This is a genomic window from Cellvibrio sp. pealriver (genome assembly GCF_001183545.1).
Lineage (GTDB): Bacteria > Pseudomonadota > Gammaproteobacteria > Pseudomonadales > Cellvibrionaceae > Cellvibrio.
Genome location: NZ_KQ236688.1, coordinates 2,803,395 through 2,895,894 on the forward strand (window position 1 = coordinate 2,803,395; position 92,500 = coordinate 2,895,894).

The window sequence follows — 92,500 nt, forward strand, 5'->3', positions numbered from 1 at the left end:
CGCGGTTTTTTTATGACCCCCGGTGTTAGCCTCTACTCGACAGCCCCCATGACAACCTGTACATTATCATGTACATATTTATCGAGGCCTTTATGGACGCTATCACCTACACCACTGCGCGCGCCAACCTTGCCACCACCATGGACAAGGTATGCGAGAACCACGAACCACTCATTATTACCCGCAATGGACAACAATCCGTGGTGATGATCTCTCTAGATGATTATAAATCTATGGAAGAAACCGCCTATTTGCTTAAAAGCCCTAAAAACGCTCAACGGCTAATGGCAGCAATAGCTCAACTTGAGGAAGCAAAAGGCACTGAACGGACACTTTTGTAATGAAACTGATTTTTTCAGAGCAAGCCTGGGATGACTATCTGTTCTGGCAAAAAAGTGACAGCAAAACACTTGAGCGGATCAACACATTAATCAGGGAAATTCAACGTCAACCTTTCTCCGGAATTGGCAAACCTGAACCACTCAAACACGCGCTGGCAAGCTATTGGTCGCGCCGCATCAACGACGAGCATCGATTAATTTATAAAGTCAGTGAAAGCGGATTGCTGATAGCGCAATTGCGCTATCACTACTGAGTAAAAACCTACTTCGCCGCTTTAATCTGCTCGCGGTTATGCAACCACTGCTTCACCAGCGGCAATAAACTCGGGCGCCAGGAGCGCGACTGGATTCCAAAGTAATCGCGCGCGCGGCGGCAGCCGAGAATGGCGCTGAGTGGTTCATCGATGGGTTCGCTGTCTTCGAGCGTGAGACTGGGTTCGGCGGTGAGTAATTGTTGCTGGATGAGAAGCTGAAGGAGGTTTTCGGCGAATTCGTCTTCGGTACAGGCATCGCTGCTGCAATAGTGCATCACACCCCAATTTTCCGCCCCGCACTGGATTTGCTTGGCCATCGCGACGGCGACACGTGCAGCATCCGATAACGCCGTAGGCGCACCGCGTAAACGGCGGTTTACACTGACCGATGCCCCGGCCAAAAATGCACTGAGTAAGCGAGTAAGCAAGTTATCGCCATAGGCACCAATCACCCAACTCAAGCGCAACACAATGTGCTTTTCCAGCTTTTGTACAATCATCCGCTCAGCTTCCGCAAACGCATTACCCGTTTCATTAAGCGGCGACACTTCGTCTTTTTCGCTATGGGTGCCTTTGCCATCGCCGCCAAATACGCTGTAGCTGGAGAAGTGAATCAGCGGGATATTGCGCGCACCGCAATGTTCAGCCAACAAGGCAGTACTGGATAACAGCAGCGATTGACCACCACTGTGGTAAGCCTCCTCCCAACCACAGGTGTTAATCACCAAATCCGGTTTATGTTTATCGATGTAATCAGCAAGCCCAAGGGGATTCGACCAATCCAACTCTGCAGCCGATGGCATAAGTAGTTTGAAGGGTTCGCGCTCTAGCTCATGCTCCAGCGCCTTACCCAAGGGAGAAATTACATCGGTTAACAACAACGTGAATGACATTGTAATGAACAAGCCTTTAAAAAATTTTACGCATATTAGCAGTAGAACCCGCTGCCACCGCAAGGGTAATTCATGCGCGAAACGCTTATACTGCGCCGCTTTTGTGTTTACTTGCCGTTATCGTTATAGCGGCTGATACGGATCAATTATTACCAATGACTCAGGCAACACTCACTGTAAACCTTGATCTCGCCATTATCGGCGGCGGCGTAGCCGGTCTTTGGCTCGCCAATCGCGCCAAAGCGGCAGGTTTCAGTGTGGCTGTATTGGAATCCAAGGCCTTGGGCAGCGACCAAACGCTCGCCTCACAAGGCATGATCCACGGCGGTATGAAATATACCCTGGCAGGCGCACTGACCGGAGCATCGGAAGCGATTGCCGATATGCCCCGTCACTGGCGTGCGTGCTTGTGCGGTGAGGGCGATGTTGACCTGCGCCATACCCGCATCCTGAGCGACCATTTTTTTATGTGGTCGGGCGATGACCTGGGCAGCAAATTGACCTGTTTTCTCGCCAGTAAAATTACCCGCGGCCGCATCGACCCGGTTCATCCGGATCGCCGCCCGCCGCTGCTGCGCAATAACCATTTCAGCGGCAGCCTTTATCGCTTGGAAGACTTGGTTATCGACACCCCCAGCCTGGTCGCCAACCTTGCCCACAATATCGAAGGCAATGCGTTTTTGATTGATTGGGACAATGCGCAACTGGAGAAAGACAATGCGGGCGTAGTGAGCCTGCGCATCCAAACGCCAACCCATTCGATTCACTTGCGCGCACAGCAATTCATTTTTACGGCAGGCAAAGGCAACGCAGCGCTGCTGCAGCAAATCGGGCTCAACAGCCCAGCCATGCAACTGCGCCCACTGCAGCAGGTCATGGTCAAACATCACCATCCATTTGATTTTTATGGTCACTGTCTAGGGCATGAAACGACACCACGCTTGACGATTTCCAGCCATCGCCTGCCCGATGGAACCCATGTGTGGTATCTGGGTGGCAGCCTTGCAGAGAAAGGCGCACAAATGGCAAGCGATGAACTCATCGCCTTGGCGCAAGCAGAGCTGCGCGAGCTGATTCCCTGGGTGAATCTGGACACATCTGAATGGGCGACCTTGCGGATCGACCGTGCCGAACCGCTCCAGCCCGGTTTTGTGCGGCCGGATAACGCGTTTATCGCCGCCGCTGAAGGCGCTGCCAATGTGCTGGTCGGCTGGCCTACCAAACTGACGCTGGCACCTAATCTTGCCAATCAGGCGCTTGAACGATTGCAGGCAGCAGGCATCCAACCTGCCACTCAAACTACTCATGAGCCCATGACCAATCTGCACGATTATTTAGCCTATGCCGAGCCAGCCAAAACGCCATGGGATGAAGCGTTTCCACCGGCGATGACTGCAGAGGAGGCGCTGGCATCGCGCTTTCGCGAACCGGATGATGAGGACGACGAATCATGATGCCGCGTAAACGCCTCGGGCGTACCGACATAGAGATCAGCACCCTGGGCTTGGGCACCGTCAAATTTGGCCGCAACCAAAGCCTGAAGTACCCCGCCCCGTTTGAGCTGCCCAGCGATGAAACCCTGCGCGACCTGCTCGCCTGCGCGCGCGATATGGGCGTGAACCTGGTAGATACTGCCCCCGCTTATGGCTACAGCGAGGAGCGCTTGGGCGAGCTACTGCGCAAGGAGCGCAAAAACTGGGTGATCTCCACCAAAGTGGGCGAGGAGTTCGAGGCCGATAAATTCTCCGGCGAGGGCAAATCCTACTTCGATTACAGCGCCAAACACACGCGCTTGAGTGTGGAGCGCTCCATGCGCCGTCTGCGCACGGATTACCTGGATCTGGTACTGATCCACTCCGATGGCAAGGACATGGAAATACTCACCCAAACACCGGTTATCCACACTCTGCAGCAGCTCAAGCAGGAAGGCTGGATCCGCGCGTTTGGTATCTCCAGCAAAACCCTGAAGGGCGGCATGTTAGCTGCGGAGCTGTGTGATGCGGTGATGCTCACCTACAATCCCGGGCACTTGGCAGAAGAGCCAGTTATCGCAAAATCTGCGCAACATGACACTGCTGTTTTACTAAAAAAGGTTCTCGCCAGCGGCCATATCTGCCATGATGCATCCCCCGTTCAGGGCGCGGCGCAGGCCTTCCATGGTGCCAATGCCCCCGAACCAGACCCTATCCAGGGCGCATTTGATTTTGCCTACGCACATGCAGGAGTCACCAGTGCCATTATCGGCACCGTCAATTTGCAACATTTGCGCGCTAACCTGATGAAAGCATTGCGTGCGCAAAATCTGGCATGAGATTCTACCGAGTAAACTATGAGTAATTGGTTAGACACCGTTAACTGGAACAGCGATGGTTTGGTTCCCGCTATTGCCCAGGATGCTAAATCCGGCCGTATCTTGATGATGGCCTGGATGAACCGCGAGTCACTGCAACTATCTGCCGAACGTGGCGAAGCCGTTTACTGGTCGCGCTCACGCAACCAGCTTTGGCACAAGGGCGAAACCTCGGGCCACATCCAGAAATTGCACGAGATCCGTCTGGATTGCGATGAAGACGTGATTGTCTTGCAAGTCGAACAACTGGGGGGCATTGCCTGCCATACTGGTCGGGAATCTTGCTTTTATCGCGTACTCAAAGACGGTGAATGGCAAACAGTTGAGCCCGTATTGAAAGATCCGGCGACGATTTACTCGCAGTAGTCTTCATCAAACTTATTTATTCGCAACCTATCCCAACCAAGAGCTGTACATGAGCAACGATATTCTCCAGCAACTGACGGTCATCCTCGAAGCGCGCAAAAACAATGCTGCCGCTGAAACTTCCTACGTTGCCAGCCTGCATCAAAAAGGGCTGAATAAAATTTTGGAAAAAGTCGGCGAGGAATGCACTGAAACAATTTTGGCCGCGAAGGATGCTCAAGCCAGTGGCGATAATACTGACCTGATCTATGAAACTGCAGATTTGTGGTTCCATAGTCTGGTGATGTTGTCGCACCTCGGCACCAATGCCGATGCTGTATTAAATGAACTAGCGCGCCGCTTTGATGTGTCGGGCCACGACGAAAAAGCGTCACGCACTCCACAGTAACCAACACCGTATGTTTTGAGGGTATTTATCATGGGTATTAGCGGTATCAGTATTTGGCAACTCCTGATTATTCTGGCAATTGTCGTGATGTTGTTTGGCACCAAACGCCTGCGCAGTTTGGGCAGTGATTTGGGCAGCATGATCAAAGGCTTCAAAAGCTCGATGAACAACGATGAAGCCAAAAAAGACGAAGAAGATCCTGCGCAAAAAATGGATCCCAAAAGTCTTGATCAAAAGACCACTAGCGCCACCGCTGCTGGCGACAAAGTTGACCAGAACAACACCAAGGTTTAACACGTGTTTGATATTGGTTTTACCGAGCTGCTGGTTTGCCTGATTGTTGCTCTGGTGGTTATCGGCCCCGAGCAACTACCGGGTACCGTGCGCACAGTGGGTCTGTGGATCGGCCGACTGAAGCGCAGCCTGCGCGATACCCGTGAAGAAATCGAACGGCAGATAGGCGCGGACGATATCCGCCGCCAACTGCACAACGAAGAAATCATGCAAAATCTGGAGGCTACCCGTTTGCAACTTGAACAGAGTATGCGTGAGGCAGAACAGGCAGCTAGCATCAATCCGGCAGAGCAAACACCCGCGCGCGCGCAGCAATACGGCCCGCCAGAGGAATTACCCGATCACGCGCACATCGACGAGGTAAAACCTGTGCCAGCACCATCTGCTACAGAAACCTCGACCACCACGTCCAAATCCGGTACGGGCAATTAAGTACGCATGAACCCATCATCCGATAAAGAACAACCGCTGGTGCAGCATCTGATCGAGCTGCGCACGCGCCTGCTGCATATCATTTATTTTTTACTCGCGGTATTTGCCTGCCTGTTTCCGTTTGCAACAGACATCTACGCGATCATCTCTGCGCCCTTGCAAGCGGTACTGCCTGCAGGCACGCACATGATTGCAACCGATGTGATATCGCCGTTTTTAACGCCGTTAAAACTCACGTTTTATCTATCACTTTTCATTGCCGTGCCCTTTATCCTCTACCAGATATGGGCCTTCATCGCCCCCGGCCTTTACAAGCACGAAAAACAATTAGCCGCGCCGCTGCTGTTCTCAAGCGTGATGCTGTTCTTTACCGGCATGGCATTCGCCTACTTTCTGGTCTTGCCGATGTTGTTCAATTTCACCATGGGGATTGAACTGCAAGGCGTAAGCACAATGACCGACATCACCAAGTATCTCGATCTGGTGCTGCATATGTTCTTTGCTTTCGGCTTTGCATTTGAGATTCCAGTCGCGACAGTGCTGCTGATCCACGCCGGCGTGGTTACACCTGAAGGTTTGGCCGAGAAGCGCCGCTATATCGTCGTCGGATGTTTTGTCGTAGGCATGCTGCTCACACCACCGGATGTATTTTCCCAAACTATGCTGGCCATTCCGATGTGGATGCTATTTGAAGCCGGTTTGTTTTTTGGGCGGATGGTGAAAAAACGCAGTGAAGAGCGCGAACAAGCCAACGAAAACAACGATCTCTCCAACTGATTTGTTCATGCCCAATTAAGAACGGCCTGCCGGTAACCCAGCAGGCCGTTTTTTATTGTCAGTCTGTCTTGTTGTCTGGCTATTGATTGGTGTCGTAGCTTGATTGGTGTTGCCTGATGAGTGTCGTTGCTTGCGGCAAAAAAGCCGCTAGACACTGTTTGCCAAGGCCTCCTGAATCGCCTCTTTGTTTTCTTCGTATTTCTTCCAACCCAATTCGTGGAAGTAGAAAGCAACGGTGTTGATGGCGGGCTCAATCAACGCCAGCGCACCACCTACCACGATACTTCCGGTTAAGGCGTAGCCCACAGTGAAGGCCACGCTGAAATGCACTACGGCGAAGGTTGCTGTCTTGGCCATGATGAAATCCTCAATAATCCGGTGTTAATGTCGGCAGCTGATGACTTATCAGCCCATGGATTCATCATAGGCAAGCAATAATCATTATCAAAGAAAATAGATTCGATACAATCAATAGAAAATAGCTATTTATGCCACTGGTTGAACGGCAAGCGCGATAAGTTGGAGTTGAAATAGCGTGCATCGTTGGTCACCTCCTCCCCAACCCACTCAGGCTTATCAAACACGCAATCCTCCGCTGGCAATTCAATTTCTGCGACTACCAAGCCTGCGTTATCGCCCACAAATTCATCCACCTCCCACACAAACCCTGCATGAAGGATTTTGCGGCGATACTTTTCAATTAAGGGTTGCTCGCACAAGGTCAATAAGTCTCGCGCATCCCATACCGGAATCGGGTATTCAAACTCCGCACGGCTCATCCCCACCGATTGCCCCTTGATCGTCAGAAACGCCTCATCCCCCGCAATACGCACACGCACCGTGCGCGCTTTGTCGCGGTTTAAATATCCCTGCGAATAAAACACCGCAGGCGCACTGCGCCAAGCATCGCCAATAACTAAAAATTTACGTTCGATTTCGATTGCCATTCACACACCTTTTGGGATTCACATGCGCCAAACACAACAGCAGCGCCAAAACATAAAACGATAACGAACCACCTCCACCGCCGGATTTAGCTGCGGATGCAGGTGCACTTGCTGCCACTGAATTGTTGGCCGACGTATTATTGGCTGATGATGCTGCAGATGACGAGCCTGTTACTGGCTCATCGGGTTTATCTGCAATTACTATTTGCATCATATTGGGCGATGCCAGTGAAAGGCCATTGCGGGGATTATACAAGCGCAAAAAAAAGCGCTCTGAATATTCGTTGCCTTCGCCGTCGGCGGTGATGGGAATGGAAATTAATTTTTCACTCGCATCACCATCCTGCCATTCAACGCTGCCATTAACTGTGGTGAAATCATTCTGATCGGCATTACCGGTTTGCGTTTCATAAAAGACTTCTACTCTGCCTTTACTGCCGCCGGTTCGATGAATGGCTATTTGAATGCTTTCACCTTCTTTTGCATTGATATGCGAAACAGAAAATGCTGCATTGCCTTCCGCGCTTGCTGTGTTATCGCGAATCACATATAACCCGCTGTTAATATCGTTTACCAAAATATTGCCGCTGGGTAAAAACGGATAGGTTCCCCATGCACCATTGAAAGCGGCCGAATTAGTGAGCGGATAGGTATCGAAAAAACCGACTTCTTTGGGGTTGCGTGGATCAGTAATATCCAACACCACCAAACCACGCTCGTAATTGGAAATATAGTAACGGTTGCCGCGCGTATAACCGTTGTGATCAATCGCTGGCGTCGGGCCAATATATTCACCCACTAATTCCGGTGCGCGCAAATTGTTGATAGAAAAAAAGCGCACACGCGTATTCAGCGAATAATTGATTTCATCCAGTTCATCGTGAACAGAAATAAAACGTTTATCTTCCGTCCACCAACCGGAGTGCACATAAGAAATATAGGGATATAACGTGCGCGATAAATTTGTCGGGGCTGCGCTATTGGTTTTATCCCACAGATAAATTTCATCTTCGTTGTAATCCAGCATCACATCACAATTATTATTTGTGTCTACGCATTGCGCGCGACGTTCATCGGTAATCCACAGCGATGACACATCATGGCTGTACCAAACACGCGGTGCAGTTGCATTATTTTTATAAATCGCTGCGGGTTTTAGCGGATCAGCCAGCGAGTAAGAATTAAATGCACCGCCTTGTTTATCGCTACCGGCCACATGCATATACGCCGTCTTTCCTGTCAGCGCTACACCGGTGGAATAATCCACATTGCTGATATAAATATTGTGCGCACTGGTATCGGTTTTTTCACTGGATGCCACAACAACCGTTTGTGGCAACTGGTTTAAATCCAGGATCATAGTGCCGACGCTCGCGGCATCGGCAGTGACATAAGCGTAACTCATCCAACGGCGTAAGCTGTTATCGTAAAACTGATAGGTTTTGATATCGCGCCAGACAGTATTTTGGCTTGCAATAAAGCTCATTACGCGCGGATTCACCGGGTCGCTAACTTCCACAACGCTCACGCCGTTAGTGAGCCCTACTAATGCATATTCGCGCCCGTCGTTAAGATCGTAGTGGCCCCAAATATCATTGCCATTGGAGCCGCTATTACCCAAACTTGATAACGGCACATGCGCAAGCAAATCAAGATTAGTGCAACTAAACTCACCCGCTTTTCCGTTCACACAAGGCACAGCCGTTTGCGCTTCTGCCATTGCGCTTAATTGCGATTGTTTTGCTTGCAGGTATTGTTGCTGCTCGCGATTCAAGCCTTTGGTATCAGTGATAACGGTAAAACCTTTTTCCGCCAACCCCTGTGCAAATTGCGCAGGCACACCAATCAATATCGATTTATTAGTCGCGTCCGTTTGCGGTGCTGTTTTTTGAAATGTTTTTTGCTGATAACCACCGAAAACCGGTACAACGGTAGAGCTGAGATAAAAAACCGAATCCATATCGGTAATTTCATAACGGCCTTCCGCCACTAAAATGCGGTCGCCTTTGCCCGCTTGCCTGGCTGCATATGCGATGGTTTTGCAGGGGGATGCAATTTGGTCGCAGCGCCCTTCATCCTTTCCTGTTTCTGCCACATAACGGGCTTTATCGTGCTCGGCATGGGCAAATACCTGCGCCGACAAAGACAGACAACTGCCAATAACACCAGAAACTGTTAATAACCAGAAGCGATTGATACGCACATTAGAGTCCTTTAGAGAATCCGCTTATTGTGGATTGCAACAACACAATCCCCGTTGATTAAACGATGAGAGTATAGCGGCTCAAAACCCAAACTGCGTAAGCATAAAAAAAGCGCAGACTAGCTGCGCTTTTTAAAGAAGTGTTATTCACACCAGAAGATTATCGGTTCAGCTGTGGATTCCGCTATAAATTCAGCAATCCACTCTGGAGCCTGAAGCCGATTAATTGTTTGTAAATCTCCGGCTGCAGGGAAGCATCAGCAAAACCAGCATGCTGCACAACCATGCATCCAGACTACCCCCGCCCGGTTTGCCCGGAGTCTCAGGAGTTGCGGGGGCATCATCTCCTAGTGACTTTTTTTTTGAGACCAATACAACAACCGACCTTGCTGGCACGGTGAATTCACCTTTGGCAGGATTGATTTTGACATCGTTCAGTCGTTTATCTTTCGACTTCTTTTGCACCGGATGCAGAGCGAAATCGGATTTTTTCAACTCACTCAAGGTCAAGGTTTTGGCCGTGACATTTGCGTTAAACAACACCAGAATCATTTCCGCATCAGGGTCAAGATTCGCCTTGCTATCGCTCAACAACATAGCGATTACACCGGGAACTTGATTAGCACCATTGTTATAAAACTTTACTTGCTCCTGAATTTGCGCTGACGTTTCCAAGCGGAACAGTTTTGAACTTTTGCGGATAGCCAATAATTCCAATGTGCGCTCCAGCGCGGTGCTGATATCTGCCGGAGCAGGCTTCAATGCCGGATTCGCCAATAATAAACGTGACTCATTCCAGTTTTGCTGGTTGTCGCCTTTCAGTGGCAAACCACGCCCCCATCCATTTTGCTGATAGGTGAAATCCAGCAAGTTAAACCAATCGCCTGCATCATAGCTGTTGCGGTCAGTCGATTTGGAACGCAGCATTTCCTGCCCGGCATGCAAAAACGGAACGCCCTGGGCAAACAATACAAGCGCGTTGCCAAGATGTTGCATACGCACACGGTCGGCCATGCTGGTTGCCAATGGCGCTTTGTATTGGATCATATCGAACAGGGTTTCGTTGTCATGTGCTTCGATATAGTTAATGGTTTCTTGCGGATCCAGCGTATAACCAGCGCCGTCAATTGCCGATGCTTTTTGGGTTTTACCGGTGTAATCCACCAACGAAAATTCTTTCAAACTTCCGGCGAGTGTTGCTTTCAGCATATCGGTTTGCTTGAGTAAATTTTCTTTGGCAGCAGCGCTTGCCGAGTTTTCGGCGTTAGGGTCCAGATACAAACCGTTGATAAAACTTTGGTTTTGGATATGCGCAATACCGGAATCAAATGGCCCACCACCGCGCACGGCATCGCGAATAAAATTATTAAAGGTGCCTACGCCGGTGCCACTCATATTGCCGATGCGAGCCTGTACAAAACGGGCATCGTTTTGTACTTCACCAAAATTCCAACCCTCGCCATAAAAATAAATTGATTTTCCATCAACACCATCCGCATTAACAGTCAGTGATTGAATGTCATTTTTAATACTGACGATATTGTCTTTGGTGTGATGCCCCATAATGTCATAGCGGAAGCCATCGACTTTGTAAGCCGTAGCCCAAGTGCGGATTGAATCGCGCATCAGCTTTTCCATCATCACATTTTCACTGGCGGTATTTTCACAGCAGGTACTTCTTTCAATATCGCCCTGCGCATTTAAACGGTGGTAATAACCTGGAACCACTTTGTCCAGCACCGACGTATCACTCAGCAATGCACCGCTGGTGTGGTTGTAAACCACGTCCATAATCACGCGCAAACCCGCTTTATTCAGAGCCGCAACCATTGAGCGGAATTCACGGATACGCACAACGCCGTCAGGATCTGTGGCATAACCACCATCGGGAACGGTGTAATGGTGAGGGTCATAACACCAGTTAAAGCCATCCTGCCCGCGAATTGCTTCTACCGCCGCTTGCTGCATTTCGCTGTCGGGCGCAAAACTGGCGAGATTATCCGTCAGTGTTTTTTGCTCGGATTTATTTTCATTGATGGTGGCGCAGTCAAAGGCTGGCAATAAATGCACGTGGCTTAATCCCGCATCCGCCAAACGTTTTAAATGCTTCATACCGTTGGAGTTGGTTTTCGTAAACGCCGCAAAAGTCCCGCGCTCTGCTGCTGGTACGGTTTCATCTTGAATACTGAAATCGCGCACATGCAATTCATAAATCACCATGTCTTCAGGCGATTTAAATACCGGTTTTGCCAAACTATCCCAGCCTGCCGGTTTTAAATCCGCATCGGCGAGATTAATAAATTGACTGCGTTTGCCATTAATAGAGGTATTCAAGCTGTAAGGATCAGTTGTCCAATTTTTTTCAACTTTTCCAGTATGGCGAACAAATACTTCCACTTCATACAAATAATATTTGCGATTCCAATTGGCATTGCCCTCAGCAGTCCATACGCCGGATGCTGCATCCAATTGCATGGCATAAGGCGTAGCGGTTGATTGCGGATTGGCATCATCAAATACATGCAGCGTCACTTTTTGTGCGGTAGGAGCCCATAGTTTTACGCTGGGAACTGCACCCGAATAAATCACACCCAAATTGCCGTTATAGGCAAATACATCATCGAGCACGCCTGCTAATTGCAGTGCAGTCGCTTCCAACAAATTACCATTGGCTGCATTCACGGAGATAGCGGTTTGCTGCTTGAGGATATCGCCCGCGCGAGCAAGATCAGCTGCAGCAACTTTGAACACGGCAAGATTTTTTAAATGCGGGTATTTATTTTTTAATGCATCACTTAGACCAGTAGCATCATAGGTCAACGCAATAGCATCGCCACCACTCACACCAGCAGGGCTGGTAGACAGGCTAGCATCGCTGGAGAAATGTAAATGTGCTGTTGCGCCGGTTAATTGCTCAGCAGGAAGATTAACTGCAATAGTGTCGCGCGTTAACCAATGCGCTTTAGCGGTTTTTAAATCACCGGCAACCACTTCATCGCCGATGTACACTTTTTTATTGGCCGCATCAAAGGTGAAAACAACTTTTTGATTAGGCGCATCAACACGGAAGCTGATGTTATTGCCATTATCACCGTAGCTTTCATCCCACTTTTCATTGATCGCCACTTTGGCTTCATAGGTTCCCACAGGCAATGCAGTGGTACTGAAGGTATACAGCCCGTTACCGTCTACATCTTGCAACCAGGTGCGCAAGCAATCCGGCTGCCAATTGCCGGGGCAGCCCAACAAAGATTGGAAATTACCCACGGCAGTTGCAATAACAGACGTTGCGTTGGATGTAATCCAGTGGGTTTTGTGGCTGTAATAAAAGGTTACCGGTTGCGGTGCAGACAGTGAGAGATTGATATTGCTTCCGCCGGCAGCGCCATTAGCGCCGTAATTTTCTGACCAGCCCTGATTTAATGCGGCTTTAAATTGCCAACTGCCTGCAGGTACCGATAATGTTTTTCGCCAGATTTTATCGGCTGCATTCAATTCCATTTGGGTATTGGCACATTCTGGTTGCCAATCATCCGGGCAACCGGATTCTTGTTGCAGATCGCCCGCGATAGTCACGAAATCCGGTTGCGGTTCTACTGGCGCTACCACACCATCCTGTGAATCGTCGCTAATTTCGTGAGTCACTTCGTCGTAGACAAACGTAATGGCTTTTTCTTCTGTAATTGCAAACGCGATGTTTGCACCATCTTTGGCACCACCTGCGCCGTAGTTTTCCGTCCAGGCACCATCAATGGCAATTTTATATTCCCAACTACCCGCAGGAACGGTGAAAGTCGCAGACCAAAGATTGCCGTTTTTATTTAAAAAAGTCGTTGCGCAAGATGGCTGCCAATCTGCCGGGCAACCCAACTCTGACTGTAAACTTCCTGCCAGGGTGACCGACGTAGGGGCAGCTAATGCCGATGACGGGATAGCGCAAGCCAGCGTGAGGCTCCACAACCCAATTAAGGTGTTTTTCATAGTAATGATCTCGTTTATTTTTATTAAAGTAGATAGCGTTAAACCAACGCACGATAAAAAATGGCGCAGCCAGGCTGCGCCGAATTTATCAACAGCGACGATAAAACGGGAAAAGCAGAAAGGGATTCACTAGAAAACCGTCATCCCTAGCATGAGTCAAATACTAGGGCTTTAACAGAAATGACAACAAGCGGTTACATACGTATTCATAGTCAAAAACAACATTACATACGTATGCAATATTTTTATTTCGCAGCGTTAAAAAATGCGCGTTATTAGCAGGAAAATTTTTAGTCGCAAAAATGATGACCAAGACTCACATGTGCGCTCTGAGCGCGGCCAATTGTGCTTTATGTGATGAGAAATTTAACGCACAACGACTAATAAAATCTTCAATGGTTTCAAGTTTGTATTTATTGGCGATTGCATTACCGGCACTTAATTGTTTTTGCTCGGGAAAAACACCATAACCAGCTAACAGACAATGCCAGGATGCCGATGGATAGTAACCACCAATCTGTTGCCGCTCAATCTCTTGCGTGAGATTGTCTCCCGATACCCATACTTGTAATAACCGGCGCAGCGAATCGGACAAATAATTGTTATTGGCATTTTCTCGCCAGTAGTCAGTATCGGTGCGCGAATTCACACGATAATGGCACACAATATAATCGCGTACCGCTTCAAAACGCTGGTTAATTTTTTGGTTAAATGAACCCTGTTCTTGCTCGGAAAAATTGCCCTGCTCAAAGGCCTCGGCAAAACTTAAAATTGTTTCCTGCACCAGATGTAACGCGGTTGCTTCCAATGGTTCAATAAAACCTTGCGACAATCCCACAGCCAAACAATTTTTGGCCCAATGCCGCTCCACACGGCCTACGTTCATTTTCAGGTGACGCACAGGCACATCGGAATCCAACATATTCAGCTGTGTACGCAGCTCCACTTCAGCGGCATCTTTTGAGCAGAATGCAGAGCTATACACATAACCATTTCCCACTCGGTTAGTGAGCGGAATATTCCACATCCAGCCATTCTGTAATGCAGTAGATGTTGTCTGCGGTGCAAAGTCATCAACCTGTGCTGTTGGCATAACGACCGCAGAATCGTTAAACAGATTTTTAGCAAAACTGACAAAAGGTACCTGCAATGCTTTTTGGATTAGCAACCCTGCAAAGCCGGTGCAGTCGATAAAAAAATCCCCTTCCAGCGCTTGGCCATCATCTGTCATCAGTTGGGTTATATAACCTTGTGCATTTAGCCGGACATCCACAACACGATGATCCAAATGGGTGACGCCCAATTTTTTTGCATGCTCTTTTAAAAACTGACCAACCAATGACGCATCAAAGTGATAACCGTAACCGACCTGAAATGGAAAACGGTGATCGGGATGCGGACCTAAATGATGGGCTGCGAGATAGGTTGCCAGAAAAAATTTGTCCGGATGCGCGTAAACATCGGCACCTCTGCGACGTACAAATGCATTATAAAAAAATGCCGGTGCAGAATAATCATCTGGCTGCGTAGGAAAGGGGTGAAAATAATTATCGAACCCAGCCTTGGTAGACCAGTTACAAAACCGGATACCGGTTTTGTAGGTAGCGTTACAAGCAGGCATCCATTCCTGCTCAGCGATGCCCATGTAATCAAAAAAAGATTTGAGCTGCGGCGTTGAACCTTCACCCACACCAACAATACCAATATCGGTCGATTCCAGTAAGGCGATATCAATCCCCCGGTTTGCCCAGCGTTTTGCCAGCATATTGGCTGCCATCCACCCTGCGGTACCACCACCTAAAATGACGACTTTTTTGATCATATCAATTGCCAGATATTGGTTTTATTCCAGTATAGACTGCAGTAAACAAGTGAACGACATTCAGATGCACCGCGTTTAGTTTTTTAACTGCAACACTAATGATTCCAATGGAGCCAAGCGAAGTGCAACATAAGCCTGCCCATCGCGCACCACCAACTTGTAAGTGCTGTTATTACCCAAACGCGATTGCAAGAGCGCGTTGCCGGAAAGATTCCAGGCGCTCACCAGTTCTGGTGTTAATTGCAAATTAAATGTGCGCGCTTCAGTTGCACTGAAATTGCTGACGACTAACCATTGCTGTGCAGCGTTCCAACGGGCGAATGCAAAAACCTGTTCATCGTAACCGGAATGATTCGCCAGATTAGTGCTGTGCAGTTCGCGATACTCGCCATTAAAACCCGATTCGTTTGCCGAGAGCGTCATCAGCTCGCGATAAAACTGCAACAGGGATTTTTCAGCAGGCGTTGATTGCCCTGCATCAAACTTGCCTTTGTTCATAAAGCGCTGATGCGCAGGTACACCGGCGTAATCAAATATAGTGGTGCGCGATGGATCGCCAAAACCGGATTCCAGCGCGCCCGCCTCACCAACTTCCTGACCAAAATACAACATGGTGGGCGAGCGGCTGATTAAGGCCGATACCACCATCGCCGGTTTGGCTTTTTCAGCACTGCCTGCAAATTCAGGGCTGGCGATGCGCTGCTCATCGTGGTTTTCCAAAAAGTGCAGCATGTGCTCTTCAATATCGCTCATCCCCGCCTGTACCGATGCGATTGCACTGGTGCCGGTTTTGCCTTGCATAATCGCCTTCAAGCTATCGTACATTTCCACTTTGTCGTACAGATAATCCATTTTTCCCAGCTGCAAATAATTGCGGTACTCGGCCGGGTTATAAACTTCTGCCAGTAAAAATGCGTCGGGATTTTTGTGTTTAATCGATGAATTCAAATAGCTCCAAAATTCCACCGGCACCATTTCGGCCATATCAAACCGAAAACCGTCCACGCCTTTTGCCAACCAATATTCGGCAATCTGGCGGAATTTAATCCAGGAATCAGGAACTGATTTTCCCTGCCAGAATTGATAATGCGCCTGCACGGTTTTTTGTGCGTAAGCTGCAGGTAATTCGGGAAAATCTTTACTGCCATCGGGGCGAACGCCGTAATTGATTTTTACGGTTTCATACCAGTCATCAAATTTTGGTTGCGCAAGGCGCGAGCCATTGCCAGTCCACTTCGCGGGATTTTCAACAAACTTTCCATCGCTCAATGGATGCGCCTCGCCACCCAAAGGGCGATAATTATTCAGCGCTTCAGGCACATTAAATGGCTCGCCAACGACATAATAAAAATTATTATCGCGTGCGTGCTCCACTTGTGTGTTATCACGCGCACCAAAGTCTTCAACACCTGCGGGTTTACTAATGGAGTGATACGCGCGCGCAACATGGTTGGGCACTATATCAATAACCACTTTCATACCCTGCGCATGGGTGCGTGCAATCAATGCTTCAAATTCCTGCAAGCGATTGGCCGGATTCACTGCAAGGTCGGGATTTACGTTGTAATAATCTTTTACGGCATAAGGTGATCCGGCGCGGCCTTTGACTACATCGGGATCATCGTTACTGATACCGAAAGCAGTGTAATCGCGGATCACTGCATGATGCGGAACACCGGTGTACCACACGTGGCTTACACCCAGTTGTTTGAGTGATTGCAAGGCGGCATCGTTAATATCGTTGAATTTCCCAACACCATTTTCTTCCAGCGTGCCCCAGGGTTTATTGGTGGTGTTGGTATTGCCATACAAACGCGTGAAAATTTGGTAGACCACAGGTTTTCCTTGCGCATCCACTTTCTTTTCTGCATTGAGCTGCGGCGTGCTCGCACAAGACGCCAGCACCAACACCAAACCACCCATCATCATTTTTGTTTTCATTGCATTTCCTGCCAGAAAAATCCGATTCACAATCAACTGCATTATTGTAGTTCCAGAACCAGCGAGGTTTTGGCCGGCAAAACTAATGAATCGCTGACCGCTATTTTTTTATTAGCCAGTACATCGCGCATGGTTTTCTTTCCGTTCAGAAATTCTTTATAGGCAGCCAAAGAATGCGTGGTGTCTTGCTTGTTTTTATTTAACAACACCATGACGGCTTTATTATTCAAGTAGCGAACATACACATACACACCATTTTCCGGTGCGTAGTGGCGCAAATGCCCGCGATGAATCACCTCGGATTTTTTACGCCAGGTAAGCAAGGTTTTCATAAACTGCTGCGCTTCTTTTTCTTTACTGGTCAGCCCTTTTCCAGTGAACGCATTTTTACTATCACCTTTCCAACCACCGGGCATATCGGCGCGCACTGCGCCGTCGTCACGCTCTTTAGGGCTGGTCAGCAACACTTCCGAACCGTAATAAAATTGCGGAATACCGCGCATGGTTGCGCTGTAAATCATTGCAGTTTTGAATAAATCCACGTCTTCATTTAACACTGAATAAATACGCGAGGTGTCATGATTTTCCGGGAAGACCACTAAATTAAATGGATCAGCGTATACAAAATCATTTGCCAGCATTTCATACAGGCGGACAAGTCCTTTATCCCAACTCTCTTCTTCTACCAACACATGGCGCAAGGTTTCGTGGATAGGGAAATCCATAACGCTTGGCATATGCGATACATGTCCGCTTTTGTTTTCTTTGCCTCGCTGCCAATGTGCAACTACCGCCGGATTTGTACTCCACTCTTCACCCACAATATTAAACTGGGGGTATTCATCCATAATCGCTTTTGCCCAGCGCGATAAAAATTTTTCATCGGCGTAGCCGTAAGTATCCTCACGCACACCGCTCAGGCCTGCGTATTCAATCCACCACAAACTATTCTGGATTAAATAATTTGCCATTTGCGGATTGCGCTGGTTTAAATCCGGCATGGAATTAACGAACCAGCCATTCACAAACAGTTCTTTATCACGCGGGTCTGCATAAGGGTCTTGCACTGTGGTGCGGCGATGGTTAGTGAATTCGGGCGCACCTTGAAAATTAAGCCAATCGCTCGCGGGTAAATCTTTCATCCACCAATGCTCTGAACCTATGTGGTTAAGCACTATATCCTGAATAACACCTATGCCTTTTTGTTTTGCTTTTTGCACAAAGCGTTTGAAATCCTCATTAGTGCCGTAGCGCGCATCAATCAAATACAAATTGGTCGCGGCGTAACCGTGATAGGAATATTTCGGCTGGTTATTTTCAGTGAGCGGATTTGGCCAGATTTGGGTAAAGCCCATGCTGGCGATGTAATCCAGATGTTGCGTCATGCCTGCAATATCACCGCCGTGACGGCCGCCTTTATAATCGCGATTGGGCTGTTCGGTTAACCCCGGCATTGCATCGTTCGCCGGATTGCCGTTGGCAAAACGGTCGGGCGTGATTAAATAAATGGCATCTTTTGCAGAAAAACCCTGACGCTGTGCAGACTGTTTTTCGCGTGCAAGCAGCGCATATTCAAAACGACTTTGTGTTTCGCCATTGAGTTGGAATTCGATAGGAAATTTTCCGGGCTTGGTGTTAGCCGCAATATCGATAGTGACAAATACATAATTGGGGTTATCGGTTTTTACTACCGAAAGAATTTTTACACCGGGATAATCAATATGCGGCTGTGTTGCACTGATGTTATCGCCATGCACCATGAGCTCAACTTGATGGTACTTCATACCCACCCACCAGTTAGCAGGCTCCAGGTGGTGAATAGTATGTGACTGGGCGAATGCCGTCAGGGAGCAAAGTAATAGCAGCAAGGGAAGTAACCGCATCATTGTTATTCTCCTATTCATTTTTTTAATTTTTTTCAGTTGGCTCGCACTCATCAAACAAACCATTATTTAAAAATGAGTGAGGGCAGATAAAAAATCACCCACATGGCAAGCCATGCGGGTGATTGATTTGCTCAAGGTCGTACTGGCACTGCCATTACATCTTGTAGTTAACACCAAAGAAGTATTGACGGCCGAAGTACTGGATAGAACCGGTTTGCGCTTCAGTACCAAAGTAGGTTTTTGAAGGCTCATCAGTCAGGTTGTTCACCTGGAATACCAACTCAACGCCATTGTCGAATTCGTAAGACGCTTGATAGTCCACTACTGATTCATCGGCGTAGAACACTTCTTGCGTTTCAACGGCAACCTGGTTGGCCACAAATGCTTCGCGATAGCGATAGTTCAAACGCGTTGAGAAACCTTCGTAGTCATAGAACAGAGTTGCGCTCAAGTTGCTTGGTGACAAACCTGGCATACCGATATCTTTCTCTTCACCGCCCAGATTATTGATACGCTCAACGTCACTTTCAGTGTAGGAATAGCTGCTGCTCACACCCAAGCCAGACCAAATACCTGGCAAGAAATCGAAGGTTTGGGTGTAACCCAATTCAATACCCTGAATGTAGCCACCTTTGGTGTTGTTGTAGGCAGTTTGATATTCACCACCTGGCTTCAATGGATTACCAGTGTTGGGGTTGATATCCGGTACGTTGAAACCGAGTTCTTTGAAATCAACACCGCGCAGGGTAATGTTTTCAATGAACGATTCGATATCTTTGCGGAACAATGCAATAACGATTGCACCTTCGGTATCCGCAAAATAATGCTCGTACGACAGGTCATATTGATCAGCGTAGAAAGGATCAAGCAATGGGCTGGTATTGCCCCAGGCATTGAATCTGTCTTCACCGTCGATCCAGGAACCTGCACCGGATTTCAATTGGCTCACCGGTGGACGCGACATTACTTTTGCAGCAGCAAAACGAATGTTGTCCTGCTCTGTAATTTGGAAATTCAGGTTCAACGATGGCAAGTAATCGGTGTATTTCTGGCCGAGAGTGTTAGGCACGTAATCATTGCTAACAACACCGCGCTCATCGGCGATAGCTTCACCAGCGCCTGCACCAATTTGCAAATAACCGGTACTGGATTGATCAGATTCAACCACACGTACACCCAGGTTACCGGTCACAGGTGTTGAGCCCATTTCAGTTGCAAAATTCGCCATGACATAACCGGCAAGTACGTCTTCAGTCACAGTACCGGATTGGATCATGGTCCAGTTGTTGGCCCAGTTTGCAACAGGGTTCCAATCGCGGCCGCGAGCTTCTTCAACTGCAGCAACAGCTTCGTCAAAATCAATCGCAAGGAAGTTAGGCATGCCTTTGAGGTCGCCGCCGAATTTGACCACTTTTACCATGTCGTCAGTCAATTCAATCGGGAATTCAGAAGGATGGTTACCAAACTCTGAACCATAACCTTCCTGGCCGCGCTTACCGGTGTATTCACGTGAAGAGTTGCGAATGCCCGCTTCAACAGAAGTTACAAAACCGGATTCAAATTCGTACTTCACATCTACTTTTTGCGCATTGATTTCGTTGTGGGTAATGAACGGCCACTGACCCACTTCAGTTAACGCAATACGGTTCAAATCGGTGTAGTTTTGGTTAGCAGTAAAATCAGCTGGGCTCAAACCATTGTTTTTGTAGGTAATGGTTTCTGGTGAACGCACCGGATTAACAACACTGGTATCGTTGTACAACAGTGCACGGGTACCACCGTTTTGGAAATCGCCATCGGACTCAGAGAAAGACACGTCGGCATTAACGGTCCATTGATCCAATTTCCATTCAGCATTCAAACCATAGGATAAAACTTCCGCTTCGCGTGAGTCGTTATCGTTAACGGTAAATACCGCAAAGTTGGTTGTGCCATCACCAGATACGGTGCCGCCAATCATGCTGTTGTCAGAAATGATCGGGTTGGTAATGCTGTTGGCAGAGCCGAGTGTTTTTACACGGAAACCGCGCGCAAATGCTTCAGAATCTGCTTTGGTATTAAATACATCGCCTTTCAGAGTGAAGGTATCGCTCGGTGCCCATACGAAAGTACCGAGGTAACTATCGCGCTGCTCTTCACCGCCGCGCTGTTGCATTTCCATACCTTCGCTGATGAATTCATCACCGGCATCGCCATCGATATTGCCACGGCCATTGTATTGCAGACCAATATATTGGTTGGCAACACTTGGCGCGCTCAGCTTGGCGTAACCAAATGCAAGGCCAAGGGTATCGTCAGCAAATTTACCTTGGTAAGACGCATTGAAACGGTGGCCCAAATCAATTGCATCTTCTACTTCTGAAGTGCGGCTATTGGAGCTACCGCGGATTCCCATATTGAACGAGTGATCCTGGGTATTATTCAGTGGGTTAACGGTAGTCAGTTCGATACTGCCCGCAACACCACCTTCGATAAGCGATGCTTTTGGTGATTTGTAAACCGCCGCTTGTGAAATCAATTCAGACGGATATACATCAAATTCAATTTTACGGCCGGCAATAGGGCCGGTACTGGTACTGACTTGTTCGCGACCATTCATGGTGGCGAAAACAAAATCACCGCTCATACCGCGAATGTTCAATTCACTGGCTTGACCACCGGTGCGCACAGAGGTGACACCAGGCAAACGCGACAGCGAGTCAGCGATAGAAACATCGGGCAAACCGCCGATATCATCAGCAGAAATTGCTTCAATAACAGTATCGGAATTACGTTTTGCATCAATTGCATTCAAAACGCTTTGACGGAAACCGGTAACAACAACTTCTTCAACTTCTTTCTCTGCCGCAGCAGATTGGGCTTGAGTTTGAGCATAAACAGTAGACGAGCCCGCTACCATAGCCATGGTAGTGGCCAGTGCGAACATGTGGTTAAACGATGGCTTTTTCATGATTTTATCTCTCCGCGGAGGTATAGCTTTTATTGTTAACATATTGCGTGAACGACGCTCCTTCTTACGCAATACGGGGAAATATGCGCAACACAGAATGGTTCTGTCGTTGAAATGATGGTAGGCCTTTGGTATCGACTCTCACAATAGAATGCATACGTATTCAAAAGACCGCATACGTATGCAATCACAAAAATAACGGAACCAATACCAAAGTGGTTTTGCGGAGCTACGCCTGGGCTGTATGTTTTTCCGTTCAGGCGGCTTTTACAGCAGCCTTTTCCAGCAGTGAAAGCTGCTCCATGTGCGGCCTGAAATTCAGCGCGCAACCACGGATATACGCATGCACTTTTTCCACATCGTATTGGTGTGCCAACTCATTACCGGGTTTTAATTGCGCCTGTGTTGGATAAATCCCTTTTCCTGCCAGCAGGCAGCTCCAGGAGACGTTCGGGAAGTAGGCATCCAGCTTTTGCCGTTCCAATTCATCAGTGATATTTTTGCCTTGTATCCAGCTGGTCAAAATCGCGCGCAGGGAGTTGGAAATTTTTTCATTGCGCCCGTTTTCAATCCAATAATCAGTATCGGTACGCGATGAAATACGGTAATGACACACAATGTAATCGCGCACCGCATCAAAGCGCGCATTAATGCGGTTATTAAAATCCTGGCGAAATTGGTCGGTATAGTTGCCGTTGTTATAAGCCTCAATAAAACGCGCAACAGTTTCTTGCACCATATCCAACGCCGTCGCTTCCAGTGGCTCAATAAAACCCTGCGCCAAGCCCACCGCCAAACAGTTTTTATGCCACTGTTCGGATACGCGCCCAACTTTAAATTTCAAATGGCGCGCTTCTATATCCGCATCCAGTAAACCCAAATGCGCACGGAATTCTGTTTCGGCTTTATCTTTATCGCAAAAACGCGCGCTATACACATAACCATTGCCATTGCGGTGAGTGAGCGGAATTTTCCACGCCCAACCGTATTTCATTGCGGTCGCAATGGTTTGTACATCAATGTTATCTTGCTGCGGCGTTGGAAATACCACAGCGGAATCATTAAACAAACTTTCTGCACAGCTGATAAACGGCACCTGCAATGCTTTTTGCAATAGCTCACTGTTAAAGCCAGTGCTATCTACATAAATATCGGCGCTAAGTTCTTGCCCATCGCGCATCTTGAGTGAGCGGATGCTGCCATCATCTGCCAATATCACTTCTTGCAATGTAGCCTGTATGTATTTCACGCCTTTACGCGCGGCAACTCGCGCTAAAAATTTGCCGAGCAAGGCAGAGTCAAAGTGATAGCCGTAATTAATTTCAAACGGAAAATTAGGCGGCGCAATCGGCGCTAGTTTTTGCCGCGCCAATTCGGTTGCCAAAAAGAAATGATTGGGGTGCCCTTCAAGATCAACACCGTTACGGCGCAAATGACTGTTATGAAAAAAAGCAGGCGCGCTGAATTGGTCAGGCTGGGATAAAAACGGATGAAAGTATTCCGTGAAACCGGGTTTGATGGACCAGTCTTTAAAGGTGATGCCGGTTTTGTAAGTGGCTTTGCACTCTGCCATCCACTCGCTTTCTTCAACGCCGATCACATCCATAAAACTTTTTAGCGGCGGTGTTGAGCCTTCACCAACACCGATGATGCCGATGTCCGGTGACTCTACCAACGTAATCTCAAAACCTTTGTCTTGCCAATGGGTCGCCATTAAATTTGCCGTTATCCAACCAGCGGTACCGCCACCCAAAATCAATACGCGCTTGCCATTCATCACAACACCCATAACCACACCTTTTTCATCGCTGCTTTTTTTATAAAAAAACCGCCCGTCAAGTCGGCTCGACGGGCGGTTCTATTTGCCGCTGGAAATTCCCAGTGTTATTTCAGGCGATTAGAACTTGTAGTTCACACCAACATAGAACTGACGACCAAAGGTTTTGTATTCGCCCAAACGACCTTCTTGACCGTAAGACAATACAACCGGCTCATCGGTTACGTTAGTGATTTCAAACACTACATCCACACCATTATCGAACGCGTAGGAAGCTTGGTAATCCACTGTGGTATAGGGCTGACCAAGTACCGGTGTAGAGCTGCCAGGTACAGGCATATTCAACACATACTCATCGCGATAACGCACGTTGAGGTTGGTGCTGAATTGGCCGATATCCCAGAAGCCGGTCAAAGACCACACGTTTTCTGACAGGCCTGGCAGAGACAGTTTGTCCTGGAACAGTGAACCACCGGTAATTTCCATTTCACTCTGAGTGAAAGAATAGCTCGCGGTAGCGCCCAAGCCACCAAAAATACCGGGCAATGAATCAAAGGTGTAAGTACCGGCCAATTCCAGACCACGGATGTAACCGCCCTTCTCATTGTTCACTGCAGTTTGGTAAGTACCTGCCACCATACCGGCTGGAATTTCCAAACCATTCGCCTGGAAGATTGGCAATGTGTCTTCGGTAACAATCACATTACCGCTGCCATCCAATACCGGATTGCCATTGCTGTCGCGCTGGATAGCCGGATTGTAAGAAATATTTTCTACCAGACTTTCAATATCTTTCCAGAAACCGGCAACAGTCACTGCACCGCCATTATCAAAATAATGTTCGTAAGAAATATCAAATTGATTAGCGCGGAATGGGTCAAGATAAGGAGAACCTTTGGTCCATACGTTGTACTGGTTGCCACCGCGATCACCGCCGTTCCAGGAACCCGCACCGCCTTTTAATTGGCCTGCTGGTGGACGACCCATCACTTTCGCTGCCGCAACACGCAATACATCGTTATCGCTCAATTCAAAGTTCAGGTTCAAGCTTGGCAGCGTATCGCTAAACTCAGGGCCATATTCAACGTATTTGTAGTTGGTTTGGGTAACGCCCACATCATCGGTAATGGGTTCGCCGTTACCTGCACCAACATTTTGTACGCCTTTGGATTTCACATCGGATTTCACATAGCGCACACCGATATTACCGGTCACCGGAATGCTGCCCAATTCAGTTTCCAAATTGGCCATTAAATAAAATGCATCGGTTTGTTCTTCAAGCGCACCAGATTCAACAAATGTCCAATCGCGGCTGAATACTTGTTTGCCTTGGTAATTACCTGGGCCAAACAATTCATCAGCCAAACCTTGCATGTTCACCACAAAGTGATCAGGTGCACCATCGACTGAACCTACCGACACAAAGCCATCAATTTCTTGTGGAGTACAGGCAATAAATGGATCGGTGATGTTATCGGCGCAATAGGACTGCCAGTTACCGCTGCCATCTACATAACTGAATTGACCATCGCGTGCGCCGTACAGGAAAGTACCGCGTTGTGAATCAAATACACGCTCGGATACACGCACACCTGCCTCAAACGATTTGATCAGCGGCATTTCCACTTCTTGTTTCAAATCCGCTTTAAAGCTTTCCACTTCATCGGTGTACACGTGTGGATATTCTTCATAGCGAGACAAACGCATATTGCTGCTGGTCAGCAGGTTGGGATCGTTAAACGAAATGGTTGGGGTTTTCTCGCCATTTTCCACGATGGAAATAGTTTGGCCCGCAAGCTCTTCCCAAGTTGGTGCAGTAACGGTTGTGCCGTTCAGGTTGCCGGTCGCTGTACCGAATTGATACGCGTGCATAGAAACCAAACGGTCTTTACGGGTTTTATCACCTTTACTGTCGGTGTAATCCAATGTGAGCGTGGTGGTGTCGGTCAGTTGGAATTCCAAATTCAAACCGATGCTTTCAGAATCTGCATTGGTGGATTGGTCTTCGGTACGCGCTTCAATCCACGGAGAAGAATCGCCGGTGGTTTTGGGATCGCCAATGCTGATAACACCATTAGTGACCGATGCGTTTGACAGACCACCAACGGTTACACCGTGACGTTTGTCTTCTGATTCAAATTCGGATTTGAAGTAATCCAATTGCGCTTTGAATACATCGTTTGGTTGGAACACAGCGGTCAGCATATAGGCATCGCGCTGGTCGTCACCGTAACCGGTTTGGAATTGGTAAGCGCGGGCAAAATCAGAATTGGCAGAAGCGTAACCAATTTGGCCATCGGCCGCTGCGCGTGAACCGTCAAAATTGTTGGGCTGGGTCAGGCTGGAATAACCCAGTGCAACGCCCAAAGTGCTATCGAGGAATTTACCTTGATAGGACATGCTGTAACGCTCGCCATCGGCATCGCCAGTAGCATCGTCGTTGTGCGACAAACGTACGCCCGCGTTAAAGTTGTGATCTTTTGCTGCTTGCAGCGGGTTAACAGTTTTTAATTCAACCACCGCAGCAACACCACCTTCGATGTGCGATGCTTTTGGTGTTTTATAAACTGCTGCCTGGCTGATTAATTCAGCCGGGTATTGGTCGAATGACATCCAGCGCAAACTTTCAGTGTATGAACTGGTAGTCGCTTGTTCGCGGCCATTCAATGTGGTTTGAATAAAGTCGCCATTCATACCGCGAATATTTAATTGCGATGATTGGCCTGAATCGCGCACGGTGGTTACACCGGGAATGCGGCCCAGTGCATCGGCAATCGATACCTGTGGCAATGAACCTACGGCAGACGCATCAACTACGTCGGCAACGACGTCAGACTGACGTTTGGTATCGATAGAGTTCAACACCGTTGCGCGATAACCAGTAACGGTGACTTCTTCTACTTCAGAAGCAGCCTGTTGGGAATAAACGGTTTGTGAGCCCGCCACCATAGCCATGGTGGTAGCCAGAGCAAGCATGTGGTTGAACGATGGTTTTCTCATGATTTTTGTCTCTCCGCGGAGGTATAGCTTTTATTGTTAACATAATGCGTTAACGACGTTTCCTTCTGCGCAATAAGAAGAAACCTGCGCAATACAGAATGGTTTTGTCGTTGAAACGATAGTAGGCCTTAGCCCTTATCCCTCACAACCGAATGCATACGTATTCAAAAGACCGCATACGTATGCAATCACACAGATAACGCAACACTGGTTACCGGAAAACCTTCTGCTGTAGCCCTACTCCTCAAGGTGCAATAGGGTGTTTCACTTAAATCTAGTTGAAGACTAGCTGATTAATTATTTCAATCCAGCAATTTAAAAACCAAAAGTAAATAAAGAAAAAACTTACGATAATAATTAGCGATATAGAAAAGAATAAAGCGACAACAGAATGGGAGGTGCACAAGGAGTCATAAAACGAGATAAAAAATAGACATAAAAAAAGAGGGCATTAAGCCCTCTTGCAAGCGAGACCAATAACAAAGGGAAAAGCAACTAACGAGAAAAAACTTAACGGAAAAACAATTGCTCACATTAACTACAGAAAACACGAGCAACAAAAAACAGCATCGAATAATGGCAACACAACACTGTGTGCTACCACAAAAATTACATCACACGCGCAATAACCGTTCCGTATGCAGGCACAGAAATGGTACCCAGATTGCCAGTTACCGAGCCAAAACCATGACCGGTAATTTCATCCAGCTGATAATTCGTGCCAAGTGAAACAACCTGTTCAACATCCGAGAAACTAAACGCACACAACAGCGCATCATTGCCATGACGGCGAATAAACACCAAATAGTCCTGCGCATCTGCTACAAATTCAATATCACCCAAACGCAATGCAGGCTGCTGTTTGCGCCAGTGCATAAAGGTGCGATACGCATTGAGTATGGAAGCGGAATCATCTTCCTGCAAACTCACCGCTTTTGACTTATGATCTGCCGAGACGGGCAACCAGGTGTTGGTTTGCGAAAAGCCTGCGCGCTCATGGGTGTGATCCCATGGCATGGGCGTACGGCAACCGTCGCGGCCTTTAAAGCGCGGCCAAAACGTAATGCCGTAAGGGTCTTGCAATTCATGCTGCTGAATTTCTGCCTCAGTCAACCCCAACTCTTCGCCTTGATAAGCGCAGACACTACCGCGCAGCGAGAGCAACATCGCATTCAATGTTTTGGCTAATTGCGGCGACTGTTTTTTACCGCCCCAGCGCGACATCACACGTACAACGTCGTGGTTGCCGATGGACCAGCATGGCCAGCCTTCCAGCAAATTCTTTTCCAGCGTTTCTACCGTTTCGCGGATATAAGAGCCTGACAGCTGATCGACCAGCAACTCAAAACTGTACGCCATGTGCAAACGCGAATTACCTGCGGTGTATTCCGCCATGGTTTTCAATGAATCTTCCGAGGCAATTTCACCCAAGGTTACAGTGCCGGGGTAGCGATCCATTAATGTGCGTAACGATTCCAAAAACTGCAGGTTTTCCGGACGATCGCAATCAAACACATGACGCTGGAACGCATAAGGGTTATCTTCGCGGAAGCCGCGCCCTCTGCGCTCTTCAATCGGCTTGGCGGGATTGTCCCGCAGCAATTTATCGTGATAGCAAAAAATAATTGCATCCAAGCGCAAACCATCAACACCGCGCTTTAACCAGAACTCAACCTCTTCCAGAATTTGTGCGCGCACAGCATCGCAGTGATAATTCAGATCCGGCTGGGATTTTAAAAAGTTGTGCAAATAATATTGGCAGCGACGCGGCTCCCATTCCCATGCCGAGCCACCAAAAATAGCCAGCCAATTATTCGGGGGGGTGCCATCGGGTTTGGGGTCAGCCCATACATACCAATCGGCCTTGGGGTTATCGCGCGATTCACGGCTCTCGGCAAACCAGGCGTGCTGGTCAGAAGTATGGCTAAGCACCTGGTCGATAATAATTTTGATGCCGCGCGCATGGGCTTTGGCAATCAACTCATCAAAATCGGCAAGGGTGCCAAAAATAGGATCGATATCGCGATAGTCACTGATGTCGTAACCGAAATCTTTCATCGGCGATTTAAAAAATGGCGACACCCAAATGGCATCCACGCCGAGGCTCGCGATGTAATCGAGCTTGCTGATAATACCGGGAATATCACCTATGCCGTCGTTGTTGGCGTCCATCAAACTGCGTGGGTATACCTGATACACCACCGCACCACGCCACCAGGGAGTTGTTGTCATTTGCGTGAATCTCTTGTTATTTCTTTTCTTCAGACATCATTTATTGCTTGGACCGCCCAAGGCCAATAGTCTGAATTGCGTATGCCAAACATACGCGAGCCGTTTTTTTTCGCCAAGTGACTACATACGTATGCAAGTCGGCAAGTGGCAGTTTGCGCCTGAAAAATTCATAGAATACGTATTCATAACCCGCGAAAAATTTCATACAACCCAAAAAAAGCGGGCTACTCTCAAATGCATACGTATGCAGCTTGAATACGTATGCACGCCCTTGAGTTGATTCTAGCCAACGCCTATGGTGTCGAAATAGTCATTTCTGCTATGACAGGCAAGGCTTATAGCCGGGCGAACATAACAATGCAGTAAATGCTTCAATTCGAATAAACACCGGATTTTTAATTGGTACTTCCATTTACACACCGATCTACATATCGATCGACAAGAATCATCCAACAAGAGCAATTTAAAGAGAGTGTTGTCATGAATAATATGAAAAAAAATCTTCTCGCTGTATTTATTGGAAGCAGCCTGTTGTTGTCCGGCTGCTCAGACAAACCAGCATCCACTGACAACACCAGCACAGTGGCCGTTGCACCAGGCGCGCCGGGAAAAAGTGCGGTATGGGCCTATGCGGGCAAAACCGGAATAGGTACCTCCTACGAGGCATACACTAACGGCGGCTATAGCGACACAGGTGCAAGCGGCACCATTTCCAAAGTCTGGTTCTCTATTGCGCAGGGCGTACTTACTGAAACCATGTTTGGTTTGATTCACGAAGCGCAATTACAAGAGCTGCAATTTTTTATCAAAGGCAGTGACTTTTTGGATGAAGAAAAGAAAGACACTGTTTCCAGCACACACTATCTCACCACCGATGCGCAAGGCCGCCCGCAATCGCTCGCATACAAAATTGTGAATAAAGATAAAGACGGAAAATACGAAATTGAAAAACATTTTTTCACCGATCCTGATTCACAAACATTGATGATGCGCGTCATCGTGCGCGCACAAAATGACGATGTCACCGCTTACCTCTACGCTAACCCGGCGGTTGCCAACACCGGCAGTAACGACAGTGCAATCTATTCCAATGGTGCATGGACAACTACCGACGGTAACACCAGCATGTCACTCAAAACCAATGCACAAGTCGCACAAAGCACTGTCGGTTTTGAAGGTGTATCCGATGGACTTGATGATCTAAAAAATAACGGCGCACTCAGCAAACTCTATACCTCCACCGGCGATACCAAAGGCAATGTGGCCTTCACGCTGGAATTACCTGCCGTGAAAAAAGGTGAAACCGCGCAGTGGGATTTTGTATTGGGCTTCGGTAAAAATGAAACGGAGAGTATCGCCGCTGTAGAAAAAACCTTAACAACGGGTTACGACAAAGTGCTCGCCCATTACAACGGCGATGGCGATGCAATTGGCTGGCAAGATTTTTTACAAAAATTACCCGCACTGGAAACCTTATCGGCCACCGCTACTGACGGCGGGAAATTGCTTTACACCAGCGCCATGGTATTAAAAGCACAGGAAGATAAAACCCACGCAGGCGCATTCATCGCATCGCTCTCCAACCCTTGGGGCGACACCAAACCGGCAGAGCAATCAGCCACCGGTTATAAAGCGGTATGGCCGCGCGATTTTTATCAAGTTGCAATGGCCATGCTGGCACTGGGTGATACTGAATCACCGCGCATCGCGTTTGAATATTTGCAGCAAGTACAAGCGAGCGACAAGATTGCAGGCTACACCGGAACACCCGGTTGGTTCTTGCAAAAAACCCACGTTGATGGCGAACCTGAATGGGTAGGCGTGCAGCTTGACCAAACCGGTATGCCATTAATGCTCGGCTGGCGTTTGTGGAAAGAAGGTATTCTTAGCGATGCAGAGATTGCTGACTGGTACAAAAAAATGCTCAAGCCCGCGGCCGATTTTTTAGTGGATGGCGGCGCGGTAAAAATTATGTGGAACGACACTACCATCAAACCACCTTACACACAGCAAGAGCGCTGGGAAGAGCAGCAGGGTTATTCACCATCAACTACCGCAGCTGTTATCGCAGGATTGGTGTCTGCTTCTGACATAGCAGCACAAGCAGGTGATACCGAAAGCGCTACAAAATATGCGGCAGCCGCCGATAAATATGCGAGCGAATTGGAAGCGCGGACTTACACTACATCCGGCTCACTCACCGGTGACTTGGGCAACGGCAATTATTATTTGCGCATCAACGCCAACGACGATCCTAATGACAAAGGCGCACTTGACACACGCAATGCGCAAGTGATCAGCGATGAATCGCAAGTGATTGACGGTGGCTTTTTAGAATTGGTGCGTTACGGTGTACGCGCCGCAAATGACAAGCACATCCTTGAAACCATTCCGGAGTACGACAACCAACAACTGCCTGATTTGCTGCGTCTTAAATACGAATTCACCTTCCCGGGTGTTGAAGGCAAATTCCCCGGATGGCGTCGCTATGGTATTGATGGCTATGGCGAAGATTTGCAAACCGGTTTTGGTTATGTGGAAGCCAACAACTCCAGCGAGGGGCGCGGAAGGGTATGGCCGTTCTTTACCGGTGAGCGCGGCCACTATGAATTGCAATTGGCCAAAACCAATAACAGCATCGATATGGAAAAATTGCGCAATACTTATGTAAAAGCGATGGAGCTGTTTGCCAACGAGGGCATGATGCTGCCCGAACAAGTGTGGGATGGCGTTGGCAACAATGATGCCTATAACTACGCATTGGGTGAAGGCACCAACGGCGCGACACCACTGGCATGGACACACGCGGAATACGTGAAATTATTGCGCAGCTACAGCGATGGAAAAGTGTGGGACAGAAACGCAAGCACTGAAGCGCGCTATGTGAAGTAATCGGCCTCGCTCTTTGGCAAGTGCTATACATCAAGCATCCCGTTTTCAATTATTTTGAAAACGGGTTTTGCGTTTAAACACAGCGAGCATTTCGTCCACAATCAACAACACCAAAAGATCAATAAAACAAAAAGATTCACTGAAGCAAATGATGAATTAAAAAAATCACGATAAGAAAATAAACCTTACCGATAACAACGCTAACAAAGGCGCTACACGATGAAACAACCCACACTCCCCTTCTGGCAAGTCTGGAATGTCAGTTTTGGTTTTTTAGGGGTACAACTCGGATTTGCATTGCAAAATGCCAACGTCAGCCGTGTGCTGTCGGATTTAGGCGCAGACCTGCATTCACTTTCACTCTTCTGGCTCGCTGCGCCCATTATGGGTTTGTTAGTGCAGCCAATTGTCGGTGCCGCATCTGACCGCACCTGGAACCGCGTCGGCCGCCGCCGCCCTTACATCCTTGGCGGTGCGATTGCCGCTGCTATCGGCATGTTGCTGATGCCCAACGCATCGCTATTCGTCGCATTTATGGCACCTATGTTATTTGGTGGAATGATGCTGGCGTTAATGGACGGTGCATTTAATGTGACCATGCAGCCGTTCCGCGCACTGGTTGCCGATATGGTGCCCGATGAACAACGCACACTCGGCTACTCCATCCAGGCGCTGCTGATTAATATCGGCGCTGTAATCGGCTCTATATTGCCGTTTGTGCTCACCAATCTGATCGGGCTGGAGAATACAGCACCTAAAGGTGAAGTCGCTCCTACGGTGACCTGGGCGTTTTATATCGGTGCCAGTGCATTATTCCTCACCGTACTCTGGACAGTCATTCGCACCAAAGAATATGCCCCCGCTGATTACAATCGCTACAAAGGGTTAACGGCTGCAGCACCGGCAGAAAAAAAATCTATTGCGCAACGCTTGGGAAATTTCTGGCAATTATTTATCAATATGCCCAAGACCATGCGCCAGCTCGCCGTGGTGCAATTTTTTTCCTGGTTCTCGCTGTTCATTATGTGGGTTTACACCACACCAGCCATCACCCAACATATTTGGGGCATAGAAGCCAAATGGTTTGATGCCGATTATTTGCATTCACTCGATACCATCCCGCCGGAAATTGCCGCCGCAAAAGGCGCAGCAGGCGACTGGGTGGGGATTATTTTCGCCGCCTATTCGCTCTTTGCCGCACTCTTTTCGATTGTACTGACACGCATCGCCAATCGTTTTGGCCGCAAGCTCACCTACTCGCTCTCACTACTCGCGGGTGGTTTGGGTTACATGAGTTTTATTCTGTTTCAAAACCCGGAAGTGGTGCATGTGAATTTGTGGCTGACGCAAGTAGATGTACCCAAAGGCGCGCTGGAATTATTAATCCCGATGATCGGTATCGGCATTGCCTGGGCTGCAATTCTCGCTATGCCTTACGCGATTCTTGCAGGCTCACTACCGGCGGATAAAACCGGCGTTTACATGGGCATTTTCAACTTCACGATCGCCGCCCCGCAAATTGTCTCTGGCTTGATTGCAGGGCAAATTTTGAAATACGTTTTCCACAACGAAGCCATTTATATTTTGGTGCTCGCTGGCGTGTGCATGATACTCGGCGCAATCTCTGTATATTTCGTAAAAGACGCTGAAACAAAAACCGAGTTGACCCCGCAGGGGCATTGATATTTTGAAGTTCAAAAAAAGGTCTGCCAATTTTTATTGACAGACCTTTTTACAGCATTAATAAACAACCGTACTCTGTCAAATCGATATAGGGCATTGAATTATTGCTTTTCCATTTTCAGCAGTTTTTACATAATCTATTGTCATTACATTAAAGATAATTTCATATTCATCCAGCCTATCCTTCCAGTATTTCTGCAACGCAACAGAGGGAAGTAACTCATTCATTTCTTCAAGAGTTGCATTGAACACGTAATTCAATTTAGATAGTTTTATTATGTGCCCAATGACACCAGCAGATAATTTTTTATATTCCAAACTCAATTGAAAATTGAGTTTATCTCTATTTTCAGGACTTTCCGTAGCGAGAAAAATTGCTAAATTTGCAATTGAGTTTCGCCCTGGGTTTCTTCTACTAACCGAGCTTTCAACCAAACCATTTATAGCCACCCAAAACTCATCTGAGAATTCAATAGCATTCAGATACAATGATTTTTCAAACTCCTCAATCTGCCTGTCCGCAGCCGATTCCAATAGTTTTAATTTATGTTCTTTATCTGCAAATACATTCTGATTAGCAAGCAAACTATTCGACGCTATTAATTCTCGCCTAGTTAAATTCAGCTCCTTTCTAGTTTCCATTAATGTTTGTCGCTGAATGGTTATCGTCCACATAACCAATCCCAATGTGCATATTCCAACCAAGGGATTTACCAACCCACCAATAAAATCACCAAATTGCCCAAACTGTTCAGGCCCACCCCAATTATTATTTTCAACTAGTGGCGAGGTTAAATAAAAATACATCATTACAATTAGAACAATCGTTATTAATATAAAAATCACTGAAAAATCAAACACCAACGATCTAGGCTTTTCTTCATCACCAGAGTCAATATCCAAATCGCTTTTATCCGACATAAAAAGCTCCAATCTAGTGCTATACACTTCCCCAATAAAAAACTACTTCTTAACCGGCTTAGCCCCACACGAGCCACGCACAATTAATTTTGCGGGCAGCAGCATGGATTCCGGGCGTTCGCCTTCGACGAGCATTAGCAAATTTTCTACTAATAATTCACCGGCGAGTAAGGTGTCTTGTTGAACAGTGGAGAGGGGTGGATGAGTGTAGGATGCCATGGGAATATCGTCGAAGCCCATGACTGCAACGTCATTGGGAATGTGCATTCCTGCCTCTTCCAAGGCTTTCATTGCACCGATTGCAATTAAATCGCTCGCGCCAAAAATGGCATCAAAGGGCAACCGGCGCTGCAATAAACTGAGCGTTGCTTTGTAACCTTCTTCTTCTGAAGTTTCTGCGGCAACTTGCAGTTTTGGATTTATTTCAATTCCCGCTTCTTGCAGTGCTTTGCAAAAGCCGTGATAGCGGTCTGCAAACTCTGGACTGTGCTCGGAAACATCGCCAAGGAAGGCGATATTTTTCCGTCCGAGCGATAACAGATGTTTTGCAGCGTGATAAGCACTGTTGAAATTATCGCAACCGATGGACACACCTGGCTGACCTTCAAGCACTGGCCCCCAAGTAATAAAATGCGCGCCGACTTCAGTGAGGTAGGTGAGTTTTTTTACGAAGCTTTCGTAATCGCCATAACCTAAAAAGATAATGCCGTCAGCACGGTTAGCGTCTTCATAATCGGCATGCCAGTCTTCGCTGAATTGCTGGAATGAAATCAATAAATCAAATCCGCGTTTTGCCGTTGCGCGGGTAATACTGCCTAGCATGGAGAGAAAAAACGGATTGATTAATGAATTGCCTGTGCCATGGTCTTCGCACAATAACAGCGCAATGGTTTTGGTTTGTTGTGAGCGTAAGCTGCTCGCGTTTTTGTCTACTTTGTAATTGAGCTCGCGCGCAATTTGTTGGACCTTGAGGCGTGTCTCTTCATTGACCAACGGGCTATTGCGCAGTGCCCTTGAGACAGTGGATTGGGACACGCCTGCGCGGTAGGCAATGTCAAAGGATGTGGGTTTATCGTCTTTCACGTTCTATCCCCTCGCTGTACTTGTATTTTTTTGTAATTGTTGTGATGGGGGCGATACTACATCAACCCCCATTTCAGGTACAGCCTAGCTCAAAAAGGCCAGATCAACCCGTTACACCTCGCGTAACGCCGTTGCTACTGGCAAACGCGCCGCACGGATTGCGGGGAAAAAACCGCCGATAAAACCAATAATGGAGGCAAATATAACGCCTTGCACCAACAGATCCGGTGTTACCGCAAAATCAAATACCACTTGGCTAAAGCTCGCGAAATTCAAGGTGGATACGGTGTAGCCGTTGAATACCAGATACACCACCACCGAGCCAATAATTCCACCAATGATCGCCAGGACCAGCGACTCCACCAGCGTTGATATTGCAACAGGCATTGCGCTAAAGCCCAATGCGCGCAAGGTGGCAATTTCACGGGTGCGGTTGGATACCGAGGTGTACATAGTATTTACCGCACCAAAAATGGCTCCGAGCGCCATCAAAATAGCGAGCGGGTAACCCACCATTTTAATAAACTTACTCAGTGGCTCAGATTGTTCAGCGAGATAAGCTGATTCACGTTTTACGTCCAGATTAAATTTTGGATCAGCCGCTACAGCCTCTTTTACTGTGGAAAAACTATTTTCATCATCCAGCTTTACGCGCACAATTTGATAGCTGTTGCCACGGCGATAAGCGTTTTGCAAAATTTTGGCATCGCACCATAACTCTGATTCCGCCAATCCACCACCTGACTCAAACACCCCCACCACTGTCCATTCCGTTTGACCAAACTTCACCACTGAACCAACGTTCAAATTCGCAAATTGTTTTTGCGCACCGCGCCCTACAATCAATTCATTTTTGCCCGGCTCAAAATTTCGGCCTTCGATAATGTTGAACGATTTGCGCACCTCAAATGCCATAGCTTCAACACCGCGCAAGGGCGCATTGGCATTCGCCTCTTTGTTGCGCATGGGAATATCGACGATCACAAATAATTCCGGTGAACTAACCGGTTTACCATCGCGTTTTGCAATGCCTGGCAAATTGGCAATTTGTTGTGTTTGCTCATAGCCCATACCGCTGCTCATTTCAGATGTGGCACCGGCACGCATCATAATCAATACATCATCGGCTCCTGCACTGACCATGGTGCGCTGGAAGCCACTCGCCATGGAAAGCACACCAATAAACACGCCCACCACACAGGCCACACCAAACACCGCGACAGATGATGTGCCCACACGCTGCGGCAAATTGCGCAAGTTCATAAACGTAATCACAAAAATTTGAGTAATTGCATTAAACATAATTAACGCCTCCGCAATGCTGCAACAATATTGAGCCGCAAACCTTGCAGCGCAGGAATAATGCCAGTGAGCAAACCAAACGCAAACATGAGCGCAATACCGAATAACATCATGCTATTGGATAAATTTAATCCCGGCAGTGTTGCTGCCATGGATTCAGCCGCACCACTGATAAAAAATTTCGCAAGCAACAATCCGGCGAGGCCACCGATAAGTGAGATCACAATTGCTTCAGCCAGTACCAGCAACATCACCGCCACATCGGAAAAACCCAGGGTTTTTAGAATCGCCAATTCCGGAATTCGCTCGCGAAATGACTGCGCCATGGTATTGCCAGCGACCAACAACATGGTAAAAAACACCGCACCTAAAATTAAGGTAGTGATCAACCCTATATCACCAAATTGTTTGGCAAACGATTTGGCAAATTCTTTTTCGCTGCTGGTTTTTGTCTCGGCCGGCGAATTGGCAAACATAGCATCGATGGCAGCGGCGACTTGTGCCGATTGTTTGGGATCTTTCACACGAATAATTAACCAACCCAAAGTGCCTTTGCCATACTGGCGCGCCTCATCAAAATAATCGTAATGCATCAGCATTGCGCTGGTATCGGCGCTTTTGTTTTTTGCTTCATAAATACCTTCAATGACAAATTCCCAAGTGGTGTTGCCATCTTCTTTTGGAAACATGCCTTTTAACGGAATGCGGTCGCCAATTTTCCATTTAAACCGCTCAACCAGAGCTTTGCCAATCACCACCCCGATACGATTTTTCTTCCACGCCTGCATTTGTTCATCGGGCAGCGCGATCATTTCTTTATAAATTTCAAAATAATCTTCTGCGACAATTGGAAACTGGGGGAATTGATTTTTAGGGTCTTGATAATACCCACCAAACCAATTCGCCGAGGTTGCGCGGTCAACGCCTTCCAACGATTGTATTTTGGCAAGATAAGATTCGGGTATAGGCTGGATCAAACTGACTTTATTAATACTCACCAGCCGGTCTTCGCCAGCGATTTCTGCACCCTGATCAAAGGCTGCGGCCAAACTGCGCAGCAAACCAAATAATAAAAATGCAATCATGATGGAGAGCAAAGTCAAAATGGTGCGAACTTTTTTACGCCCCAAATTGCTCAATAAAAATTGCAGATAGTACATAATTAATGCCCTCCTGCCCCTTGGCTTGTGGACGCACTGCTATTAGTGACCAGCGACCCTTTATCCATGTGCCAGGTGTGGCGCGCATGATCTGCCGCGCGCGGGTCGTGCGTCACCATGATGATGGTTTTTTGTTGTTGCTGATTGAGTGTTTGCAATAGCGAGAGAATTTCATCGGCAGTGGCGCGATCCAAATCACCGGTTGGTTCGTCGCACAACAACAAATCCGGATCACTCACCAGCGCGCGAGCAATCGCTACACGCTGCTCCTGCCCACCGGACAATTCACTGGGATAATGTTTGGCGCGATTGGACAACCCCACCAATTCCAATGCAGCTGCCACATGATGCTTGCGCTGTTTGCTGGACAAATTGGTCAGCAGTAATGGCAGCTCTACATTTTTTTCAGCGGTGAGCACCGGCATTAGATTATAAAATTGGAAAATAAACCCGACATGGCGCGCGCGCCATTTGGTGAGCTGGGAGGATGACATTTTATCAAGACGCTGCCCGCCAATAATTAATTCACCGGCGGTCGGCTTATCCAAACCACCGAGCAAATTGAGCAAGGTTGTTTTACCTGAGCCCGAAGGCCCCATAAGCGCAAGAAAATCACCGCGATGAATATCCAAATTAAGGCCCGCAAGCACACTCACTTGCTCCTTGCCTTTTTTATAACTCTTTCCGATTCCTTTTAATTGAACCAGCAATTCATCTGCTGCGGGCGAAGTGGAAGCGAGCGCAGTCATAGACCCTCCAAAATGTGAGACTAGCGTTAACGGACAAAATAGACATGTAAAAAATCAGGACAACAAAAGTACAATGACAACGAAAAAGCACTCATCGTCACTCCCGCGTGCGGGAGTCCAGCTTTTGATTTTAAAACCTATAGACCCCGATTCACGGGAATAACACGCTTAGGCAACCAACAATAAACTGTCTGGTATTGCAAAAAAGTGAGGCGTTATTTCAATATTTATTTTTATTTTCTTCGCCTCGCCACCATTTGATGGCGAGGTTTTCTATGACACTGCTGTGATTTATTGCAGCTCAACCCGTGAGCCGTCTTTTAATTCCGGAGTCACTTCCACGACAAAATCTTCGCCCGCGCGCAAGCCACTGCCAATATAAATATCAGTTCCGTAGCTGGCGTTGAGCGTTACTTTGCGCAACTCGGCAACACCGTCTTTCACGACGAAAATAAATTTGTCCTCACCTTCCGAGCGCACTGCCGTAATCGGTACGCGCACACCCAGTGGCTCTTTTGGTTTTTCTTCCACTACCGGCTCTGCATTCATAAAGGCTACTTTCACCCCCATATCCGGAAGAATGCGCGGATCAGATACCTGAAAACCAATGCGCACTTTGACAGTGGCTTTTTGACGATCAGCGGCCGGAATAATGGCGATGACTTTTGCCGGAATTTTCCATTCGGGATAAGCCTCCAACACCGCTTGCACAAATTGGTCTACGCGCACACGCTGGATGTAGGATTCGTTTACGTCCACTTCAATTTCGAGCGACGACATATCCACCAATGTGCAAATACCGGTACGGGTAAAACCACCGCCCGCCGACATTGGGGAAATCATTTCACCTGGCTGCGAATCTTTACTGATCACCACACCGGTGAAAGGCGCGCGCAGGGTTAGGTCTTCCAGATTTTGTTGCTGCAATGCCAAACGCTTTTCGCTGACATCCACATCGGCATTGCGCGCTGCCAATTGCGCACGCAGCGATTCAAAATCAGCGCGCGCTTTATCCAAGGTCGCCGCACTCACCAATTGCGTGCGCGCCAATTCGGTATTGCGCTCCAGCGTTAATTTGGCTTCGGTCAAACGCGCTTGGGTTTCTATCACCAATGTTTTGGCAGAGCGCAATTCAGCCTTGCTTAGCTCCACTGCCTTCACAGTGTTGGAATCATCCAGACGCGCCACTACCTGATCTTTTTCGACTTGTTGCCCTTCTTCGATAAAAATTTCCGCCACACGTCCGGTAACTTTGGAGGAGACAGTCGATATACGGCGAGCGACCACATAACCGGTTGCATCCAATACGGTTGCTGAAGAAGAATCCGGCACCGCCATGCGCGCCATTTCAATTTTGACCGGCACAGGTGCAGGGTCACTCAAAAGACTGAATGCCACCACTGCAATGCCCACTGCAGCCGCGATGCCCATCCACAAACGTACCTTACGGCTTTCATCGGGTTGCTGTTCGCGGTTAATGCGTAATTGCGATAAAAGTTCGTCTTGATTTGTCACAGTATGCTCTGCCCATTGCTATTAGAAGTTGTTGTTAGATTGTCAGAAGAAAAACCTGAACATGCTGAGGCGCATTATTATTCAGTCTGGCAGCAGAACCTAGCGGTGTTTTCATCTTCCGGACATTTCCCTGGCAACACTGTTGTTATGTGTGCAGGATAGCGGGAGCGGCATTGGCCACTACAGTAGCCAATGTCATCCGATGCCGGTGACATTTATCACCGGCGAAAAAATTATAACGCGGGTTTGAAATCGGCCATTTCAGCCGGAAGGATAGGATTTTTCAGGCTAATCATGGTGCGCGCAGGCAGGTTGACGGATTTTAAGTCTGCCGCAAAATAGCGGTTAAAAATCGCATCCAACTCGCCATTGCTGCTGATCGTTTGCAAGCCCGCCGTCACTCGCTCGGCGAGTGCTTTATTGTCAGGATTTACATAAAACACCAACGGGAAGGGGTAATACACCAGTAGCGATGAATCCACCATCAGCTTGCCCGATTTAGCCGCACGCTCGTTGAATACGCCAGTGACTTCATTTGCACCGAAGGTGACGTAATCAAATTCATTATTTTCAAGGCGCGTGAATAAATCATCAAAGCTGCCTTTCTCTTCTACCTTGTAGCCGTTTTGGCGAAACAGTTCGGCATCAGCCCAGGTCGATGGAATGCCCATGCGCAATTGTTGCAGTTGCTGCGCGGTGTTGATCGCGGCAAATTTTGCTTTATCGGACGAGCGGATAATCAAAATGCGATAACCCAACAGCCCTTTCATTAACGGCAAGGGAATCAGTATTTTCTTCTCATTCGCCAATTTGGTATTGCCCGCGACAGTGCCAAAAATATCGAACCCTTTTTCGCGGAAAACGCTGGCCTCATCGGCCGCGAGCGGGTAATCAGTGAGATCTTCTTTGAGTGCCCATGCACCCCATTTTTTTTCAGTGGCGGTGAGTGCGGCCTCTAATACCTCGCGCTCATAGGTTTGGCGCGATTGGGTTTTGTTGCCGTTCCACAATTTAACGTGAGCCACTTTATTCTGGGCTGCCGAATTCTGGGCCGCAGCAGATTGGCTGGATGGCGCTTGCTCTGCAAATACCGCACTGCTGCCTCCCAACACCCCCAAAACAACCACAGTATTGATTACAGCCTTGGGCAAAAAGAGTAAACGCTTGAGGGAAGCTGTGCTGAATGAGTCCAGGGCTTTTCTGGACGGCAGAATCGATGAGATAAAAAGAGCCGACATGACATTCTCCGCTATTTATTGTTAGTCCCTGAATGGGCTCTTAAAGATAGCAGAATAGACCAGAGCTGCCGCAAGCTTTACCACCGCGCCACACCGATTCACTCCGCCAAGCTTCCCGCCACTAACCTTCACGCCGCCACCGCCGTGGTTATCAATCACCATTCACGGAACAGCCTCAGCCGTAAAAACAATTTTTAACGCCAAACCAGCTTATAGTTCATTTGACTTTTTGATTTGAAATGCGTAGCCTCGCACACTTGCTAGACCACTAGTATACAAGTGCACCAGAAAATTCTAACCCTGCACAGAGAGCATCGCGGCAGGGATGAATGGGGTTTAGCAAGGTGCCAAAGCACCCAGTGTCAATCATAAATTTAACAAGGTATTGGCTATGATCTTCTATAAAAAACCATCAACCACACTTATTCACCCCGGATTTATCTTTAAAAAATCGCTTTTGGCAATGTGCATTATCGCTCTGCAAGCCCCTGTTTATGCACAAGATTCCACCAGCGACCAAGACACCAACGCAAAAGACAACAGCGTTGAAGAAGTCACCGTGACCGGCATGCGCCAAAACCTGCAAAACGCGCAGGCCATCAAGCGTAATGCCGATACCTTTGTCGATTCCATTACCGCTACTGACATAGGCTCATTGCCTGACCGCAGCGTATTGGAAGCCATGCAGCGCCTGCCCGGTGTATCGATTGAACGCTTTGCCGCCGCCAACGACCCGGATCACTTCTCGGTTGAAGGCTCGGGCGCGGTAATCCGCGGCATGAGCGCAACCCGCTCCGAATTCAATGGCCGCGATTCGTTCACCGCTGACTCAGGCCGCGGCCTGTCATTCCAGGACGTACCGCCCGAACTCATGTCCGGCGTGGATATCTACAAAAACCAATCGGCCGACATGATTGAAGGCGGCATCGGCGGCACGGTCAGCCTGCGCACCCGCAAGCCATTTGACCAAAGCGGCCGCATGGTGGCATTTACCGCCGATGGCACCTGGGGCGACATCGCCGAGCAGTGGAAACCCTCTTTTTCCGGCATGTACAGCGACCGCTGGGATGCCAGCGCCGGTGAGTTCGGCTTTTTGATCAACGTGGCGCGCTCGGAGTTGGTGGGCGTATCCCACGGCATCCAATCCGATGTTTATAAAAAATACGATGCGGCAAACATCAAAGGCGCTGAAGCCTTTGTCGGTGCCGATGGCAAGGGCACTGTGTGGATGCCACAAGGTGCCAACCTGATGATGAAAGAAGACCAGCGCGACCGCGAAGGTATGGCGACTTCGTTCCAGTGGAAAGACCACGACGATACCTATTTGCTGACCGCTGAATATATCCGCTCCGATGCATCACTCAACTGGTGGGAAAACGCCCTCAAGTATCAGGGCGGCTACAAAGACTCTGACCGCAACACCCGTCCTTTTGGCGATACCAGCTTCTCATTCAGCGACGACGGCCTGTTCCAATCCGGTTTTATGTCGCACGGCAACGGTGCCTGGCGCGCCACCAGCCAACTGGGCTTCCCGCGCGCGGATGGCAGCTATGAAGCCAACACCCGCTACCCTAACCCTTACAGCGGTATGCCAACCTCTCCGGGGGGTATCGGTGGTGCAGCGCAGTTTGGCCATAAATTCCAGTTGGATACACGCGGCCAATCCACCAACACCCTGGTGGAAGATTTCAACGTGAACCTCAAGTGGACACCGGATGATGCCTGGACCATCGATTTTGACCTGCAACATATACAGGCTGAAACCAAGGTAGATGATTTGGTCGTGCACCTGGGCGTAGCCGCTCTGCAGCAATATGACCTGACTGGCGGCACCCCACACCTGACCCTGATCAACCCCTGGAACGGTATCCGCGATGCCAACCCAACGGCTTATAACAATGGCGTTGTGCGTCCGGGCTGGACAGATGATCCAGCAGGCGACAGCAACTACTTCAGCGATATCACCAGCTATTGGTACCGCTCGGCAATGGATCACTACGAGCGCTCCGATGGCGATTCCGATGCGATCCGCATTGATGTCAAACACGAGTTTGAAGATGCTGGCCTGATCAAGAGCATCAAAGGTGGCTATCGCTTTGCCAAGCGCGACCAAACCGTGCGCTCAACCAGCTACGGTTGGGGCTCTATCGCGCCAGAGTGGAGCTCAGGCAATCTTTACCTCGACCATGTACCCGAGCAGTCCAGTTACTACAGCCAGGTTGACTGGTCTAACTTCCACCGTGGCGGCGCGCTGGATATTGAAGGCGGCAACTCGCTTTACTTCATCAACCGCGATGTCGTAGCGAATTTGCGCAGCAATCCGGATTGCGATGCCAGCAGCTACCGCGAATCTCCCGGTGGCAGCTTTACCCCCTACAGCTGCCGTGAAGGTGTGGATAGCCAGTTTGGCATCTTCCTGCCCAACGAAATTACCAACACCGTGGAAACCAATAACGCCGCCTATGTGCGCGTGGACTTTGGCTCGGACGATACCCAATACCGCTACAGCGGTAACCTGGGCTTGCGCTATGTGGAGTTGGAGCGTGAATCTACCGGTTTCATCCGCTCGGCCGAGCTGGATAAAAACCTGACTGCAGCCGAAGCTGTACCGGCCGGCTTGCCCAATGTGCTGACAGGCACGGCGGTGCTGTCTTATGCCGAGCAAAAAATCGCTGCCGGTGAATACGTCGATTACGCCGATTTTTACTCCAAAAACAGATGGGCAACAGCCGAGTGGAACTACCTGTCTGAAGCCGACCGTCGCTACGGCACCCAAGGCGCAGACTGGAGTACCGCAACCGATACTTACGATGCCTTCTTACCCAGCTTCAACCTGAAAGTGGAACTGACCGATGACCTGATCGGCCGCTTTGCAGTATCCAAAGCCATCGCACTGCCGGATATGAGCCTGGTGCGCAACAACATCAGCATCGGCACCAATGGTTATGATCGCGTACTTAAAGAGATTACCTTTGATTCGCGCAATCCGGATGGCAGCCTCGTCATTGATCCGGTTACCGGTGAAGCGGAACAAACCCGCCTGCAATACACCGAATCGGCCACCATCGGCGACTGGACCGGCTCCGGCGGCAACACCTACCTGAAGCCGATGGAATCCGTCCAGTACGATGTATCGCTGGAATGGTATTTCAACAACGCGGGCTCACTGACCACCACCCTGTTCTACAAAGACCTTTCCAACTTCTTTGTACACGGTGCCAGCCGTCAGCCAATTGCGCACCCGGTCAATACCAGTGAAATCCGCGCTGTGGACGTGGTCTCTACCCGCAACGGCGGCGATGGCACCATGCAGGGCATTGAATTCGCCTACCAGCAATTCTTTGACTTCCTGCCTGCGCCATTTGATGGTCTCGGGATTCAGGCGAACTACTCCTTCATCGATGCATCCGGCGTACCTAACAACGAGGAAGACTATGACAACGCTTCCTGGACACAACCCGGCAGCGAGACCGATACCGGCGCACGTGTAAACCTGACCTCGGTTCCACTGCAAGGCCAGTCCAAGCACACCGCGAACATCGTGTTGATGTATGAGAAAGATGCCTGGTCAACCCGCCTGGCTTATAACTGGCGCTCCAAGTACCTGTTGACCACGCGCGATGTGATCTCCAAGTACCCGCTGTGGAACGACGATGCCGGCTTCCTCGACGGCTCGGTGTTCTACAAGTTCAACGACAACATCAGTGTCGGCTTGCAAGCCACCAACCTGCTGGATACCGAATCCAAAACCATCATGATTTTGGATGACAACAACACCCAGGCTGGCCGCAGCTGGTTCATTCAGGACCGCCGTGTATCTGCTGTACTGCGTGCGACCTTCTAATCCTGTATTAGATTGATCTGCACCATAAAAACCCCGGCCTTGTTGCCGGGGTTTTTCTTGATACCGACAAGTTTTGTTTATCAACTGGCATTTGCCACAAACACAACCACAATGTTAGGGAAAGCAACGCACAACGCCTTTTGCCTCTTTGCACTGCTGTACAGCACCCCATCCGGTGACCGCCACACTACCCGTGAACAAAACGCATGTTTGATATTTTTATTGATTACAACACCCAATACACCCTGCTGGAGGGGCACCACAACCCCGGGTTGGTAGCCGTTTCTGTTCTGGTCGCCATAGTATCTTCCATGATGGGGTTACAGATTGCAGGCCTGGCACGTGCCGCACACGGGCGCATGCTGCGCCAGACAGCACTGATATCCGGCTCGCTGGCCTTGGGCGGCGGCATCTGGTCCATGCATTTTATCGGCATGCTGGCGTTTGAAATGGGCACCCACGTGCACTACCACCCCTTTATCACCCTGCTGTCCATGCTGCCCTCGGTGTTTGCCTCCTGGGTAGCCCTGCATATGCTTTCCCGCAGCCGTATTTCGTGGCGGCAATTGATGATAGGCGGGGTTTTGGTCGGCTCCGGCATTGGTGCCATGCACTACAGCGGTATGGCGGCCATGCACATGAATGCCACCCTGCGCTACGATCCGCTGTGGTTTATCGCCTCTATTTTCGTGGCGGTGATGATGGCCATGATCGCGCTTTGGGTGCGCTTTGGCCTGCACGACCATGGCAAGCTCAATGCGACGCGAGCCACGCTGATCAGCGGTGTCATTATGGGATGTGCGATTGCCGCCATGCATTACACCGGTATGGCCGCTGCGCGTTTTATCGGCTCGCCCGATGCGGGCTTTTCGGATGACAACAGCCACACCTTTCTCGCCATTATTATCAGTGCAATGACCGTCGCGATTGGCTTGCTGGTGATTGCGGGCAACCTGATATTGCGTTACCGCCAACTCTATCGCCACTCACTCAAAATCGAGAGCGAACTGTCTTCGCGCGAGCAGCAATACCGCACGTTAATCAGCAATATTCCCGGCGTTGCGTTTCGCACACAAGCCACTGCCCCCTGGGCTGTTATTTTTATTAGCGATGCCATCTATAAATTAAGTGGTTGGGAAGCAGAAAAATTTTTCGCGCATGAAATGCATTTGGGCGACATCATCCACCCGGACGACATGGCGCGCATTTCACAAGAACTGTTACCCGCGCTCAACAATAAAACGCCTTACATCATCGTATACCGCATTGTGTGCCGCGACCATAGCGAGCGATGGGTATCGGAAAGAGCCAGCGGTGTCTATGACGCGCAAGGAAAACTGCAATGGATCGACCCACCGCCAAAGGCATGTTCCTCGCCAATATGAGCCACGAGATCCGCACCCCCATGAATGCGATCATCGGCTTCACCGAATTATTATTGGATTCACCACTGGAACCAGAACAGCGGCGGCATTTGCAAACCGTCAACCGTTCGGCGCGTTCACTGCTGACGCTACTGAACGATATCCTCGATACCGCGAAGTTAGAACGCGGCGCACTTGAGTTGGATATCACTCCCTTTTCGCTGCGCGATATGGCGCGCGACATCATCAATGAGTTGCAACTTCAGGCCGATAAAAAAGCGTTGTTATTAACCACACATTTTCAGACCGATATGCGCGACTTGGTAATGGGCGATGAAATGCGTTTACGCCAGGTGTTAATTAATTTAATTGGCAATGCGATTAAATTTACCGGACATGGCAGCGTCACGCTCGATATCAGCGAACAAAACCATCAGGTTATTATCAAAATTATTGATACAGGTATCGGCATTGCGGCTGACCGTATCGAACATATTTTTACGCCCTTCACCCAAGCCGATGCATCTATGGCGCGCCGCTTTGGCGGAACCGGTTTGGGCACCACTATCGCCCGACAACTGACTGCATTAATGGGCGGTACTATTTCTGTGGCGAGCGAATTAGGTAAAGGCAGCTGCTTCCAAATTTCAATTCCTTTACCCGCGGCGCACGCGATGAAAAAAATTATTTCCGCAGAACCAACAACATTACCCTCGCTCAACATTTTGATTGCCGACGACGTGCCACAAAATATTGAAGTACTTCAATTGATGCTGACGCGCAATGGGCACCGCATAACAACAGCAAGCAATGGCAATGAAGCATTTGAACAATTTAAAAAGCAGACGTTTGATGTGGTGCTTATGGACATCCAAATGCCGGAAGTGGATGGTTTGCAAGCCTGCAGGATGATTCGGCATTGGGAGCAAACACAAGGCACCAAAAGCACGCCAATCATTGCACTCACCGCCAGCGTATTAGCACAAGACCGGAAAGATGCTGAGGCCGCAGGCATGAATGGCTTTGCATCAAAACCTATCGTTTTACCCGAGCTTTATCGCGAAATTGCGCGCTGCCTTGGCCTTGAAAAAACCGCCACAACCAATACACCTATCGATAAAAATACATTGCACGTGATTGATTGGGACAGCGCACTGCAGCGCTGGGGTGAGCGCGATATTCTTATCAAAGCGATACAACGCTTTGTTGCTGAAAACACCAAACCGACTACGCCGTTAATGTCATACGACCATACAACTGTATTTGATGATGTTAGCAATGTCGAAGCTATATCCCGCGAGGCCCACCGCATAAAAGGCGCGGCAGCGAATTTAGGTTTGAACGCATTAGCACTTATTGCACAGCAATTAGAACAGCAAACAGCATTTAATACACAATTATTGGATGACCTGAAATTTGCATTTGAGGCTGTTGCCAATGAAATAAATACATTGGATTCACGCACGTTGCATCGCGACAGTAAAACCACAACATGCAATCGCGCAATATTGGAAAAATTGTTAGCCGCATACCAACATGGCACGTTTGATGATGACGCTTATCGCAAACTTTCCCAAACCTGCCCCGCAGCATTATTGACGCCGTTGGATGATACATTGGATCAATTTGATTTTGATGCCACTGTTGCCATTTTGCAAAACTGGATAACAAACAGCACTGCTGATCAAGAGGTATAAATGGTCATTGAATTGCGTGACTCGCGCCCGAAATTACTGCTGGTTGACGATGAGCCCGTCAACCTGCAAGTGCTCAAACAAATTTTGCAACACGACTATCGCTTGTTGTTTGCACGCGACGGTGAAAAGGCACTGAGCCTTGCAGAAAATGAACAGCCGCATTTAATTTTGCTCGACATCATGATGCCCGGCATAACCGGTTTGGAAACCTGCAAACGGTTAAAAGAAAATTCTGCAACACAACACATACCGGTTATTTTTGTTACCGCACTTGCAGAAACCCGCGATGAGACAGAAGGCTTTGGTGTTGGCTGTGTGGACTACATAACCAAACCAGTCAGCCCACCCATTGTGCTTGCGCGCGTGAAAGCGCAACTGTCATTAGTCAGTATTGATTCACTGCGCGAGACGCGCCTGCAAGTGATCCATCGGCTCGGGCGCGCCGCCGAATACAAAGACAACGAAACCGGCCTGCATGTCATCCGCATGAGTCACTACGCCAAAGAAATTGCGCTCGCCGCAGGTATGAATGAAAGTGATGCCGATGAATTATTAAATGCAGCGCCGATGCACGACATCGGCAAAATTGGTATCCCCGATTTTATTTTGCAAAAACCCGGAAAGCTCACACCGGATGAATGGAACATCATGAAAACCCACACTCGCATCGGCGCGACGATTATTGGTGACGACCATTCCAATTTATTAAAAATCGCACGCATTATTGCGCTGCACCATCATGAAAAATGGGATGGTTCCGGCTATCCCGATGGGCTCAGGGGCGAAGCCATTCCGATTGAAGCGCGCGCTGTTGCGCTTGCAGATGTATTCGATGCATTGACCAGTGTGCGCCCTTACAAAGCAGCCTGGACGATTGAGCAAGCGAGCGATTACATCGAACAGGAATCCGGCAGACATTTTGACCCCGATTTGGTAATCGCCTTTAAAAAAGCGCTACCGACAATCATCGCCATTCGCGAGCAGCTGCTCGATACCTAAGCCTGTATCGCAGGCCACAAAAAAAACAGACTCAGAAAAAACAAAGCCACCCGAAGGTGGCTGTGTTTGTGATTTTGTTTTTCTGAAAGCGTTTGGAAAACGCGAATCAGAAGGGAATGTCGTCATCAAAAGAATCAAAACCGGCTGGCTGCTGTGGAGGAGTATTGTGGGATGGCTGCTGCGGTGCGCGATTTTGTTGGTAGCCACCACCCTGATTGTATCCACCTTGCGCGGGGGCATTGTTGTACTGCGGAGTCTGGTCAAAGCCGCCTGCCATCGCTGCAGCACCCATACCGGCACCGCCCATATTGTTGCCCATACCGGCGTTGTCGCCACGGCCATCCAGCATTTGCATTTCGCTGGCCACAATTTCGGTGGTGTAACGGTCACTGCCGTCTTGCGCTTGCCATTTGCGGGTGCGCAATGAACCTTCAATATAAACCTTGGAGCCTTTTTTCAGGTATTCACCTGCAATCTCACCCAAGCGGTTAAAAAACACCACGCGATGCCATTCAGTACGCTCTTGTGGTTGGCCGGTATTTTTGTCCTTCCAGGTCTCGGAAGTTGCCACGCTTACGTTGGTGACAGCGCCGCCGGAGGGCATGTATTTTACTTCCGGGTCTTGTCCGATATTACCGATCAAAATTACTTTGTTAATGCCACGAGCCATACTGAATTCCTCTTGGTTGTCCGGGTATCCGCCTTCTGTTGTTATACGTCAGCGGCTTTCAAATTTCTGTTTACTCCCCTTGGCGGGGGCGGTGCACTTTAGCATTTTTCGCTATTCGCCATCTACGATGGCAGCCAACTGTTTCCGGTTCACGCGCTGTTGATCCACTTTAAGGTAAGCCGTGTTCTCCGAGGCGACAATCACCACTTCCGCTACGCCATCCACTGCACGCAGCTTATCGGCAAGTACCTGGTGATCCTGTCCGCGCAACGGGATAAGCACACTGGCCAGGAACTGCGGTGGCGTCATCGACCAGGCCACTGCAAACCACACCAACACCAGTATCGCGTTTAACAGGAATACGGCTTGCGCACCCTGCTCTTGCAGTAACCATCCACCCAATGCGCCACCGCTAAAGACACCCAGCACCTGACAAGTCGAGTAAATACCCGTCGCCGTCCCTTTGGCACCAGCGGGCGCAATTTTGCTTACCATCGAGGGCTGGGTGGCCTCCAGCACATTGAAGGCGATAAAAAAAACAAACAGCACCAATAGCGCTGCGATGAAATGATCGCCCACCACCGTTAGCGCCAATTCAGCTGCAAGTAGTAACCCAACGGCAATCAGGAATACGCCTTTAATTTTTCGGCGTTTCTCAGCGATGATCACAAACGGCAACATCAACACAAACGCGAACGCAAGCAGCGGAAAGTAAATCAATCCATGATAATTGCGCGGAATCTGCAGTTGGTTTTCCAACATCAGCGGCAGCACCACAAAGCTCGACATCAGCACAAAATGCAGTACAAAAATCCCGACATTCAAGCGCAACAATTGCGGATGCTTCAGTGTGGATGCCAAGAGCCCGGGCACCGCAACGGCTTCACGCGCAGGGCTGCGCGTATGGCTGACATCGGGCACTAACTTCAGCAGGATATACACACCAACCAGCCCGAGCAGCGCGGTTAACCAGAAGATCGCCCCCACACCGCCCCAAGCTGCCAGCAAAGGGCCGACGGTCATTGCCACCGAGAAGGACACGCCAATAGATGCGCCTATGGTAGCCATAGCTTTGGTGCGGTTTTCATCGGAGGTAAGATCGGTCAAAAGCGCCATCACTACGGCAGAAATAGCGCCACCGCCTTGCAAAAACCGGCCGAGAATCAGGCCGTATACGGAATCTGCCAGCGCCGCCACCACACTGCCCAGCACAAATATCAGCAAGCCTGCGAGAATCAACGGTTTGCGCCCGATACGGTCGGACAACACCCCAAACGGAATCTGCAACAATGCTTGGCTAAACCCGTAAGCCCCCAGCGCAAGGCCAAGCAGAAATGGGCTGTGATGGGCGTATTCGGTGCCATAGAGTGCAAGCACCGGCAACAACATGAAAAGGCCAAACATCCGGAAGGTGTAAAGCGCCGCGAGCGATAGCACGACTTTGCGCTCGAACGGCACCAGCGTGGTCGTGGTCATAACAGGTGATGTAGAAACAGGATCTTGCATGGCGGACAGCCGTCGATATCAGCAGAAAAGGGATGGATTAGGTAAAAGTGCGTCAGTGTACCAACTACTCCCCCCAACGACCTATAAATCACACGAAACATTGTGTTAAAACGCCTGCTCGATTGTTTGCAGGCAAACAAATAGAAATCAGCTCCTGACATCTACTGGCAGTATCTTACGTATAATCACCTTCCTTTCGTGTCCATTTTCATGACCCAGGCGGATTGCAGTACATGGATAAAATTATTGTTAGGGGTGCGCGCACCCACAACCTGAAGAATATTGATCTCGACATTCCACGCGACAAACTGGTCGTCATCACCGGCCCGTCTGGCTCGGGCAAATCATCGCTGGCATTTGATACGCTCTATGCAGAAGGTCAGCGCCGCTATGTCGAATCGCTATCCACTTATGCCCGTCAATTTTTATCGATGATGGAAAAACCCGATGTCGATCACGTCGAGGGCTTGAGCCCGGCGATTTCCATCGAGCAAAAATCCACCTCACACAACCCGCGCTCCACTGTGGGCACTATCACCGAAATCTACGATTACCTGCGCCTGCTCTATGCTCGCGTAGGTGAGCCGCGCTGCCCCGAACATGGCGTGCCGCTGACTGCACAAACCATCAGCGAGATGGTCGATACCACTCTTGCCTTGGGTGAAGGCACCAAATTAATGCTGCTGGCACCGGTGATCCGCGAGCGCAAAGGCGAGCACTTGCATGTGTTCGAACAGCTCAAGCGCGATGGTTTTATCCGCGCCCGTATCGATGGCATTCTGTGTGATTTGGACGATACACCTAAACTCGACAAGAAAAAGAAACACAGCGTTGAAGTCGTTATCGACCGATTCAAGGTGCGCGACGATTTGAAACTGCGCTTGGCAGAATCGTTTGAGACTGCACTTAACCTATCAGAAGGCATCGCTTGTATTAGCTACATGGATGGCGAGGCTCCTGATCGCCTGTTTTCTTCCAAACATGCCTGCCCTATTTGCGATTACAGCCTGACCGAGCTTGAGCCGCGCCTGTTCTCTTTCAATAACCCGGCCGGTGCCTGTCCAACCTGCGATGGCTTGGGCGTGCATCAATTTTTTGATGAAGACAAAGTCATTCAGGACACCAGCCTGAGTCTGTCCGAAGGAGCAATTCGCGGCTGGGACAAACGCAACGTCTATTACTTCCATATGCTGGCATCGCTCGCCAAACATTACGGTTTTAACGTCGATACGCCTTGGGCAAAGCTCAAAGCCAAACAGCGCGAAGCCGTGCTTTATGGTTCAGGCGAGGAAGTTATCGAGTTTAATTACATTAACGACCGTGGCGATGTATACAAGCGCAGCCATACCTTTGAAGGCGTACTCCCCAATATGGAGCGACGCTATCGCGACACCGAATCCAACTCGGTGCGCGAGGATCTGACCAAATTTTTATCCAGCCAGCCCTGCCCTGAATGTGAAGGTACCCGCCTGCGCATAGAGGCGCGCAACGTATTTATCGACGAGCGTCCACTACCCAAAATCACCGAAATGCCCGTTGCCGATGCTTATGACTACTACATGAAGCTCAGCTTCACCGGGCGCAAAGCGGGCATCGCTGACAAAATCCTGAAAGAGCTACGCGACCGCTTCCGTTTTCTGGTGGATGTTGGCCTGAACTACCTCACCCTTAATCGCAGTGCAGAAACACTGTCAGGCGGCGAAGCGCAGCGCATTCGTCTCGCCAGTCAGATTGGTGCGGGCTTGGTGGGCGTGATGTATATCCTCGACGAACCCTCCATCGGACTACACCAGCGCGATAACGAGCGCTTGCTGAAAACTCTGACGCATTTGCGCGATATTGGTAACACCGTGATTGTGGTGGAACACGATGAAGACGCTATCCGCCTTGCAGACCACGTCATTGATATTGGCCCGGGCGCGGGGGTTCATGGTGGTCAGGTCATCGCACAAGGCAACGTGAAAGCCATCATGGCGAACAAAGAATCCATTACCGGCCAATACCTGAGTGGTACCCGTGAAATTGCCATACCCGCAAAACGCCACGCTTTTGATAAAAAGAACCTCCTGCGCCTGACTGGCGCAAAGGGCAACAATTTGCAGAATGTAACGCTTGAGATTCCCGTGGGGCTCATGACCTGTGTTACTGGCGTGTCCGGTTCTGGAAAATCAACATTAATTAACGCAACGCTTCATCCTCTGGCCGCAACCGCACTCAATGGCGCTACCACACTTGATCCGGCACCCTACGACAACATTGAAGGACTTGAGCTATTTGATAAGTGCGTGGATATCGACCAGAGCCCCATTGGCCGGACCCCGCGCTCTAACCCAGCAACCTACACTGGAATTTTCACGCCTATCCGCGAATTGTTTGCAGGCACCCAGGAATCGCGCTCACGTGGCTATCAACCGGGCCGTTTCAGCTTCAACGTCAAAGGCGGGCGCTGCGAAGCCTGTCAGGGTGATGGCGTGACCAAAGTGGAAATGCACTTTCTGCCGGATGTTTACGTACCCTGCGATGTATGCAAAGGCAAACGCTACAATCGCGAAACGCTCGACGTGAAGTACAAAGGAAAAAATATCAACGAAGTTCTAGGAATGACAATTGAAGATGCACGTGCGTTTTTCGATGCGGTCCCCGCTATCGCCAATAAACTGCAAACATTGATCGATGTCGGGCTTTCCTATATCTGTCTTGGACAATCTGCAACTACGCTTTCAGGTGGCGAAGCACAGCGAGTGAAATTGGCAAAGGAATTATCCAAACGCGATACAGGCAAAACACTTTATATTTTGGATGAACCAACCACAGGGCTTCATTTTTACGATATCCAGCAATTACTAAACGTGCTGCACCGTTTGCGCGACCACGGCAACACTGTGGTTGTGATTGAACACAATCTGGATGTTATTAAAACCGCAGACTGGATTGTTGATTTAGGCCCGGAAGGAGGAAGTGGTGGAGGTCAAATAATCGCAACAGGTACTCCGGAAGAAGTAGCTCAACTCGATTACTCCCACACAGGAAGATTTCTTGCCCCAATGCTAAAACAAACCACTAAAAAGGGCAGAGTATCGAAGAAAATAACCGCATAAAAAAAGAAAAGGGGCATTGCATCCTGCAAGCCCCGTTGCATCCTGCGTGGGTAAACGATCATCTTGATCGCTTGGCATCATGCCTTATCTGTTTTTCACATCCCTGGATCGAATTCGTCCTGAAATTCTATCCTCCAACCAAAATTTCCTTTCTTGGTTAGCGTCCCTGTGATCACTATTTTACGGATTTCGCATCAGTAAAATAGTCGGCAATTGCTGAAACCTCTGTGAGACATTGACCATAGGCAGGCAAGCCATCAATTAAAATTGAAACAAAAAAGGCCAAGCATTTCTGCCTGGCCTTTTATGTAATCGACTAAAGTGTAAATTATTCAGCGTCTACCGCTGCTTCAAGCTCTTTAGCGGGACGATCAACTAACTCAACATAAGCCATAGGCGCTTTATCGCCAGCACGGAAGCCGCATTTTAAAATACGCACATAACCGCCAGGACGAGTGTTGTAGCGTGGGCCGAGCTGACTAAACAACTTACCTACAGCTTCTTTACTGTTCAAACGAGCGAAAGCCAAACGACGGTTAGCAACGCTATCCACTTTAGCCAAAGTAATCAGAGGCTCTGCAAAACGACGCAGTTCTTTTGCTTTTGGCAAAGTAGTTTTAATTAATTCGTGCTCAACCAATGAAATAACCATGTTACGAAACATAGCTTTACGGTGAGAGGCATTACGGCCTAACTGACGACCACTTAATTTATGACGCATGAGGAATTACCTTCAAAAATGGACTGCTACTAGCAATCTCGTTAACCACCCGCACCGAAGTGAGTTCACGGGTGAACTAATAATAAACACCACCAGCCCCTGAGGTATCAGTGGCTAGTGGTTTTATCTTTACTTAATCGTTTCTCAAGCTAGCAGGAGGCCAGTTTTCCAAACGCATACCCAACGACAAACCGCGAGATGCCAAAACATCCTTAATTTCAGTAAGAGATTTCTTACCTAAATTTGGAGTCTTCAACAGTTCGACTTCTGTACGCTGGATCAAATCACCAATGTAGTAAATATTCTCTGCTTTCAGGCAGTTCGCTGAACGCACGGTAAGCTCAAGATCATCAACCGGACGCAGAAGAATTGGGTCGATAGCCTCTTCTTTCTGCTCTGGTGCTGATTGTTTCTCACCTTCGAGATCAACAAATACAGCGAGCTGTTGTTGCAGGATAGTTGCTGCACGACGGATAGCTTCTTCAGGATCAATGGTACCGTTGGTTTCCAGATCCAAAATCAATTTATCCAAGTCAGTACGCTGCTCAACACGAGCACTTTCTACACTGTAAGCCAAACGCTTAACAGGGCTGAAAGAAGCATCCAACTGCAAACGACCGATAGCACGACTTTCATCATCGTCGCGACGACGACTATCAGCAGGCTGATAACCGCGACCACGAGCAATAGTCAGGCGCATTTTCAATTCAGTGTTGCCAGTGATATTCGCAATCACGTGATCTGGATTTTTAATCTCCACATCATGATCAACCTGAATATCAGCCGCAGTAACAACGCCAGAGCCTTTTTTGGTCAAGGTAAGAACCGCGTGATCCTTACCGTGCATGATTACTGCAACACCTTTAAGGTTCAGAAGGATTTCAATAACATCCTCACGAACACCTTCAATAGCACTGTACTCATGCAACACACCATCAATTTCAACTTCAGTAATGGCGCAACCGGCCATAGATGAAAGCAAAATACGGCGTAGCGCATTGCCTAAAGTATGCCCAAACCCACGCTCCAAAGGCTCCAACACAACGCGTGCGCGCGTAGGGCCATTTTCTGAAACGTCGATATGACGAGGAGTTAAAAATTCGTTTACTGCTGTCTGCATAGCCACACCTGTTAGCAATTCGTCCCTTACTTGGAGTAAAGCTCGACGATGAGGTTTTCGTTGATGTCCGCAGGTAAATCGATGCGATCAGGAACGCGCTTGAACACACCTTCTTTTTTCTCGCTGTTAACATCTACCCACTCAACATTGCTGCGCTGACCAGCAAGGTTTAAAGCATTTTGTACACGTAATTGCTTCTTGGCTTTTTCGCGCACAGCAACAACATCACCAGCAGCTACTTGGAATGAGGCAATGTTAACTGTTTTACCATTAACACTGATCGCCTTGTGAGATACGAGTTGACGTGATTCAGCACGAGTTGAGCCAAACCCCATACGGTACACAACGTTATCCAAACGAGCTTCCAGAAGTTTTAACAAGTTTTCACCAGTTGCCCCCTTACGGCGAGCAGCTTCTTTGTAATAACCACGGAATTGTTTTTCCAAAATACCGTAGATACGACGTACTTTTTGCTTTTCACGCAACTGAACGCCATAGTCAGACAAGCGACCACGACGCTGGCCATGTTGACCTGGAGCAGTTTCAATTTTACATTTTGAGTCTAACGCACGAGCACCACTCTTCAAAAAGAGATCAGTACCTTCACGGCGAGACAGCTTACAAGTTGGTCCAATATAACGAGCCATTATTTACTCCCCCTTACACACGACGTTTCTTCGGCGGACGACAGCCGTTGTGAGGAATCGGTGTTACGTCAGTAATGTTAGTGATTTTGTAACCAACATTGTTAAGTGCACGTACCGCAGATTCACGACCTGGGCCTGGGCCTTTAACTTCGACGTCGAGGTTTTTCAAACCATACTCTTTTGCAGCTTCACCTGCACGCTCTGCAGCAACCTGAGCAGCAAAAGGTGTACTTTTACGTGAACCACGGAAACCAGAACCACCTGATGTAGCCCAAGCAAGTGCATTGCCTTGACGATCAGTAATAGTGACGATGGTATTGTTAAAAGAGGCATGGATGTGCGCTACACCATCAACTACCGTCTTTTTAACTTTTTTCTTGGCTGTGGTTTTATTACTTGGCTTAGCCATAGCAATTTCTTCCTACTAATTTGTTACCGTAAGTTAATGAAAGTCGTAAGCAAGAATTACTTCTTAATAGGCTTACGTGGGCCTTTACGGGTGCGAGCATTCGTTTTAGTACGCTGACCACGAAGAGGCAAACCACGACGATGACGCAAGCCACGGTAGCACCCTAAATCCATCAGACGTTTAATATTCATAGATATTACACGACGCAAGTCACCTTCTACGGTGCGCTTAGCAACCTCAGCACGGATAGCATCCATTTGCTCTTCAGACAAAGTGCCGATTTTTACATCTTCACCAATGCCAGTGGCAGCACAGATTTGCTTTGCTGTGGTACGGCCAATCCCATACACATAAGTCAATGAGATAACGGCGTGCTTGTTATCTGGTATGTTTACACCAGCAATACGAGCCATTCAATTTACTCCAGTAACACATAAAGTTGCAGCGTTGACGGCATAAGGACCACCCCGCCCTGATCAAAAGGCGCGCAGAATAGCCGCTAATACACCATAAAGCAATAGCCAAGAATTTCTTACTTGACGACAGTCAACGCCCCCAGTTGCCAACTTAAACAAACACAAAAGAGAAGGCAGGCTACAAAAATAGCCTGCCTTCTTATTGGAAGTATTAAATTAGCCTTGACGCTGTTTGTGACGCGGCTCAACGTTGCAGATTACTCTCAAAACACCGTTTCGACGCACCATTTTGCAATTGCGACAAATCTTTTTAACAGAAGCACGAACTTTCATGATTCAACCCCGATCAATACTGCGGATTAGCGAGCGTTACCGCTGCCATATCCTTTCAAATTTGACTTCTTCATCAATGATTCATACTGATGAGACATCAAGTGAGCCTGAACCTGAGACATAAAATCCATTACCACTACCACAACAATCAGCAGTGAAGTTCCACCTAAATAAAATGGCACCCCAGTGGCAACTACAAGGAACTCAGGCAACAAGCAAACTGCCGACATATAGATAGCTCCAACTACAGTTAAGCGAGTCAGAACGCCATCAATATATTTAGCCGAATGCTCACCTGGACGAATGCCAGGAATATAAGCACCGGATTTTTTCAAGTTATCTGCAACTTCCTTCGGATTGAACATCAATGCTGTGTAAAAGAAGCAGAAGAACGTGATCAGACCTGCAAAAAATAAAATATACAACGGTTGCCCGGGGCCAATGTTGAGGGCAAGCTCTTGTAGCACCTCGCTTACCACACCCTCGCCACCTTGTCCAAACCACTGCGCAATTGATGCAGGAAACAATAATATGCTGCTAGCAAAAATCGCTGGAATAACACCTGCCATGTTAATTTTTAATGGGAGATGACTACTTTGAGCAGAGTAGCCTTGGCGTCCTTGTTGGCGCTTAGCATAATTAATAGTAATACGACGCTGACCACGCTCGATCCGCACCACAAACCAAATGACAGCTATAGCCAAGATAGTAACAATTAACAAAGCGATAATGTGTAAATCGCCCTGCCTTGCACTTTCAAACGCTTGACCTATCGCACTTGGGATGCCGGCGACAATTCCCGCAAAAATCAGCATAGAAATGCCGTTTCCTATTCCTCTTTCCGTTACTTGCTCACCGAGCCACATCATAAATACTGCGCCAGTAACTAGTGAAACTACCGCAATAAAATAATATGAAAAACCGGGTTCACCGCCAAAAGCATAGGATGAAAAACTTACCGCCATTGCAAGAGCTTGGACACTGGCCAATACCACCGTAAAATATCGAGTATATTGATTAATTTTACGACGACCGGCGTCACCTTCTTTTTTCAACTGCTCCAGTGAAGGAGTAACTGCCGTAAGCAACTGCATGATAATCGATGCAGAAATATAGGGCATGATACCTAAAGCAAGAATGCTCATCCGCTCCAGCGCACCACCTGAGAACATGTTAAACATGCCCAAAATAGTACCTTGATTCTGGTTAAACAGATTAGCAATTCTCTCTGGATCTAAACCCGGCACTGGGATGTGAGTGCCAATACGATAAATCACGATTGCCAAAAACAAAAAGCGAAGGCGAGCCCAAAGCTCGCCCAAGCCTCTTTGGTTTGCTAATGGCAGATTACCTGGAGTTGCCATTCGACCCTCGTTACTCTTCTACTGATCCGCCAGCGGCTTCAATCGCTGCTTTGGCACCTTTGCTTACAGAAAGGCCCTTTACAGTGACAGCTTTTTTCACTTCACCAGAAGCAAAAATTTTCGCACGCTTGATAACAGAGCTTATGAGTCCTGCTTGTTTTAGCGTTTCAATATCTACTATTGAACCCTCAACAGCATTTAACTCAGACAAGCGAATTTCTGCAGTTACCAAACCAATACGAGAGGTAAAACCATATTTAGGTAAACGAATATGCAAAGGCATTTGACCGCCTTCGAACCCTGGTCTTACCGTACCACCAGAACGAGATTTCAAACCTTTGTGACCACGACCAGCAGTTTTACCCAAACCGCTGCCGATACCACGACCGACACGCTTTTTGGCGTGCACTCGACCAGGCGCTGGACTTAGAGTATTCAGACGCATCTTATTCTCCCTCTACCTTAACAAGATAGTTGACAACATTGATCATGCCGCGAACTGAAGGAGTATCTTCAACTTCCACAGTGTGACCGATGCGACGTAAACCCAAGCCGCGAACGCAAGCTTTATGGTTCGCCAGACGATGAGCAGTGCTCTTGATCTGGGTCACTTTAATCATTTTCTTAGACATGGTGAATTCCGCCATCTAATAATCGAGACAATCGATTAATTCAGAATATCTTCAACACTTTTACCACGCTTGGCAGCAACGGCTTCAGGAGAAGTCATTTCTTTCAAGGCGTTGAAAGTGGCACGAACTACGTTGACAGGATTGGTAGAACCGTAACATTTAGAAAGAACGTTCTGAATGCCTGCAATTTCAAGAACAGCACGCATTGCACCGCCCGCAATTACACCAGTACCTTGAGAGGCTGGCTGCATATAAACCTTGGAAGCACCATGAACACCTTTTGTCGGATATTGAATGGTGTCACCATTCAAGTCGACAGTTATCATGTTACGACGCGCAGCTTCCATTGCTTTTTGAATCGCAATAGGAACTTCACGTGCTTTTCCACGGCCAAAACCTACTTTTCCATTACCATCGCCAACAACAGTTAACGCAGTAAATTGGAAGATACGACCACCTTTTACAGTTTTAGCAACACGATTAACTTGAACTAATTTTTCTTGCAAGCCTTCGTTGTTGTCTTCTTCTTTCTTAGCGTATGCCATATCTCACCTTTAGAATTCCAATCCGCCTTCACGTGCGGCATCAGCCAAAGCTTTCACACGACCGTGGTATTTGAAACCACTACGATCGAAAGCAACTTGAGTGACACCTGCTGCTTTTGCACGCTCAGCAATCAGAGCACCAACTGCTTTAGCAGCTTCAGCGTTACCAGTTTTACCACTGCGCAAATCTTTATCCAGAGTTGAGGCGCTTGCAAGAACGCGAGCGCCATCACCTGAAATCAGTTGTGCATAGATATGGCGTGGAGAACGGTGAATAGTAAGGCGCGCAGCACCCAATTCACGAATCTTGGCACGAGCACGACGTGCACGGCGAAGACGAGTTTGTTTCTTATCGCTCATATCTTAGCCCTACTTCTTCTTAGCTTCTTTACGCAGTACATTTTCATCCGCATAGCGAACACCTTTACCTTTATATGGCTCTGGTTCACGGAATGCACGGATTTCAGCGGCAACCTGACCAAGCAATTGCTTGTCAGCACCTTTCAGTACTATTTCAGTCTGGCTTGGGGTTTCTACCGATACACCTTGCGGAAGCGCATAGTTAACGGGATGAGACAAACCCAAAGACAGGTTTACAGTATTGCCTTCAGCTTTAACACGATAACCAACACCAACCAAAGTGAGTTTTTTCTCAAAGCCTTGGCTAACGCCTTTTACCATATTATTGACTAGCGCACGGGTGGTGCCTGCTAGCGCATCTGACTGCTTGGCACCATCACGCGGAGCAAAAGTTAATACATTGTTTTCATGTTTAACTTCTACACTTGCGTGGACTTGCAGCGCCAATGTACCTTTGCTGCCTTTAACAGACAAATCTTGTCCGTTAAGAGTGATAGTCACTGCAGCGGGCACTTCAACCGGACTTTTTGCAACTCGTGACATGACGATTTCCCAATTAGAATACTGTGCAGAGGACTTCACCACCCACGCCAGCAGCGCGAGCAGCACGATCAGTCATTACACCTTTACTGGTAGAGACAATAGCAATACCCAAACCACCGCGAACGGAAGGTAATGCAGTTTTACCAGCATAATTACGCAAACCAGGGCGGCTTACGCGGTCAAGCTCAACAATTACTGGCTTGCCCTCAAAATATTTCAGCTCAACAGTCAGTTCTTGCTTGGCGCCTTCACTTACTGAATAACCGTTAATATAACCTTCATCAGAAAGTACTTTAGCAACGCTTACTTTCAGCTTTGAAGAAGGCATGGTTACAGATGCTTTACCTACATTTTGCGCATTGCGAATGCGGGTCAGCATATCTGCCATCGGATCTTGCATGCTCATCAGATTCTGCTCCTAAAATTAAGCCGAGGCTTACCAGCTGGCCTTAACCAGACCGGGGACATCACCACGCATGGCCGCTTCACGCAACTTGTGACGGCACAAGCCGAATTTGCGGTAAACACCGTGCGGGCGACCAGTCACGCGGCAGCGGTTACGCTGACGTGAAGCGCTGGCATCACGAGGCATTTTTTGCAGCTTGATTTGCGCTTCCCATACTTGCTCTTCAGAAGATGAAGGGCTAACAATGATAGCTTTCAATTCTGCACGCTTGGCAGCAAATTTTTTAACGGTTTCTGCACGTTTAACTTCGCGTGCAATCATAGATTTTTTAGCCATGACGTCACCTTAACCTTTGAAAGGGAAGTTAAATGCTTTCAACAATGCACGACCTTCTTCGTCAGTACGGGCAGTAGTGGTGATACAGATATCCAAACCACGTAAACGATCTACTTTGTCGTAGTCGATTTCAGGAAAGATAATTTGTTCAGTTACGCCCATAGAGAAATTACCGCGACCATCAAATTGCTTAGGACTAATACCGCGAAAATCGCGGATACGAGGGATAGCAATAGTGATCAAACGATCAAGAAATTCGTACATACGATCTGAGCGCAGAGTTACTTTGCAACCAATTGGCCAACCATCACGAATTTTAAAGCCCGCGATTGATTTACGCGCATTGGTAACAACCACTTTCTGACCAGCAATTTTCACCAGATCATTTACAGCGTTTTCAAGAATTTTCTTGTCGCCAGTAGCTTCACCTACACCCATATTCAAGGTGATTTTGGTAATACGTGGAACTTCCATCACGTTTGCCAAACCCAATTCTTCTTTGAGTTTTGGAGCGATTTCTTTCACGTAAAGTTGTTTTAACCTAGCCATGTTTCATTACGCTCCCAGGGTTTCGCCATTGGATTTGAAAACACGAACCTTGTCGCCATTTTCAAGCACTTTGAAACCAACGCGGTCAGCTTTCTTGGTTGCTGGATTATAGATAGCAACATTAGAAGCGTGAATCGCAGCTTCTTTTTCAACGATTCCACCAGCAACACCCAATTGTGGGTTTGGCTTTTGGTGTTTCTTGATCATGTTAACGCCGCTAACAATCAAACGATCTTCAGCCAATACGCGCACTACTTTGCCGCGCTTGCCCTTATCACGTCCGGCGATAACAATCACTTCGTCATCACGTTTAATTTTACGCATTTATCTGCCCTCGACTCTTTGACTTGACTTAGCGCCTTACAGCACTTCTGGAGCCAAAGAAATGATTTTCATAAATTTCTCGCCGCGCAACTCACGAGTTACCGGTCCGAAAATACGGGTACCAATCGGAGCATCTTGGTTGTTCAGCAGTACGGCAGCATTATCGTCAAACTTGATTAATGAACCGTCTTGACGACGCACGCCTTTTTTGGTGCGTACAACAACTGCCTTCATTACTTGGCCTTTTTTCACCTTACCGCGAGGAATTGCTTCCTTAACGGTCACCTTGATGATGTCACCCACGGCTGCATAGCGACGGTGGGAACCGCCAAGAACCTTGATGCACATGACACGGCGGGCACCGCTGTTGTCAGCAACATCTAAGTAGCTTTCTGTTTGAATCATCGTCCGTCTCCGAAACTGACTTACAAGAACGCGGAAGTTTTAGACTTCGGAAGCGCGCTCTTCAATTTTTACTAAAGACCAGGTCTTGGTTTTTGACAGAGGACGGGACTCAGAAACAGTCACTATGTCACCTATCTTGCACTCATTATTTTCATCGTGGGCGTGAAGCTTGGATGATTTGGTTGAGTATTTGCCATAAAGCTCGTGCTTAACACGACGCTCAATCAACACGGTGATGGTTTTATCCATCTTGTCGCTGACAACTTTGCCAGTCAGTGTACGAGCCACTTTAGTTTCTTGAGTCATCGTTACTTACCTGCCTTTTGACTAAGCGCCGTTTTGATGCGAGCGATGTCTTTACGAACTTGCGATAACAAGTGCGATTGGTTCAATTGGCCAGTAGAAGCTTGCATACGCAATTTGAACTGTTCTTTCAATTGTTCCAACAAGACGCCATTCAGCTCTTCGACGGATTTTTCGCGGAGTTCTGAAGCTTTCATCACATCACCGAACGTTTAACAAATGTTGTTGTAATTGGCAATTTAGCTGCAGCAAGTGCGAAGGCTTCACGAGCTAGCTGCTCACTAACGCCATCCATCTCATAGAGAACCTTGCCTGGGCGAATTTGCGCTACCCAGTATTCCACACCACCTTTACCGCTACCCATACGAACCTCGAGTGGCTTAGCTGTAATCGGCTTATCAGGGAACACACGGATCCAGATTTTACCGCCACGCTTAACATGACGAGTCATCGCACGACGTGCTGCCTCAATTTGACGCGCAGTAATGCGACCGCGACCAGTTGCTTTCAAGCCAAAATCACCAAAGCTAACCTTGGAGCCACGCTGGGCCAAGCCGCGATTGCGGCCTTTCATCTGCTTGCGAAACTTTGTACGCTTAGGTTGTAACATGATGCGTACCCCTTACTTGGACTTAGCGGTTTTTTTCTTGGACGCGTTTTCGGTCTCAGCAACATCACCGATTACTTCGCCTTTGAAAATCCACACTTTCACACCAATGATACCGTAGGTGGTACTCGCTTCTGCAGTTGCATAGTCGATGTCTGCACGCAGAGTGTGCAGAGGTACACGACCTTCGCGATACCATTCACTACGAGCGATCTCAGCACCACCCAAGCGGCCACCCACTTGGATTTTGATGCCTTCAGCACCTTGACGCATAGCGTTTTGCACTGCGCGCTTCATAGCGCGACGGAACATTACACGGCGCTCAAGTTGCTGAGCCACGCCTTGTGCCACTAAAGCTGCATCCAAATCGGGCTTGCGAATCTCTTCAATATTAATATGAACAGGCACGCCCATTTGTTTGCTGACTTCAGCGCGCAACTTATCAACATCTTCACCTTTTTTACCGATCACGATACCCGGACGAGCAGTGTGAATAGTAATGCGCGCAGTATTAGCGGGGCGCTCAATATCAACGCGGCTAACTGACGCACTAGCAAGTTTGTCCTGAATGTACGAACGCACTTTCAAGTCAATGTTGAGTTTGTCTGCGTACTCGGTGCCATCGGCATACCAGATAGAGGTATGTTTTTTGATGATCCCAAGACGAATACCGTTTGGATGTACTTTCTGACCCATAACGCGCTCTCTTACTTATCGGCTACTTTAACGGTGATGTGACAAGTGCGTTTGGTAATACGATCAGCACGGCCTTTGGCACGTGGTTTAATGCGCTTCAGGCTTACACCCTCATCCACAAAAATCGTTTTTACTTTCAACTCATCAACATCAGCGCCTTCGTTATGCTCAGCATTTGCAATTGCAGATTCGAGCACTTTCTTGATAATCGCTGCACCTTTTTTTGTACTAAATGCAAGAATATCAAGCGCGTCTTCAACGCCTTTACCGCGAATTTGATCGGCAACCAAACGCGCTTTTTGCGCCGACAGACGAGCACCGCTTAATTTTGCTGCTACTTCCATCGTATACCTCGATTAGCGTTTTTTCGCTTTCTTATCAGCGGCATGGCCACGATAAGTGCGGGTTGCTGCAAATTCGCCAAGCTTATGGCCAACCATTTCTTCGTTAACCAGAACCGGAACATGCTGACGCCCGTTGTGCACAGCCAAGGTTAAACCCACCATTTCCGGCATGATCATGGAACGGCGAGACCAAGTCTTGATTGGACGACGATCATTGCTCGCGATCGCGGACTCGACCTTCTTAATCAGGTGAAGGTCGATGAAAGGACCTTTTTTCAGTGAACGTGGCACTGTCTCTTCCTCTATTCAGCTGTTAAGTCGGCGCTTATTTCTTATCGCGACGACGAACAATCATGTTATCGGTGCGCTTGTTACTGCGCGTTTTGTACCCCTTGGTTGGAATACCCCATGGCGACACTGGATGACGACCTCCAGAGGTACGACCCTCACCACCACCCATAGGGTGATCGACCGGGTTCATTGCAACACCGCGAACAGTAGGACGAATGCCTAACCAACGCTTGGCTCCAGCCTTACCCAACGAACGCAGATTGTGCTCATTGTTGGAAACCTCTCCAAGCGTTGCACGACAATCACTCAAGACTTTGCGCATTTCACCACTGCGCAGACGCAGAGTTGCATAAGCACCATCACGTGCGACCAATTGAGCAGAAGCACCGGCTGAGCGAGCGATTTGCGCGCCTTTACCTGGCTTCAACTCAACACAGTGAATCACACTACCCAACGGGATGTTACGTATTGGCAAGGTATTGCCAGGCTTAATTGCCGCAGCATTACCCGACTCAATTTTGTCACCAGCACTCAAGCCTTTTGGTGCGATGATGTAGCGACGCTCGCCATCTGCATAACAAACGAGAGCAATGTAAGCAGTCCGATTTGGATCGTATTCAATGCGCTCTACTGTTGCAGGGATACCATCTTTGTTACGACGGAAATCGACCACACGATAATGCTGCTTATGACCACCACCAATATGACGGGTAGTAATACGACCAGCGTTATTGCGACCACCTGACTTGGACTTTTTATCCAACAGTGGAGCAAAAGGGTCACCCTTATACAGATCCGGATTGACGACTTTAACTACAAAGCGGCGACCAGGAGAGGTTGGTTTACATTTTACAATTGGCATATCAACGTTCCCCTTACTCAGCTACCGCAAAGTCGATTTCTTGACCTTGCTCAAGACGCACATACGCTTTTTTCCAATCGGATCTTTTACCGATTCCGTAGCGAGTACGCTTGGTTTTGCCTTTGACGTTCAGCACACGCACAGATTCAACTTTTGCATTGAACAGCGCCTGAACTGCGGCTTTAATTTCCATCTTATTAGCGTCAGCCAATACTTTGAAAACCACTTGATTACCAGTCTCACCGGCTGCTGCTGACTTCTCAGACACCACAGGACCTAGCAACACTTTATAAATGCGTTCTTGGTTCATCCCAGGATCTCCTCAAATTTTTTCAGAGCAGGAACTGTAACTACAACTTTGTCAAAACCGATCAGACTTACAGGGTCAACACCCTGAACATCAATCACACCAACCTTATAAAGGTTACGCGATGCAAGAAATAAATTTTCACTCATTTCCTCAGTAATGATCAAAGCATCAGTTAAATTAAACTGAGCCAGCTTTTGAACTAATGATTTAGTTTTTGGAGCATCAACATCGAAACTCTCAACCACAATCAAACGCTCCTGACGATTCAATTCAGACAGGATGCACTGCAATGCAGCGCGATACATTTTCTTGTTAAGCTTTTGTTCGAAGTTACGTGGCTTAGCAGCAAATGTTGCACCACCGCCACGCCAGATTGGACTGCGGATAGTACCAGCACGTGCGCGACCTGTACCCTTTTGACGCCAAGGCTTTTTGCCACCACCAGACACTTCAGCGCGAGTCTTTTGCGCCTTAGTACCCTGACGAGCACCAGCCATATAGGCAACAACGGTTTGGTGAACCAGGTCTTGATTAAACTCTCTACCGAAGGCAACTTCAGATACAGAAACTGTACCCTGGGCACCACCGGGACTAACAATTTTTAATTCCATGGTCGATTCCCCTCGGATACTTAAGCGTTAGTGCGCGCTTTAACAGCGGGACGCACAATAACATCGCCACCTGGAGCACCAGGAATTGCACCCTTAACAAGAAGCAGATTGCGCTCAGCATCGACACGAACGATCTCAAGGTTTTGAACGGTTACGCGCTCAGCACCCAAATGACCGGCCATTTTCTTACCTTTGAATACGCGACCTGGAGATTGACACTGGCCTATAGAACCCAGTACACGGTGCGAACGGGAGTTACCGTGAGTCGCATCCTGCATACCGAAATTCCAGCGCTTAATACCGCCAGCAAAACCTTTACCTTTAGATGTGCCAGTAACATCAATTATTTGACCTGCAGAGAAAGCCTCAACAGTAATTGTTGCACCAACTTCGAAAGCTTCTTGAGCTTCGTTACGCAACTCCCAAACACCACGACCTGCTTCAACATTCGCTTTAGCAAAGTGGCCAGCTTCGGATTTGGTAACACGGGAGGAACGACGAGAACCAACAGTAACCTGCACAGCAGAATAACCATCAGCCTCTACGCTTTTAACCTGAGTCACGCGATTAGGCTCTACCTCAATCACTGAAACAGGGATGGAAACACCATCATCGGTAAATACACGAGTCATACCGCTTTTGCGGCCGACAATACCAATCGTCATTTTACTAACCTCTTAGTGTACGGGGCTTTTACCCGCTATGGCCGCCCATTTCAGAGCGTTACACAGTCCGGCCGCACATGCGCCCGAACATTAAACATTTACTTAGCCGAGACTAATTTGAACTTCAACACCAGCAGCCAAATCAAGCTTCATAAGTGCATCAACAGTTTTTTCAGTAGGCTCAACAATATCCAGCAAACGCTTGTGTGTACGAATCTCGTATTGATCACGCGCATCTTTATTTACGTGCGGAGAAATCAATACAGTGAAGCGCTCTTTACGAGTCGGCAGCGGAATCGGACCGCGCACTTGAGCACCTGTACGCTTTGCTGTTTCAACGATCTCTTGGGTAGAGGCGTCAATTAGCTTGTGATCAAAAGCCTTCAGGCGAATTCTAATGCGTTGATTCTGCATGTGAACCAAACTCCAATTGTTTGTTTAAAGAACTTCCAGTGCGCTGGGAAAAATCACCCCGGCAAAAGGAGGCGCAATTCTAAGGGCGAGTTGTTGACCTGTCAACAAATAAACAATAATTATTGCTTTTGCACGCCCCAGCCCCAACAAATAAAAAGGCGAGCCGTTCAGCTCGCCTTTTTATGAGACCACATTAATTACTGAATGATTTTGGCAACAACACCAGCACCAACAGTACGACCACCTTCACGGATAGCAAAACGCAGACCGTCTTCCATCGCGATTGGGTGAATCAGGGTAACAACCATCTTAATGTTGTCGCCCGGCATAACCATTTCAACGCCTTCCGGCAACTCTACCGCACCCGTTACATCAGTAGTACGGAAGTAGAACTGTGGACGATAACCTTTGAAGAACGGAGTATGACGACCACCTTCTTCTTTGGACAGAACATACACTTCAGATTCAAACTTGGTGTGCGGCGTTACAGAGTTTGGCTTACACAATACTTGGCCACGCTCAACTTCATCACGCTTGGTACCGCGCAACAGAACACCAACGTTCTCACCAGCACGACCTTCGTCGAGCAACTTGCGGAACATCTCAACACCAGTACAGGTAGTTTTAACGGTGTCTTTCAGACCAACGATGGCGATTTCCTCACCAACCTTAACAATACCGCGCTCTACACGACCAGTTACCACAGTACCGCGACCAGAGATAGAGAACACATCTTCTACCGGCATCAGGAATGGCTGATCAATTGCACGCACAGGCTCTGGGATGTATGCATCCAGAGACTCAACCAATTTACGAACAGCAGAAGTGCCCAGTTCGTTATCGTCTTGACCGTTAAGAGCCATCAACGCAGAGCCAGCAATGATTGGAGTATCATCACCTGGGAAGTCATAGGTAGACAGAAGCTCACGCAACTCCATCTCCACCAACTCCAGCATTTCGTTGTATTCATCGGTACCTACGCCGCCGCAGTCTTCCGCCAGCAGGTCAGCTTTGTTCAGGAATACTACGATGTAAGGTACACCAACCTGACGAGACAGCAGGATGTGCTCACGGGTTTGCGGCATTGGACCATCGGTCGCACCACACACCAGAATCGCGCCATCCATCTGAGCAGCACCGGTAATCATGTTTTTCACATAATCGGCGTGACCTGGACAGTCTACGTGCGCATAGTGGCGAATGGGTGAATCATATTCAACGTGAGAGGTATTAATAGTAATACCACGCGCCTTTTCTTCCGGTGCCTTATCGATGCCATCAAAGGCAACCGCTTCACCGCCCCAGCTTTCTGCACACACCTTGGTCAAGGCTGCAGTCAGAGTGGTTTTACCGTGGTCAACGTGACCAATGGTGCCCACGTTGACGTGGGGCTTGTTACGTTCAAACTTTTCTTTAGCCACTTTTCTATTCCTCCAAAAGATGAAATATCAAACTATTCGTAATCTCGGATCATTTTGCCCTTTGCAATAATCTCTTCAGCGACATTGCGTGAGGCCTCCTGATACTTCAGGAATTCCATGGTGTAGGTTGCACGCCCTTGGGTTGCTGAGCGCAACGAGGTCGCATAACCAAACATTTCCGCCAGCGGGACTTCAGCATTCACGACCTTGCCGCTCACGCTTTCATCCATACCGAGGATCATGCCACGGCGACGATTTAAATCACCAACGACATCACCCATGTTTTCTTCCGGGGTAACCACTTCTACTTTCATGATGGGCTCAAGCAGAACCGCACCACCCTGCTGGGCCAGCTTCTTGGTCGCCATAGACGCCGCGATTTTAAACGCCATTTCTGACGAGTCAACGTCGTGGTAAGAACCATCAAAGACAGTCGCCTTCAGACCAAGCAGAGGGTAGCCAGCCAAAACGCCATTTTGCATTTGTTCAGCAATACCCTTCTGGATAGCAGGTACATATTCTTTGGGGACAACACCACCAACGATTTCGTTTACAAACTCAAGGCCTTCAGCATTTTCATCCGCACCTGGCTCGAAACGAATCCAACAGTGACCATACTGACCACGGCCACCAGATTGACGAACAAACTTGCCCTCAATCTCACACTTGTTGCGAATAGCTTCACGATAAGCAACTTGCGGCTTACCGATATTTGCATCAACACCAAACTCTCGACGCATACGATCAACAATAATGTCCAGGTGCAATTCACCCATGCCACCAATGATCGTCTGACCCGTCTCTTCATCAGTTTTAACACGAAAGGATGGATCCTCCTGAGCCAATTTACTCAGAGCAACCCCCATCTTCTCTTGGTCAGCCTTAGTTTTTGGCTCAACCGCCACATGAATTACCGGCTCAGGAAAATCCATACGTTCAAGAACAATAATATTATTCTGATCACACAGAGTATCCCCTGTAGTGACATCTTTCAGGCCAATAACAGCAGCAATATCACCAGCCAAAACCTCTTTAATTTCAGAGCGCTGATTAGCGTGCATCTGCACCATACGCCCAACACGCTCCCTACGCCCCTTGACAGAGTTGTAGACAGCATCCCCGGAGCTCAGCATGCCCGAGTACACACGAATAAAAGTCAAACTTCCAACAAAGGGATCGGTCGCAATCTTAAATGCCAACGCAGAAAAAGGATCGTCGTCGTTGGCATGACGCTCAGCAACAGTCGCCCCATCCTCAAGAACCCCTTCAATCGCCTTTACTTCAGTAGGCGACGGAAGATATTCAATTACAGCATCCAGCATGGCCTGGACACCCTTGTTTTTAAAAGCAGACCCTCCGATAACCGGAACAATTTCGCCCGCCAACGTGCGAGCACGGATACCAGCCTTGATTTCTGCCTCAGTTAACTCCTCACCACCAAGGTACTTTTCCATCAGTTCATCAGAAGACTCTGCAGCAGCTTCAACCAGTTGTTCACGCATACTTTCGCACTGAGCCAACATACCAGCAGGTATAGTCTCATATTCGAAAGTCATCCCCTGATCAGCCTCATTCCAGAGGATAGCCTGCATCTTCACAAGATCGACAACCCCCTTGAATTCATCCTCGGCGCCAATCGTCATTTGCAAAGGAACAGGATTTGCCCCCAAACGAGCCTTAAGCTGCTCAACAACACGCAGGTAATTAGCCCCCGTGCGATCCATTTTATTAACAAACACAATTCGCGGCACTTCATATTTGTTAGCTTGCCGCCATACAGTTTCAGTTTGAGGCTGAACACCGGAGGAGCCACAAAGCACCACAACAGCTCCATCGAGTACGCGCAAAGAGCGCTCCACCTCAATAGTAAAATCTACGTGCCCGGGAGTATCAATAACGTTGACGCGATGCTCTTCGAACTGGCCGGCCATACCTTTCCAGAAAGTAGTGATGGCAGCAGAGGTAATAGTTATACCACGCTCCTGCTCCTGCACCATCCAATCTGTGGTGGCAGCGCCATCATGCACTTCGCCGAGCTTATGCGACAAACCGGTATAAAAAAGAACGCGCTCAGTGGTGGTGGTTTTACCAGCATCCACATGCGCACAAATACCAATGTTGCGGTAGCGTGCTATGGGAGTTTTACGTGCCACGGCTGTGCTTCCTCAATCATGAATTCTTCAAAAAAGGCAAAGGCAGCCTTGCTGCCTTTGACCTTCACCCAGATAAATCGAAGCCATTTTCGCTTAGAAGCGGAAATGAGAGAACGCCTTGTTCGCTTCAGCCATACGGTGCACGTCTTCACGCTTTTTCACCGCTGCGCCTTTACCTTGAGCAGCATCCATCAACTCACCTGCCAAACGAGCCGGCATGGACTTTTCACCGCGCTTGCGCGAGTAATCCACCAACCAACGCATTGCCAAAGCTGTGCGACGTGACGCACGAACCTCAACCGGCACTTGATAAGTAGCACCACCCACACGGCGAGACTTAACCTCAACCAATGGAGCGATGTTTTCGAGAGCCTCAGAGAAAACCTCTAAAGGGTCGCGATTCAATTTGGTTTTAACAATATCCATAGCGCCATAAATAATGCGTTCCGCTACAGATTTTTTACCACTGATCATCACGTGGTTCATGAATTTCGCCAGAGTCACGTTACCGAATTTTGGATCCGGCAGCGTTTCGCGCTTGGCGACGACACGTCTTCTTGGCATTTTAAATAGCCTCTCTTCAGGAATTTCCCAAGACAACTCTATAAACCCTATTGTTTATAGCTTGCTTGGCCTTACTCGGTAGTAAACCGAAAACTTCAACAACCTAATCAAGCGGCGGATAACATCCGCCAACCATTACTTAGGACGTTTCGCACCGTACTTAGAGCGACCCTGTCTACGCTTGGCAACACCGGAAGTATCCAATGAACCGCGTACAGTGTGGTAACGCACACCTGGCAAGTCTTTAACACGACCGCCACGAATCAGCACCACACTGTGCTCTTGCAGGTTATGGCCTTCACCGCCTATATACGAGGTCACTTCAAAGCCATTGGTCAAACGAACGCGGCACACTTTACGCAATGCTGAGTTTGGCTTTTTAGGGGTAGTCGTATACACGCGAGTGCAAACACCGCGTCTTTGCGGGTTACCTTGCAGAGCTGGAACGTCACTCTTGTCTACGATGGGTTTTCTTGGCTTACGAATCAATTGATTGATCGTTGGCATGAAAACAAACTCCATAGATATACGCCTTCATCACGAAGGCAGGTTTAAGAAAGCGGTTTATAACAAATAGATCCGCTTCCCACTTGGGTAAAAGTGGGGGGCGCATTGTAAAGATGCTCCCCCCCACCGTCAAGGCAAAACCCGCTTATTTAATAGCCTCGCCGAGCGACAAAGACTGATAAAAAAGCAAGGCTGGGGATACCAGCCTTGCTCGGGATTTGCAGCGGGCGAGAAACTCGCCCGCACCTCAGCATTTCATCAAGAATTAGTTAATGCTTGATTTCAACGCTTCGGTTAATGCCGCTTCAACATCTTCAGCACTTACACCAATATCCTGGTTCGCTGCCTCTTCACGGCGACGCTTGCGGTCTGAGTGATATGCCAAACCAGTACCAGCAGGAATCAAGCGACCAACAACAACGTTTTCTTTCAAACCACGCAGCGCATCTTTCTTACCGGTTACAGCTGCTTCGGTCAGTACACGGGTAGTCTCTTGGAACGATGCCGCAGAAATAAACGATTCAGTTGCCAGAGACGCTTTGGTAATGCCCAGCAATTGACGCTCATAGTTGGCGGGCTGACGACCCTCTGCGCGCAACTTTTCGTTCTCTTCGAGCAACTGGTTGTATTCAACCTGCTCACCTTTCACGAAAGTAGAGTCGCCCATGGTGGTGATTTCCACCTTGCGAAGCATTTGACGAACGATAGTCTCAATATGCTTATCGTTAATCTTTACGCCTTGCAGGCGGTAAACATCCTGGATTTCGTTGGTGATGTAACGCGACAAAGCCTCCACACCCTGCAAACGCAAAATGTCATGAGGATTGCTTGGACCGTCAGACACAACCTCGCCTTTGGCAACCATTTCACCCTCGAACACCGTTAGCTGGCGATGTTTTGGAATCAGCACTTCATAATGGGTTGAACCATCATCCAATACCTGACCATCAGTTGGGGTAATGATCAAACGGCGCTTGCCTTTAGTCTCTTTACCGAAACTCACAGTGCCGCTGATTTCCGCCAGGATTGACGGCTCTTTCGGGCGACGGGCTTCAAACAAGTCAGCAACGCGCGGCAGACCACCGGTGATGTCACGGGTTTTGGAGCCTTCTTGTGGGATACGCGCAATAATGTCGCCCACGTTAATGATGTCGCCGTTGTTGATGCTCAAAATTGCTTTGGCTGGCAACATGTAGTGCGCTGGCACATTGGTGTTTGCCAAGAACAGCTCCTTACCTTTTGCATCTACAAGTGTTACCGCTGGACGCAAATCTTTCCCTGCTGATGGGCGCTCGGCAGGATCGAGAATCTCGATAGAGCTCAAGCCAGTCAGCTCGTCGGTTTGACGACGGATAGAGAGGCCGTCTTCCATACCCGAAAATGCAACAGTACCTGCCACTTCCGATACGATAGGGTGAGTATGCGGGTCCCATTTGGCAATGATTTGGCCGCCTTTTACTGCTTCGCCATCTTTAACAGTGATCAATGCACCGTAAGGAATTTTGTAACGCTCACGCTCACGGCCACTGCTATCAGCAATCGCCAATTCACCTGAACGGGATACCGCAACCAGATTGCCCGCCGGGTTGCTAACAACCTTCACGTTCAACAGACGCACAGTACCTTCTTGTTTAACTTGCACGCTATCTGCTGCAGACGCTCGCGATGCCGCACCACCGATGTGGAAGGTACGCATGGTCAACTGGGTACCAGGTTCACCGATTGACTGGGCAGCGATCACACCAACCGCTTCGCCCACGTTAACGCGATGACCACGAGCCAGGTCACGGCCGTAACACATGGAGCAGATACCGCTGCGGGCTTCACAGGTAATAGGCGAGCGAACCAATACTTCGTCGATACCCATTGCTTCAACACGTTCAACCCAAGCTTCATCGATCATGGTGCCAGCAGGAACCAGGATTTCATCAGTGCCAGGACGGATAACGTCGCGCGCAATAATACGACCGAGGATACGATCCCCCAGAGATTCGATTACGTCACCGCCTTCGATTACCGGTGACATCGTTAAGCCTTCATCGGTACCACAGTCGATAGCAGTCACTACCAGATCTTGCGCAACGTCAACCAAACGACGGGTCAAGTAACCGGAGTTCGCAGTCTTCAAAGCGGTATCCGCCAAACCTTTACGCGCACCGTGGGTCGAGATGAAGTACTGAAGAACGTTCAGACCTTCACGGAAATTCGCTTTAATTGGGGTCTCGATGATCGAGCCATCCGGACGCGCCATCAAACCACGCATACCGGCTAACTGACGGATCTGAGCGGGCGAACCACGCGCACCCGAGTCGGCATACATAAATACGGAGTTGAATGATGGCTGCAATTCTTCAACGCCATCGCGATTGATAACGGCTTCTTTGGAAATACCTTCCATCATCGATTTGGCAACCAAATCGTTAGCACGCGACCAAATATCGATAACCTTGTTGTATTTCTCGCCTTGAGTCACAAGGCCAGATGCATATTGAGTTTCGATTTCTTTTACTTCCGCATCTGCACGCGCAATGATTTCCGCCTTTGCAGCAGGGATAGTGAAGTCGTTAACACCAATAGATGAGCCCGACTTGGTAGAGAAGTCATACCCCATATACATCAAACGGTCAGCAAAAATAACTGTCGCTTTCAAACCAACTACGCGGTAGCAGTAGTTGATTGCGGCAGAAATCGCCTTCTTGACCATTGGGCGGTTGATCATTTCCAGCGGCATGCCAGGTGGGCAAATTTCCCACAGCAATACACGACCAACAGTAGTGCTGACCAGCTTCACGGTAGTGGTTTTCTCACCTTCTTCGCCAATCAAAGTTTCACTCAAACGCACTTTGATGCGCGCTTGCAGGTCAACTTGTTTGGAGTAATAAGCGCGCGACACCTCTGCCGGATCAGCAAATACCATGTTTTCGCCTTTGGCGTTTACACGGTCACGGGTCATCCAGTACAAGCCCAATACCACGTCTTGCGACGGAACGATAATTGGCTCACCTGACGCTGGCGAAAGGATGTTATTGGTAGACATCATCAATGCACGGGCTTCCAACTGAGCCTCAATCGTCAGCGGAACGTGAACTGCCATCTGATCGCCGTCGAAGTCTGCGTTATATGCAGAACAGACGAGCGGGTGCAGTTGGATTGCTTTACCTTCAATCAATACTGGCTCAAACGCCTGGATACCAAGACGGTGAAGTGTTGGTGCACGGTTCAGAAGCACCGGATGCTCGCGGATTACTTCGTCGAGGATATCCCACACGACAGCTTCTTCGCGCTCAACCATTTTCTTGGCGGCTTTAATCGTTGTTGCTAGACCACGCAATTCGAGCTTGCTGAAAATAAATGGCTTGAACAATTCCAGAGCCATTTTCTTCGGCAGACCGCACTGGTGCAAACGCAGGGTTGGACCTACCACGATCACCGAACGACCGGAGTAATCCACGCGCTTACCGAGCAGGTTCTGACGGAAACGACCTTGCTTACCTTTGATCATGTCAGCCAAAGACTTCAGCGGACGCTTGTTTGAACCGGTGATCGCACGACCGCGACGACCGTTATCCAACAAGGCATCTACCGCTTCTTGCAGCATACGCTTTTCGTTGCGCACGATAATGTCTGGCGCATTCAGATCCAACAAACGCTTCAAGCGGTTGTTACGGTTAATAACGCGACGATACAAGTCATTCAGGTCGGAAGTCGCGAAACGACCGCCATCCAATGGAACCAATGGACGCAAATCTGGCGGCAACACCGGCAGCACTTCCATCACCATCCACTCAGGCTTGTTGCCAGAGAAAAAGAACGCTTCCAGTAGTTTCAGACGCTTGGAGTATTTCTTGATTTTGGTTTCACTGGTGGTATTTGGAATTTCTTCGCGCAGGCGTTGAATTTCCGATTCCAAATCGATAGCACGCATTAAAGTTTGAATTGCTTCAGCACCCATTTGCGCTTCGAATTCGTCACCGAACTCTTCCATTGCTTCGAAGTATTGCTCATCAGAGAGCAACTGACCGCGCTCCAGTGTAGTCATGCCAGGTTCGGTCACTACATAGCTTTCAAAATACAGCACACGCTCGATATCACGCAGCGTCATATCCAGCAACAAACCGATACGGGACGGCAGTGATTTCAGGAACCAAATATGCGCAACCGGGCTTGCCAGCTCAATGTGACCCATGCGCTCACGACGCACTTTAGCCAGAGTCACTTCAACGCCACACTTCTCACAGATAATGCCGCGGTGCTTCATGCGCTTGTACTTGCCGCACAAGCATTCATAATCTTTTACTGGGCCAAATATCTTGGCACAGAACAGACCTTCACGCTCTGGCTTGAAGGTACGGTAGTTAATAGTCTCTGGCTTTTTTACTTCGCCAAATGACCATGAACGAATCATTTCAGGTGATGCCAAGCTAATACGAATAGAGTCGAACTCATCGACTTGTCCCTGGGACTTGAGCAAATTCAGTAAGTCTTTCAAGGCGCTTTCTCCTGTTGGCTCCGGGGGAGCTTTCATTAAACTTCAAGGCAAATTCTTGGGTGGTTCCGGGTCAATGCCAGCTCCGTGGAGCTGGCATTTGCTGAGCATTACTCGTCTTGCTCAAGCTCAATATTGATACCCAGAGAGCGGATTTCCTTAACAAGTACGTTAAAGGATTCGGGCATGCCCGGCTCCATACGATGGTCGCCATCAACGATGTTTTTATACATCTTGGTACGACCCGCAACGTCATCCGACTTAACTGTAAGCATTTCTTGCAAGGTGTAAGCTGCACCGTATGCTTCCAGTGCCCACACTTCCATCTCACCGAAACGCTGACCACCAAATTGTGCTTTACCGCCAAGAGGCTGCTGGGTAACCAGACTATATGAACCGGTTGAACGAGCATGCATTTTGTCGTCAACCAAGTGGTTCAACTTCAGCATGTACATATACCCAACTGTTACCGGGCGTGTAAATTGATCGCCCGTACGACCATCATAGAGAATGGTCTGACCTGAATCAGACAGCCCGGCCAAACGTAACAGCGCCTTGATTTCATGCTCTTTCGCGCCATCAAACACCGGCGTTGCCATAGGCACACCGTCAACCAGATTTTTCGCCAGATCCAGAATTTCTTTATCAGAGAAAGAAGACAGATCTTCTTTAGCAGCAACATCACCGGTTTTGTTGTAAATTTCTTCCAACAGAGCACGAATGTCCGCAACAGCTTTTTGCTCCTGCAGCATTTTGTTGATCTTCACACCCAAACCTTTAGCAGCCATACCCAAGTGCATTTCCAACACCTGTCCCACGTTCATACGTGAAGGTACGCCGAGCGGGTTAAGAACGATATCAACAGTTTCGCCGTTTTCGTCGTAAGGCATGTCTTCGATCGGCATAATTACCGAGATAACACCCTTGTTTCCGTGACGACCAGCCATCTTGTCGCCAGGTTGGATACGGCGCTTGATTGCAAGATAAACCTTAACAATTTTGAGAACGCCGGGAGCCAGGTCATCACCAGTAGACAGCTTGCGCTTCTTGTCTTCGAATCTTTCGTCAAGAATCTTGCGACGCTCTGCCAGCTGTTCTTCCGCGCGATCGATTTGCTCATTGAGCACCTCTTCGTTCATGCGCAGCTTGAACCATTGGTCTTTTTCCAGGCCATCCAAAATTTCGTGAGTCATGGCTTCGCCTTTCTTCACGTTTTTACCGGATGCTACAACTTGGCCAACCAAAGCAGCACGCAAACGCTCGAAAGTAGCGGCCTCAACAATACGATATTCTTCGTTGAGATCTTTGCGGACTTCATCCAACTGCGCTTTTTCAATTTCCAGACTGCGTTGATCTTTTTCCAGACCATCACGAGTGAAAACCTGAACATCAATAACGGTCCCTTTGGTGCTTGAAGGTACACGCAATGAAGTGTCTTTAACATCAGAGGCTTTTTCACCGAAGATCGCACGCAATAGCTTTTCTTCTGGAGTCAGCTGGGTTTCACCTTTTGGCGTTACCTTACCAACCAAAATATCGCCACCAACAACTTCAGCACCGATGTAAACAATACCGGACTCATCCAGTTTGCTCAGGGCGCTTTCACCTACGTTTGGAATATCCGCAGTGATTTCTTCGCTGCCCAACTTGGTGTCACGCGCGATACAGGTTAATTCCTGGATGTGAATGGTAGTGAAGCGATCCTCCTGTACAACGCGCTCAGAAACGAGAATCGAGTCTTCGAAGTTGTAACCATTCCACGGCATGAATGCGATACGCATGTTTTGGCCAAGTGCCAATTCACCCATATCAACAGATGGACCGTCGGCCAAAATGTCGCCGCGAGAAACCACATCACCCATGCTTACGATTGGACGTTGGTTAATACAGGTGTTTTGGTTGGAGCGGGTGTATTTGATAAGGTTGTAAATATCTACACCGGCATCGCCAGCTTGCACTTCTGCATCGTGAACTTTTACTACGATACGACCAGCATCAACGCTGTCGATTACACCGCCGCGCTTGGCAACCACACATACGCCTGAGTCAGCAGCAACATTGCGCTCCATACCAGTACCAACCAGTGGCTTTTGCGAGCGCAGGGTTGGAACAGCTTGACGCTGCATGTTTGATCCCATCAATGCACGGTTCGCATCGTCGTGCTCAAGGAATGGAATCAGCGAAGCTGCAACTGATACAACCTGACGAGCCGATACGTCCATATACTGAACTTCAGCTGCAGGCTTAAGGGCAAATTCATTTAAGTGACGAACAGAAACTAACTCTTCAGTTAGGTTGCCATTGTCATCCAGCGTTGCAGATGCCTGTGCAATAACGTATTCAGATTCATTAATTGCTGACAGGAAATCGATTTCGCTGGTTACCTTGCCGTTAATTACTTTGCGATACGGGCTCTCAAGGAAACCGTAGTTGTTAGTACGCGCATAGGTTGCCAGAGAGTTGATCAAACCAATGTTTGGCCCCTCAGGCGTTTCAATTGGACATACACGACCATAGTGAGTCGGGTGTACGTCACGCACTTCGAAGCCTGCGCGCTCACGAGTCAAGCCACCTGGGCCAAGTGCAGAAACACGACGCTTGTGCGTAATTTCAGAAAGCGGGTTGTTTTGATCCATGAACTGGGACAACTGAGAAGAACCGAAGAATTCTTTCACTGCCGCAGCAACAGGCTTTGCGTTAATCAGATCCTGCGGCATCAGACCTTCGCTTTCTGCCATGGACAAACGCTCTTTCACCGCACGCTCAACGCGCACCAAACCAACGCGGAATTGGTTTTCTGCCATTTCACCAACAGAGCGAACACGACGGTTACCCAAGTGATCGATATCATCCACAACGCCTTTACCGTTACGGATAGAAATCAGAGTCTTCATCACATCAACGATATCGTCGTTAGACAAAGTACCTTCGCCAGTTTCGGCTTCGCGACCAAGGCGACGGTTGAACTTCATACGACCTACAGCTGATAAGTCGTAACGCTCTTGCGAGAAGAATAAATTCTGGAACAACGCTTCTGCTGATTCTTTGGTTGGCGGTTCGCCAGGACGCATCATGCGATAAATTTCTACCAACGCTTCCAATGCAGTGCGGGTTGGATCAACACGCAACGTCTCAGAAATGAACGGACCACAGTCCAATTCGTTGGTATACAGGGTCTCTACTTTTTCAACGCCAGCAGCAGCAATTTTGTTCAGTACGTCAGCAGTAATTTCTGTATTACATTCAAATAGCAATTCGCCTGTACGCGTATCGATAATATCTTTTGCTAAAGAACGCCCCAACAGATATTCAGAAGGAACATCCATTTGGTTGACGTTAGCTTTTTCCAGTTGGCGAATGTGGCGCGCAGTAATACGACGACCTTCTTCAACAATAATGTTGCCTTTATCATCCTTAATATCAAAAGTAGCAACATCACCACGCAAGCGCGACGGAACCACTTCATAACTAAATTGACCATCTTTACCTACGATAAAAGTACTGGTCTCAAAGAACATGCTCAACATTTCTTGTGAGCTAAAGCCCAACGCACGCAATAAAATCGTTGCTGGCAGTTTACGACGGCGATCAATACGCACGTACAACAAATCTTTTGGATCGAATTCAAAATCCAACCATGAGCCACGGTAAGGAATAATACGTGCAGAATAAAGCAGCTTACCTGACGAGTGGGTTTTACCCTTGTCATGATCGAAGAACACACCAGGTGAACGATGCAACTGGGAAACGATTACACGCTCAGTACCATTGATTACAAAAGTACCGTTATCTGTCATGAGTGGAATTTCACCCATGTAAACTTCCTGTTCCTTAATATCTTTAATCGCTTTATTAGATGACTCGCGATCATAAATAATCAAGCGCACTTTAACGCGCAAAGGCACAGCGTAGGTTACACCGCGCAAAATACATTCGTTTACATCAAATGCAGCTTTCCCGAGGTTGTAGCTCACATATTCGAGAGCAGCGTTACCTGAATAGCTGACGATTGGAAAAACGGAACGAAAAGCAGCATGCAATCCCATATCATCGCGTTTATTGGGAGCAGTCTCTGCTTGAGTAAACTTTCTGTAGGAATCTAACTGAATCGCCAAGAGGTAAGGTACATCCATTACGTGAGGCAGTTTGCCAAAATCCTTGCGGATACGTTTTTTCTCAGTATATGAGTAAGCCATCTGTATTCCCCAGCTTGTTCGCGGATCGGGCTTGATCGCAGCCATGAAAACGCCTAGGCGTTTCTTTGTGTAAAACCACTAACTCAACAATGTGTTCGCTTAGTCGTAATACTTCATTACGATAATTACATCCTGCAGCGCCCAACAAATATTTGTTTGTTGGCAATTCCTGAAGCTATCAGTTAATCATTCTGAAAACAGAAAAAGGCTGGCGGGCAAATACCCACCAGCCTTGCGTCCAAACTGATAATGGACTCTGGAGCACCAAGAATAAAATTATTTCAATTCTACGATAGCGCCAGCTTCTTCCAGTTTTGCTTTTGCAGCGTCAGCATCAGCTTTAGATACACCTTCTTTAACAGCTTTTGGTGCACCTTCAACCAAGTCTTTAGCTTCTTTCAAGCCCAGACCGGTCAACTCGCGAACAGCTTTAATTACGTTCACTTTCTTATCACCAGCAGATGACAACATTACTGTGAATTCTGTTTGCTCTTCTGCGGCAGCAGCAGCAGGACCTGCAGCAACAGCAACGGCGGCAGCAGCGCTAACACCAAATTTTTCTTCCATTGCAGAAACCAGCTCTACTACATCTTTAACAGACATTTCTGCGATGGCATTGATGATATCTTCTTTAGTCAGAGACATGACTCAATTCCTATTTTGGGAGAGCATTTATGCTCAAAAAATCGTTAATTAAGCGGCTATCGAAATGATTAAGCAGCTTGTTCTTTTTGATCGCGAACGGCCGCAATAGTGCGAACCAGTTTGCCAGCAGCTGCTTCTTTCATTGTACGCAGCAGGCGAGCTACAGCTTCGTCGTAAGTTGGCAAAGTAGCCAGCATAGCGATGTTCACTTTCTCACCTTCAAAGGCGGCAGCTTTCAGTTCAAACTTATCGTTTTCACGAGCGAAATCCTGCAGAATGCGTGCACCTGCACCTGGATGTTCATTCGAGAAAGCAAGCAAGGTTGGACCTACGAAACTGTCAGCAAGACATTCGTAAGCTGTGCCCTGTACAGCGCGGCGAGCCAAAGTGTTGCGGACGATTTTTACCCAAACGCCAGCTTCACGGGCCTGCTTACGCAGAGCGGTCATTTTTCCTACAGTTACGCCGCGAGAATCGGCAACCACTGCAGACAACGCACTCTTAGCAACTTCATGGACTTCAGCGACAATCGCCTTTTTACCTTCAAGTCCTAGTGCCACGGGATTTCTCCTGTTGAGATAGACATAATCTATCGTTGTCTTCATCTTCATCGTTATCTAATTAAATAATTTGATACCAATGAAGCCATCATTTGGTGATGTCATTCAGAATTTTAAAAATACTGAAAAGGGTCTCACCATCTGCGTAGGCGCGCAGCATTAAGTTTCAAGAAAGACTTCTCTTAACACCTACGGTCTTTGACGGCCCGCCATGTATTACAGCAAGCGGACCCCAAAGTTTTTTGCATCCGCAATTTAAATTGCAAGAGATGCTTGATCGATTACCAAACCTGGCCCCATTGTAGTGCTCAAGCAAATCTTTTTCAGATATATGCCTTTAGACGTTGCAGGTTTGGCTTTTTTCAAATCATTCACTAATGCTTCCAAGTTTTCTTTGATCGCCACGGCATCAAAAGAAATCTTACCCAAGCCGCCATGAACAATACCGCCTTTTTCTGCGCGATAACGCACCTGGCCAGCTTTAGCATTTTTAACAGCAGTAACTACATCAGGGGTCACAGTGCCGGTTTTCGGGTTTGGCATTAATCCGCGAGGACCAAGCACCTGCCCCAGTTGGCCTACGACACGCATTGCATCTGGGCTCGCGATTACAACATCAAAATCCATTTTGCCGGCCTTGATTTCGGCTGCAAGCTCATCCATACCAACAAACTCAGCACCAGCTGCTTTCGCAGCTTCAGCATTAGCACCCTGAGTAAACACCGCCACGCGAACTGACTTACCGTTACCATGAGGAAGGGTAGTAGCACCGCGAACGGATTGATCAGATTTACGAGGATCAATGCCCAAACTGATAGCAACATCTACAGTTTCAGCAAATTTCACATTAGAAAGCTCTTTCAACAATGCAACGGCATCATCAATTGAATATTGCTTTGTGGAATCTACTTTCTCATTGATAGCACGTTGACGCTTGGTAATTTTTGCCATCTTATACGCCCTCCACTTCCAGACCCATTGAACGCGCAGAGCCCGCGATAGTGCGTACGGCGGCATCCATATCAGCAGCAGTCAAATCTGCCATTTTAGTGGTAGCGATCGCCTCCAGCTGAGCGCGATTTACCTTGCCTACTTTGTTAGTGTTCGGACGTCCACTACCGCTGGTAATACCAGCGGCTTTCTTCAACAAGAAAGAAGCCGGCGGAGTCTTCATCACAAAAGTAAAGCTACGGTCGCTGTATACACTGATGATTACAGGAACAGGCGAGCCTACTTCCATGCCCTGTGTTTGGGCATTGAAAGCTTTACAGAATTCCATAATGTTAACACCATGTTGACCAAGAGCTGGACCAACGGGTGGACTTGGGTTTGCTTTGCCAGCTGCAACTTGCAGCTTAACGTAAGCGGTTACTTTTTTTGCCATGACATTACTCCCCTATGGGTGTTAGCGCCTCAGCCAGACCTTTGGCAAAATCTGACGTCTCCGGCTCCCCGCCTTGGCTAGACCAAGGACACGAAAACCCCTCTTTGCACAGCAAAGAAGGGCATTTAAAACTTATTTAGCACCTAGGTTTTTTCGACCTGACTAAATTCCAGTTCAACTGGAGTTGAACGACCAAAAATCAACACAGCAACACGTAATTTATTCTTATCGTAGTTAACCTCTTCAACAACTCCATTGAAGTCGTTAAAAGGGCCATCAATAACACGCACCATCTCGCCTGGCTCAAATATAGTTTTTGGCTTTGGCTTTTCTATTGAATCATCCACGCGACGTAAAATTGCATCAGCCTCTTTCTCTGTGATTGGAGCAGGCTGATCAGCTTTCCCACCAATAAAACCCATTACTCTCGGCGTGTCTTTTACCAAATGCCATGTATCGTCATTTAATTCCATTTGAACTAATACATAGCCCGGAAAAAACTTCCTTTCGCTTTTACGTTTTTGACCACCACGCATTTCAATGACTTCCTCTGTTGGCACCAAAATTTCACCAAAAGAGTCATCCATACCATACAGAGCCACACGATCACGCAAAGAGGCTGCCACTTTTTTTTCATAACCGGAATAGGCATGCACTACGTACCAACGCTTAGCCATACTTATCTACCCTATGATGTTAGAGGCAATAAAACCGAAAAGAGTGTCCAGCAGCCACAGAATGATCGCCATTACGATAACCACAGCTATCACAATCAAAGTTGTTTGATTAGTTTCCTGGCGCGTAGGCCATACAACTTTACGTAACTCAACAAGAGCTCCACGCACAACATCAGCTATTGCAACACCTTTTGCAGTCTGCAATGCAACTAGAATTGCAATGAAAGCAAGCACCAACAATGCCAAGGCACGATAAAGCACTGACTCAGCAGAAAAATGAGAATTTCCAACAACGCCAGCAGCAACTATAGCAACCACCAGAAGCCACTTCAGAGCATCCAGTCGATAAACTTTTTCTTCAGTATTTGCAGTCATTATCGCGAAAACCTTCATGAAATTTGGCAGGCCAGGAGGGACTCGAACCCCCAACACCCGGTTTTGGAGACCGGTGCTCTACCAATTGAACTACTGGCCTAACATATGAAGCATAAGTGCGGTCACTCAATGCGACCGCACCACATTAATTACTGAATGATTTTGGCAACAACACCAGCACCAACAGTACGACCACCTTCACGGATAGCAAAACGCAGACCGTCTTCCATCGCGATTGGGTGAATCAGGGTAACAACCATCTTAATGTTGTCGCCCGGCATAACCATTTCAACGCCTTCCGGCAACTCTACCGCACCCGTTACATCAGTAGTACGGAAGTAGAACTGTGGACGATAACCTTTGAAGAACGGAGTATGACGACCACCTTCTTCTTTGGACAGAACATACACTTCAGATTCAAACTTGGTGTGCGGCGTTACAGAGTTTGGCTTACACAATACTTGGCCACGCTCAACTTCATCACGCTTGGTACCGCGCAACAGAACACCAACGTTCTCACCAGCACGACCTTCGTCGAGCAACTTGCGGAACATCTCAACACCAGTACAGGTAGTTTTAACGGTGTCTTTCAGACCAACGATGGCGATTTCCTCACCAACCTTAACAATACCGCGCTCTACACGACCAGTTACCACAGTACCGCGACCAGAGATAGAGAACACATCTTCTACCGGCATCAGGAATGGCTGATCAATTGCACGCACAGGCTCTGGGATGTATGCATCCAGAGACTCAACCAATTTACGAACAGCAGAAGTGCCCAGTTCGTTATCGTCTTGACCGTTAAGAGCCATCAACGCAGAGCCAGCAATGATTGGAGTATCATCACCTGGGAAGTCATAGGTAGACAGAAGCTCACGCAACTCCATCTCCACCAACTCCAGCATTTCGTTGTATTCATCGGTACCTACGCCGCCGCAGTCTTCCGCCAGCAGGTCAGCTTTGTTCAGGAATACTACGATGTAAGGTACACCAACCTGACGAGACAGCAGGATGTGCTCACGGGTTTGCGGCATTGGACCATCGGTCGCACCACACACCAGAATCGCGCCATCCATCTGAGCAGCACCGGTAATCATGTTTTTCACATAATCGGCGTGACCTGGACAGTCTACGTGCGCATAGTGGCGAATGGGTGAATCATATTCAACGTGAGAGGTATTAATAGTAATACCACGCGCCTTTTCTTCCGGTGCCTTATCGATGCCATCAAAGGCAACCGCTTCACCGCCCCAGCTTTCTGCACACACCTTGGTCAAGGCTGCAGTCAGAGTGGTTTTACCGTGGTCAACGTGACCAATGGTGCCCACGTTGACGTGGGGCTTGTTACGTTCAAACTTTTCCTTCGCCATTGCGAGCGCCTCCTCAGACGTAGATGACTTTTCTTACAGATAAAAAAACTGCGAAGGCAACCCTTCGCAGCATATTTATGGAGCTCATAAGCAGATTTGAACTGCTGACCTCACCCTTACCAAGGGTGTGCTCTACCAACTGAGCTATATGAGCCAAAACTTTTAATTAATATGGAGCGGGTAGCGGGAATCGAACCCGCGCCATCAGCTTGGAAGGCTGAGGTTCTACCATTGAACCATACCCGCTTAAGTCAGATATTGGTATAACCAACCCTTCAAACAATCTCGAGAATTTGGTGCAGGGGGGTGGATTCGAACCACCGAAGCTTACGCGTCAGATTTACAGTCTGATCCCTTTGGCCGCTCGGGAACCCCTGCCGAAATCGCCGGCATTTTCCGACTCACACTATCGACTGTCAATCTATTTTTTTAACAAATTCACAGAGTTACAACAACTACGCGATTAAAAATGGAGCTGGCGAGAGGAATCGAACCCCCGACCGGCTGATTACAAGTCAGCTGCTCTACCTACTGAGCTACGCCAGCTTTTTTATCACGCCCGTTTGTGGAGGCAGAATTTTAGTGAAACATTTGCCCCGAATCAACACCCAAACAAAAATTTTGTCTCTTTTCTAATGAATACTCTTTCGATAGAAGTGTTGCCCATACGGATTCGCCCACTTTTTCATCAAACCCTGGCTCAATAACCAACCATATCTCCTGAATCATCTTTGGAAGCATTTTTATATCAACACCATATCCAAGATTCTTTATCTCCGCAGCGCGAGCCTCCGCTTGTACATAATCAGCAAAGCGACCAAATGATATTCCGTTAGTAAGCTCGCCTTTTGCAATAATATGACTCTCAATTCCTTTGCTTTGCAGCTCATAAAGCCGCCGCAATGCTTCTCGTTCCGACATTTCAGGAGGGAGATAAACCCAGTAAAGCTCACCCTCTTTTATTTCAACAGGCGTGATATGCGCAGCAATTCCCAGCGACACCAAATGCTCCAGCGCATACTCCGCCTGTAATAACTGATTGTAAGGTCCGATCATAGTACACAAATCAGCATCGGCTTTTTCCTCGGCACCAGTAGTTTGCTTTTTTAATGGACGAGCGCCGTGAGACTTTTCTTCATTGACTCGCTCAGCCAAAAGTAACAACTTCTCCGCACCAATTGAGGTACTTTGTTTTGGTTCTGAAACTTTCTTTATGCCGCCCTCTGTGCCACCCAAATCCCAATAGTGGTATCCCCAAAAGATAAAATTTGCGGCAAGCAAAAAAATAAAAATCGCCCTCATGTATTACTCCATCGGGGACATTCGCCCCATTACATAAACCAACCCATCCAATATCAGGTCGGGAATTAGGAGTGCCTGAGGATAAAATAGCGCCAAGCTATCAGCATCCCCCCCCGTCAAGACCAATTGGATATTGTTTTCACCAAGACCAGAGAGCTGCCTGATTCCATTTTCGACAACGCCAGTCACCATTGAGGAAACACCTGCAAAAACGGCACTATCAGTTCCTTTCCCTGGCAACAAACCCATCGAGAACCGCTCTTTATCGATTTGAATTAGGCGCAAGCTTGAATTTATAGAACCAAAGATGGAGGCAAGACCCGGTGCTATATACCCCCCCTGATGACTACCGTCGCCAGACAGTAAATCCACTGTCATAGCAGTACCGCAAGAAACAATCACGCATGCCCCGCCAACCAAATGATAGCCCGCAAGCAGCCCTAACCATCGATCAACACCTAAACCCGCAGGCACTTCATAGCCATTTTTTACCACACCAACCTGCTCGCAGCTTTGAGCAAATTGCGGCAAAACAGAAAAGAAACCATTGATCCATTCTGTCAATTCGGCATCCAGCTTCCCGCCGACAACACTAACCACCCACACTACTTTTACTTGTGATTTGTATGGCCCCAGACAGCCCTCCAAAGCTTTAAATCCGAAACCTGTATTTACAATACCTCGATCCACTATTACGGAATCGTTCCTGAGCCTCCATTTTGTACGGGTATTGCCCATATCAATATCAAGAAACATGCTCCCTCCTTAATGAAACTTCTCCTCCATGAAATATTACTCTATCACCATCCACATCAAGCACGAGAGCTCCAGAGTCATCCACGCCACAAAAAACACCCTGCTGGACATGATTTCCCTTATGGATATATACAAATTGATTCAGATAACTTGCGACCGACACCCACTCATTCTTAAAGGTCGAAAAACCATCCGTATGGTATCGAGAAAGAATTAAATTCAGCTCAGACAATAAACAAGAAGCCAGTTGGTTACGCCTTGGTAACGGGAGATTTTGTTCAGCAAAGATTTTATTAAGGCTACTCCATGGCTGCTCAATGCGGGAAGCATAACCATCACCCATCGATACATTGAGACCAATACCAATAACCACTACACAATAACCAGCGGGATCTCCATTCACTTCTATCAAAACACCGCCAAGCTTTTTATCTTTATATAAAATATCATTTGGCCACTTAAGCTGGAGACCACATACTCCATAGCGCCGCAAACATCGCACCACAGCTAATCCGATCGTTAAGCTCAGCCCTTCCAATACTGCAATGCCACCTTCAAACCCCCAACCAATTGAAAGGTAAAGATTTTGCGCAAACGGACTAACCCAGGCGCGCCCCCTTCGACCTCGACCTGCGGTTTGGCTTTCAGCCAAGCACACTTTTCTTTCTGGTTTATTTTGCCGCAACAAATAAGAATTAGTTGAATCTATCTGTGCAAAAACGTTGATATTAAGAAGATCATGAAACTGAGCCTGTATCTTTGATTCATCCAACAAATCAAGTCCACCCTTAATGCAATATCCCTTCCCTTTTATGGATACAACATCAAGACCAATCAACTCAAGCTTCTTTAATGTTTTCCAGACAGCAGCTCGACTAATGCCAAGTAGCATTCCAAGTTCTTCGCCGGAATGGACTTGTCCATCAGACAATAACTTCAACACTTCTGAAAGCGCATTGGATTCAAACAAACCGAGATTCATACATCTCCCGGTAAGTATTTACGCTTGTAGCGAGCACCCAAGCTAGTAAGCACCTCATAGCCCAGAGATTGATTATTATTTATGAGCACATCAAGAGGTCTGCTAGCGCCAATTATCTCTACGGATGAGCGCATAATTTCATCATCTGAGTGAGGCAGATGTGAAATATCAAATATCATCGAGTCCATGGAAATTCTACCTATTACTTTCACAACATGGCCAAGTAGCACCCCGTCCCGAGATGCCCCAAGAGTCCTGTGCACACCATCGGCGTAGCCTCCTGATACGACAGCAATACGAGCTCCAGAAGGCAAATGTGCTGTTGCGGCATACCCTATACTCTCATCTATCTCAAGGGTTCTTACTTGCAATACAGGTAGCGCCAATTGCACAACCGAATACATGGGGTTTTTGTTAGTTGCCGTTGGGTTGACTCCATAAAGCGCAGCACCAGGCCGAAGCAAATCAAAATGCCACGATTCACCCAAGAAAATTCCGGAGGAGTTTGCCAAGCTGGCACGGATAAGTGGGCGTACTTTTTTAATCAAAGACAAGGATTTATCAAACCGTTCGCACTGTTGCTTATTGAGCAAATGCGAAGGGTCATCCGCACAAGACAGATGACTTATCAGAAGGGTAGGGTTAATTGCTTTTATTTTTTCGGAAGATTCACAAAGTTGATGAAACTCTTTTTTATCCAACCCAAAACGCGTCATTCCGGTATTTATTTTCAATGCAGCTGATTTAGTGCACCCATACGCACTATTAGAAGCACTCCAGCGCTCAATATCAAACCCCGAGCAAAGCACTGGAGTAATATTTCTCTCATGAAGCTCCGAAACATTTACATTTCGAAGCCCACCTAAAAGATAGATATTTACTTCAGATGGTAAGCAGGATCTCGCTTCTACAGCCTCATCAAGCGTAGCTAAAAAAAACTCTTTACAACCGGCAGCAAACAAGCAATTCGCCACCTCTTTCGCACCCAGACCATACGCATTGGCTTTGATAACGCCCCCCACGCACGACCGAGTCAACGAGTTCAGTTTTAACCAATTTTGCTGGATAGCTCTTAAGTCGATAGTTAACACGCAAAACTCTCTGTTGTCATCCAATTGCGCATCTAAGCAGAGAGGAGTAATAAAATCCATTACCGAATCGTGAAAGACAAAAAAGAAAAATCCCTGTCAGAGGTCTGACAGGGATTTTGTATTAGAAGCTTGACGATGTCCTACTCTCACATGGGGAAGCCCCACACTACCATCGGCGCTAAGTCGTTTCACTTCTGAGTTCGGAATGGGATCAGGTGGTTCCAACTTGCTATGGTCGTCAAGCAATTTTGTATGAGTTCGAAGGTCTTATGACATCTATTATGTCGGCCTTGATTGACTCAAATAGGGTGGCGGAACGTAAAGTTTGCTGGCTGTATTTTACAGCATTTGGATGCTTGCGTATCGCACAAGTCCGGACTTTCTGAATCGTTTAACCGTTAACAGTCGATTCTGTTATATGGTCAAGCCGCACGAGCAATTAGTATTGGTTAGCTCAACGCCTCGCAGCGCTTCCACACCCAACCTATCAACGTCGTAGTCTTCAACGGCTCTTTAGGGGGCTTAAAGCCCCAGGGAGATCTCATCTTGAAGGAGGCTTCCCGCTTAGATGCTTTCAGCGGTTATCCCGTCCGCACATAGCTACCGGGCAGTGCCATTGGCATGACAACCCGAACACCAGAGGTGCGTTCATTCCGGTCCTCTCGTACTAGGAACAACTCTTCTCAAATCTCCAACGCCCACGGCAGATAGGGACCGAACTGTCTCACGACGTTCTAAACCCAGCTCGCGTACCACTTTAAATGGCGAACAGCCATACCCTTGGGACCGGCTTCAGCCCCAGGATGTGATGAGCCGACATCGAGGTGCCAAACACCGCCGTCGATGTGAACTCTTGGGCGGTATCAGCCTGTTATCCCCGGAGTACCTTTTATCCGTTGAGCGATGGCCCTTCCATACAGAACCACCGGATCACTAAGACCTACTTTCGTACCTGCTCGACATGTCTGTCTCGCAGTCAAGCGTGCTTTTGCCTTTACACTAACCTCATGATTTCCGACCATGATTAGCACACCTTCGTGCTCCTCCGTTACTCTTTGGGAGGAGACCGCCCCAGTCAAACTACCCACCATACACTGTCCGTAACCCCGATAAGGGGCCGACGTTAGAACCTCAAACATACCAGGGTGGTATTTCAAGGACGGCTCCATCGAAACTAGCGTCTCGACTTCAAAGCCTCCCACCTATCCTACACAGATAGGTTCAAAGTTCAGTGCAAAGCTATAGTAAAGGTTCACGGGG

At 48.2% G+C, this 92,500-nt stretch carries 82 protein-coding genes, 5 tRNA genes and 2 rRNA genes (1 of these 89 running past the window's edge); 16 read left to right on the plus strand and 73 right to left on the minus strand.

The genetic code is table 11. The annotated features are described in order from the left end of the window. Window positions 1-92: 92 nt before the first annotated feature. Together VC28_RS12085 and VC28_RS12090 are read left to right on the plus strand one after the other, a co-directional pair. Window positions 93-341: a type II toxin-antitoxin system Phd/YefM family antitoxin gene (locus tag VC28_RS12085; RefSeq protein ID WP_049630872.1), complete on the plus strand. Its 249-nt coding sequence runs from the start codon at window positions 93-95 to the stop codon at window positions 339-341. Beyond that, window positions 341-595 (plus strand): Txe/YoeB family addiction module toxin, encoded by a 255-nt coding sequence (locus VC28_RS12090; protein WP_049630873.1) that lies wholly within the window; start codon window positions 341-343, stop codon window positions 593-595. The genes VC28_RS12085 and VC28_RS12090 overlap by 1 nt, the downstream gene beginning before the upstream one ends. Window positions 596-603: 8 nt before the next feature. Here the strand turns inward: VC28_RS12090 and VC28_RS12095 are convergent, their stop codons facing one another. After that, on the minus strand, window positions 604-1,488 hold the full coding sequence (locus tag VC28_RS12095; protein WP_049630874.1) for a sugar nucleotide-binding protein: 885 nt from the start codon (window positions 1,486-1,488) through the stop codon (window positions 604-606). A 155-nt stretch (window positions 1,489-1,643) separates the two neighbouring features. Between VC28_RS12095 and VC28_RS12100 the strand changes: the two genes are divergently transcribed. The 7 genes from VC28_RS12100 to tatC are packed head-to-tail and all read left to right on the plus strand — an operon-like array spanning window position 1,644 to window position 6,095. After that, window positions 1,644-2,942 (plus strand): FAD-dependent oxidoreductase, encoded by a 1,299-nt coding sequence (locus VC28_RS12100; protein WP_049630875.1) that lies wholly within the window; start codon window positions 1,644-1,646, stop codon window positions 2,940-2,942. Next, window positions 2,939-3,799, plus strand: a complete 861-nt coding sequence (locus VC28_RS12105; protein WP_049630876.1) for an aldo/keto reductase — start codon at window positions 2,939-2,941, stop codon at window positions 3,797-3,799. The genes VC28_RS12100 and VC28_RS12105 overlap by 4 nt, the downstream gene beginning before the upstream one ends. Window positions 3,800-3,817: 18 nt before the next feature. Continuing rightward, complete coding sequence (gene hisI / locus VC28_RS12110; RefSeq protein WP_049630877.1) at window positions 3,818-4,204, plus strand: phosphoribosyl-AMP cyclohydrolase; 387 nt, start codon at window positions 3,818-3,820, stop codon at window positions 4,202-4,204. Window positions 4,205-4,253: 49 nt separating this feature from the next. Next, on the plus strand, window positions 4,254-4,592 hold the full coding sequence (locus VC28_RS12115) for a phosphoribosyl-ATP diphosphatase (protein ID WP_049630878.1): 339 nt from the start codon (window positions 4,254-4,256) through the stop codon (window positions 4,590-4,592). A 30-nt stretch (window positions 4,593-4,622) separates the two neighbouring features. Continuing rightward, the gene (gene tatA / locus VC28_RS12120; RefSeq protein WP_049630879.1) at window positions 4,623-4,886 is read left to right on the plus strand and encodes a twin-arginine translocase TatA/TatE family subunit; all 264 of its coding nucleotides are present in this window, start codon (window positions 4,623-4,625) and stop codon (window positions 4,884-4,886) included. Between the two features lie 3 nt (window positions 4,887-4,889). Continuing rightward, on the plus strand, window positions 4,890-5,318 hold the full coding sequence (tatB, locus tag VC28_RS12125; protein WP_082191522.1) for a Sec-independent protein translocase protein TatB: 429 nt from the start codon (window positions 4,890-4,892) through the stop codon (window positions 5,316-5,318). A 6-nt stretch (window positions 5,319-5,324) separates the two neighbouring features. Further along, window positions 5,325-6,095 carry a twin-arginine translocase subunit TatC gene (tatC, locus tag VC28_RS12130; RefSeq protein ID WP_049630880.1) on the plus strand — a complete coding sequence of 257 codons (771 nt, stop codon included), beginning with the start codon at window positions 5,325-5,327 and terminating at the stop codon, window positions 6,093-6,095. 147 nt (window positions 6,096-6,242) lie between these two features. On the opposite strand, the gene VC28_RS12135 is transcribed toward tatC, so the two are convergent. The 11 genes from VC28_RS12135 to VC28_RS12185 all read right to left on the minus strand — a co-directional run bounded on the left by VC28_RS12135 (window position 6,243) and on the right by VC28_RS12185 (window position 28,834). After that, complete coding sequence (locus VC28_RS12135) at window positions 6,243-6,452, minus strand: DUF2061 domain-containing protein (RefSeq protein WP_049630881.1); 210 nt, start codon at window positions 6,450-6,452, stop codon at window positions 6,243-6,245. 125 nt (window positions 6,453-6,577) lie between these two features. Beyond that, complete coding sequence (locus VC28_RS12140) at window positions 6,578-7,042, minus strand: CYTH domain-containing protein (protein ID WP_049630882.1); 465 nt, start codon at window positions 7,040-7,042, stop codon at window positions 6,578-6,580. After that, window positions 7,020-9,245 (minus strand): choice-of-anchor B family protein, encoded by a 2,226-nt coding sequence (locus VC28_RS12145; RefSeq protein ID WP_049630883.1) that lies wholly within the window; start codon window positions 9,243-9,245, stop codon window positions 7,020-7,022. The genes VC28_RS12140 and VC28_RS12145 overlap by 23 nt, the downstream gene beginning before the upstream one ends. 222 nt (window positions 9,246-9,467) lie before the next feature. After that, window positions 9,468-13,226: a pullulanase-type alpha-1,6-glucosidase gene (pulA, locus tag VC28_RS12150; protein WP_053094198.1), complete on the minus strand. Its 3,759-nt coding sequence runs from the start codon at window positions 13,224-13,226 to the stop codon at window positions 9,468-9,470. Between the two features lie 316 nt (window positions 13,227-13,542). Further along, the gene (locus VC28_RS12155) at window positions 13,543-15,048 is read right to left on the minus strand and encodes a tryptophan halogenase family protein (protein WP_049630884.1); all 1,506 of its coding nucleotides are present in this window, start codon (window positions 15,046-15,048) and stop codon (window positions 13,543-13,545) included. A 75-nt stretch (window positions 15,049-15,123) separates the two neighbouring features. Next, on the minus strand, window positions 15,124-16,989 hold the full coding sequence (locus tag VC28_RS12160; RefSeq protein ID WP_049632370.1) for an alpha-amylase family protein: 1,866 nt from the start codon (window positions 16,987-16,989) through the stop codon (window positions 15,124-15,126). Window positions 16,990-17,030: 41 nt separating this feature from the next. After that, window positions 17,031-18,875, minus strand: coding sequence for a glycoside hydrolase family 13 protein (locus tag VC28_RS12165; RefSeq protein WP_049630885.1), 1,845 nt, complete (start codon window positions 18,873-18,875; stop codon window positions 17,031-17,033). Window positions 18,876-19,029: 154 nt separating this feature from the next. Further along, entirely contained in the window at window positions 19,030-21,825 is a 2,796-nt protein-coding gene (locus tag VC28_RS12170) for a TonB-dependent receptor (protein ID WP_082191523.1), read from the minus strand. 256 nt (window positions 21,826-22,081) lie between these two features. Further along, the gene (locus VC28_RS12175; protein WP_231591738.1) at window positions 22,082-23,614 is read right to left on the minus strand and encodes a tryptophan halogenase family protein; all 1,533 of its coding nucleotides are present in this window, start codon (window positions 23,612-23,614) and stop codon (window positions 22,082-22,084) included. 108 nt (window positions 23,615-23,722) lie between these two features. Next, window positions 23,723-26,602: a TonB-dependent receptor gene (locus VC28_RS12180; RefSeq protein WP_049630886.1), complete on the minus strand. Its 2,880-nt coding sequence runs from the start codon at window positions 26,600-26,602 to the stop codon at window positions 23,723-23,725. A 609-nt stretch (window positions 26,603-27,211) separates the two neighbouring features. After that, window positions 27,212-28,834 (minus strand): alpha-glucosidase, encoded by a 1,623-nt coding sequence (locus tag VC28_RS12185; protein WP_049630887.1) that lies wholly within the window; start codon window positions 28,832-28,834, stop codon window positions 27,212-27,214. A 480-nt stretch (window positions 28,835-29,314) separates the two neighbouring features. On the opposite strand from VC28_RS12185, the gene VC28_RS12190 reads away from it, so the two are divergent. Further along, complete coding sequence (locus VC28_RS12190; protein WP_049630888.1) at window positions 29,315-31,726, plus strand: glucan 1,4-alpha-glucosidase; 2,412 nt, start codon at window positions 29,315-29,317, stop codon at window positions 31,724-31,726. A gap of 219 nt (window positions 31,727-31,945) precedes the next feature. After that, window positions 31,946-33,409: an MFS transporter gene (locus tag VC28_RS12195; RefSeq protein WP_049630889.1), complete on the plus strand. Its 1,464-nt coding sequence runs from the start codon at window positions 31,946-31,948 to the stop codon at window positions 33,407-33,409. Window positions 33,410-33,487: 78 nt separating this feature from the next. On the opposite strand, the gene VC28_RS12200 is transcribed toward VC28_RS12195, so the two are convergent. The 7 genes from VC28_RS12200 to VC28_RS12230 all read right to left on the minus strand — a co-directional run bounded on the left by VC28_RS12200 (window position 33,488) and on the right by VC28_RS12230 (window position 41,377). Then, window positions 33,488-34,330, minus strand: coding sequence for a hypothetical protein (locus tag VC28_RS12200; RefSeq protein ID WP_049630890.1), 843 nt, complete (start codon window positions 34,328-34,330; stop codon window positions 33,488-33,490). Between the two features lie 42 nt (window positions 34,331-34,372). Then, window positions 34,373-35,413, minus strand: a complete 1,041-nt coding sequence (locus VC28_RS12205) for a LacI family DNA-binding transcriptional regulator (RefSeq protein ID WP_049630891.1) — start codon at window positions 35,411-35,413, stop codon at window positions 34,373-34,375. 111 nt (window positions 35,414-35,524) lie between these two features. Beyond that, window positions 35,525-36,715: an ABC transporter permease gene (locus tag VC28_RS12210; RefSeq protein WP_049630892.1), complete on the minus strand. Its 1,191-nt coding sequence runs from the start codon at window positions 36,713-36,715 to the stop codon at window positions 35,525-35,527. Window positions 36,716-36,717: 2 nt separating this feature from the next. Further along, a complete protein-coding gene (locus VC28_RS12215; RefSeq protein ID WP_049630893.1) occupies window positions 36,718-37,875 on the minus strand; it encodes an ABC transporter permease in 1,158 nt (385 codons plus the stop codon). A 2-nt stretch (window positions 37,876-37,877) separates the two neighbouring features. Then, window positions 37,878-38,624: an ABC transporter ATP-binding protein gene (locus VC28_RS12220; protein ID WP_049630894.1), complete on the minus strand. Its 747-nt coding sequence runs from the start codon at window positions 38,622-38,624 to the stop codon at window positions 37,878-37,880. A gap of 291 nt (window positions 38,625-38,915) precedes the next feature. Continuing rightward, window positions 38,916-40,139 carry an efflux RND transporter periplasmic adaptor subunit gene (locus VC28_RS12225; RefSeq protein WP_049630895.1) on the minus strand — a complete coding sequence of 408 codons (1,224 nt, stop codon included), beginning with the start codon at window positions 40,137-40,139 and terminating at the stop codon, window positions 38,916-38,918. A 233-nt stretch (window positions 40,140-40,372) separates the two neighbouring features. Then, on the minus strand, window positions 40,373-41,377 hold the full coding sequence (locus tag VC28_RS12230; protein WP_082191524.1) for a type 2 periplasmic-binding domain-containing protein: 1,005 nt from the start codon (window positions 41,375-41,377) through the stop codon (window positions 40,373-40,375). Window positions 41,378-41,768: 391 nt separating this feature from the next. Here VC28_RS12230 and VC28_RS12235 point away from each other — a divergent pair, with 391 nt between their 5' ends. The 4 genes from VC28_RS12235 to VC28_RS12250 all read left to right on the plus strand — a co-directional run bounded on the left by VC28_RS12235 (window position 41,769) and on the right by VC28_RS12250 (window position 49,281). Continuing rightward, window positions 41,769-45,221 (plus strand): TonB-dependent receptor, encoded by a 3,453-nt coding sequence (locus VC28_RS12235; protein WP_049630896.1) that lies wholly within the window; start codon window positions 41,769-41,771, stop codon window positions 45,219-45,221. Between the two features lie 206 nt (window positions 45,222-45,427). Beyond that, window positions 45,428-46,606 (plus strand): MHYT domain-containing protein, encoded by a 1,179-nt coding sequence (locus VC28_RS12240; RefSeq protein ID WP_053094199.1) that lies wholly within the window; start codon window positions 45,428-45,430, stop codon window positions 46,604-46,606. After that, window positions 46,564-48,282, plus strand: a complete 1,719-nt coding sequence (locus VC28_RS12245; protein WP_053094200.1) for an ATP-binding protein — start codon at window positions 46,564-46,566, stop codon at window positions 48,280-48,282. The genes VC28_RS12240 and VC28_RS12245 overlap by 43 nt, the downstream gene beginning before the upstream one ends. After that, complete coding sequence (locus tag VC28_RS12250) at window positions 48,283-49,281, plus strand: HD domain-containing phosphohydrolase (protein ID WP_049630897.1); 999 nt, start codon at window positions 48,283-48,285, stop codon at window positions 49,279-49,281. Between the two features lie 106 nt (window positions 49,282-49,387). Here the strand turns inward: VC28_RS12250 and ssb are convergent, their stop codons facing one another. Both ssb and VC28_RS12260 read right to left on the minus strand, forming a co-directional pair. Then, window positions 49,388-49,951: a single-stranded DNA-binding protein gene (gene ssb / locus VC28_RS12255; protein ID WP_049630898.1), complete on the minus strand. Its 564-nt coding sequence runs from the start codon at window positions 49,949-49,951 to the stop codon at window positions 49,388-49,390. Between the two features lie 111 nt (window positions 49,952-50,062). Next, entirely contained in the window at window positions 50,063-51,457 is a 1,395-nt protein-coding gene (locus tag VC28_RS12260) for an MFS transporter (RefSeq protein WP_197085524.1), read from the minus strand. A gap of 233 nt (window positions 51,458-51,690) precedes the next feature. Between VC28_RS12260 and uvrA the strand changes: the two genes are divergently transcribed. Further along, window positions 51,691-54,555: an excinuclease ABC subunit UvrA gene (uvrA, locus tag VC28_RS12265; protein WP_049630899.1), complete on the plus strand. Its 2,865-nt coding sequence runs from the start codon at window positions 51,691-51,693 to the stop codon at window positions 54,553-54,555. Window positions 54,556-54,883: 328 nt separating this feature from the next. On the opposite strand, the gene rplQ is transcribed toward uvrA, so the two are convergent. The 52 genes from rplQ to VC28_RS12520 all read right to left on the minus strand — a co-directional run. Continuing rightward, complete coding sequence (gene rplQ, locus VC28_RS12270; RefSeq protein ID WP_049630900.1) at window positions 54,884-55,276, minus strand: 50S ribosomal protein L17; 393 nt, start codon at window positions 55,274-55,276, stop codon at window positions 54,884-54,886. 133 nt (window positions 55,277-55,409) lie between these two features. Beyond that, window positions 55,410-56,396 carry a DNA-directed RNA polymerase subunit alpha gene (gene rpoA, locus VC28_RS12275; protein ID WP_049630901.1) on the minus strand — a complete coding sequence of 329 codons (987 nt, stop codon included), beginning with the start codon at window positions 56,394-56,396 and terminating at the stop codon, window positions 55,410-55,412. A gap of 26 nt (window positions 56,397-56,422) precedes the next feature. After that, window positions 56,423-57,043: a 30S ribosomal protein S4 gene (gene rpsD, locus VC28_RS12280; RefSeq protein ID WP_049630902.1), complete on the minus strand. Its 621-nt coding sequence runs from the start codon at window positions 57,041-57,043 to the stop codon at window positions 56,423-56,425. A 13-nt stretch (window positions 57,044-57,056) separates the two neighbouring features. Further along, complete coding sequence (rpsK, locus tag VC28_RS12285) at window positions 57,057-57,452, minus strand: 30S ribosomal protein S11 (protein WP_049630903.1); 396 nt, start codon at window positions 57,450-57,452, stop codon at window positions 57,057-57,059. A gap of 56 nt (window positions 57,453-57,508) precedes the next feature. Further along, a complete protein-coding gene (rpsM, locus tag VC28_RS12290; RefSeq protein ID WP_049630904.1) occupies window positions 57,509-57,865 on the minus strand; it encodes a 30S ribosomal protein S13 in 357 nt (118 codons plus the stop codon). 219 nt (window positions 57,866-58,084) lie between these two features. After that, the gene (gene rpmJ, locus VC28_RS19580) at window positions 58,085-58,201 is read right to left on the minus strand and encodes a 50S ribosomal protein L36 (RefSeq protein ID WP_039912586.1); all 117 of its coding nucleotides are present in this window, start codon (window positions 58,199-58,201) and stop codon (window positions 58,085-58,087) included. Between the two features lie 26 nt (window positions 58,202-58,227). Further along, on the minus strand, window positions 58,228-59,565 hold the full coding sequence (gene secY / locus VC28_RS12295; RefSeq protein WP_049630905.1) for a preprotein translocase subunit SecY: 1,338 nt from the start codon (window positions 59,563-59,565) through the stop codon (window positions 58,228-58,230). A gap of 10 nt (window positions 59,566-59,575) precedes the next feature. Further along, window positions 59,576-60,010, minus strand: coding sequence for a 50S ribosomal protein L15 (gene rplO / locus VC28_RS12300; protein WP_049630906.1), 435 nt, complete (start codon window positions 60,008-60,010; stop codon window positions 59,576-59,578). Window position 60,011: 1 nt separating this feature from the next. Beyond that, complete coding sequence (rpmD, locus tag VC28_RS12305; protein WP_049630907.1) at window positions 60,012-60,197, minus strand: 50S ribosomal protein L30; 186 nt, start codon at window positions 60,195-60,197, stop codon at window positions 60,012-60,014. A gap of 35 nt (window positions 60,198-60,232) precedes the next feature. Beyond that, window positions 60,233-60,742, minus strand: a complete 510-nt coding sequence (gene rpsE, locus VC28_RS12310; RefSeq protein WP_049630908.1) for a 30S ribosomal protein S5 — start codon at window positions 60,740-60,742, stop codon at window positions 60,233-60,235. A gap of 9 nt (window positions 60,743-60,751) precedes the next feature. Next, a complete protein-coding gene (gene rplR / locus VC28_RS12315) occupies window positions 60,752-61,102 on the minus strand; it encodes a 50S ribosomal protein L18 (protein ID WP_049630909.1) in 351 nt (116 codons plus the stop codon). Between the two features lie 9 nt (window positions 61,103-61,111). Next, complete coding sequence (gene rplF, locus VC28_RS12320) at window positions 61,112-61,645, minus strand: 50S ribosomal protein L6 (RefSeq protein WP_049630910.1); 534 nt, start codon at window positions 61,643-61,645, stop codon at window positions 61,112-61,114. Between the two features lie 13 nt (window positions 61,646-61,658). Then, window positions 61,659-62,051: a 30S ribosomal protein S8 gene (gene rpsH, locus VC28_RS12325; RefSeq protein WP_049630911.1), complete on the minus strand. Its 393-nt coding sequence runs from the start codon at window positions 62,049-62,051 to the stop codon at window positions 61,659-61,661. Between the two features lie 30 nt (window positions 62,052-62,081). Next, on the minus strand, window positions 62,082-62,387 hold the full coding sequence (gene rpsN, locus VC28_RS12330) for a 30S ribosomal protein S14 (RefSeq protein ID WP_049630912.1): 306 nt from the start codon (window positions 62,385-62,387) through the stop codon (window positions 62,082-62,084). Between the two features lie 9 nt (window positions 62,388-62,396). Continuing rightward, on the minus strand, window positions 62,397-62,936 hold the full coding sequence (gene rplE, locus VC28_RS12335) for a 50S ribosomal protein L5 (RefSeq protein WP_049630913.1): 540 nt from the start codon (window positions 62,934-62,936) through the stop codon (window positions 62,397-62,399). Between the two features lie 6 nt (window positions 62,937-62,942). After that, the gene (gene rplX, locus VC28_RS12340) at window positions 62,943-63,260 is read right to left on the minus strand and encodes a 50S ribosomal protein L24 (RefSeq protein WP_049630914.1); all 318 of its coding nucleotides are present in this window, start codon (window positions 63,258-63,260) and stop codon (window positions 62,943-62,945) included. A 36-nt stretch (window positions 63,261-63,296) separates the two neighbouring features. Further along, complete coding sequence (gene rplN / locus VC28_RS12345) at window positions 63,297-63,665, minus strand: 50S ribosomal protein L14 (RefSeq protein WP_007644480.1); 369 nt, start codon at window positions 63,663-63,665, stop codon at window positions 63,297-63,299. A 39-nt stretch (window positions 63,666-63,704) separates the two neighbouring features. Further along, window positions 63,705-63,971 carry a 30S ribosomal protein S17 gene (gene rpsQ, locus VC28_RS12350; RefSeq protein ID WP_049630915.1) on the minus strand — a complete coding sequence of 89 codons (267 nt, stop codon included), beginning with the start codon at window positions 63,969-63,971 and terminating at the stop codon, window positions 63,705-63,707. 2 nt (window positions 63,972-63,973) lie between these two features. After that, window positions 63,974-64,165, minus strand: coding sequence for a 50S ribosomal protein L29 (gene rpmC, locus VC28_RS12355; RefSeq protein WP_039912572.1), 192 nt, complete (start codon window positions 64,163-64,165; stop codon window positions 63,974-63,976). Continuing rightward, a complete protein-coding gene (rplP, locus tag VC28_RS12360) occupies window positions 64,165-64,578 on the minus strand; it encodes a 50S ribosomal protein L16 (RefSeq protein ID WP_049630916.1) in 414 nt (137 codons plus the stop codon). The genes rpmC and rplP overlap by 1 nt, the downstream gene beginning before the upstream one ends. Before the next feature lie 12 nt (window positions 64,579-64,590). Beyond that, the gene (rpsC, locus tag VC28_RS12365) at window positions 64,591-65,271 is read right to left on the minus strand and encodes a 30S ribosomal protein S3 (RefSeq protein WP_049630917.1); all 681 of its coding nucleotides are present in this window, start codon (window positions 65,269-65,271) and stop codon (window positions 64,591-64,593) included. A gap of 11 nt (window positions 65,272-65,282) precedes the next feature. Continuing rightward, on the minus strand, window positions 65,283-65,615 hold the full coding sequence (rplV, locus tag VC28_RS12370) for a 50S ribosomal protein L22 (protein WP_039912569.1): 333 nt from the start codon (window positions 65,613-65,615) through the stop codon (window positions 65,283-65,285). Between the two features lie 12 nt (window positions 65,616-65,627). After that, window positions 65,628-65,906 carry a 30S ribosomal protein S19 gene (gene rpsS / locus VC28_RS12375; RefSeq protein WP_049630918.1) on the minus strand — a complete coding sequence of 93 codons (279 nt, stop codon included), beginning with the start codon at window positions 65,904-65,906 and terminating at the stop codon, window positions 65,628-65,630. Between the two features lie 34 nt (window positions 65,907-65,940). Beyond that, window positions 65,941-66,768 (minus strand): 50S ribosomal protein L2, encoded by an 828-nt coding sequence (rplB, locus tag VC28_RS12380; RefSeq protein ID WP_049630919.1) that lies wholly within the window; start codon window positions 66,766-66,768, stop codon window positions 65,941-65,943. A gap of 13 nt (window positions 66,769-66,781) precedes the next feature. Continuing rightward, complete coding sequence (rplW, locus tag VC28_RS12385; RefSeq protein ID WP_049630920.1) at window positions 66,782-67,078, minus strand: 50S ribosomal protein L23; 297 nt, start codon at window positions 67,076-67,078, stop codon at window positions 66,782-66,784. Then, the gene (rplD, locus tag VC28_RS12390; protein ID WP_049630921.1) at window positions 67,075-67,689 is read right to left on the minus strand and encodes a 50S ribosomal protein L4; all 615 of its coding nucleotides are present in this window, start codon (window positions 67,687-67,689) and stop codon (window positions 67,075-67,077) included. The genes rplW and rplD overlap by 4 nt, the downstream gene beginning before the upstream one ends. Before the next feature lie 20 nt (window positions 67,690-67,709). Continuing rightward, entirely contained in the window at window positions 67,710-68,354 is a 645-nt protein-coding gene (gene rplC / locus VC28_RS12395; protein WP_049630922.1) for a 50S ribosomal protein L3, read from the minus strand. Between the two features lie 102 nt (window positions 68,355-68,456). After that, a complete protein-coding gene (gene rpsJ / locus VC28_RS12400; RefSeq protein ID WP_007644456.1) occupies window positions 68,457-68,768 on the minus strand; it encodes a 30S ribosomal protein S10 in 312 nt (103 codons plus the stop codon). A 197-nt stretch (window positions 68,769-68,965) separates the two neighbouring features. After that, complete coding sequence (gene tuf, locus VC28_RS12405) at window positions 68,966-70,189, minus strand: elongation factor Tu (protein WP_049630923.1); 1,224 nt, start codon at window positions 70,187-70,189, stop codon at window positions 68,966-68,968. 32 nt (window positions 70,190-70,221) lie between these two features. Further along, a complete protein-coding gene (gene fusA, locus VC28_RS12410; protein WP_049630924.1) occupies window positions 70,222-72,342 on the minus strand; it encodes an elongation factor G in 2,121 nt (706 codons plus the stop codon). 93 nt (window positions 72,343-72,435) lie between these two features. After that, window positions 72,436-72,906, minus strand: coding sequence for a 30S ribosomal protein S7 (gene rpsG / locus VC28_RS12415; protein WP_049630925.1), 471 nt, complete (start codon window positions 72,904-72,906; stop codon window positions 72,436-72,438). A gap of 135 nt (window positions 72,907-73,041) precedes the next feature. Next, complete coding sequence (gene rpsL, locus VC28_RS12420; RefSeq protein ID WP_049632376.1) at window positions 73,042-73,413, minus strand: 30S ribosomal protein S12; 372 nt, start codon at window positions 73,411-73,413, stop codon at window positions 73,042-73,044. A gap of 265 nt (window positions 73,414-73,678) precedes the next feature. After that, window positions 73,679-77,902: a DNA-directed RNA polymerase subunit beta' gene (gene rpoC, locus VC28_RS12425; RefSeq protein ID WP_049630926.1), complete on the minus strand. Its 4,224-nt coding sequence runs from the start codon at window positions 77,900-77,902 to the stop codon at window positions 73,679-73,681. 107 nt (window positions 77,903-78,009) lie between these two features. Further along, entirely contained in the window at window positions 78,010-82,095 is a 4,086-nt protein-coding gene (rpoB, locus tag VC28_RS12430) for a DNA-directed RNA polymerase subunit beta (protein WP_049632377.1), read from the minus strand. Window positions 82,096-82,371: 276 nt separating this feature from the next. After that, on the minus strand, window positions 82,372-82,740 hold the full coding sequence (gene rplL / locus VC28_RS12435; RefSeq protein WP_049630927.1) for a 50S ribosomal protein L7/L12: 369 nt from the start codon (window positions 82,738-82,740) through the stop codon (window positions 82,372-82,374). A 68-nt stretch (window positions 82,741-82,808) separates the two neighbouring features. Beyond that, window positions 82,809-83,300 carry a 50S ribosomal protein L10 gene (gene rplJ, locus VC28_RS12440; RefSeq protein ID WP_049630928.1) on the minus strand — a complete coding sequence of 164 codons (492 nt, stop codon included), beginning with the start codon at window positions 83,298-83,300 and terminating at the stop codon, window positions 82,809-82,811. A gap of 255 nt (window positions 83,301-83,555) precedes the next feature. Continuing rightward, complete coding sequence (rplA, locus tag VC28_RS12445) at window positions 83,556-84,251, minus strand: 50S ribosomal protein L1 (protein WP_049630929.1); 696 nt, start codon at window positions 84,249-84,251, stop codon at window positions 83,556-83,558. Window position 84,252: 1 nt separating this feature from the next. Beyond that, window positions 84,253-84,684, minus strand: coding sequence for a 50S ribosomal protein L11 (gene rplK / locus VC28_RS12450; RefSeq protein WP_049630930.1), 432 nt, complete (start codon window positions 84,682-84,684; stop codon window positions 84,253-84,255). A 143-nt stretch (window positions 84,685-84,827) separates the two neighbouring features. Continuing rightward, window positions 84,828-85,361 (minus strand): transcription termination/antitermination protein NusG, encoded by a 534-nt coding sequence (nusG, locus tag VC28_RS12455; protein WP_049630931.1) that lies wholly within the window; start codon window positions 85,359-85,361, stop codon window positions 84,828-84,830. Between the two features lie 6 nt (window positions 85,362-85,367). Continuing rightward, window positions 85,368-85,736, minus strand: coding sequence for a preprotein translocase subunit SecE (gene secE, locus VC28_RS12460; RefSeq protein WP_049630932.1), 369 nt, complete (start codon window positions 85,734-85,736; stop codon window positions 85,368-85,370). A 24-nt stretch (window positions 85,737-85,760) separates the two neighbouring features. After that, a tRNA-Trp gene (locus VC28_RS12465) sits at window positions 85,761-85,836 on the minus strand. 49 nt (window positions 85,837-85,885) lie between these two features. Then, a complete protein-coding gene (gene tuf / locus VC28_RS12470) occupies window positions 85,886-87,109 on the minus strand; it encodes an elongation factor Tu (protein ID WP_049630923.1) in 1,224 nt (407 codons plus the stop codon). Between the two features lie 78 nt (window positions 87,110-87,187). After that, a tRNA-Thr gene (locus VC28_RS12475) sits at window positions 87,188-87,263 on the minus strand. 18 nt (window positions 87,264-87,281) lie between these two features. Further along, a tRNA-Gly gene (locus VC28_RS12480) sits at window positions 87,282-87,355 on the minus strand. Window positions 87,356-87,403: 48 nt separating this feature from the next. Beyond that, window positions 87,404-87,487, minus strand: a tRNA-Tyr gene (locus tag VC28_RS12485). A 92-nt stretch (window positions 87,488-87,579) separates the two neighbouring features. Continuing rightward, window positions 87,580-87,655: transfer RNA gene (locus VC28_RS12490), tRNA-Thr, on the minus strand. A gap of 33 nt (window positions 87,656-87,688) precedes the next feature. Then, the gene (locus VC28_RS12495; protein ID WP_049630933.1) at window positions 87,689-88,411 is read right to left on the minus strand and encodes an SPOR domain-containing protein; all 723 of its coding nucleotides are present in this window, start codon (window positions 88,409-88,411) and stop codon (window positions 87,689-87,691) included. 3 nt (window positions 88,412-88,414) lie between these two features. Beyond that, window positions 88,415-89,167 (minus strand): type III pantothenate kinase, encoded by a 753-nt coding sequence (locus VC28_RS12500; protein WP_049630934.1) that lies wholly within the window; start codon window positions 89,165-89,167, stop codon window positions 88,415-88,417. Beyond that, window positions 89,157-90,149, minus strand: coding sequence for a bifunctional biotin--[acetyl-CoA-carboxylase] ligase/biotin operon repressor BirA (gene birA / locus VC28_RS12505; protein ID WP_049630935.1), 993 nt, complete (start codon window positions 90,147-90,149; stop codon window positions 89,157-89,159). Before birA ends, VC28_RS12500 begins: the two co-directional genes overlap by 11 nt. Then, window positions 90,146-91,300 carry an alanine racemase gene (gene alr, locus VC28_RS12510; RefSeq protein ID WP_049630936.1) on the minus strand — a complete coding sequence of 385 codons (1,155 nt, stop codon included), beginning with the start codon at window positions 91,298-91,300 and terminating at the stop codon, window positions 90,146-90,148. Before alr ends, birA begins: the two co-directional genes overlap by 4 nt. A 67-nt stretch (window positions 91,301-91,367) precedes the next feature. Continuing rightward, window positions 91,368-91,483 (minus strand): 5S ribosomal RNA (gene rrf, locus VC28_RS12515). Window positions 91,484-91,658: 175 nt separating this feature from the next. Next, window positions 91,659-92,500, minus strand: a 23S ribosomal RNA gene (locus tag VC28_RS12520) (it continues 2,046 nt past the right edge of the window).

Excerpts from the sequence above, each read along its gene's own strand:
- birA (WP_049630935.1), bottom strand. The coding sequence starts at position 90,149 with ATGAATCTCGGTTTGTTTGAATCCAATGCGCTTTCAGAAGTGTTGAAG.
- VC28_RS12135 (WP_049630881.1), bottom strand. The coding sequence starts at position 6,452 with ATGGCCAAGACAGCAACCTTCGCCGTAGTGCATTTCAGCGTGGCCTTC.
- rpmJ (WP_039912586.1), bottom strand. The coding sequence starts at position 58,201 with ATGAAAGTTCGTGCTTCTGTTAAAAAGATTTGTCGCAATTGCAAAATG.
- VC28_RS12220 (WP_049630894.1), bottom strand. The coding sequence starts at position 38,624 with ATGACTGCGCTCGCTTCCACTTCGCCCGCAGCAGATGAATTGCTGGTT.
- rpsN (WP_049630912.1), bottom strand. The coding sequence starts at position 62,387 with ATGGCTAAAAAATCTATGATTGCACGCGAAGTTAAACGTGCAGAAACC.
- rplQ (WP_049630900.1), bottom strand. The coding sequence starts at position 55,276 with ATGCGTCATAAATTAAGTGGTCGTCAGTTAGGCCGTAATGCCTCTCAC.
- pulA (WP_053094198.1), bottom strand. The coding sequence starts at position 13,226 with ATGAAAAACACCTTAATTGGGTTGTGGAGCCTCACGCTGGCTTGCGCT.
- VC28_RS12085 (WP_049630872.1), top strand. The coding sequence starts at position 93 with ATGGACGCTATCACCTACACCACTGCGCGCGCCAACCTTGCCACCACC.
- rplO (WP_049630906.1), bottom strand. The coding sequence starts at position 60,010 with ATGCGTCTGAATACTCTAAGTCCAGCGCCTGGTCGAGTGCACGCCAAA.
- VC28_RS12215 (WP_049630893.1), bottom strand. The coding sequence starts at position 37,875 with ATGTACTATCTGCAATTTTTATTGAGCAATTTGGGGCGTAAAAAAGTT.
- rpsD (WP_049630902.1), bottom strand. The coding sequence starts at position 57,043 with ATGGCTCGTTATATTGGACCAACTTGTAAGCTGTCTCGCCGTGAAGGT.
- VC28_RS12210 (WP_049630892.1), bottom strand. The coding sequence starts at position 36,715 with ATGTTTAATGCAATTACTCAAATTTTTGTGATTACGTTTATGAACTTG.
- VC28_RS12190 (WP_049630888.1), top strand. The coding sequence starts at position 29,315 with ATGAATAATATGAAAAAAAATCTTCTCGCTGTATTTATTGGAAGCAGC.
- VC28_RS12140 (WP_049630882.1), bottom strand. The coding sequence starts at position 7,042 with ATGGCAATCGAAATCGAACGTAAATTTTTAGTTATTGGCGATGCTTGG.
- rplV (WP_039912569.1), bottom strand. The coding sequence starts at position 65,615 with ATGGAAGTAGCAGCAAAATTAAGCGGTGCTCGTCTGTCGGCGCAAAAA.
- VC28_RS12095 (WP_049630874.1), bottom strand. The coding sequence starts at position 1,488 with ATGTCATTCACGTTGTTGTTAACCGATGTAATTTCTCCCTTGGGTAAG.
- ssb (WP_049630898.1), bottom strand. The coding sequence starts at position 49,951 with ATGGCTCGTGGCATTAACAAAGTAATTTTGATCGGTAATATCGGACAA.
- VC28_RS12235 (WP_049630896.1), top strand. The coding sequence starts at position 41,769 with ATGATCTTCTATAAAAAACCATCAACCACACTTATTCACCCCGGATTT.
- VC28_RS12090 (WP_049630873.1), top strand. The coding sequence starts at position 341 with ATGAAACTGATTTTTTCAGAGCAAGCCTGGGATGACTATCTGTTCTGG.
- VC28_RS12240 (WP_053094199.1), top strand. The coding sequence starts at position 45,428 with ATGTTTGATATTTTTATTGATTACAACACCCAATACACCCTGCTGGAG.
- rplN (WP_007644480.1), bottom strand. The coding sequence starts at position 63,665 with ATGATTCAAACAGAAAGCTACTTAGATGTTGCTGACAACAGCGGTGCC.
- rpmD (WP_049630907.1), bottom strand. The coding sequence starts at position 60,197 with ATGTCTAAGAAAATGATTAAAGTGACCCAGATCAAGAGCACTGCTCAT.
- rpsG (WP_049630925.1), bottom strand. The coding sequence starts at position 72,906 with ATGCCAAGAAGACGTGTCGTCGCCAAGCGCGAAACGCTGCCGGATCCA.
- VC28_RS12200 (WP_049630890.1), bottom strand. The coding sequence starts at position 34,330 with ATGTCGGATAAAAGCGATTTGGATATTGACTCTGGTGATGAAGAAAAG.
- VC28_RS12495 (WP_049630933.1), bottom strand. The coding sequence starts at position 88,411 with ATGAGGGCGATTTTTATTTTTTTGCTTGCCGCAAATTTTATCTTTTGG.
- rpsK (WP_049630903.1), bottom strand. The coding sequence starts at position 57,452 with ATGGCTAAGCCAAGTAATAAAACCACAGCCAAGAAAAAAGTTAAAAAG.
- rpoA (WP_049630901.1), bottom strand. The coding sequence starts at position 56,396 with ATGCAGACAGCAGTAAACGAATTTTTAACTCCTCGTCATATCGACGTT.
- VC28_RS12105 (WP_049630876.1), top strand. The coding sequence starts at position 2,939 with ATGATGCCGCGTAAACGCCTCGGGCGTACCGACATAGAGATCAGCACC.
- rplA (WP_049630929.1), bottom strand. The coding sequence starts at position 84,251 with ATGGCAAAAATTACCAAGCGTCAACGTGCTATCAATGAGAAAGTAGAT.
- rplK (WP_049630930.1), bottom strand. The coding sequence starts at position 84,684 with ATGGCAAAAAAAGTAACCGCTTACGTTAAGCTGCAAGTTGCAGCTGGC.
- rpsC (WP_049630917.1), bottom strand. The coding sequence starts at position 65,271 with ATGGGTCAGAAAGTACATCCAAACGGTATTCGTCTTGGGATCATCAAA.
- rpmC (WP_039912572.1), bottom strand. The coding sequence starts at position 64,165 with ATGAAAGCTTCAGAACTCCGCGAAAAATCCGTCGAAGAGCTGAATGGC.
- tatC (WP_049630880.1), top strand. The coding sequence starts at position 5,325 with ATGAACCCATCATCCGATAAAGAACAACCGCTGGTGCAGCATCTGATC.
- rplP (WP_049630916.1), bottom strand. The coding sequence starts at position 64,578 with ATGTTACAACCTAAGCGTACAAAGTTTCGCAAGCAGATGAAAGGCCGC.
- rplF (WP_049630910.1), bottom strand. The coding sequence starts at position 61,645 with ATGTCACGAGTTGCAAAAAGTCCGGTTGAAGTGCCCGCTGCAGTGACT.
- hisI (WP_049630877.1), top strand. The coding sequence starts at position 3,818 with ATGAGTAATTGGTTAGACACCGTTAACTGGAACAGCGATGGTTTGGTT.
- VC28_RS12175 (WP_231591738.1), bottom strand. The coding sequence starts at position 23,614 with ATGGGTGTTGTGATGAATGGCAAGCGCGTATTGATTTTGGGTGGCGGT.
- VC28_RS12170 (WP_082191523.1), bottom strand. The coding sequence starts at position 21,825 with ATGAAAAAGCCATCGTTTAACCACATGTTCGCACTGGCCACTACCATG.
- alr (WP_049630936.1), bottom strand. The coding sequence starts at position 91,300 with ATGGATTTTATTACTCCTCTCTGCTTAGATGCGCAATTGGATGACAAC.
- rplC (WP_049630922.1), bottom strand. The coding sequence starts at position 68,354 with ATGACGATTGGTATTGTCGGCCGCAAAAGCGGTATGACTCGTGTATTT.
- VC28_RS12500 (WP_049630934.1), bottom strand. The coding sequence starts at position 89,167 with ATGTTTCTTGATATTGATATGGGCAATACCCGTACAAAATGGAGGCTC.
- VC28_RS12160 (WP_049632370.1), bottom strand. The coding sequence starts at position 16,989 with ATGAAAACAAAAATGATGATGGGTGGTTTGGTGTTGGTGCTGGCGTCT.
- VC28_RS12155 (WP_049630884.1), bottom strand. The coding sequence starts at position 15,048 with ATGATCAAAAAAGTCGTCATTTTAGGTGGTGGTACCGCAGGGTGGATG.
- rplL (WP_049630927.1), bottom strand. The coding sequence starts at position 82,740 with ATGTCTCTGACTAAAGAAGATATCATCAATGCCATCGCAGAAATGTCT.
- VC28_RS12185 (WP_049630887.1), bottom strand. The coding sequence starts at position 28,834 with ATGACAACAACTCCCTGGTGGCGTGGTGCGGTGGTGTATCAGGTATAC.
- VC28_RS12115 (WP_049630878.1), top strand. The coding sequence starts at position 4,254 with ATGAGCAACGATATTCTCCAGCAACTGACGGTCATCCTCGAAGCGCGC.
- rplR (WP_049630909.1), bottom strand. The coding sequence starts at position 61,102 with ATGAGCGATAAGAAACAAACTCGTCTTCGCCGTGCACGTCGTGCTCGT.
- VC28_RS12195 (WP_049630889.1), top strand. The coding sequence starts at position 31,946 with ATGAAACAACCCACACTCCCCTTCTGGCAAGTCTGGAATGTCAGTTTT.
- VC28_RS12245 (WP_053094200.1), top strand. The coding sequence starts at position 46,564 with ATGGATCGACCCACCGCCAAAGGCATGTTCCTCGCCAATATGAGCCAC.
- VC28_RS12260 (WP_197085524.1), bottom strand. The coding sequence starts at position 51,457 with ATGCAAGATCCTGTTTCTACATCACCTGTTATGACCACGACCACGCTG.
- rpsQ (WP_049630915.1), bottom strand. The coding sequence starts at position 63,971 with ATGACTCAAGAAACTAAAGTGGCTCGTACACTGACTGGCAAAGTTGTC.
- secE (WP_049630932.1), bottom strand. The coding sequence starts at position 85,736 with ATGACTGCAAATACTGAAGAAAAAGTTTATCGACTGGATGCTCTGAAG.
- uvrA (WP_049630899.1), top strand. The coding sequence starts at position 51,691 with ATGGATAAAATTATTGTTAGGGGTGCGCGCACCCACAACCTGAAGAAT.
- VC28_RS12165 (WP_049630885.1), bottom strand. The coding sequence starts at position 18,875 with ATGATGCGGTTACTTCCCTTGCTGCTATTACTTTGCTCCCTGACGGCA.
- rpsE (WP_049630908.1), bottom strand. The coding sequence starts at position 60,742 with ATGGCATACGCTAAGAAAGAAGAAGACAACAACGAAGGCTTGCAAGAA.
- rplE (WP_049630913.1), bottom strand. The coding sequence starts at position 62,936 with ATGGCTAGGTTAAAACAACTTTACGTGAAAGAAATCGCTCCAAAACTC.
- rplX (WP_049630914.1), bottom strand. The coding sequence starts at position 63,260 with ATGCGTAAAATTAAACGTGATGACGAAGTGATTGTTATCGCCGGACGT.
- rplW (WP_049630920.1), bottom strand. The coding sequence starts at position 67,078 with ATGAACCAAGAACGCATTTATAAAGTGTTGCTAGGTCCTGTGGTGTCT.
- rpsJ (WP_007644456.1), bottom strand. The coding sequence starts at position 68,768 with ATGCAGAATCAACGCATTAGAATTCGCCTGAAGGCTTTTGATCACAAG.
- rpoB (WP_049632377.1), bottom strand. The coding sequence starts at position 82,095 with ATGGCTTACTCATATACTGAGAAAAAACGTATCCGCAAGGATTTTGGC.
- rplB (WP_049630919.1), bottom strand. The coding sequence starts at position 66,768 with ATGCCAATTGTAAAATGTAAACCAACCTCTCCTGGTCGCCGCTTTGTA.
- VC28_RS12100 (WP_049630875.1), top strand. The coding sequence starts at position 1,644 with ATGACTCAGGCAACACTCACTGTAAACCTTGATCTCGCCATTATCGGC.
- rplD (WP_049630921.1), bottom strand. The coding sequence starts at position 67,689 with ATGGAATTAAAAATTGTTAGTCCCGGTGGTGCCCAGGGTACAGTTTCT.
- tuf (WP_049630923.1), bottom strand. The coding sequence starts at position 87,109 with ATGGCGAAGGAAAAGTTTGAACGTAACAAGCCCCACGTCAACGTGGGC.
- tatA (WP_049630879.1), top strand. The coding sequence starts at position 4,623 with ATGGGTATTAGCGGTATCAGTATTTGGCAACTCCTGATTATTCTGGCA.
- nusG (WP_049630931.1), bottom strand. The coding sequence starts at position 85,361 with ATGGCTAAGCGTTGGTACGTAGTGCATGCCTATTCCGGTTATGAAAAA.
- VC28_RS12230 (WP_082191524.1), bottom strand. The coding sequence starts at position 41,377 with ATGTCGGCTCTTTTTATCTCATCGATTCTGCCGTCCAGAAAAGCCCTG.
- rpsH (WP_049630911.1), bottom strand. The coding sequence starts at position 62,051 with ATGAGCATGCAAGATCCGATGGCAGATATGCTGACCCGCATTCGCAAT.
- VC28_RS12250 (WP_049630897.1), top strand. The coding sequence starts at position 48,283 with ATGGTCATTGAATTGCGTGACTCGCGCCCGAAATTACTGCTGGTTGAC.
- rpsM (WP_049630904.1), bottom strand. The coding sequence starts at position 57,865 with ATGGCTCGTATTGCTGGTGTAAACATACCAGATAACAAGCACGCCGTT.
- VC28_RS12180 (WP_049630886.1), bottom strand. The coding sequence starts at position 26,602 with ATGAGAAAACCATCGTTCAACCACATGCTTGCTCTGGCTACCACCATG.
- rpsL (WP_049632376.1), bottom strand. The coding sequence starts at position 73,413 with ATGCCAACGATCAATCAATTGATTCGTAAGCCAAGAAAACCCATCGTA.
- secY (WP_049630905.1), bottom strand. The coding sequence starts at position 59,565 with ATGGCAACTCCAGGTAATCTGCCATTAGCAAACCAAAGAGGCTTGGGC.